Annotated in this window: 102 protein-coding genes, 4 tRNA genes and 1 pseudogene (1 of these 107 cut by a window edge); 37 read left to right on the top strand and 70 right to left on the bottom strand. The window is 73.2% G+C overall.

The genetic code is table 11. The annotated features are described in order from the left end of the window. The first annotated feature begins 140 nt into the window (after positions 1-140). Entirely contained in the window at positions 141-584 is a 444-nt protein-coding gene (locus ACFPGP_RS16010; protein WP_378591760.1) for a hypothetical protein, read from the top strand. A gap of 29 nt (positions 585-613) precedes the next feature. Here the strand turns inward: ACFPGP_RS16010 and ACFPGP_RS16005 are convergent, their stop codons facing one another. From ACFPGP_RS16005 to ACFPGP_RS15980, 6 genes are all read right to left on the bottom strand, one after another. Further along, complete coding sequence (locus ACFPGP_RS16005; RefSeq protein WP_378591759.1) at positions 614-970, bottom strand: DUF2750 domain-containing protein; 357 nt, start codon at positions 968-970, stop codon at positions 614-616. A gap of 92 nt (positions 971-1,062) precedes the next feature. Then, positions 1,063-1,338, bottom strand: a complete 276-nt coding sequence (locus tag ACFPGP_RS16000) for a hypothetical protein (protein WP_378591757.1) — start codon at positions 1,336-1,338, stop codon at positions 1,063-1,065. Between the two features lie 442 nt (positions 1,339-1,780). Beyond that, complete coding sequence (locus tag ACFPGP_RS15995) at positions 1,781-3,229, bottom strand: hypothetical protein (RefSeq protein WP_378591756.1); 1,449 nt, start codon at positions 3,227-3,229, stop codon at positions 1,781-1,783. A gap of 33 nt (positions 3,230-3,262) precedes the next feature. Further along, a complete protein-coding gene (locus ACFPGP_RS15990) occupies positions 3,263-4,204 on the bottom strand; it encodes a hypothetical protein (RefSeq protein ID WP_378591755.1) in 942 nt (313 codons plus the stop codon). Positions 4,205-4,569: 365 nt separating this feature from the next. Beyond that, positions 4,570-5,025, bottom strand: a complete 456-nt coding sequence (locus ACFPGP_RS15985; RefSeq protein WP_378591753.1) for a hypothetical protein — start codon at positions 5,023-5,025, stop codon at positions 4,570-4,572. 131 nt (positions 5,026-5,156) lie between these two features. Then, the gene (locus ACFPGP_RS15980; RefSeq protein WP_378591752.1) at positions 5,157-5,381 is read right to left on the bottom strand and encodes a hypothetical protein; all 225 of its coding nucleotides are present in this window, start codon (positions 5,379-5,381) and stop codon (positions 5,157-5,159) included. Between the two features lie 254 nt (positions 5,382-5,635). Between ACFPGP_RS15980 and ACFPGP_RS15975 the strand changes: the two genes are divergently transcribed. Beyond that, positions 5,636-6,031 (top strand): DUF2510 domain-containing protein, encoded by a 396-nt coding sequence (locus ACFPGP_RS15975; RefSeq protein ID WP_378591750.1) that lies wholly within the window; start codon positions 5,636-5,638, stop codon positions 6,029-6,031. Between the two features lie 92 nt (positions 6,032-6,123). Here the strand turns inward: ACFPGP_RS15975 and ACFPGP_RS15970 are convergent, their stop codons facing one another. Next, positions 6,124-6,435, bottom strand: a complete 312-nt coding sequence (locus ACFPGP_RS15970) for a hypothetical protein (protein ID WP_378591749.1) — start codon at positions 6,433-6,435, stop codon at positions 6,124-6,126. 456 nt (positions 6,436-6,891) lie between these two features. Between ACFPGP_RS15970 and ACFPGP_RS15965 the strand changes: the two genes are divergently transcribed. Next, positions 6,892-6,964, top strand: a tRNA-Lys gene (locus tag ACFPGP_RS15965). Positions 6,965-7,163: 199 nt separating this feature from the next. Beyond that, positions 7,164-8,753 carry a hypothetical protein gene (locus ACFPGP_RS15960; protein WP_378591748.1) on the top strand — a complete coding sequence of 530 codons (1,590 nt, stop codon included), beginning with the start codon at positions 7,164-7,166 and terminating at the stop codon, positions 8,751-8,753. On the opposite strand, the gene ACFPGP_RS15955 is transcribed toward ACFPGP_RS15960, so the two are convergent. Next, positions 8,738-9,613 carry an alpha/beta fold hydrolase gene (locus ACFPGP_RS15955; protein ID WP_378591746.1) on the bottom strand — a complete coding sequence of 292 codons (876 nt, stop codon included), beginning with the start codon at positions 9,611-9,613 and terminating at the stop codon, positions 8,738-8,740. The two genes, ACFPGP_RS15960 and ACFPGP_RS15955, sit on opposite strands and share 16 nt — an antisense overlap. Before the next feature lie 26 nt (positions 9,614-9,639). Continuing rightward, positions 9,640-10,170 (bottom strand): GNAT family N-acetyltransferase, encoded by a 531-nt coding sequence (locus ACFPGP_RS15950; protein WP_378591745.1) that lies wholly within the window; start codon positions 10,168-10,170, stop codon positions 9,640-9,642. Positions 10,171-10,256: 86 nt separating this feature from the next. Between ACFPGP_RS15950 and ACFPGP_RS15945 the strand changes: the two genes are divergently transcribed. After that, positions 10,257-10,919 (top strand): PaaI family thioesterase, encoded by a 663-nt coding sequence (locus ACFPGP_RS15945; RefSeq protein WP_378591743.1) that lies wholly within the window; start codon positions 10,257-10,259, stop codon positions 10,917-10,919. A 103-nt stretch (positions 10,920-11,022) separates the two neighbouring features. On the opposite strand, the gene ACFPGP_RS15940 is transcribed toward ACFPGP_RS15945, so the two are convergent. Together ACFPGP_RS15940 and ACFPGP_RS15935 are read right to left on the bottom strand one after the other, a co-directional pair. Further along, complete coding sequence (locus ACFPGP_RS15940) at positions 11,023-11,544, bottom strand: NAD(P)/FAD-dependent oxidoreductase (RefSeq protein WP_378591742.1); 522 nt, start codon at positions 11,542-11,544, stop codon at positions 11,023-11,025. Continuing rightward, positions 11,532-12,482 (bottom strand): NAD(P)/FAD-dependent oxidoreductase, encoded by a 951-nt coding sequence (locus ACFPGP_RS15935; protein ID WP_378591740.1) that lies wholly within the window; start codon positions 12,480-12,482, stop codon positions 11,532-11,534. The genes ACFPGP_RS15940 and ACFPGP_RS15935 overlap by 13 nt, the downstream gene beginning before the upstream one ends. Positions 12,483-12,878: 396 nt before the next feature. Here ACFPGP_RS15935 and ACFPGP_RS15930 point away from each other — a divergent pair, with 396 nt between their 5' ends. Then, positions 12,879-13,727 carry an ATP-binding protein gene (locus tag ACFPGP_RS15930; RefSeq protein WP_378591739.1) on the top strand — a complete coding sequence of 283 codons (849 nt, stop codon included), beginning with the start codon at positions 12,879-12,881 and terminating at the stop codon, positions 13,725-13,727. Positions 13,728-13,736: 9 nt separating this feature from the next. Here ACFPGP_RS15930 and ACFPGP_RS15925 read toward each other — a convergent pair whose 3' ends face one another. The 3 genes from ACFPGP_RS15925 to ACFPGP_RS15915 form a co-directional block, all read right to left on the bottom strand. Further along, positions 13,737-14,090 carry a metallopeptidase family protein gene (locus ACFPGP_RS15925; protein WP_378591737.1) on the bottom strand — a complete coding sequence of 118 codons (354 nt, stop codon included), beginning with the start codon at positions 14,088-14,090 and terminating at the stop codon, positions 13,737-13,739. Between the two features lie 77 nt (positions 14,091-14,167). Further along, positions 14,168-14,244 (bottom strand) — tRNA-Asp (locus ACFPGP_RS15920). A 97-nt stretch (positions 14,245-14,341) separates the two neighbouring features. Next, positions 14,342-14,414: transfer RNA gene (locus ACFPGP_RS15915), tRNA-Glu, on the bottom strand. Between the two features lie 199 nt (positions 14,415-14,613). On the opposite strand from ACFPGP_RS15915, the gene ACFPGP_RS15910 reads away from it, so the two are divergent. Both ACFPGP_RS15910 and ACFPGP_RS15905 read left to right on the top strand, forming a co-directional pair. Next, positions 14,614-15,543, top strand: a complete 930-nt coding sequence (locus ACFPGP_RS15910; protein WP_378591736.1) for a response regulator transcription factor — start codon at positions 14,614-14,616, stop codon at positions 15,541-15,543. 22 nt (positions 15,544-15,565) lie between these two features. After that, complete coding sequence (locus ACFPGP_RS15905) at positions 15,566-15,958, top strand: response regulator transcription factor (RefSeq protein ID WP_378591734.1); 393 nt, start codon at positions 15,566-15,568, stop codon at positions 15,956-15,958. Between the two features lie 9 nt (positions 15,959-15,967). On the opposite strand, the gene ACFPGP_RS15900 is transcribed toward ACFPGP_RS15905, so the two are convergent. Beyond that, positions 15,968-18,817 (bottom strand): PAS domain S-box protein, encoded by a 2,850-nt coding sequence (locus tag ACFPGP_RS15900; RefSeq protein ID WP_378591732.1) that lies wholly within the window; start codon positions 18,815-18,817, stop codon positions 15,968-15,970. Positions 18,818-18,989: 172 nt separating this feature from the next. On the opposite strand from ACFPGP_RS15900, the gene ACFPGP_RS15895 reads away from it, so the two are divergent. Next, positions 18,990-19,063, top strand: a tRNA-Phe gene (locus ACFPGP_RS15895). Positions 19,064-19,155: 92 nt separating this feature from the next. On the opposite strand, the gene ACFPGP_RS15890 is transcribed toward ACFPGP_RS15895, so the two are convergent. From ACFPGP_RS15890 to ACFPGP_RS15870, 5 genes are read right to left on the bottom strand one after another with little or no spacing between them, the layout of a single operon-like run. Then, entirely contained in the window at positions 19,156-19,896 is a 741-nt protein-coding gene (locus ACFPGP_RS15890) for an SDR family NAD(P)-dependent oxidoreductase (RefSeq protein WP_378591731.1), read from the bottom strand. Continuing rightward, positions 19,893-20,921 (bottom strand): zinc-dependent alcohol dehydrogenase, encoded by a 1,029-nt coding sequence (locus ACFPGP_RS15885; RefSeq protein ID WP_378591729.1) that lies wholly within the window; start codon positions 20,919-20,921, stop codon positions 19,893-19,895. The genes ACFPGP_RS15890 and ACFPGP_RS15885 overlap by 4 nt, the downstream gene beginning before the upstream one ends. Before the next feature lie 10 nt (positions 20,922-20,931). Beyond that, positions 20,932-21,783, bottom strand: a complete 852-nt coding sequence (locus ACFPGP_RS15880; RefSeq protein ID WP_378591728.1) for a fumarylacetoacetate hydrolase family protein — start codon at positions 21,781-21,783, stop codon at positions 20,932-20,934. 57 nt (positions 21,784-21,840) lie between these two features. Continuing rightward, a complete protein-coding gene (locus tag ACFPGP_RS15875; protein ID WP_378591726.1) occupies positions 21,841-22,752 on the bottom strand; it encodes an SMP-30/gluconolactonase/LRE family protein in 912 nt (303 codons plus the stop codon). Next, positions 22,749-23,522 carry an IclR family transcriptional regulator gene (locus ACFPGP_RS15870; protein ID WP_378591725.1) on the bottom strand — a complete coding sequence of 258 codons (774 nt, stop codon included), beginning with the start codon at positions 23,520-23,522 and terminating at the stop codon, positions 22,749-22,751. Before ACFPGP_RS15870 ends, ACFPGP_RS15875 begins: the two co-directional genes overlap by 4 nt. A gap of 124 nt (positions 23,523-23,646) precedes the next feature. Between ACFPGP_RS15870 and ACFPGP_RS15865 the strand changes: the two genes are divergently transcribed. Next, positions 23,647-25,395, top strand: coding sequence for an IlvD/Edd family dehydratase (locus ACFPGP_RS15865; RefSeq protein ID WP_378591723.1), 1,749 nt, complete (start codon positions 23,647-23,649; stop codon positions 25,393-25,395). On the opposite strand, the gene ACFPGP_RS15860 is transcribed toward ACFPGP_RS15865, so the two are convergent. Both ACFPGP_RS15860 and ACFPGP_RS15855 read right to left on the bottom strand, forming a co-directional pair. Continuing rightward, positions 25,376-26,545 carry an SGNH/GDSL hydrolase family protein gene (locus ACFPGP_RS15860; protein ID WP_378591722.1) on the bottom strand — a complete coding sequence of 390 codons (1,170 nt, stop codon included), beginning with the start codon at positions 26,543-26,545 and terminating at the stop codon, positions 25,376-25,378. The genes ACFPGP_RS15865 and ACFPGP_RS15860 overlap by 20 nt on opposite strands. Continuing rightward, positions 26,542-27,129: a TetR/AcrR family transcriptional regulator gene (locus tag ACFPGP_RS15855; protein ID WP_378591720.1), complete on the bottom strand. Its 588-nt coding sequence runs from the start codon at positions 27,127-27,129 to the stop codon at positions 26,542-26,544. The genes ACFPGP_RS15860 and ACFPGP_RS15855 overlap by 4 nt, the downstream gene beginning before the upstream one ends. 112 nt (positions 27,130-27,241) lie before the next feature. Here ACFPGP_RS15855 and ACFPGP_RS15850 point away from each other — a divergent pair, with 112 nt between their 5' ends. The 3 genes from ACFPGP_RS15850 (at position 27,242) to ACFPGP_RS15840 (ending at position 32,212) form a co-directional block, all read left to right on the top strand. Next, entirely contained in the window at positions 27,242-27,628 is a 387-nt protein-coding gene (locus ACFPGP_RS15850) for a VOC family protein (protein WP_378591719.1), read from the top strand. A 124-nt stretch (positions 27,629-27,752) separates the two neighbouring features. Beyond that, complete coding sequence (locus ACFPGP_RS15845) at positions 27,753-30,923, top strand: response regulator (RefSeq protein ID WP_378591718.1); 3,171 nt, start codon at positions 27,753-27,755, stop codon at positions 30,921-30,923. Between the two features lie 203 nt (positions 30,924-31,126). After that, a complete protein-coding gene (locus ACFPGP_RS15840; RefSeq protein WP_378591717.1) occupies positions 31,127-32,212 on the top strand; it encodes a Glu/Leu/Phe/Val family dehydrogenase in 1,086 nt (361 codons plus the stop codon). A gap of 63 nt (positions 32,213-32,275) precedes the next feature. Here ACFPGP_RS15840 and ACFPGP_RS15835 read toward each other — a convergent pair whose 3' ends face one another. From ACFPGP_RS15835 to purF, 3 genes are all read right to left on the bottom strand, one after another. Continuing rightward, the gene (locus ACFPGP_RS15835) at positions 32,276-32,464 is read right to left on the bottom strand and encodes a DUF3073 domain-containing protein (RefSeq protein WP_378591715.1); all 189 of its coding nucleotides are present in this window, start codon (positions 32,462-32,464) and stop codon (positions 32,276-32,278) included. Positions 32,465-32,598: 134 nt separating this feature from the next. Next, on the bottom strand, positions 32,599-33,726 hold the full coding sequence (gene purM, locus ACFPGP_RS15830; RefSeq protein ID WP_378591714.1) for a phosphoribosylformylglycinamidine cyclo-ligase: 1,128 nt from the start codon (positions 33,724-33,726) through the stop codon (positions 32,599-32,601). A gap of 26 nt (positions 33,727-33,752) precedes the next feature. Then, the gene (gene purF, locus ACFPGP_RS15825) at positions 33,753-35,306 is read right to left on the bottom strand and encodes an amidophosphoribosyltransferase (protein WP_378591713.1); all 1,554 of its coding nucleotides are present in this window, start codon (positions 35,304-35,306) and stop codon (positions 33,753-33,755) included. Between the two features lie 115 nt (positions 35,307-35,421). Here purF and ACFPGP_RS15820 point away from each other — a divergent pair, with 115 nt between their 5' ends. Beyond that, on the top strand, positions 35,422-37,221 hold the full coding sequence (locus ACFPGP_RS15820; RefSeq protein WP_378591711.1) for a sensor histidine kinase: 1,800 nt from the start codon (positions 35,422-35,424) through the stop codon (positions 37,219-37,221). A gap of 7 nt (positions 37,222-37,228) precedes the next feature. Here ACFPGP_RS15820 and ACFPGP_RS15815 read toward each other — a convergent pair whose 3' ends face one another. Next, a complete protein-coding gene (locus ACFPGP_RS15815) occupies positions 37,229-38,575 on the bottom strand; it encodes a dipeptidase (protein ID WP_378591710.1) in 1,347 nt (448 codons plus the stop codon). A 29-nt stretch (positions 38,576-38,604) separates the two neighbouring features. Here ACFPGP_RS15815 and ACFPGP_RS15810 point away from each other — a divergent pair, with 29 nt between their 5' ends. Beyond that, positions 38,605-39,747, top strand: a complete 1,143-nt coding sequence (locus ACFPGP_RS15810; RefSeq protein WP_378591708.1) for an acetate/propionate family kinase — start codon at positions 38,605-38,607, stop codon at positions 39,745-39,747. 37 nt (positions 39,748-39,784) lie between these two features. Here the strand turns inward: ACFPGP_RS15810 and ACFPGP_RS15805 are convergent, their stop codons facing one another. Continuing rightward, complete coding sequence (locus ACFPGP_RS15805) at positions 39,785-42,223, bottom strand: phosphoketolase family protein (protein ID WP_378591707.1); 2,439 nt, start codon at positions 42,221-42,223, stop codon at positions 39,785-39,787. A gap of 115 nt (positions 42,224-42,338) precedes the next feature. Then, positions 42,339-42,935, bottom strand: coding sequence for a winged helix-turn-helix domain-containing protein (locus tag ACFPGP_RS15800; protein ID WP_378591705.1), 597 nt, complete (start codon positions 42,933-42,935; stop codon positions 42,339-42,341). Positions 42,936-43,011: 76 nt separating this feature from the next. Here ACFPGP_RS15800 and ACFPGP_RS15795 point away from each other — a divergent pair, with 76 nt between their 5' ends. Further along, positions 43,012-44,271 (top strand): MFS transporter, encoded by a 1,260-nt coding sequence (locus ACFPGP_RS15795; protein ID WP_378591704.1) that lies wholly within the window; start codon positions 43,012-43,014, stop codon positions 44,269-44,271. 8 nt (positions 44,272-44,279) lie between these two features. Here the strand turns inward: ACFPGP_RS15795 and ACFPGP_RS15790 are convergent, their stop codons facing one another. The 5 genes from ACFPGP_RS15790 to ACFPGP_RS15770 all read right to left on the bottom strand — a co-directional run bounded on the left by ACFPGP_RS15790 (position 44,280) and on the right by ACFPGP_RS15770 (position 49,364). Beyond that, on the bottom strand, positions 44,280-44,645 hold the full coding sequence (locus ACFPGP_RS15790; protein WP_378591701.1) for a sterol carrier family protein: 366 nt from the start codon (positions 44,643-44,645) through the stop codon (positions 44,280-44,282). 9 nt (positions 44,646-44,654) lie between these two features. After that, positions 44,655-45,629 (bottom strand): helix-turn-helix transcriptional regulator, encoded by a 975-nt coding sequence (locus tag ACFPGP_RS15785; RefSeq protein WP_378591699.1) that lies wholly within the window; start codon positions 45,627-45,629, stop codon positions 44,655-44,657. 80 nt (positions 45,630-45,709) lie between these two features. Then, the gene (locus ACFPGP_RS15780) at positions 45,710-46,525 is read right to left on the bottom strand and encodes an alpha/beta hydrolase family protein (RefSeq protein ID WP_378591698.1); all 816 of its coding nucleotides are present in this window, start codon (positions 46,523-46,525) and stop codon (positions 45,710-45,712) included. Positions 46,526-46,532: 7 nt separating this feature from the next. Beyond that, complete coding sequence (purL, locus tag ACFPGP_RS15775) at positions 46,533-48,773, bottom strand: phosphoribosylformylglycinamidine synthase subunit PurL (RefSeq protein WP_378591697.1); 2,241 nt, start codon at positions 48,771-48,773, stop codon at positions 46,533-46,535. A gap of 42 nt (positions 48,774-48,815) precedes the next feature. After that, the gene (locus ACFPGP_RS15770) at positions 48,816-49,364 is read right to left on the bottom strand and encodes a TetR/AcrR family transcriptional regulator (protein WP_378591696.1); all 549 of its coding nucleotides are present in this window, start codon (positions 49,362-49,364) and stop codon (positions 48,816-48,818) included. 108 nt (positions 49,365-49,472) lie between these two features. On the opposite strand from ACFPGP_RS15770, the gene ACFPGP_RS15765 reads away from it, so the two are divergent. Together ACFPGP_RS15765 and ACFPGP_RS15760 are read left to right on the top strand one after the other, a co-directional pair. After that, complete coding sequence (locus tag ACFPGP_RS15765) at positions 49,473-50,966, top strand: MFS transporter (RefSeq protein WP_378591695.1); 1,494 nt, start codon at positions 49,473-49,475, stop codon at positions 50,964-50,966. Between the two features lie 129 nt (positions 50,967-51,095). Next, a complete protein-coding gene (locus tag ACFPGP_RS15760) occupies positions 51,096-52,478 on the top strand; it encodes a glycoside hydrolase domain-containing protein (protein ID WP_378591694.1) in 1,383 nt (460 codons plus the stop codon). 3 nt (positions 52,479-52,481) lie between these two features. Here ACFPGP_RS15760 and purQ read toward each other — a convergent pair whose 3' ends face one another. The 3 genes from purQ to ACFPGP_RS15745 form a co-directional block, all read right to left on the bottom strand. Then, positions 52,482-53,150 carry a phosphoribosylformylglycinamidine synthase subunit PurQ gene (purQ, locus tag ACFPGP_RS15755; RefSeq protein WP_378591692.1) on the bottom strand — a complete coding sequence of 223 codons (669 nt, stop codon included), beginning with the start codon at positions 53,148-53,150 and terminating at the stop codon, positions 52,482-52,484. Beyond that, positions 53,151-53,432 (bottom strand): phosphoribosylformylglycinamidine synthase subunit PurS, encoded by a 282-nt coding sequence (gene purS / locus ACFPGP_RS15750; RefSeq protein ID WP_378591691.1) that lies wholly within the window; start codon positions 53,430-53,432, stop codon positions 53,151-53,153. It lies immediately after the preceding gene. A gap of 81 nt (positions 53,433-53,513) precedes the next feature. Next, positions 53,514-54,236: a hypothetical protein gene (locus tag ACFPGP_RS15745; RefSeq protein WP_378591689.1), complete on the bottom strand. Its 723-nt coding sequence runs from the start codon at positions 54,234-54,236 to the stop codon at positions 53,514-53,516. Positions 54,237-54,360: 124 nt separating this feature from the next. Here ACFPGP_RS15745 and ACFPGP_RS15740 point away from each other — a divergent pair, with 124 nt between their 5' ends. Both ACFPGP_RS15740 and ACFPGP_RS15735 read left to right on the top strand, forming a co-directional pair. Continuing rightward, positions 54,361-56,382, top strand: coding sequence for a sensor histidine kinase (locus ACFPGP_RS15740; RefSeq protein WP_378591688.1), 2,022 nt, complete (start codon positions 54,361-54,363; stop codon positions 56,380-56,382). After that, entirely contained in the window at positions 56,379-57,017 is a 639-nt protein-coding gene (locus tag ACFPGP_RS15735) for a response regulator (protein WP_378591687.1), read from the top strand. Before ACFPGP_RS15740 ends, ACFPGP_RS15735 begins: the two co-directional genes overlap by 4 nt. A 38-nt stretch (positions 57,018-57,055) precedes the next feature. Here the strand turns inward: ACFPGP_RS15735 and ACFPGP_RS15730 are convergent, their stop codons facing one another. The 7 genes from ACFPGP_RS15730 to ACFPGP_RS15700 are packed head-to-tail and all read right to left on the bottom strand — an operon-like array spanning position 57,056 to position 64,140. Continuing rightward, positions 57,056-58,711, bottom strand: coding sequence for an alpha/beta hydrolase (locus ACFPGP_RS15730; protein WP_378591686.1), 1,656 nt, complete (start codon positions 58,709-58,711; stop codon positions 57,056-57,058). Between the two features lie 57 nt (positions 58,712-58,768). Further along, a complete protein-coding gene (locus ACFPGP_RS15725) occupies positions 58,769-60,334 on the bottom strand; it encodes a long-chain-fatty-acid--CoA ligase (RefSeq protein WP_378591685.1) in 1,566 nt (521 codons plus the stop codon). A 58-nt stretch (positions 60,335-60,392) separates the two neighbouring features. Further along, positions 60,393-60,581, bottom strand: a complete 189-nt coding sequence (locus ACFPGP_RS15720; protein ID WP_378591683.1) for a hypothetical protein — start codon at positions 60,579-60,581, stop codon at positions 60,393-60,395. Further along, a complete protein-coding gene (locus ACFPGP_RS15715; protein WP_378591681.1) occupies positions 60,581-61,003 on the bottom strand; it encodes an SRPBCC family protein in 423 nt (140 codons plus the stop codon). Before ACFPGP_RS15715 ends, ACFPGP_RS15720 begins: the two co-directional genes overlap by 1 nt. Continuing rightward, the gene (locus ACFPGP_RS15710; protein WP_378591680.1) at positions 61,000-61,887 is read right to left on the bottom strand and encodes a phosphoribosylaminoimidazolesuccinocarboxamide synthase; all 888 of its coding nucleotides are present in this window, start codon (positions 61,885-61,887) and stop codon (positions 61,000-61,002) included. The genes ACFPGP_RS15715 and ACFPGP_RS15710 overlap by 4 nt, the downstream gene beginning before the upstream one ends. Before the next feature lie 10 nt (positions 61,888-61,897). After that, a complete protein-coding gene (locus ACFPGP_RS15705) occupies positions 61,898-62,440 on the bottom strand; it encodes a GNAT family N-acetyltransferase (protein ID WP_378591678.1) in 543 nt (180 codons plus the stop codon). Between the two features lie 2 nt (positions 62,441-62,442). Then, positions 62,443-64,140 carry a zinc metalloprotease gene (locus tag ACFPGP_RS15700; RefSeq protein ID WP_378591676.1) on the bottom strand — a complete coding sequence of 566 codons (1,698 nt, stop codon included), beginning with the start codon at positions 64,138-64,140 and terminating at the stop codon, positions 62,443-62,445. A 135-nt stretch (positions 64,141-64,275) separates the two neighbouring features. Here ACFPGP_RS15700 and ACFPGP_RS15695 point away from each other — a divergent pair, with 135 nt between their 5' ends. Further along, positions 64,276-65,697 carry an MFS transporter gene (locus ACFPGP_RS15695; RefSeq protein WP_378591675.1) on the top strand — a complete coding sequence of 474 codons (1,422 nt, stop codon included), beginning with the start codon at positions 64,276-64,278 and terminating at the stop codon, positions 65,695-65,697. Between the two features lie 12 nt (positions 65,698-65,709). Here ACFPGP_RS15695 and purB read toward each other — a convergent pair whose 3' ends face one another. From purB to ACFPGP_RS15675, 4 genes are all read right to left on the bottom strand, one after another. Beyond that, entirely contained in the window at positions 65,710-67,137 is a 1,428-nt protein-coding gene (gene purB, locus ACFPGP_RS15690; protein ID WP_378591673.1) for an adenylosuccinate lyase, read from the bottom strand. A gap of 375 nt (positions 67,138-67,512) precedes the next feature. Next, a complete protein-coding gene (locus ACFPGP_RS15685; protein ID WP_378591672.1) occupies positions 67,513-67,986 on the bottom strand; it encodes a hypothetical protein in 474 nt (157 codons plus the stop codon). 50 nt (positions 67,987-68,036) lie between these two features. Then, positions 68,037-69,269 carry a phosphoribosylamine--glycine ligase gene (gene purD, locus ACFPGP_RS15680; RefSeq protein WP_378591670.1) on the bottom strand — a complete coding sequence of 411 codons (1,233 nt, stop codon included), beginning with the start codon at positions 69,267-69,269 and terminating at the stop codon, positions 68,037-68,039. Then, on the bottom strand, positions 69,266-70,558 hold the full coding sequence (locus ACFPGP_RS15675; protein ID WP_378591669.1) for an adenylosuccinate synthase: 1,293 nt from the start codon (positions 70,556-70,558) through the stop codon (positions 69,266-69,268). Before ACFPGP_RS15675 ends, purD begins: the two co-directional genes overlap by 4 nt. Positions 70,559-70,768: 210 nt before the next feature. Here ACFPGP_RS15675 and ACFPGP_RS15670 point away from each other — a divergent pair, with 210 nt between their 5' ends. Together ACFPGP_RS15670 and ACFPGP_RS15665 are read left to right on the top strand one after the other, a co-directional pair. Then, positions 70,769-71,506 (top strand): DUF305 domain-containing protein, encoded by a 738-nt coding sequence (locus tag ACFPGP_RS15670; protein WP_378591667.1) that lies wholly within the window; start codon positions 70,769-70,771, stop codon positions 71,504-71,506. 39 nt (positions 71,507-71,545) lie between these two features. Further along, positions 71,546-72,475, top strand: coding sequence for a diacylglycerol/lipid kinase family protein (locus ACFPGP_RS15665; RefSeq protein ID WP_378591666.1), 930 nt, complete (start codon positions 71,546-71,548; stop codon positions 72,473-72,475). An 11-nt stretch (positions 72,476-72,486) separates the two neighbouring features. Here the strand turns inward: ACFPGP_RS15665 and ACFPGP_RS15660 are convergent, their stop codons facing one another. Further along, a complete protein-coding gene (locus tag ACFPGP_RS15660) occupies positions 72,487-73,479 on the bottom strand; it encodes a DNA-binding response regulator (RefSeq protein WP_378591664.1) in 993 nt (330 codons plus the stop codon). 279 nt (positions 73,480-73,758) lie between these two features. On the opposite strand from ACFPGP_RS15660, the gene lysS reads away from it, so the two are divergent. Further along, positions 73,759-75,429, top strand: a complete 1,671-nt coding sequence (gene lysS, locus ACFPGP_RS15655; protein ID WP_378591663.1) for a lysine--tRNA ligase — start codon at positions 73,759-73,761, stop codon at positions 75,427-75,429. A 15-nt stretch (positions 75,430-75,444) separates the two neighbouring features. Here the strand turns inward: lysS and ACFPGP_RS15650 are convergent, their stop codons facing one another. Further along, positions 75,445-75,858: a DUF3151 domain-containing protein gene (locus tag ACFPGP_RS15650; RefSeq protein ID WP_378591661.1), complete on the bottom strand. Its 414-nt coding sequence runs from the start codon at positions 75,856-75,858 to the stop codon at positions 75,445-75,447. A gap of 56 nt (positions 75,859-75,914) precedes the next feature. Here ACFPGP_RS15650 and ACFPGP_RS15645 point away from each other — a divergent pair, with 56 nt between their 5' ends. After that, a complete protein-coding gene (locus ACFPGP_RS15645) occupies positions 75,915-77,423 on the top strand; it encodes a DHA2 family efflux MFS transporter permease subunit (protein WP_378591660.1) in 1,509 nt (502 codons plus the stop codon). A gap of 21 nt (positions 77,424-77,444) precedes the next feature. Here the strand turns inward: ACFPGP_RS15645 and fbaA are convergent, their stop codons facing one another. Next, entirely contained in the window at positions 77,445-78,479 is a 1,035-nt protein-coding gene (gene fbaA, locus ACFPGP_RS15640; protein WP_378591658.1) for a class II fructose-bisphosphate aldolase, read from the bottom strand. A gap of 72 nt (positions 78,480-78,551) precedes the next feature. Here fbaA and ACFPGP_RS15635 point away from each other — a divergent pair, with 72 nt between their 5' ends. From ACFPGP_RS15635 to ACFPGP_RS15615, 5 genes are all read left to right on the top strand, one after another. Beyond that, on the top strand, positions 78,552-79,058 hold the full coding sequence (locus tag ACFPGP_RS15635) for a DUF2867 domain-containing protein (protein WP_378591656.1): 507 nt from the start codon (positions 78,552-78,554) through the stop codon (positions 79,056-79,058). Between the two features lie 34 nt (positions 79,059-79,092). Further along, positions 79,093-79,935, top strand: a complete 843-nt coding sequence (locus ACFPGP_RS15630; RefSeq protein ID WP_378591655.1) for a hypothetical protein — start codon at positions 79,093-79,095, stop codon at positions 79,933-79,935. Further along, the gene (locus tag ACFPGP_RS15625) at positions 79,932-80,423 is read left to right on the top strand and encodes a SigE family RNA polymerase sigma factor (protein ID WP_378591653.1); all 492 of its coding nucleotides are present in this window, start codon (positions 79,932-79,934) and stop codon (positions 80,421-80,423) included. The genes ACFPGP_RS15630 and ACFPGP_RS15625 overlap by 4 nt, the downstream gene beginning before the upstream one ends. 71 nt (positions 80,424-80,494) lie before the next feature. Continuing rightward, a complete protein-coding gene (locus ACFPGP_RS15620) occupies positions 80,495-80,728 on the top strand; it encodes a hypothetical protein (RefSeq protein WP_378591652.1) in 234 nt (77 codons plus the stop codon). 226 nt (positions 80,729-80,954) lie between these two features. Then, positions 80,955-81,722, top strand: a complete 768-nt coding sequence (locus ACFPGP_RS15615; protein ID WP_378591649.1) for a septum formation family protein — start codon at positions 80,955-80,957, stop codon at positions 81,720-81,722. A gap of 11 nt (positions 81,723-81,733) precedes the next feature. Here ACFPGP_RS15615 and ACFPGP_RS15610 read toward each other — a convergent pair whose 3' ends face one another. Further along, positions 81,734-82,372 (bottom strand): TrmH family RNA methyltransferase, encoded by a 639-nt coding sequence (locus ACFPGP_RS15610; protein ID WP_378591762.1) that lies wholly within the window; start codon positions 82,370-82,372, stop codon positions 81,734-81,736. Between the two features lie 64 nt (positions 82,373-82,436). After that, on the bottom strand, positions 82,437-82,724 hold the full coding sequence (locus ACFPGP_RS15605) for a hypothetical protein (RefSeq protein WP_378591647.1): 288 nt from the start codon (positions 82,722-82,724) through the stop codon (positions 82,437-82,439). Positions 82,725-82,774: 50 nt separating this feature from the next. Between ACFPGP_RS15605 and ACFPGP_RS15600 the strand changes: the two genes are divergently transcribed. Next, positions 82,775-83,515 (top strand): DedA family protein, encoded by a 741-nt coding sequence (locus ACFPGP_RS15600; protein ID WP_378591646.1) that lies wholly within the window; start codon positions 82,775-82,777, stop codon positions 83,513-83,515. Between the two features lie 36 nt (positions 83,516-83,551). Here the strand turns inward: ACFPGP_RS15600 and pyrE are convergent, their stop codons facing one another. Beyond that, positions 83,552-84,094 carry an orotate phosphoribosyltransferase gene (gene pyrE, locus ACFPGP_RS15595; protein WP_378591644.1) on the bottom strand — a complete coding sequence of 181 codons (543 nt, stop codon included), beginning with the start codon at positions 84,092-84,094 and terminating at the stop codon, positions 83,552-83,554. Positions 84,095-84,135: 41 nt separating this feature from the next. On the opposite strand from pyrE, the gene ACFPGP_RS15590 reads away from it, so the two are divergent. Continuing rightward, positions 84,136-85,293 carry a pyridoxal phosphate-dependent aminotransferase gene (locus tag ACFPGP_RS15590; RefSeq protein WP_378591643.1) on the top strand — a complete coding sequence of 386 codons (1,158 nt, stop codon included), beginning with the start codon at positions 84,136-84,138 and terminating at the stop codon, positions 85,291-85,293. Positions 85,294-85,345: 52 nt separating this feature from the next. Here the strand turns inward: ACFPGP_RS15590 and ACFPGP_RS15585 are convergent, their stop codons facing one another. The 3 genes from ACFPGP_RS15585 to clpB are packed head-to-tail and all read right to left on the bottom strand — an operon-like array spanning position 85,346 to position 89,836. Continuing rightward, positions 85,346-86,113 (bottom strand): hypothetical protein, encoded by a 768-nt coding sequence (locus tag ACFPGP_RS15585; protein ID WP_378591641.1) that lies wholly within the window; start codon positions 86,111-86,113, stop codon positions 85,346-85,348. Next, positions 86,110-87,225 (bottom strand): hypothetical protein, encoded by a 1,116-nt coding sequence (locus tag ACFPGP_RS15580; protein WP_378591640.1) that lies wholly within the window; start codon positions 87,223-87,225, stop codon positions 86,110-86,112. Before ACFPGP_RS15580 ends, ACFPGP_RS15585 begins: the two co-directional genes overlap by 4 nt. A gap of 13 nt (positions 87,226-87,238) precedes the next feature. Beyond that, positions 87,239-89,836 carry an ATP-dependent chaperone ClpB gene (gene clpB / locus ACFPGP_RS15575; protein WP_378591638.1) on the bottom strand — a complete coding sequence of 866 codons (2,598 nt, stop codon included), beginning with the start codon at positions 89,834-89,836 and terminating at the stop codon, positions 87,239-87,241. Between the two features lie 217 nt (positions 89,837-90,053). Here clpB and ACFPGP_RS15570 point away from each other — a divergent pair, with 217 nt between their 5' ends. Both ACFPGP_RS15570 and ACFPGP_RS15565 read left to right on the top strand, forming a co-directional pair. Continuing rightward, complete coding sequence (locus ACFPGP_RS15570) at positions 90,054-90,479, top strand: response regulator transcription factor (RefSeq protein WP_378591637.1); 426 nt, start codon at positions 90,054-90,056, stop codon at positions 90,477-90,479. 119 nt (positions 90,480-90,598) lie between these two features. Further along, the gene (locus ACFPGP_RS15565) at positions 90,599-91,096 is read left to right on the top strand and encodes a response regulator (protein ID WP_378591635.1); all 498 of its coding nucleotides are present in this window, start codon (positions 90,599-90,601) and stop codon (positions 91,094-91,096) included. A 120-nt stretch (positions 91,097-91,216) separates the two neighbouring features. Here the strand turns inward: ACFPGP_RS15565 and ACFPGP_RS15560 are convergent, their stop codons facing one another. The 13 genes from ACFPGP_RS15560 to ACFPGP_RS15500 form a co-directional block, all read right to left on the bottom strand. Beyond that, positions 91,217-91,777, bottom strand: a complete 561-nt coding sequence (locus ACFPGP_RS15560) for a hypothetical protein (protein ID WP_378591634.1) — start codon at positions 91,775-91,777, stop codon at positions 91,217-91,219. Continuing rightward, complete coding sequence (locus tag ACFPGP_RS15555) at positions 91,770-92,561, bottom strand: hypothetical protein (protein ID WP_378591632.1); 792 nt, start codon at positions 92,559-92,561, stop codon at positions 91,770-91,772. The genes ACFPGP_RS15560 and ACFPGP_RS15555 overlap by 8 nt, the downstream gene beginning before the upstream one ends. Positions 92,562-92,572: 11 nt before the next feature. Beyond that, positions 92,573-93,847, bottom strand: coding sequence for a hypothetical protein (locus ACFPGP_RS15550; protein WP_378591630.1), 1,275 nt, complete (start codon positions 93,845-93,847; stop codon positions 92,573-92,575). Beyond that, positions 93,844-94,134, bottom strand: a complete 291-nt coding sequence (locus tag ACFPGP_RS15545) for a hypothetical protein (protein WP_378591629.1) — start codon at positions 94,132-94,134, stop codon at positions 93,844-93,846. The genes ACFPGP_RS15550 and ACFPGP_RS15545 overlap by 4 nt, the downstream gene beginning before the upstream one ends. 53 nt (positions 94,135-94,187) lie before the next feature. After that, positions 94,188-94,631 carry a heat shock protein transcriptional repressor HspR gene (locus ACFPGP_RS15540; protein ID WP_378591627.1) on the bottom strand — a complete coding sequence of 148 codons (444 nt, stop codon included), beginning with the start codon at positions 94,629-94,631 and terminating at the stop codon, positions 94,188-94,190. Beyond that, entirely contained in the window at positions 94,631-95,833 is a 1,203-nt protein-coding gene (gene dnaJ / locus ACFPGP_RS15535; protein WP_378591626.1) for a molecular chaperone DnaJ, read from the bottom strand. Before dnaJ ends, ACFPGP_RS15540 begins: the two co-directional genes overlap by 1 nt. A 45-nt stretch (positions 95,834-95,878) precedes the next feature. After that, positions 95,879-96,460 carry a nucleotide exchange factor GrpE gene (gene grpE / locus ACFPGP_RS15530; RefSeq protein WP_378591624.1) on the bottom strand — a complete coding sequence of 194 codons (582 nt, stop codon included), beginning with the start codon at positions 96,458-96,460 and terminating at the stop codon, positions 95,879-95,881. Beyond that, positions 96,457-98,316 carry a molecular chaperone DnaK gene (gene dnaK / locus ACFPGP_RS15525; RefSeq protein ID WP_378591622.1) on the bottom strand — a complete coding sequence of 620 codons (1,860 nt, stop codon included), beginning with the start codon at positions 98,314-98,316 and terminating at the stop codon, positions 96,457-96,459. Before dnaK ends, grpE begins: the two co-directional genes overlap by 4 nt. Positions 98,317-98,474: 158 nt before the next feature. After that, entirely contained in the window at positions 98,475-98,663 is a 189-nt protein-coding gene (locus ACFPGP_RS15520) for a hypothetical protein (RefSeq protein WP_378591621.1), read from the bottom strand. Between the two features lie 51 nt (positions 98,664-98,714). Beyond that, positions 98,715-100,580, bottom strand: a complete 1,866-nt coding sequence (locus ACFPGP_RS15515; protein WP_378591619.1) for an alkyl/aryl-sulfatase — start codon at positions 100,578-100,580, stop codon at positions 98,715-98,717. A gap of 61 nt (positions 100,581-100,641) precedes the next feature. Next, positions 100,642-101,046 (bottom strand): GNAT family N-acetyltransferase, encoded by a 405-nt coding sequence (locus tag ACFPGP_RS15510; RefSeq protein ID WP_378591618.1) that lies wholly within the window; start codon positions 101,044-101,046, stop codon positions 100,642-100,644. A gap of 9 nt (positions 101,047-101,055) precedes the next feature. Then, on the bottom strand, positions 101,056-101,808 hold the full coding sequence (locus ACFPGP_RS15505) for a nucleotidyltransferase domain-containing protein (RefSeq protein ID WP_378591616.1): 753 nt from the start codon (positions 101,806-101,808) through the stop codon (positions 101,056-101,058). 2 nt (positions 101,809-101,810) lie between these two features. Then, the gene (locus ACFPGP_RS15500) at positions 101,811-102,245 is read right to left on the bottom strand and encodes an NUDIX hydrolase (protein ID WP_378591615.1); all 435 of its coding nucleotides are present in this window, start codon (positions 102,243-102,245) and stop codon (positions 101,811-101,813) included. 69 nt (positions 102,246-102,314) lie between these two features. Between ACFPGP_RS15500 and ACFPGP_RS15495 the strand changes: the two genes are divergently transcribed. Together ACFPGP_RS15495 and zwf are read left to right on the top strand one after the other, a co-directional pair. Beyond that, positions 102,315-103,157, top strand: a complete 843-nt coding sequence (locus ACFPGP_RS15495; RefSeq protein ID WP_378591613.1) for an aldo/keto reductase — start codon at positions 102,315-102,317, stop codon at positions 103,155-103,157. Positions 103,158-103,187: 30 nt separating this feature from the next. Next, positions 103,188-104,618: pseudogene (gene zwf / locus ACFPGP_RS15490) on the top strand (glucose-6-phosphate dehydrogenase); the annotation flags it as partial. Here the strand turns inward: zwf and ACFPGP_RS15485 are convergent. Next, positions 104,619-105,248: a flavin reductase family protein gene (locus tag ACFPGP_RS15485; RefSeq protein ID WP_378591610.1), complete on the bottom strand. Its 630-nt coding sequence runs from the start codon at positions 105,246-105,248 to the stop codon at positions 104,619-104,621. A gap of 164 nt (positions 105,249-105,412) precedes the next feature. Between ACFPGP_RS15485 and ACFPGP_RS15480 the strand changes: the two genes are divergently transcribed. After that, a protein-coding gene (locus tag ACFPGP_RS15480) for an NAD(P)-dependent oxidoreductase (protein ID WP_378591608.1) crosses the window boundary here: on the top strand, positions 105,413-105,779 show its start. 863 nt of this gene lie beyond the right edge of the window; only the first 367 of its 1,230 coding nucleotides appear in the window; the start codon lies at positions 105,413-105,415; its stop codon lies off the right edge, out of view.

Here is a 105,779-nt window from a genome sequence, read left to right as displayed (position 1 = left end):
CTCACCCGGGGGTCTTCGTCACGGTCCAGCCGACCCGCCGTACCTAACGTCCGTGGTCAGAACAGCTAACGCTCACGACCAGCGGCACGACCGGATGGTTCGGCAGCGGACTTGCAGACCCTGACGGCACACTGTTCAGGGTGAGGCTGACGGCGAGCGGCGTGGTGCGGTGGAGCATCGCGCTCCTGTTGGGGCTACTTGCCCTGTGGTGCCTACCGAGAGGTGGACAACTCACGTTTGCCGGTCTGGTCCTGACGGCGACGGTGGTGGTTGGGTATCTCGTCAAGCCTGGGCGTATCGCTTGGTACGCGGTTGGTGCGGGACTCGTGCTCGCCTGCCTAGTTCTCGGGGTCAAGGACGGACCCTTCGACCCGTCTCTCACGGGCTACTGCAACTCAGTCTTCGAGCCAGGCTTCGCCGTCGTCGACGACGCCCCCGAGGGGACGTACGAGCGCTGTCAGGAGACCCGCCAGCAGCGCATTCCGCTCGTCGCGGGACTGGGCCTCTCCGGGCTGGTATCGCTCACCATGTCCGTGCGGGCACAGCGACGGAACCAAGCCCCGGCCGTGAGTGCTGTCGCATAGCGTCGACCTATCGGCGGCATGAGCGGGCGCTATCCGCTTCCCTCTCGGGCTGAGAGGTTGCGCTCCACATCCTGCGGAGGCACGTCATAGCCAGTCGCCGCAGAGCCCGACCAGTTCAGGCCTGCTCGTACGCCATCGCGCTCCAACCCTGGGAGCCAACGACTGCGCCAGTCCGTCAGAGGGATGGGCACGACCTCGAAGCCGTCATAGACAGGGACCGACTCGACAACCTGCTGTGCCCTGGACTGCAACGACCAGAACGGCATCGCGCGCCCCTCCGGGGTTTCTGGCGCGGGGAACCCACTCTCGTCCCTGACTGACCAGACGGTTCCGTGCTCCAGCGCCTCCCGGTAGAAAGCGTCTGCTTGTGCGGCGCTAACGGTCATGGGGTTCATCATCGCCTGAGGTCGCCGGTACGACCGCTCATCGGCAGATCCGAGGGCGGACAGCGGCATGTGAGCGCGTTTCTGGCAGCCGGTCAGTTGCGTTCGCGGTGGTCGTCTGCCCACACGCGGAGGTCGCGGAAGTCGATGACGGCCAGGTGAGCCGCACGGACAAACTGGGCCAGGTTGCCGTCGCTCACTTCCCAGATGTCTTCCATCACCGTGTCCGAGGGAGCCGACTCGCCGTAGCAGTCATGCCAAGCGAAGTCGACCAACGCCAGCGCGTCGAGCGCCGCGTCGGCGTTCTTCCCGAAGACCTCAGTAGCACGCTCGCTTCTGGCTCTTCTACGGTCCGCGCTGCTCGTCACCATGGGCGGAGTCTGACACCTCGGGCGCACTCACATCGGCATGAGTGGAATGGTCGCTCACCGGTCCTTGCGAGAGGCCCGGTCGGTCTGCGTGTCCGGGCCGGGAGAACTCGCCGTTGAGCACGGCGAGCCTCGACCGGGTGGTCGCCGGGTTACTCCGACTGACTGCGGGGGAGACCTTGTTCCGACGCCCGCATTCGCCGTCCAGGTTGAGCCCTGGCCCGGGCTCGACCTCTACAACGCATGGGAGTGCACTTCCCGGACGTTCGCTGACCCGTTTGGAGTGGCACGTTGTGGAATGGCAGCACGACGTGGCCTGCGAGCAGCATGCAGGATCAACGCGATCTTCGTCGATCAGGACAGCGGTTTGCCGGGTGAAAACCAGCAGTTCGTCAGAAGACAGGATTTCGGAGGTACTCGGCATCGCGGGCGGACACCGGACTGCCTACTGCCGCCTGAACCGCAGGTGGCGCACGTTGTCGGGGACCTGGGCCGCTCGCCACGCGGCATCGGCGAGGGCGTTGGTGTACCAGGCGTAGGCGTAGTAATCGACGAGCCCGCGCCGCCACCCCAGCGACATCGCCCGGTCGGTAATGAGGGTCCGCTTGTATCCGCTGTGCACCGCCTCAGCGTCCGACCGCAGACCACGCAGTCGGAGCGCGTCGTCGTCCCCGTCGGGGAACACGCGCAGAGCCTCGGGGCGAGGGTCGCCGGGCGCCTTGGCGTGCGGGCTCAGCCACGGCTCGAACACGCCGCGGGGGCAATCGATGCGGTACCCGACGTTGAAGTGGAACCGCCCATCGGCACGGCGGGCGCGTTTCACCGCGGTGCGCTGCGGGGTGGACCGGACGACGGGGTCCCCGGTGTCATCGAGGTCGATCTCCACCAGGGCGCCGTTGATCGCCGCGAGTGTGTGGTGGCAGGGGCCCACTTCGGTGGCGTGGCTGGCGACGCCGAGCGGGATGCTGGGGACCCGGCGCCCGTCGGCTCCCTTGACGATGGCGGCAGTGGCGAGATCCTCGTCGGTGTAGGTGGGTTGCTTGGCGATCACCTGGTAGCCGCAATTGGTCATGATCTCGTCGATGTGAACCCCGCGGAACGCGCCGTCGTAGATGACGACCTCGATGCCGTTGCCCACGACGCGGTGGATGTCGCGCAGTAGTTGGACGGCGGTTCCGGCTTCGCCGCCGGGGTGGTCGATGTGGCCGAGGTGGAGCATGACGCGCTGGTAGACGCCGGTGCCGCGGGTGTGCCAGGCGACGTAGCCGTGTCCGAGCGCGGGTCCGGCGTGGCCCTGGTGGAGTGCCACGTCGGGGTCGTAGCGGCGCCCGGGGTCGTCGAGGAGTTCGCCGGTGTGAGGGTGGGCGAACATCGCGACGGTCTCGCCGTTCTCGTCCTCGATCAGGACCTTCGTCGGTGGGGCGTAGATGGGCCGGACGATGGTGCCGTCGCCGTAGACGGCGCGCAGGTGGGAGGGGTGGGTGAGGCTGCCGGGCCCGCGCGGGTTGAGCATGCCGATACGGCGGGCGAGGTCGACTGCCCGGGGCAGGTGGAGCCTTTGGATGGCGGCGATGCCCTCGTCGGTGGCCAGGTGATCGTCGCGCAGACGCCGCCAGTGGTGCCAGGCCGGTGGCTTTCGGCCCGGCGGGGGCAGGTCCAGCCCCTCGCGGCGCAGGGTGGCGGTGGCCTCGTGGCGGACCAGGTCCCACAGTTCGCCTTGGAGGAAGTCGGTCTCGACCCGGATGCCTGAGCGCAGGATCCGGGCAAGAGTGGCGTAGATGAGCAGGATGTAGGTGGGGTGGACGGGGTGGCGGCCGACCGCCTGCTCGGGTTGGAGGTCAGCGGCGATCTCGTAGAGCGCGCGGTGTCGGACGACCGCGCGGATACGGTCCATCGAACCCGCATAGCGGATGGACGGAGGCACAGTTCACCGCCAGTCCAGGGCAAGATCCTCGGCCGCCGCGTCCAAGGTGCGTGAACCGAGACGTCGCGCGACGCGCTCCAATGGCATGCCCGCGTCGTACAGCCGCCGCCCCGCCCAGTTCCGGACGCTGGCGGGGCGCACGTCGTCCTCGACTGCAAGCCCTGCCGCGTCGAGGACGGCGCCGATGGCGTTGCAGACCGCCGCCTGGGCCACGTGTTGCCCGGGCTTGCCGCGGCCTCGGTAGGTCAGCAGGGTCGTCGCGGGCAGGCGTCGCTCCCGTAGGAGAGCGACCTGGCGGGCGACCACGGCGGCCCCCCAGTCGGTGAGTTCACCGACACGGGCATCCACGCGCCGGGTGCCGGGAAGTTCCACGAACCGAGGCGCGTCGGGATCGTCGAGGTCGCAGATCCGGATGGCGGAGATCTCGCTGGTGACGGCGGTGGCCTCGGCCAGCGCCCACGAGACAGCGCGCTGCAGCGAGGTGCCCCCCGCCTGCCCGAGTCGGGCAGCGGCACGGCACAGCGCGATCTCGGCGTCGGTCAACGGGCGAGCGGCGCGACTCGTCCGGGCGGGAAGGTGCAGGTCCAGGGTGGGATCCCCGACCTCGATGCCGAGTTCGCGCCACGTGCGGAACAGCATCCGCACGACCACCCGGCGGCTGTGCCGAGTGCTCACCTCCGGTGGCGTGCCGTGCTTGGTGAAGGCGTCGATGAACCCGGTGCAATCAGCGGTCGTGACGTCCTCGGCCCGGCGCACCCCGGTGGCGGCGAGCCGCTTGCGGAACCGGTGAGCGGTTTCGGTGGTCCGCAGGAGAGTCTGCTCGGAGAACTCACCCCCGACCGCCCAGGCGCGCAACGCCGCCTGCACCTGGCCGGCCAGGTCACCGGGCAGGTCGCCGGGCAGGCCGTGGTGAGTGTCGGGTTCGCGAGGGTCGTTGCTGGTCACAGCCGTGGACGCTAGGCGCCCAGGTAGACAGGACGACCCTCCTCTTGGACGCGGGAACGCGGGATCTACGGAACCGGAACGTCATGCCTGGACCCATTCCGAAGAATCACGCCACCACCGGCGCCATGCCCTACAGCAAGACGACCCGTCCGTATTGCGAGATGACCGATGAATATCGGCTCGCCGCCATTTCCGTTCCATCTCGTCGCACGCGATTGTTGCCGACTCGCTGGTGCAGGCACATCGGCAAGATCGTGCACTCCGCAATGTGCGGAACGGTTGCATTGCGATGCAGTTTGAGCGCGCCAGCGAGGCACGCCACTGCTATCCGCATCGCGCCATGGGCGCGCACCTTCGCTGACGGCCTACCTGTGTGCGGTCGAGGCGGGGCTGATCGCTCTTTGCAACGTCGTTTCAGGAAGACCGAGCGCCAGGATCATGAGTTCCCTCCGGTGCCGCGCCGCACCTTCGGAATCACCGCTGTCGCGGCACCTGACGGAGTCGTGGGCCGCGTCGTAGAGGCGAATGAGCACGTCGTAGTCGACGGGCACCCGCCCACCGTTGTCTCGCAGACGTCGCTTAGCCCTGGTGTGGATCTCGCGATGCGTCGTGCAGAAGGGCGAACGAACCTTGGGCGGGAGGCTGGTGTCGCAGGCCAGGCACCAGAGAAAGACTCGGCCTCCGAACTCGCCGACCGGATCGCTCTTGCGCGGTTCAAGCGGTGCGCGTGCCAAGAGCAACCTGATGTCGCGCGGACGCGCCTCGACGGGACGGCTCGCACGCTTCACGGCTTTCAGCGGGTAGACCCTCTCCTGGTCCAACTTCGGCCACACTTGGTCGGCTTCCGCGACCCCCCGAGACGACATGTGCACAACCTTAGGCACAGCCCGCGGTCGCAGCCACCAAGTGGCGGTCGACCGGGGGTGTCGGTCGACCGCCCGTGATCAACCAATCAGCCCTCAGCGGCTGCACTGGTGGATGCGCCTGTGGGTGCCCACCAGCCGCCGAAGCGAGATTCCAGGTCGATGTCCATCCGCGAGCCGTCGTCGAGGGTGATGCACACGGTGACTGACCTCAGCCGGGCCGGGCCATCGGAGCCCTCGACGGTGTCGCCGGAGAGGAGCGGGATCGGGGGGAACTGGACGGGGGTCTGGCGGGTGGTGTCCTGCTGGCTCACGAGAGCCTCCTGTTGGGTGATGCGGGCTTCGCAGTCGATCGACTGCCTGACTCGGACACCTTCTGACGCGACCAGGACAGGTCAGTCCGGATCGCGCACTCATCTACGACGCAATCCCGTCGCACCTGTCCCGGGTCACTGTTGGGACTACACGCCAACCCCGCGCCTGCCTTGCATAAACACCCGCAAACCGGCCCGCCGGCCATTCCGCTCGGCATACCCTCGCCGCTGACATCCATGAAACGGGGGACCTGATGTCTGACCACACGCCGCTGCCCGCAGGCTGGTATCCGCACCCGACGATGGCCGACACCCAGCAGTACTGGGACGGCACCAACTGGACCGGCCACATCGCGCCACGCACACCGACCGCCGTTTCACCAGCCCACACACCCACCACCGAGGAGACCAAGGGCGGCTACACGAGCCTGGAGAAGGCCGGACTCGTCACCGGGTTCCTGTTCCCCATCATCGGGTTCGTGTGCGGCGTCGTCGTCCTCACCCGCGGCCGGGTGGCCAACGGCGTTGGCATCATGATCTTGTCGCTGGTCGCCGGGATGTTTTGGTACTCCTACCTGGCCGACCAGGCCACCACGGACTCGCACGAGTTGTACTGCCAGAAGGTTAACTACGACACCCCCGCGTGCTAGGGCAAGGGCTGACCCACGACCGGTCGCCGGTCAGCCCGACTGCTGTCCTCCTCGGGGTATCTTTAGTCCAGCAGAGCGGAGGGGATTCAGCCCTAGCCGTGCTCCTTGCTCCAGTCGGCGATGTGCTTGCCGCGCTTGTCCAGGCGTCGGTTGTGCTCCGCGATTTCGTCCGGCGCTTCCTTGCCCCCGGCGCGGAGTGCGCGGACGCACCGGTTCCAATACGCGGGGTGCCAGTTCGCGCTCTTCGGGTTGCGAGAGAACGTAATCCAGAAGCCGGGACGCTCGCCGTTCGCGTCAGTGAAGGTCGCGTCACCAGTGACGAGATGGATCTCGTCGGGCTGCTCAGGGAACCACAGGACCTCGAACGGACCGGGTGCAGGGATGCGAGATGACGTGGTGGCCATCAGGTGCCGCCTTCCTTGGGCCGCGTCGACCCGTTGCGCTGTGCTCCCCGCCGCCGAGTGGCTGGAGCAAAGCAGACGCTATCCCTGACCGGCCGTCGTGACAACGGGTTCCCTGTTCGGATGGCCGACTCCCTGGGCGGGACCGCAGAGCGCCGCGGAGATGGACGCGTGAGCGGTGCACCCCCCAAGAGGGGCCTGGCCCTCCTTGGGCATCCATGTGGTTGAGGAGAGTCACGCGTCGACGTGACGCAATATCGCCGGATCTGATCAAGACCGCGGCGCATGCTCATCGAGCGTGCGCCAGGGTCATTGTCGTAGGCCGACGACGAGCCGATAGGCAGAGCAGGACCACAGAGTCACTTCATGCTTGGCAGCGGCCGACAGTAGGCTCCAGCCGAGGTTCCATTCCGTAGAGGGTTCCGTAGAGGGTTCCGTCGATTGAAGGGTGGAACCCCCGGGCCCCTAGCTCAATTGGCAGAGCAGAGGACTTTTAATCCTTGGGTTGTGGGTTCGAGTCCCACGGGGCCTACCGATCTCCTGTGTGCCTTCGCCTGATGGGTGACACCGGCTTCGGTTGATGGGTGACACTCCCGGGACGCGGGCGATGATGAGGGCTGAGCTGCGGTGTCAGGCCGTGACCAGACCTGCTCCGCAAGTCATCCCTCGGGGGTGAGGCAGGCCGGCGCACCCGGGTCGACGTTGTCGACACCCACGCACCGGGAGGACCCATGCCGTCACGCCTGCCGCGCGCTGCCCTGGCACGCTGCGCCGCCGTGCTCGCCCTGCTGCTCGTGCTCACCGCCTGCTCGGGCGGCGGGGACGACGAGGCCGACCCGCCCGCGTCGTCCTCCGCCTCATCTACAGCCGTCGGCAGCGACAGCACCACGAGCGCGAGCGCGACGTCCGACGACCCGTCGGTGTGCGGCTACCTCTACGAGTGGCTGTCGGTCTTCCAGTACCCGCTGCAGCCGGACCCCCACGCGGCGTACACCTACGTCGTCCCGCAGATCACCGACGAGCCGGTCGCGCTGGAGATCACCGGCGACTTCCCGTACGCCGCGTGGACGTCGTGGACCGTGTACGACGACGCGAAGCAGGGGGCGATGCCCGTCTCCGTCGTGAAGGACTCCGACATCGTGCCCGAGCAGGGCAGCGAGAACCCGTTCGTGGTCGGGACGCCGGTGCTGTCGCCGGACCGGGAGTTCCGGCTGCTCGTGCTCCCGAAGGGCACCGATCCCTCCGGCATCGACGCCTCCCTGTCCGACGTACCGGCCGACAACGTGCTGACCCGACCGACGAAGGGCGACTACTTCATCCTGGCCAACCGGGTCTACAACTCCTTCCCGGGCTACAACCTCGGCGGGGCGGTCGGCCCGACGAACACGCCGTTCCCGCAGGTGCGGACAGTGAACTACGAGACCGGCGACCCCGTGGACTGCTCCAAGGTCAACCTGCTGCCCTCGCCCCGCTCGCCACAGGACATGCCGGAGGCCAACCACGCCGTGCTCGACGCGGTGCCGCTGACCAACGGCGAGCAGCTCACCGTCGGCCCGCAGGCGAGCCGGCCCGGGCACGAGGGGCTGGAGTACGCCCCGGAGCTCGAGGCGCGCTACCTCGAGTTCACCCGCCCCCCGATCCTGCCCGGGGCGGACGTGCCCTCGGTCCCGCCACCCGACAGCTGCGCGGGCTACCTCGGCGCCCAGACCAGCACCACGAAGATCGGGCTGATCCGGATCCCCCACGTGGCCACGTGGTTCGACACGCGCCACCTCACCGACACCACACCGTTCGAGCAGAAGCAGTCGACGTTCTTCTCCCTGACGCAGTACGGCACCGCGCGGGGCGCCTACCGGCCCGGCCGACCGCAGACCGCCAGCCTCGGCAACGAGGAGCTGCAGGTCGACAAGAGCGGCGGGTCGACGATCGTGGTGTGGCCGCGCAGCCTGTCGCGGGTCGACCAGCGCCAGGTCTTCGACCTCGCCCGCCGCCAGGGTTGGGCGCTGCTCCGTGGCGACGCCCAGGGCCCGGCGACGACGCCCAACCTGTTCGTCCGGATGAAGGGGTCCTCGGAGTCCTACCAGGGCGGCTACACGCCGACGCCCGAGCGGGACGGCGTGCCCTGCTACTTCGACGACCACCCGAACCAGACGCACTGGTACAAGGTGACCGGCGACAAGTACGTCGCCAGCCCCGCCAACATCGGCGCCGGCGCACCCCAGGGCGTCAACTGCACGACCGAGGAGCTGCTGGGCGGCGCGTGCCTGTCGATGCTCAAGGCGTACATCGACTCGACGGGCGGCAGCTACTCGACCGGCTGACGCCCCGCCAGCCCGGCGACCAGGGTCGCGACGGCAGGAGCGCAGTCCTCCTGCAGGTAGTGCCGCCCGGGCACGGCGTGCAGCGCGGGGAGGCCCGAGAGCTCCAGCACCTGCCAGCCCTGCTTGCGCAGCGGGAGCACGCGGTCGTGCGCTCCCCAGACGACCTGCACCGGGTACGGCGTGACCCGGGTGTCGACGACGGAGCGCAGGTCGAGGCCGGGTGTCCGGCGCAGGTTGCGCATGATCCGCAGGTACGCGCGCCCCTCGTCGTCGCCGCGCACCAGCGCCAGCCAGGCGTCGATCTCGGCGTCGGTCACGGCGTCCTGGTCGCGCACGCCGACGGCGCGGAACATCTTCCGGAACACCGGGGCCGGCGGCAGGGCGCGCCACGGCCGGTCGCCCACGAGGCGGGCGTAGACCTCCATCGGGAACGGCACGGCGTCGAGGGTGACCACCGTGTTGAGCACCGTCAGCGAGCGCACCCGGGCCGGCATCGCCGACGCGAGCCGGAACCCGACCGGCCCGCCCGCGTCGTGCACCACGAGGTGGAAGCGGTCGAGGCCGAGGGCGTCCACGGCCTCGACGGCGAACCGCCCCAACCCGTCGAAGGTGTAGTCGAAGTCCTCCGGCCGGTCGGCGTACCCGAGTCCGGGCAGGTCGAAGGCCACCGGTTGGAGGCCGAGGTCGGCGAGGTGCCGGCTGACCTTCCGGTAGAGGAACGACGAGGAGGGCAGGCCGTGGACCAGCACGACGGGCTCGCCGTCCCCCTCGCGTCGTACGAAGCTGCCGACCCCGCCCGCGACGAACCGGCTCCCGGCCGACCGGTGCTGCTCGAGGACCCGCTCGACGTCCGACGCCATGACGGCATCCTGTCAGCAGGGGCGCCTCAGGGCACCGCGATCCAGTAGCGGCGCTTGCCCTTGCGCGAGTCCTCGTAGACGCCACCGCCGCCCTCGATGGTGCGGCGCGAGCCCTCGTTGTCCTCGTCGCAGGTGACCAGCACCCGCTCGAGACCGAGCGCCCGGGCCTCGGGGAGCGACGCCGCGAGCGCGCGGCCGGCCCAGCCCTGACGTCGCCGCGAGGGGCGCACCGAGAAGCCGATGTGGCCGCCCTCCTCGAGCAGCCACGCGGTGAGCGCATGGCGCAGCGCGAGGTAGCCGACGAACTCGTCGCCGTCGACGATCCAGAAGTAGCTGCTGTGCACGAGGTTCCCGGGCAGCACGGTGGCCGGGTCGCCCTGGCGCAGGAGGTGCTCCACGATCGTGGGGAAGAACTCGCGGCGCACGTCGAGCGGGTCGAAGTCCCAGAGGCCGGAGCCGTGCTGCTGCGAGCCGTCGCGCGCGTACTCCGCGACGGCCTCGACCCACGAGGCGTGGAAGCGGACGTCGGGCCGGGCGAGCACGGACGGGGAGTTCACGAGCACAAGCACAGCACGTCGGGGTGTGGCGCAGCCAACGGCTTTCCGGCGCTCCGGGAAGTGGAACGGGTTCTAGACTCGCCGCCATGCCCGGCTACCAGCACGACGACGCCAGTGACGCCGAGGTCGCCCGGCAGAGCGCGCTCTACGGACCGCTCGCGCAAACCGTCCGCGAGCTCGCCGACGCCGTCGTCCGCACCGAGGTCGACGACGCCGAGATCGTCGCCGTGCACGCCGAGCTGGAGCTGCTCACGGCGCGGCTGCGCAAGCAGCTCAGCCCCGGGCCGTACGGCGTGCGGTTCAACAGCGAGGGCCGCAGCCGGGCGTGGGGCAACGCGGTCGTGGGCCTGCGCAACCCGGTCGCTCCCCCGCTGGAGGTGCACCGCGACCCGGTCGGCCGGGCGTGGGCCGACTTCCACCTCGGCGCGGCGTACGAGGGGCCGCCGGGGCTGGTGCACGGCGGCGTCTCCGCGCTGGTCCTCGACCAGCTCCTGGGCGAGGCCGCCGGAGCCGGCGGCAAGCCGGGCATGACCGGAACCCTGACCCTGCGCTACCGGCGCGGCACGCCGCTCGGCGACCTGCACGGCGAGGCCTGGATCGACCGGGTCGAGGGCGCCAAGACCTATGCGGTCGGGCACCTCGCCGACGCCGGGGGCGTGACGGTCGAGGCCGAGGGCGTCTTCATCCTGCCGAAGTGGGCGCGCGCGGCCTTCGAGGACCGCGCGACCGCGCCCGACCGCTTCGAGTAGCCGGCAACACCCCTCGTGGGGCTACCCGCGCACGACGGAACTCACGGTTCTGTCGCGAAGCTTCGTGCGACAACCGTGAGATTCTCCGCCCAGGCGGTGAGTCTCACCGCCGCTCGGCCGGCACCCCGCGCTCGCCGGCATCGGTGAGCCGCGCCTGCTCGATCGCCTGCGCCTCGAGCTCGGCGCGCCGCTCCAGGTCGCGGACGGCGTCGTACGCCCCGGGGGCGGAGACGAGGTCGGTCGCGCCGTGCTGCAGCTTGGCCAGCGCCGAGCGGGCGAAGATCTGCTGCTCGGTCGTGGTGCGCTCCGATCGGCCGCGGCCGACGAACGAGACCGCCCAGTGCAGGAGCGCGGTCAGCCGGTTCTTGAAGCCGGTGAGGTAGACGAGGTGCACACCGAGCCACATCAGCCAGGCCACGAAGCCGGTGAGCCGGAGCCGCCCGATCATCGCCACGGCGCGGAACCGGGAGATCGTGGCCATCGAGCCCTTGTCGAAGTAGCGGAACGCCTTCTGCGGCGCCTTGCCGCGCAGCCGCCCGTCGATCTCCTTCGCGGCGTACTTCGCGCCCTGGATCGCGACCTGCGCGACGCCGGGGAGGTGGTCGAGGTCGATCATGTCGCCCACGACGAAGACCTCGGGTGCCCGGGCAGCGTGAGGTCGGGGTTGACCGCGATCCGGCCGGCACGGTCGAGCGGGGCGCCGGTCTGCTCCGACAGCGTCTGCGCGAGCGGGCTGGCCTGGACGCCGGCCGCCCAGATCTTGGTGACGGCCGCGATCCGCTCGGTGCTGCCGTCCTTGTGCCGCACCTCGATGCCGCGCTCGTCGACGTCGGTGACCATCGCGCCGAGCATCACCTCGACACCGAGCTTCTCCAGCTCGCGCTGGGTGCTGGCGCCGAGCTTGGCGCCGAACGGCGGCAGCACCTGGCCGGCAGCGTCGACCAGGATGATCCGGGCCTGGCGGGTGTTGATCGCGCGGAAGTCGCGCTTGAGCGTGCGGTGCGCGAGCTCGGCGATCTGGCCGGCCATCTCGACGCCGGTGGGGCCGGCGCCGACGACCACGAAGGTGAGCAGGTGGTCGACGTCGTCGCCGCGGTTGGCGCCGATCTCGGCCATCTCGAAGGCGCCGAAGATCCGGCCGCGCAGCTCGAGCGCGTCGTCGATCGACTTCATCCCCGGCGCGTGCTCGGCGAACCGGTCGTTGCCGAAGTAGGACTGGCCGGCCCCGGCCGCCACGATCAGCGAGTCGTACGGCGTCACGGTCGGGCGGCCGAGCACCTCGGACGTGACGAGCCGCCGGTCGAGGTCGATCGCGGTCACCTCGCCGAGCAGCACCTGCGCGTTGGCCTGGCCGTTGAGGATCTCGCGGGTCGGCGGGGCGATCTCGCCCTGGGAGAGGATGCCGGTCGCCACCTGGTAGAGCAGCGGCTGGAAGAGGTGGTGGGTGGTCTTCGCGACCATCGTGACCTGGACGGGTGACCGTCGCAGGGCCTTGGTCCCGAAGAGACCCCCGAAACCGGATCCGATGACGACGACGCGGTGGTCGTCGGTCTGGCTGGTCATGGCTGCACCTTCCGTGGTCGACCCCTGCAGATCGCGGGCCGACCGGACTGTCGGCCGACCCGACGTACCCATTGTCCCGAGCGGTCCACGGGCGACCCAATTGCGCGTGACGTCGCCTCGGTCACAGGGTCGCGACGACATTCCCGGGACGCACCACCCGACCTCACCGGTCCAGACCAGATGCTCGGCGGGTCGCCTGAACGGTTGCCCACGGCTGAATACACTGCGTGTGCTGGTTTGCCCTTCTACGACTCAGGGTATGCGGGCCCCGCATGGCTCGCTCACTCGACGTACTGGAGACACCTGGTGCCGCTCAACCGACCGGCCCTGACGCTCGGCTCGGGACCGCGCGGGGTTCACGAAGCCCGACGCTGGGTCGTCGAGGTGTGCCGTGACATGGGCCGGCCCGAGCTGATCGAGTGCGCCGAGTACGGCGTGGCCGAGCTGGTCACCAACGCCCTCCTGCACGGCGAGCAGCCGATCTGGGTGCGGGTCCGGGGCACCCGCGACCACCCGCGGGTCGAGGTCCACGACGCCTCGCGCCAGCCGCCGATCCTGCCGGGGTCCGAGCCACTGAGCGACGTCGGCGAGGACGACCTGCTGCTCACCTTCGGGCGCGGGCTCGACATCGTCGCCCGCTGCTCGACGGCCTGGGGCGCCCAGATCGAGGAGGACGGCAAGATCGTCTGGTTCGTGCCCTCGACCGAGAGCCACGACGACACCCCGGTGCCCGGCGTCATCAGCGGCGCCGACGGCGACCGCGCCGACCGGCTGGAGCCCAGCGACCTGATCGAGGTCGAGATCCGCGACGCCTCGCTCGGGGCGCTCAACGTCTGCCAGAACCACACCCGCGAGCTCTACCGCGAGGTCCGGCTGCTCTCGCTGGCCCACGAGTCGCGCTACCCGCTGGCCAAGAGCCTGGCGTCGCTGTTCGGCTCGCTCGACCGGCTGGTGCGCGACGGCATCGACAGCCACGAGGTCGAGGCCGCGCTCGCCCGCGGCCAGCGCACCGCGACGCTCCGGGTCACGGTGCCGCGCAGCACGGTGGCCTCGATCGACCGGTTCCTCGAGCTGCTCGACCTCGCCGACGCCTTCTGCCGCGAGGAACGCCTGCTCTCGCTGGCCCGCTCGCGCGAGCAGCGCCGCTTCCAGGAGTGGTTCTTCGGCGAGTTCGTGCGCCAGCAGCAGGGCGAGTCGCCGATCCCGTGGGCCGAGGCGGCCGAGGGGCGCCAGAGCGTCTCCTGACCGGGCCCGTCAGCCGTAGCCGAGGTCGTGCAGGCGGTCGTCGTCGATGCCGAAGTGGTGCGCGATCTCGTGGACGACGGTGATCCGCACCTCGTCGACCAGCTCGTCGTACGACGAGCACATGCGCTGGAGCGGCCCCCGGAAGACGAAGATCCGGTCGGGGAGCTCGAACACCGGCTCGCCGCCACGCTCGGTGAGCGCCACCCCGTCGTAGAGGCCGAGCAGGTCGGGCTCGTCCTCGGGCGGCTCCTCCTCGACCAGCACCACCACGTTGTGCACCAGGCGGGCCAGCTCGTCGGGGACGCCGTCGAGGGCCTCGTCGACGAGGGCGTCGAAGGCGTCGGCATCGAGGTCGATCGGCATGGCGCCATTGTGCCGACCCCCGCCAGAGGCCGGAAATGCGACAGGTCCCGGATCGGTGATCCGGGACCTGGTGCTGCTGGCGACCCCGACGGGACTCGAACCCGCGGCCTCCGCCGTGACAGGGCGGCGCGCTAACCAACTGCGCTACGGGGCCAGGTGCCTCGCTCGTCGCGCGGCGGGTGGAACTCTAACCCATGGTCGCGGACGACTCCCAATCGCGGGTGGCCACCTGGCGAAGCCGCCCGGAATCGCACCCCCAACGGGATTCGAACCCGTGCTACCGCCGTGAAAGGGCGGGGTCCTGGGCCGCTAGACGATGGGGGCCGGGTGCCGCCACAGCATAAGGGAATGCCCGGGCGCGCAAAGACCCGCCGACGGTATTGGGGGGGAACCGCCGGCGGGTCAGAAGTCATTCTGCCTCGCGGGACGTGCAGGAGTTGTGAGGTCGCGCCCGACCGCCGTGCAGATCTCGTGATTTTCCGATCCCCGGTCGGCTGCGGGCGGTGGGGCTAGAGTCCGAGGCGTGTCCCGGGTCCTCCTCGTCGATGACGAGCCCCAGCTCGTCCACGCACTGCGTCGGGCGCTGGAGCAGGCGGACCACGAGGTGGTGGCCGCCGCCGACGGCCAGACGGGCATCGAGTACGCCGCGACCAGCCAGCCCGACCTCGTCGTGCTCGACCTCAAGCTGCCCGACATCGACGGCGTCGAGGTGGTGCGCCGGCTGCGGCCGTGGTTCGAGCCACCGATCCTGATCCTCTCGGCCGTCACCGACGAGGCACGCAAGGTGCAGGCCCTCGACGCGGGCGCCGACGACTTCCTCAACAAGCCCTTCGGGGTGCGCGAGCTGACCGCCCGGATGCGGGCGCTGCTGCGCCGCAGCGGCGGCTCGATCGAGCAGCGGGTGCTCCACTTCCCCGGGCTCGAGGTCGACCTGGCCGCGCGCACGGTGCGCTCCGACACCGGGGGCGACCTGCGGCTCACGCCCACCGAGTGGCGCATCCTCGAGGCCCTGGTGACCCAGCCGGGCAAGCTGCTCACGCACCGCTGGCTGCTGCACCAGGTCTGGGACGACAGCCACGGCGACGAGGCCCGCCAGTCGCTGCGCTCGCACATGCGCTCGCTGCGCGCCAAGCTCGGGGACGACGCGTCCGCGCCCCGCTACGTGCGCACGGAGAGCGGCGCCGGCTACCGCTGGCTGCCGCTGCCGGACTCCGACGAGGAGCCCGCCGAGGCTGCGGTCGAGGAGGGCGGGCCGGCCCGCAAGTTCGACGACGTGATGCACGACCTCAACAACGTGCTGACGGCGATGCGCTTCGCGGCGTACCTCAGCCGGCCGCGCGTAGGCTCGACCACGGAGGACGCCTCGGCCCGTCTGGCCGAGGTCGGAGCCCGGTGGGAGGCCCTCGTGCTGCGCGCCAGTGCCCTCGCGGCCGAGCTGGAGCAGTCACGCTGACAGGCGTGGGGAGGGGGTGGGCATGACGAGCGCCGTCCGACCTGCGATCGTCCTCGCGGACGACGACGTCGACATCCGCGAGCTGGTCGCGATGATCCTCGGCGACGTCGGCTACGACACCACGACGGCGGCCACCGGTCGCGAGGCGCTCGAGCAGTGCCTGGCCCACCCGCCGGCGCTGGCGCTGCTCGACGTGAGCATGCCGGGCGAGCTCAACGGCCTGCAGGTGGTCGAGGCCCTGCGTGCGGACCCGCGCACGGCCGAGGTGCCGATCCTGCTGCTGACCGCGCTCGCCCAGGAGGACGACGTCGCGCGCGGGCTGGGCACCGGCGCCGACGGCTACGTCGTGAAGCCGTTCGACCCCGAGGAGCTCATCGAGCGGATCATGACGCTGGTGCCGCCCACCGGGGGCTGACCGGCCGGTTCAGACGGCCAGTGGCAGGCGTACGGCGAACTCGGTGCCCTCGCCGGGCTCGGAGGTGACCGCCACCTGGCCGCCGTGGTGGTCGATGATCGACTTCACGATGGTCAGGCCCAGGCCGGTGCCGGGGATCGCGGCGCGGTTGGCCAGCGAGCTGCGGAAGAAGCGGTCGAAGACCTGGCCCACCTCGTCGGCGTCGATGCCGATCCCGGTGTCGGCGACGCGAACCACCGCGTGCCCGTCCTCCGCCACCAGCGACACCCTCACCCGGCCGCCGTCGCGGGTGAACTTCAGCGCGTTCGCGACCAGGTTGACCATCGCCTGCTCGAGTTTGGTGAAGTCGCCCACCACCGTGGTGTCGGCCTCACGGTCGAGCTCGACCACGACGTCGAGCTCGCGGCCGCGGAGCAGGTCCGCGGTCGCGGACATCGCGGCGGCGACCACCGACGTCATCTCGACCTCGGCCGCGGAGAACTCCCAGCTGCCGGCCTCGATCCGCGAGAGCGTGAGCAGGTCCTCGATGAGCGCGAGCAGGCGCTGGCCGTTGCGGTCGACCCGTTCCAGGAGGTCCATCTGCTTCTCGTTGAGCGAGCCGGCCACCTCGCTGGTCAGCAGCTGGGTGAAGCCCAGGACGCTGGTCATCGGGGTCCGCAGCTCGTGGCTGACCGACGCGACGAAGTCGGACTTGATCCGGTCGAGCTCCTCGAGCCGCTCGTTGGCGCGCCGCTCGCGCTCCAGCGCCTGGCGCAGGGCCACCTCGCCCCGGGCGCGCTCGGTGACGTCCTCGGCCACGGCGAGGTAGCCGACCAGCGCGCCACCGCCGCTGCGCATCGGGCTGACGGTCACCGACACGGTGAGCCGCTGGCCGTCCTTGCGGACCCACGACCAGTCGCGCCGGTCGGGCGACCCGGTGTGCGCCACGGGCGCGGTGAAGACCTCGAAGCCGGGCGCGACGCCGAGGGACTCCGCGCGCTCGGCCACCTCGACCGGGTCGTGGAAGAACTGCGGGGTGACGCGGCCGACGACCTCGGCGCTCGAGTAGCCCAGCATCTGCTCGGCGCCGGGGTTGAAGAACGTGACGATGCCGTGCTCGTCCGTGCCGACGATCGCGGTGCCGGTCGCGGCGTCGAGGACGTCGGTGACCAGGCGCTGGGCCCGCCGCTCCTCGGTGACGTCGCGAGCGGTGAAGACCCGCAGCGAGCCCGGGTCGTCGGCGCGCAGCTGGGCGCTGGTCCACGAGACGGTACGGCGCTCGCCGGTCGCGGTGACCCAGTCGTGCTCGCCGGCCATCCGGCCCTCGGTCTCGGGCGGCCCCTCGACCTCGAGCTGGGCGCGCGCCGCGTCGCGGTTCTCGGGGGCGGCGAGCACGTCCCACACCGGGCGGTCGAAGACCTCGGCCATGGTGACGCCGCACATCTCCTCGACGGCCCGGTTGATCTTGAGGATCCGGCCGTCGCGGTCGAGCACCAGGATCAGGGTCTGCGCGTTGTCCAGCACCGCGGCCGACAGGTCGCGCTCCTGCGCGAGCGCGAACTGCAGGTCGCGCTCGTGGGTCAGGTCGACGAGCTGGACCGTGACCATCCCGCCGTCCGGGGTGTCGCGCACCCACGACAGGGCCAGCCGCACCCACCGCGAGGTGCTGCCGCGCAGGTGCATCTCGAGCTCGTGCTTGGTGGAGACCCCCAGGCTCATGCCGTGGCAGAGGCGGTCGATCTGCAGCCGCTGGCGCTCGGTCAGCCCGTCGGTCCAGACCCGTCCGCGCAGCCGGCCGATGCTGCTGCCGAGCAGGTCGGCCGCCGGGCCGTTGGCCTCGAGCACCTCGAGGCCCTCGGGGGTCGGGCGCAGCAGCATGGTGCCGATCACCGACTCGCTGATCGACTTCTGGAAGGTCTCGTGCCGGGCGACGGCCTCCTCCAGCGAGGCCCGGCGCTCGAGGCTGGCCACGGCCAGCAGCAGCGTGACCGCCGCCAGCGCCGCGGCGTACGCCGGCACGAGGAGGTCGAGCGCCTGTGGCCCCTCGAGGTCGGCGAGAGCGCCGAACGGCCCCACGCCCACCGGGGTGGCGAGCGCGACCGCCGCCACGGTGACGGTGAGCTCCACGGCCGCCAGCGCCGGGGAGAGCCGCCACGCGACCCAGAGCAGCACCGGCACGGGGAGCGCCGCCAGCGCGATGGTCGACGGAGCGCCGAGCACGAGCAGCAGCACCAGGATCGACGTCCCGACCTGCAGCAGGGTCTCGAGGCGACGCGGCTCTGCCCGCTCCTCCGGACGAGCCACCAGCAGCACGGTGGCGACCACGATCGTGGTCGAGGTCGCGTGGGCGAGCCCGACGCCGCGCCAGACCTCCACGAACGGCGAGGCGCCTGCGGTGGTGGCGACCGCCGTGCCCACGGCGACGGCGAACGCACCGAGCGTCGCGCCGACGACGATGCGGCCCAGGTCGCCGGGGGTCTCCAGCACGGCGCGACGGCGACCGCCGCGCACCAGCACGACGCTCGTGACCAGGACCTCGGTCAGCACCCCGAGCGCGAGCAAGAGCGCCAGCAGCGGGTCGGCCCCGAGCACGACGAAGCCCCCCGTGGCCACCAGCAGCACCGCGAGCCCGAGCTCCGGCCAGCGTTGCCGGGAGCTGGTCGCGAGCAGGCAGACGCCGACCGCGGACGCGGGCCAGAAGGCCGGCCACAGCGCGCCCGGGGGGGTGAAGGCGTCGGCGGTCGCCATCAGGACGAACAGCGTCACCAGGGACGAGGCGACCACGAGCCAGCGACCGGGCGGGGACGTCCCCCCCGGCGCCACCGTCGACGCAGCGGCACGCAGCGCGACGGGTCGCGCGGCCGAGTGGTCGACGGACATGCGCCCATGGTGAGGGTCCGGAGGGGCTCTCCGCGGGCGAATGGCAGGAATTTGTCAAGTGGCCTTGACCTCGCGCTGAGACCCTCTGACCTGCGACGACGTCGTCGCAGGCGGCCATCGGGGCGGCTGCTTTCGCGGCTCCGGAGCTGCTCCTGTAGGGTGGCGGCCGCTCGGGCAGGTAGCTCAGTTGGTACGAGCGTCCGCCTGAAAAGTGGAAGGTCGGCGGTTCGACCCCGCCCCTGCCCACGAGCACGCAGGGCTCACCTGCGGCGACGCCCCCGCCGGGTCCGGCGGGGGCGTCGTGCGTGAGGCGGCCGTCGTTCCGCCTGCGACCCGCGTCAGACCCGCAGGCTCGTCATGCCGCCGTCGACGCGCAGGACCGCGCCGGTCGTCGACGCCGCGGAGGGCGAGGCGAGCGCGGCGACGGCCGCGGCCACCTCCTCGGCGGTGACCAGCCGACCCAGCGGCTGGCGCCGGCGGAGGGCCTCCGCGGCGGCGAGGGGGTCGTCCGCCTGGTCGAGGAGCCGCTGCACCCAGGGCGTGTCGGCCGTGCCGGGGGCGACGGCGTTCACCCGGATCCCGTCGGCGACGTGGTCGGCGGCCATGGCGAGCGTGAGCGCGTGGATCGCGCCCTTGCTGGCGCTGTAGGCGGCGCGCTCCCGGACGCCGACGAACGCGACCGCCGAGCACATGTTGACGACCGCGGCGTGCGGCGAGCGACGCAGGTGCGGCAGCGCGGCCCGGGTGACCCGGGCCGTGCCGACCACGTTCACGTCGAGGAGGTGGCTCCACTCGTCGTCGGGGGTCCGCTCCACCGATCCGACCGACCCGGTGCCGGCGTTGTTGACGACCACGTCGAGCGCGCCGAGGCGGTCGACCACGGCAGCGATCGCGTCGTCCACCGCTGCCCGGTCGGTCACGTCGCACATGATCGCGAGGAGCCCGTCCGGCACGCCGCTCACGTCGCGGTCGAGCACGGCGACGTCGGCGCCACGGTCGCGCAGGAGCGCTGCGGTGGCGGCGCCGATGCCGCTCGCGCCGCCGGTCACGACCGCCACCAGCCCGTCGAAGTCGTTCATGTCGTCTCCTTCTGGAGGTGGGGGTCGACCAGGATCTTGGGCCCGGGGCCGGCACCGGCAGGCCGCTCCCCCGCCAGCACCGCGCCGACGTCGGCGAGCCCGACCGTGGCGGCGACCAGCGGACGGGGATCGACCCGGCCCGCGGCGTACGCCTGGATGGTGGCGTCGAGGCCCGGGGAGGCGGACAGGATGCCGACGGCGGTCACGTCCTTGAGGGCCAGCGTGCGCGTGTCGACGAGGCTCGGGCTCCCCGCGAGGCCGATGTAGACGACCCGGCCGGCCGGCTCGACCTGATCCGCCGCGTACGCCGGGAGCCCGGGCGCGTTGGAGGCGTCCACCACGGCGTCGAAGGGCACGTCCGGGACGTCGTCGCTGGTCCAGGCGTTGTCGAAGCCGAGGCTGCGGGCGAAGTCGAAGGAGCCGGCGGACCGCCCGACAAGGTGGACGACCACCCCCTCGGACCGCAGGAACAGCGCGACGAGGGTGCCGATCGCCCCGGGGCCCAGCACCAGCACGTTGTCACCCGGCCTGGCGTGCGCGGCCACCGCGGCGCGCCAGGCGTTGCCGCCGGGCTCGACCAGCGCCCCGAGCGTCGGGTCGACGGTCGGGGGGAGCACGTGGAGGGAGCTGGCCGGGACCGCGATCTGCTCGGCGAGCGCTCCGGCCCGGCCGTTGCGGATCCCGACCTCCGACCGCGCGTCGCAGACGTGCTGGTGCCCGCGGCGGCAGCGCCGGCAGTGCCCGCAACCGAGCATCGTGTCCCCCATGACCCGGCGGCCGACCAGGTCCGCGGCGACCGCGGAGCCGGTCTCGCGCACGGTGCCGCACCACTCGTGCCCGAGGCGCATCGGGTAGCGCGCGTGGCCCTGGTGCAGGTAGGCCATCTCGCCGGTGAAGAACTCGACGTCGGTGCCGCACAGGCCCACCCGCTCGACGTCGACCACCACCTCGTGGGGCTCGGGGGACGGCGGGTCGACCTCGTCGACGGACACCTCCCGCGGACCGTGCAGGACCAGGGCGCGCACGTCTCTCCTCCTACCGGGGCGCCACGACGCGCTGGCGCTGGGTGCCGAGGCCGGAGATCCCGAGCTCGATCGTGTCGCCGGGCTGCAGCCACACCGGAGGGTCGAAGCCCATGCCGACGCCGGGCGGCGTGCCGGTGTTGACGAGGTCGCCCGGCTCGAGCACCAGGAACTGGCTGAGGTGGTGCACGAGGAAGTACGGGTCGAAGACCATCGTCCGCGTGCTGCCGGACTGGCGGCGTACGCCGTTGACGTCGAGCCACAGGTCGAGGTCGTTGACGTCGGCGACCTCGTCGGGCGTGACCAGCCACGGACCCGCCGGGTTGAAGGTCTCGGCGGACTTGCCCTTGACCCACTGGCCGCCCCGCTCGAGCTGGAACGCGCGCTCGCTCACGTCGTTCACGACGACGTAGCCGGCGATGGCGTCGCGCGCGTCCTCCGGGGAGTCGAGGTAGCTGGTCCGGCGGCCGATCACGATCCCGAGCTCGACCTCCCAGTCCAGCTTGGTCGACCCGCGGGGCACCCGGACGTCGTCGTCGGGGCCGACGAGGGTGTTGGGCGCCTTGTTGAAGAGGATCGGCTCCGCCGGCACGGCCTGGCCGGTCTCGGCCGCGTGGTCGGCGTAGTTGAGGCCGATGCAGAGGAGCTGGTGGGGCCGGGCGATCGGCGCCCCCGTGCGCTCACCGTCGAAGCGGGCGACCCGGCCGGCCGCGGAGCGCGTGGCCACCACGGGCCGGATGCGCTCGAGTCCGTCGTCGGCGAAGAAGCGCTCGTCGAAGTCGTGCACGACGTCGGAGAGGTCGACGTACGTCTCGTCGTCGAGGCGTACGACGGGCTTCTCGGCGCCCGGGGCACCGATGCGCATGAGGTGCATGGTCGTCCTTTGTCGTCGTTGTCGTCGTCGGCGGCTACCGCGCCGCGGTCACGGGGTGGCGGACGGCACGACCCGCCGCCAGGGGGTGGTCGGCATCCCCGGGACGGGGACGCGGGTGGTGAACAGGTGGCCCGATCCCGGGAACTGGCGGAGCTGGGCCGCCGAGAGCTCCTCGGCGGCGGTCGAGACGACGAGGACGTCGAGCTCGTCGCCGGCGAAGGCGATGCTGGAGGTGTGCGGCGCGGGGACCTCGATCCGGTCGACCACCGCGCCGGCAGGGTCGAGGCGCCGGACCTCGCCCGCACCCCACACGGCCACCCAGAGGTGGTCCTCGCTGTCGGTGGCGACGCCGTCGGGGAGCCCGTCCCCGAGCCGGAGGAAGACCTCGCGCTCGCCGATCGCGCCCGTGCCGGGGTCGTGGTCCCGGACGTAGACGCACCCCGCGAGGGAGTCGACGTGGAACATCCGTGTGCCGTCGGTCGACCACGCGATGCCGTTGGAGAGGCCCAGCCCGCCGTCGAGCCGGACGAGCTTCCCGTCGGGCTCCAGCCGGAACAGCTCCTCGGCGCCGGTCGGGTCGCCGAGCGAGAGCGTGCCGACCACGAACCGGCCCGCGGGGTCGGTGGCGCCGTCGTTGCAGCGCCGCCCGCTCCCGGGAGGCAGCACCCGCGGGCCCTCGTGGCGGACCCCGTCGGTGTCGATCACCACCAGCCGCTCCTGCGCGGCCACGAGCAGCGCGCCGTCGTCGGAGACGGCGACCGCGCCGACCATGGAGTCGAGCTGGTGCCGCCCGGTGACCACGACCGACGTGGCGGTCCCGGACCCGTGCTCGAGGCGTCCCTCCAGGACCTGGCCCGCCGGGATGTCGACCCAGAGCAGGCGCCGGCGGGCGGCGTCCCACACGGGGCTCTCGGCGAGCCGGAAGCCGACGGAGGTCGCGACGGCGAGGTCGCCGCTCACCGGGGCTCCCCCAGCGGCCCCAGGGCCTCGCGGACCTCGGCCACCCGCCCGACGAGCACCCGCAGCGGGGTGCGGTAGGCGAGCGCGCTGACGCTGACCCCACCCGACGGCGCCGCCGAGGAGAGCGCGTGGACCGGGAGCGCCAGGCAGTTGATCCCCGGCTCGTTCTCCTCGTCGTCGACCGCGTACCCCTGCTCGCGGACCTTGTCGAGCTCCCGGTGCAGCTGCGGGGCGGTGCAGAGCGTGTTCGCGGTCCGCGCCGGCAGCGGCGTACGCCCGATCCACGCCTTCACCTCGGCGAGGGAGGTCAGCTCGCGGGCGAGGAGCAGCTTGCCGACCGCGGTCGCGTGCGCCGGGTTGCGGCCGCCGACGGTCGAGGTGAGCCGCACCGCACCGGTCGGGGGATCCACCTTGGCGCGGTAGACGACCTCCCGGTCGTCGAGCACGGCGTAGTGGGTGGTCTCGCCGAACCGGCCCGCGAGGGTCTCCAGCGCGGGCCGGACGCGCACGTGGTCGGGCCGGGCCTCGTGGAAGTCGAACGCGAGCCGCAGGTACTCGTCGCCGAGGCGGTAGCGGCCATCGGGGCCCTGCTCGGCGAAGGCCGCCCGCCGCAACGAGCCGAGCGCCCGGTGGATGGTCGGCTTGGGTCCGCCGACGGCCTTCGTCAGCTCGTCGAGGGTCGCCCCGTCGGCGTACCCGGCCAGCTCCTTGAGGACGGCCAGGACACGGTCCGAACCGACGAGCCTCGTCGCCGCCTCCGCCGTCGCCACGTTCCGCATGTTAGATCACCCTTCCATCTGTTGGAATGGTCGCGGCGGCGCCGAGCGCTGCTAGCGTCGCGGTGGCGGCTGCCCCGAACCGCGTGACCACCGCCGGAAGGGAGCGAGAACGCCCATGACCCCACCCGCACCCGGCGCCGGCGACCGTCCGGCGGGCCTCCGCAGCTCCCAGTGGTACGGCGGCGGCGACCGCAACGGCTACATCCACCGCGCCTGGATGCGCCGGGGCCTGCCGGGGGACGCCTTCACGGGGCGACCCCACATCGCCATCGCCAACACCGCCTCCGACCTGACGCCGTGCAACGCGCACCTCACCGAGGTGGCGGCCTCCGTGCGCAACGGGGTCTACGAGGCCGGCGGCATCCCGCTCGAGCTCCCCGTGGTGTCCCTGGGCGAGACGCAGGTGCGTCCGACCGCGATGCTGTGGCGCAACATGGCGGCGATGGCGACCGAGGAGATGCTGCGGGCCAACCCCGTCGACGGCGTCGTCCTCCTCGGGGGCTGCGACAAGACGATCCCCTCGCTGCTGATGGCGGCCGCGTCCGTCGGGCTGCCGGCCGTCGTCGTGCCCGGCGGTCCGATGCTGACCGGGACCTTCCGCGGGACGCCCCTGGGCTGCGGCACCGACGTGTGGCGCCTCTCCGAGGAGGTCCGGGCCGGCACCCTCTCCGACGACGACTTCCTGAGGTCGGAGTCGGCCATGATCCGCAGCCGCGGCCACTGCAACACGATGGGGACGGCGTCGACGATGGCGATCGTGGCCGAGGCGCTCGGCATGACCGTGCCGGGCGTCGCCGGCACCCCGGCCCCCGACAGCCGGCTGCTCGAGGCCGCGCACGGCACCGGACGGCTCGCCGTCGAGATGGTGGCGGCCGACCGCCGCCCCGACCGGGTCGTCACCCGGGCGTCCTTCCACAACGCGATCGTGGCGCTCGCCGCCGTCGGCGGGTCGACCAACGCCGTGGTGCACCTGCTCGCGATCGCCGGCCGGCTCGGCGTCGACCTCACCCTCGACGACGTCGACCGGACCGGCTCCGGCGTCCCGCTGCTCGTGGACCTGCTGCCGGCGGGGCGCCACCTGATGGACGACTTCCACCGCGCCGGCGGCCTGTTGTCGGTGCTGCGCGAGGTCCGCGACCTCCTCGACCCGACGGCGCTCACCGTGACCGGCGAGCCGCTGGTCTCCTTCCTCGACGACGCCCGGATCTGGGACGCCGACGTGATCCACCACCGGGAGCAGCCGCTGGTCGCCGAGGGCGGGATCGCGGTCCTGCGGGGCAACCTCGCGCCGGACGGCGCGCTGGTCAAACCGGCCGCGGCGTCACCCGACCTCCTCCAGCACCGGGGCCGTGCGATCGTCTTCGACTCCGTCGAGGACTTCCACGCGCGGATCGACGACCCCGACCTCGACGTGGACGCCTCGTCGGTCCTGGTGCTGCGCGGCTGCGGCCCCCGCGGCTACCCGGGGATGCCGGAGGTCGCGAACCTGCCGCTGCCGAAGAAGCTGCTCGCTCAGGGCGTCCGCGACATGGTGCGCATCTGCGACGGCCGCATGAGCGGCACGGCGTACGGCACCGTGGTGCTGCACGTCGCCCCCGAGGCTGCGGCTGGTGGCCCGCTCGCCCTGGTGGAGACCGGCGACCCGATCGTCCTCGACGTGCCCGCCCGCCGGATCGACGTCGACCTGCCCGACGCGGAGCTGCTGGCGCGCGCGCCGAGCGCCGCCGCGGCCGCGGCGTACGCCGCGCCGACCCGCGGCTGGGAGCGGCTCTACGTCGACCACGTCCTCCAGGCCGACACGGGGGCCGACCTCGACTTCCTGGTCGGCTCCTCGGGGCCCGACGTCAGCCGCGAGTCGCACTGAGCGCAGGCCGCGCCGCCGGCGACAGCGCCATCGCCGCGAACCGCTCCCCGATCAACCGGTGGGTCTCGGTGTCCGGGTGCAGGTGGTCGGGCAGCGGCAGGCGCGCGGCGTCGTCCTCGCCGTACAGCAGCCGGCCGTCGAGGTAGGACAGCGCGGGGTCGTCCACCGCCCGCTCGGCCACGATCCGCGCGAGCTCGGCGCGCACCACCGTGAGCGTCAACCGGCCCGCCGCGACCTCGGCGGGGTCCCCCGTCGCACGGAAGCGGAGCTCCCCGGTCGCCAGCCCGGCCGGGTCGAAGGCGGTCGGGCCCGGGACGTCCTCGTGGATCGGGCAGAGGATCGGCGAGACGACCACCAGCGGGGTCGTGGGGTGCCCCTCGCGGAGGGTGTCGAGGAAGCCGTGCACCGCGGAGGTGAAGCCCCGCAGCCGCACCAGGTCGTGGTTCACGAGGTTGATGCCGAGCTTGACGCTGACCAGGTCGGCCGGGGTGTCGCGGAGCGTGCGCGCCGTGAACGGGTCCAGGAGCGCGCTGCCGCCGAGGCCGAGGTTGACCAGGTCGACGCCCGCCGCGCGCGCCGCGACGGCGGGCCAGGTCGACAGCGGCGAGGAGGCGTGGGATCCCTGGCTGATCGAGCTGCCGTGGTGGAGCCAGGTACGCCGGGTCCGTGGGAGCGGGGTGACCGGCGCGTCGGAGCGCAGGGCCACGAGCTCGGTGGTCTCGTCGTGCGGCAGCCAGAGCTCGACGTCCTTGACCCCCGGCGGCAGGCCGGCGAAGACCAGGGTCCGCGGCTCGCCGCGCTCGTGGCCGGCCGCGCCGGTGCGCAGGTCGAGGGTGACCATGTCGCCCGGTGGCAGGGTCGCCCGCGCGTGCACCTCGCCGTCGACGACGAGCTCGTGCACGCCGTCGGGCCGCGGTGGCGCGCCGAGGTAGGACCGCTTGGTGGCGACGGCGTCGAGCTCGATCCGCGTCGCCGTCGTGCGCAGGGCGATGCGGGCCCCGGCCGGCTGGCTCTCGGCCAACGCCAGCTGCGGGTCGACGCACTGGGCCCGGGCCCACGCCGGCAGGCGGTGCGGGAGCAGGCCGCGGTCGGTCTGCTCCAGCTCGGCGACGCCGCGCACGAGCTCGGTGGTCAGGGGCGTGGTGATCATCGCGAGGTCCTTCCCGGGTCCTCGGCCCAGCCGCGCAGCAGCCGGTCGAGGGAGTCGAGGATGTGGGTCCAGCTCGTGGCCGCGTCGGGAGCGCTGTGCGCGAAGCCGCCCGCCGCCTCGAGCGTGGTGAAGCCCTGGAAGACGCTGCCCAGCAGCCGCACCGCGTGGGTCTGGTCGTCGCCAGTCAGGTCGTAGCCGCGCAGCACCGCGCGCTGCAGCTCGGCGAGCCGTGGCCCGGCACTGGCCGCTGCGGTGGCGGCATCGAGGGGCGTCCGCGCTGCGGCCCAGCGGCCGGGGTGCTCGCGGGCGTAGTCGCGGTAGACGTGGCCGAGCGCGACGACCGCATCCCGTCGGGAGCGCCCGGCGAGGGCGTCGGCCGCCCGGTCCGCGAGCTCCTCGAGCGCGAGCAGGGCGACGCGGCGGCGGAGGTCGTCGGTGCCGCCGACGTGGGCGTAGAGGCTGGGTGGGCGGACGCCGAGGCGGGCCGCGAGCGCGGTCACCGTGAGCGCCTCCACGCCGTCCTCGTCGGCCAGCTCGGCCGCGGCCAGGGTCACCGATGCTGCGTTGAGCCCACGTCGTGCCACTCCCTGACACCTCCTGCGTCCGGTTCCTACCGAAGAAGCATAGGTCAGGACCGATGCTCCCTAGGTATCGGCACGGCGCAGCCGCGTCGGCGGGCGGGGCTAGGTTGGCGGGGTGTTCACCAGCGCCATGGTCAACCTCTACACCGCCGACATCGAGGCAGGGGTCCGCTTCTACCGCGACCTCCTCGGGTTCGCGGAGACGTTCCGCACGCCGCTGACCGGCACGCCCGAGCACGTCGAGCTCGCCCTGCACGGCTTCGTGCTCGGCCTCGGCAGCGAGGAGGCGGCCCGCCGGGTGCACGGCGTGGACCCCACTCCGGGGGCCCCGTCGCTCGCGGTCGTGGTGTGGACCGACGACGTCGACACGGCCTTCGCGCGGCTCACCGGCGCCGGAGTCCCCACCGTTCAGGAGCCGGCCGACGCCGGCAACGGCAACCGCACCGCACTGGTGCACGACCCCGACGGCACGCTCGTCGAGCTGGTCACGCGACTACCCTGAGGGTGGTCCGCGCGGGGCTCGTGGTGCTGCAGTGCCGTCCTCCGAACGGGCCCCCCTTCACGATTTCGGCCACGCCGAGCCGCTCGAAAGGCGATGATGGCTCCCACTCGACGAGGGAGGATCCATGGAAAGCCGCTCAGACCCCGCGCGCTCGCTCATCGCGGCGAGCCGTGACGGCTTCTGGGCGTTCGACGACGCCGGCCGCACGACGTACACCAACGCGCGCACGGCCGAGCTCCTGGGTCGCACCCCCGAGGAGATGGCGACGACCGGCCTCCTCGACGTGGCGTACGACGACGCCGGCCGCGCCGAGCTGCACGGCTTCCTGGCCCGCCTCTCCGAGGCGCCCGAGCACGCCGACGGCATCGACCAGGTCGAGCTCGTGCTGGGTCGCACGGACGGCACCCCCCTGCGGGTCGAGGCCAGCGTCTCCCCCGTGCGCGGGGACGACGGCCGCCGCACCGACTGGCTGCTGCGGATGACGCCGCGCCACGGCCAGGGCGGCCTCGCGGAGACGCTCGAGGCCAGCCGGCACCAGCTCGTGACCGCCCAGCGCCTCGCCAACATCGGCAGCTGGGAGTGGGACACCCAGTCGGGCCGCATCTCGTGGTCGGACCAGATGTTCCGGATCGTCGGCGCGGCGCCGCAGTCGTTCGAGCCGACCTACGAGCGCTTCCTCGACTGCCTGCACCCCGACGACCGCGAGCGGGTCGACACCGAGGTCCGCGCCGGCGTCGACGCCGCCAGCGACTTCGCCTGGGAGGGCCGGGTCGTGCAGCCGGACGGCAACGTGCGCTGGGTGAGCGGCCTCGGCACCGTCGAGGGCGGACGGCCCGGCGAGCCCGAGCGGATGGAGGGCACGGTCCAGGACGTCACCGACCTGGTGCTGGCCGACCAGCTGGCCGCCGAGGCGAACCGCCGGCTGCACCTGCTGCAGGCGATGGCCACCGCCGCCAACCAGACCAACAGCCTCCAGGAGGCGCTCGAGCTGGCCCGCGTCGGGCTGCCGGCGTACAGCACCTGGCACGCCGTCGCCGCGTTCCTCACCGAGGGCGAGGGCCACCGCGTCGTCGACCTCACCACCGCGGCCGGCCTGCCGGACCCCGACCTCGGGCTGGCCGCGCTGTCGGCCGCGAACCGGTCGGTGGAGGAGACGCCGTGCCCGGGGCTCGAGTCGACCCACACGCTGGTCGCGATCCCCGTCGTCGTCGAGGACGAGGTCGAGTGCGTCGTGGAGTTGCTCGCCGACGAGTCACCGATCGACGACCACGCGCGGGCACTGATCGACCAGATCTCGGCCCAGCTCGCACACGTGGCACACCGCGAGCGCAGCGCCCGCGACCTCGCCGAGGCGCGAGACCAGGCGATGGAGGCCTCGCGGCTCAAGTCGGAGTTCCTGGCGATGATGAGCCACGAGATCCGCACCCCGATGAACGGCGTGATCGGCCTCAACGACCTGCTGCTCCAGACCCGGCTCGACGCCCACCAGCTCCGGCTGACCGAGGGGCTCAAGCAGGCCGGCTTCACGCTCCTTGCGATCATCAACGACATCCTCGACTTCTCGCTGATCGAGGCCGGCAAGCTCGAGCTCAAGGCCGCGGACTTCGACGTCCGCGACGTCTTCGAGGCCGCGGCCGCCGAGCTCAGCACCGCCGCGCACGACAAGGGCCTCGAGCTCGTCGTCGCCTGCGACCCCGACGTCCCGCGGCGGCTCCGCGGCGACGCGACGCGCCTGCGCCAGGTGCTGACCAACCTCGGCTCCAACGCGATCAAGTTCACCGACGCCGGCGAGGTGTCGATCCGCGGTCACCTGCTGGCCGAGGACGGCGAGCAGATCAGCCTCAAGGTCGACGTCGTCGACTCCGGCGTCGGCATGGACCCCGGCCTGCAGTCGCGGCTCTTCGAGGCGTTCACGATGGCCGACCCCTCGACCACCCGCCAGCAGGGAGGCACCGGGCTCGGCCTGGCCATCTCGGCGCGCCTGATCGAGGCGCTCGGCGGCGAGGTCGAGGTCGAGAGCACCCCGGGCGCGGGCTCGGCCTTCCGCTTCTCCGCGACCTTCGAGCGCGGTCAGTCGCCGACCCCGATCGACGACGTGACCCTGCTGCGCGGCCGCCGGGCGCTGGTGGTCGACGACAACGCGACCAGCAGGGTCAGCCTCGGCGACCGGCTCGCGGCGTGGGGCATCCGCACCGTGCTCGTCGGCTCGGTCGAGGAGGCGCTGGCCGCGATGGACGAGCACACGACGTTCGACGTGGCCCTGATCAACCTGTCGCTCCCCGACGGGGACGGCCTCTCGCTCTCGCGGGCCATGGACGCCAGCGCCGGCGAGGCGCCGCGCCGCCTGCTCCTGGTGCCCGGCCACCACGTCGCCACCGCCACGGCAGCGGCCGCCACCGCGGGCATCACCCGCACCCTGCCCAAGCCGGTGCGCCACTCCGAGCTGCACGCCGCACTCGAGGCAGCGTTGACACCGGCGCCGACCCCCGCGGTCGCTCCCGACGAGGAGGGGGCCTCGATCGCCGGCCTCCGCGTGCTGGTCGTCGAGGACAACGACGTCAACCAGCTGGTCGCGATCGGCCTGCTGGAGAACCTCGGCTGCGAGGTCGACGTGGTCATCGACGGCGTCGAGGCCGTCGCCGCGCTGACCGGGGACCACGGCTACGCCGCCGTCCTCATGGACTGCCGGATGCCGCGCCTCGACGGGTACGACGCCACCCGCCGGGTGCGGGCCGCCGAGCCCGAGGGCGTCCGCGTGCCGATCATCGCGATGACCGCCTCGGCCACCGAGGGCGAGCGCGAGCGCTGCCTGGCGGCGGGCATGGACGACTTCCTGACCAAGCCGGTCGAGGCCGACCGCGTGCGCGCGGTCGTCAGCCGGTGGCTGCGCGACCCCACGGGCGAGACGCACGAGGAGGCCCCGGGCGCGACGTTCGACGAGGACGGGCTGCCCGTCCTCGACCGGCACCGGGTCGGTGAGCTCGAGGAGCTGGTCAAGGACGGCGTCAGCCTGTTCGACCGCAGCTCGGGCAACTTCATGGCCGGCGCGGACGGTCACGTGGCCGCGATCCGCGACGCCATCGCGGCGGGCGACCCCGACGCCCTGGTGACGGCGTCCCACCGGCTCAAGGGCAGCGCCGCGAACATCGGTCTCCCCCGCGTCGCGAACGCTGCCGACCGCCTCGAGCTGCTCGGCGACGGCGGCACCACCCGCGGCGCCGACGAGCTCCTCGCCCGCCTCGAAGCCGCCCTCTTCGACGGCCTGCGCGCCCTCAAGGAGCACCGCGGCGGCTGAGCCCGGCGGCGGCTTGGCGCGGCAGTCCCCGACGAGATGGTCGGGTTACCGATCGGTAGGGGGGCCAACTCGTCGGGGACTATCCGACCTTGACAGCCGGACGACGCTCCGGAGTCCTAGTCTGGAGGTCCGGACGCGCCACCCCTGCGGCCGGAACCGCACGCCACCCACCCGCGTGGCACGACCCACGAAAGCAGGCGCCCATGCCTCCCCACGACGCGGACGTCCTCGACCTGGCCTCCGGGCACGAGCAGGTCGTCTTCTGCAACGACGCCGCCACCGGCCTCCGGGCCATCGTCGCGATCCACTCCACCGCCCTGGGTCCGGCCCTCGGCGGGACCCGCTTCTACCCCTACGCCTCGACCGCGGACGCCGTGGTCGACGTCCTCAACCTCTCGCGCGGCATGTCCTACAAGGCCGCGCTCGCCGGGCTCGACCTCGGCGGCGGCAAGGCCGTGATCATCGGTGATCCGGCGACGCTGAAGTCCGAGGCCCTGCTGCGGGCCTACGGCCGCTTCGTGCAGTCGCTGGGCGGTCGCTACTTCACGGCGTGCGACGTCGGCACGTTCTCGGAGGACATGGACGACGTCGCCCGCGAGTGCGACTTCGTCACCGGCCGCACCGTCGCCCACGGCGGCGCGGGCGACAGCTCGGTGCTCACGGCGTTCGGCGTGTTCCAGGGCATGCGGGCGGCCGCCGAGCGGGTCTGGGGGGAGCCCACCGTGGCCGGCCGCACGGTCGGCATCGCCGGCGTCGGCAAGGTCGGGCGGCACCTGGCGCGGCACCTGGTCGAGGACGGCGCCACGGTCGTGGTCACCGACGTGAGCGCCGCCGCGGTCGCGCGGGTGCGTGAGGAGCTGCCCGACGTGCGCGAGGTGGCCTCGGCCGACGAGCTCGTCGCCTCGGGGATCGACGTCTACGCGCCGTGCGCCCTCGGCGGGGCGCTGACCGACGAGGTGGTCGAGACGCTGACGGCGACGGTGGTGTGCGGCGCGGCGAACAACCAGCTGGCCCACCCGGGTGTGGAGAAGGCGCTCGAGGAGCGCGGGATCCTCTACGCCCCCGACTACTGCGTGAACGCCGGCGGGCTGATCCAGGTCGCCGACGAGCTCGAGGGCTTCTCCTTCGAGCGGGCCCAGCAGCGGGCGTCGGGGATCTTCGAGACCACGCGGAAGGTCTTCGAGCTCGCCGCGGCGGAGTCGGTGCCGCCGGCGGTCGCCGCGGACCGGCTGGCCGAGCGCCGGATGCAGGAGGTCGGTCGCCTGCGCGGCATCTGGCTGCCGAGCTGACCGGAGCTCCCGACGCGCGACGACGCCGCCTGCCTCGGCAGGCGGCGTTCGCGCGTCAGCGGATCAGTCGCGTCGCGGGCCGGCGTAGTCGGACCACTCGTCGGAGTCGTCCGCCTCGGCGTCGTCGGAGTCCGGCGCGCCCTCCTCACCGTGCAGCTCGCGCGCCAGTGCCCCGAAGTCCGTCTCGTGAGTGCGGTACTTCAGGTCGCGCGCGACCTTGGTCTGCTTCGCCTTGGCTCGGCCGCGCCCCATAGGGTCGACCCCCTCGCAACATCGGCCGGGGCTCCGTGGCACCCGGTCTGACCAAAAGTTATCGTGATCCTAACGCTACCTGTTCGGTGGCTGTTCCCGCACATCACCTCCCGGATTGGGTCCGAGGACGTGACCTACCAGCCCGGGTGCCGCCCGGAGAGCGCCACCTCGCCGGCGCCGAGCCCGCTCTCCTCGCCCGCGACGTGCACCTCGCCGGCCGGCCAGGCACGCATGCCGAAGCCGTCCAGCAGCGCGATCGCCGCGTCCGCGTCGTCGGGCTCGACGAGCGCGACCATGCCCACCCCGCAGTTGAGCGTCGACTCGAGGTCCGCGTCGGGCACCCCGCCCACGCGGCGCACGAGGTCGAAGACCGGCGGCGGCGTCCACGTCCCCCGGTCGAGTCGTACGCCGAGCTCCACCGGCACCACGCGGGCCAGGTTCGCGGCCAGCCCACCCCCGGTGACGTGCGCCATGGCGTGCGTGCGGGTCTCCGCGGCGAGGGCCAGGCAGGCGCGGGCGTAGATGCGGGTCGGCACCAACAGCTCCTCGCCCAGCGTGCGCCCGAGCTCGGGCACCTCGCGGTCGAGCGCCCAGCCGGCGCCGCCGTGGTCGGGCGAGCCGAGCAGCACGTGCCGCACCAGCGAGTAGCCGTTGGAGTGCAGGCCGCTCGACTCGATCGCGATCGCCACGTCGCCCGGTCGCACCCGTCCGGGGCCGAGCAGCCGGTCGGCCTCGACCACGCCGGTCGTGGCGCCGGCGACGTCGTACTCGTCGGGGCCGAGCAGGCCGGGGTGCTCGGCGGTCTCCCCGCCCAGCAGCGCGCAGCCGGCCTCGACGCACGCCTCGGCGATGCCCTTGACGATGGCGGCGATCCGCTCGGGCACCACCCGCCCCGTCGCGATGTAGTCGGTCATGAACAGCGGCTCGGCACCGCACACGACGAGGTCGTCGACGACCATGCCGACCAGGTCGTGCCCGATCGTGTCGTGGACGTCCATCGCCTGCGCGATCGCCACCTTGGTGCCGACACCGTCGGTGGACGTCGCCAGCAGCGGCCGCTCGTAGCGGGTCAGCGCCGAGGCGTCGAAGAGCCCGGCGAAGCCGCCGAGCCCGCCGATCACCTCGGGACGACGGGCCTTCTCCACCCAGCCCTTCATCAGGTCGATCGCCTTGTCGGCGGCATCGATCGAGACGCCGGCGGCGGCGTACGCCCCCTGGCCCGGCTGGTCAGCGGGCGCGGGCGGCTGGACGGGGTCGGGCACGTCGGCTCCTGCGGATCGGAGGTGGGTCAGGGGTTGTTGAGCACGGGCAGCGCCTTGCCCGCGGAGGCCGAGAGCGAGACCTCGAGCAGGTGCTTGCCCAGCAGGCTCTCGTCGGGCAGCGGGATCGGGTACTCCCCGGTGAAGCAGGCCCGGCAGAGCTGGTCCTCCGGCTGCCCGGTCGCCTCGATCATCCCGTCGAGGGAGATGTAGCCGAGGCTGTCGGCGCCGATGCTGGCGGCGATCTCCGCCTCGTCGAGGCCGTTGGCGATCAGCTCGGCGCGGGTCGCGAAGTCGATGCCGTAGAAGCACGGCCACTTCACGGGCGGGCTGGAGATCCGCACGTGCACCTCGAGCGCCCCGGCCTCGCGCAGCATTCGCACCTGCGCGCGCTGGGTGTTGCCGCGCACGATCGAGTCGTCGACGACGACGAGCCGGCGCCCGCGGATCATGTGCTCGAGGGCGTTGAGCTTGAGCCGGATGCCGAGCTGCCGCAGCGTCTGGCTGGGCTGGATGAACGTGCGGCCGACGTAGGCGTTCTTCACGAAGCCCTGCCCGAAGGGGATCCCGCTCTCCTCGGCGTAGCCCGCTGCGGCGGGGGTCCCCGACTCCGGCACCGGCATCACCAGGTCGGCGTCGACGGGGAACTCGCGGGCCAGCCGCCGCCCCATCGCCACCCGCGCCTCGTGCACGCTGCGGCCGCTGATGGTCGCGTCGGGCCGGGCGAGGTAGACGTACTCGAAGACGCAGCCCTTGCGGGCGGGCTCGGCGAAGGTGTGGCTGCGCAGGCCGTCCTGGTCGATCGCGAGCAGCTCGCCCGGCTCGACCTCTCGCACGACGGAGGCACCGACGGTCGCCAGGGCGGCGTCCTCGCTCGCGACGACCCAGCCGCGCTCGAGCCGCCCGAGCACGAGCGGGCGGATGCCCTGCGGGTCGCGCGCGGCGTAGAGCGTGTCCTCGTTGATCCAGACGAACGAGAAGGCGCCCTTGAGCTGCGGCAGCACCTCGAGCGCGCGCTGCTCGAGCGTGGTGTCGGGGTGGTGCGCGAGCAGGGCGGTGACCAGACCGGTGTCGTTGGTCGACGACTCGAGCTCGCGTGCGTGGAGGTCGAGCTCCCCGGGGTCGCTGGGCAGGTCGGCCACCATCTGGGCGAGGTCGTGGGTGTTGATCAGGTTGCCGTTGTGGCCGAGCGCGATCGACCCGTCGCCGGTCGGGCGGAACGTCGGCTGGGCGTTCTGCCAGGTGCTCGCGCCGGTCGTGGAGTAGCGGCAGTGCCCGATCGCGAGGTGGCCCTTGAGCGAGTCGAGCGTGGTCTCGTCGAAGACCTGCGAGACCAGGCCCATGTCCTTGTAGACCAGGATCTGGCGCCCGTTGCTGACCGCGATCCCGGCGGACTCCTGACCGCGGTGCTGGAGGGCGTACAGGCCGAAGTAGCTGAGCTTGGCGACGTCCTCACCGGGGGCCCAGACGCCGAAGACGCCGCAGGCGTCCTGGGGGCCCTGGTCGTGCGGGTCGAGCGCGGCGGTGAGCCGCCCGTCGCCACGGGGGACGCGTCGGGGCCGGGACCGCGAGGGTTCGAGCACGAGGCGAGTCTAGAGGGCCGGCTCGCGACCCCTCCGCAGACTCCCGGGAAGTCGCACAGGTGGGGCTTTCGTCACCGTACGATGGGTCGACGAGGGAGACCGACCGAGGGGCCTCATGACGCAGCACACCATGGGCAACACGCCTGACCAGCCGTTCCCGGACGACTGGTCCCAGGCCGTGTTCACCCAGGGCCTCCAGCTCATCGCCGAGGGCGTGACGGAGCTGGTGGGTTTCGGCGTCGCCTGCATCAGCGTCGTGCGCAACAACCAGCTCGAGGTCGTCGCCGTCGCGGCCGACGACGAGGTCCGCGAGGCGCTCAAGGGCACCAGCACCTCGATCGAGACCCTGCTCGCCGAGCTCGAGCACGCCGACCACTGGGGCCTGATGCGGTTCGTGCCCCACGAGCGCCTCGGCGAGAACATCCAGGCGACCGGCTGGGTGCCCGACATCGAGCCGCTCGACGTCCCCGACGCCTGGCACCCGCTCGACCTGCTCATCGCCCCCCTGCACTCCTCGACCGGCGAGCTGCTCGGCACGCTCGCGATCGACCTGCCGATCGACGGCAAGCGCCCCGGCCCCGAGCAGCGCCGCATGCTGGAGAAGTACGCCGCGCAGACGGGGCGCGCCGTCGTCACCGCGCTCGAGCGCCAGCGGCTCGCCGAGCAGATGCGGTTGGCCACCACCGCGCGCGCCATCGTCCGCGGCGCCTCGGCCCAGCTGAGCCTCGACTCGCTGCTGGCCAGCGTGCAGTCGGCGCTGACCGAGGGGTTCGGCGCGGCCGGCGTGTGGATCCAGACCTTCGACGACGGCGGCGGCACCAGCAACGTCTACGGCGGCGAGGGCACCGGCCTCACCATGCCCCCCGAGCTGGTCACGATCGCCGAGGGTGCCGCCGAGATGTGCTGGCGCGAGCAGCGCTGCGTGGTCGTCGACGTGCTCGACGACGACGCCAACGCCCAGCTCGGCCGCGACGAGCGCCGCCGGATCGTGGAGTTCCTCGAGGAGATCGACATCTCCTCGATGCTCTTCGCCCCGCTCGGCGCCGGCACCGAGTGCCTCGGCAACCTCGTGCTCACCCGGTCGGCCGCCCAGCGCGACTGGACCGAGGTCGAGCTCTCCGCGGCCCTCGACATCGGCCACGACCTCGGCCGGGCGATCCTCAACGCCCGCACCTTCGAGCGCGAGCACGAGCTGGTGCAGGAGCTCCGGGCGCTCGACAACTACAAGTCGCAGCTGATCGCGACCGTCTCCCACGAGCTGAAGAACCCGCTCACCTCGATCATGGGCCACCTCGAGATGCTCGAGTCGGTGCCCGACCTGAGCGGCATCACGCTGAGCTCGCTCGCGGCGATGGACCGCGCCGCCCAGCGCCTGACCCGGGTGATCAACGACCTGCTGCTGCTCTCGGCGGTCGACGACCCCAACAACCCGATCGACCCCGTCCCCGTCGACGTGCACGCGGTCCTCGAGGAGGTGCTCGACGTCAACGCGGTGAGCGCCCAGCGCAAGTCGCTGACGATCCGCGTCGAGACGCCCGACGAGCCGGTCGTCGCGCTCGGCGACCGCGAGGAGCTCGACCGCGTCTGCGCCAACCTGCTCAGCAACGCGATCAAGTACACGCCCGAGTTCAAGACCGTCACCGTCCGCCTCGCGGCCGACGGCGACTGCGTCGTGCTCAGCTGCACCGACGAGGGCATCGGCATCTCCGAGTCCGACCAGGAGCAGCTGTTCCGCGAGTTCTTCCGCTCCACCAACCCCGAGGCGGTCGCGCAGCCCGGCACCGGCCTCGGGCTGGCCATCGTCAAGCGGATCGTCGAGCGCCACGGCGGCCACATCGACGTCGAGAGCGACCTCGGCAAGGGCAGCACCTTCACCGTCACGCTGCCGGCCGCGCCCGAGACCTCGGCCGCCTGAGCCCCGGTCAGCGGCCGAGCGACCCGAGCTTCTGCAGCAGCAGCGCCTCGGCGAGCACGACCTTCTCGAACTCCGCGAGGTGCAGGCCCTCGTTGGCGCCGTGGGCGCGGGTGTCGGGGTCCTCGACGCCGGTCACCAGCACGCTCGCCTGCGGGAACGCCTCGAGGAACTCCGCGATGAAGGGGATCGAGCCGCCGACGCCCATGTCGACCGGGGCGGTGCCGTCCCAGGCCTCCGTGAACGCCTCACGCGCCGCGTCGTACGCCGGGCCGGTGGCGTCGATCGCGGTGGCCTCGCCGGTGTCGACGACGGTCGTCGTGAGCGTCGCGCCCCACGGCACGTGCTCCTCGAGGTGGCGCTGCAGGCAGGCCAGCGCGTTCTCCGTGGTGTCGCCGGGGGCGATCCGCATCGAGATCTTGGCGCGGGCCGCGGGGGTCAGGGTGTTCGAGGCGCCGTCGACCTGAGGTGCGTCGAGACCGGTGATCGTGATCGCGGGCCGGGTCCAGAGCCGCTCGACGACGGGGCCGTCGCCGACCCACTGGACGCCCGGCGCGGCGCCGGACTCGGCGCGCAACCGCTCCTCGGGGTACTCGACGTCGGCCGCCGGGCCGCTGTGGAGACCCTGGACCGCGACGTTGCCGGCCTCGTCCCACAGGCTGTCGAGCAGCCGTGTCAGCGCCATGATCGCGTCGGGCACGAGCCCGCCCCACATGCCGGAGTGGACGGCGTGGGTGAGCGTGCGCACCTCGACGTCGAGGCGCACGAGGCCGCGCAGGCTGGTGGTGAGGGCGGGCTCGCCGATGTCCCAGTTGCCCGAGTCGGCGATCACGATGACGTCGGCGGCCAGGCGCTCGCTGTGCTCCTCGAGCAGCGGGAGCAGCGTGTCGGAGCCGACCTCCTCCTCGCCCTCGATGAACATCGTGACACCGACCGGCAGGTCGTCGCCGAAGGTCCGCAGCGCGCCGAGGTGGGCGACGATGCCGGCCTTGTCGTCGGCGGCGCCGCGGCCGTAGAGGCGGTCGCCGCGCTCGGTGGGCTCGAAGGGCGGGGAGTCCCAGTCCGCGTGGTCGTTCTCGGGCTGGACGTCGTGGTGGGCGTAGAGCAGCACGGTGGGGGCGCCCTCGGGCCCGGGCTTGCGGGCGATCACGGCCGGGCCGCCGCCGTTCGCGCTGACGATGTCGACCTCGGGGAAGCCCTCGGCCCGGAACAGCTCGGCCACGGCCTCGGCGCTGCGCTGCACCTCGGCGGCGCGCGCCGGGTCGGCGCTGACGGACTCGATGCGGACCAGGTCCTCCAGGTCGCGACGCAGGCCCGGGAGGAGGGCCTGCACCTTCGCGCGGATGTCATCGCTCATGCGGGCCAACCTATGCCTACGGTGGAGGTATGGCCGGAAGCGGGTTGGTGCTGGTGCTCAACGCCGGATCGTCGTCGCTGAAGTACGCCGTGGTGGACGCCGCCAGCGGCGCGTCGCGGCTGCGGGAGAAGGTCGAGCGGATCGACGAGAGCGGCTGGGACGGCGCGTTCGCCGAGGTCTCCGACCGGCTGGCGCAGGCCGGCATCGACGCCGGCGACCTTGCCGGCGTCGGGCACCGGGTGGTGCACGGCGGGCCTCGTTTCACCACCGCCACGGTGGTGGACGACGCCGTGCTGGCAGAGATCCGGGAGCTGGCCCGGCTGGCACCACTGCACAACCCCCCGGCGGCCGCAGGGATCGAGGCCGCCCGCGCCGCGTGGCCCGGCCTCGCGCAGGTCGCGGTCTTCGACACCGCCTTCTTCGCCGACCTGCCGACCGCCGCGGCGACCTACGCCGTGGACCGCGCGGTGGCCGGGCGCGAGCACCTGCGGCGCTACGGCGCGCACGGCACCAGCCACGCGTGGGTCGCCGGCCAGGCCGCGCGCTTCCTCGGGCGCGACCTCGCCGAGGTCGACCAGGTGGTGCTCCACCTCGGCAACGGCGCCTCGGCCGCGGCGATCCGCGGCGGTCGGCCGGTCGAGACCTCGATGGGCCTCACCCCGCTCGAGGGACTGGTGATGGGAACCCGGGCCGGCGACCTCGACCCCGGCCTGGTGCTCCACCTCCTGCGGCACGGCGACTACGACGGCGGACCGCTCGACGCCGACGCGCTCGAGGACCTGCTGCACCACCGGTCCGGGCTCGAGGGCCTCGCCGGCCGCCACGACTTCCGCGACCTGCTGGGCGCGGTCGACGCCGGCGACGCCGACGCCCGCACGGCGTACGACGTGACCTGCCACCGGATCCGCAAGTACGTCGGCGCCTACCTCGCCGTGCTCGACGGCGCCGACGCGATCACCTTCACCGGCGGCGTCGGCGAGCACGTCCCCCGGCTGCGCGCCGACAGCCTGGCCGGGCTCGACCGCCTCGGCGTCGAGGTCGACGCGACCCGCAACGAGCAGCGCACCGACGGCCCGCGGCTCATCTCGTCCGAAGCCTCCCGGGTCGCGGTGCTCGTCGTGCCGACGGACGAGGAGCGGGCGATCGCGGCGCAGGTCGCCGCCCTGGTCTGAGCCCCGGACCGACCCGTCGGCCGGGGCGGCGCCCGTCTCAGTCGGCCTGCGTGGGGCTCGGATCGGCAGTCGTCGAGGGCGAGCGGTGCCGTCGGGGCTGCGCCTGCGCCGACCACGACCACTCGCGCACCTCGGGGAGGTCCTCGCCGTGCTCGCGCGTCCAGGCCCGGGCGCGGCGACGGGTGTCTCCCATCAGCTGGCGTACGGCGGCGGCGCGCGAGCCGAGGTGGGGCACGCGGTCGATGACGTCCATGACCAGGTGGTAGCGGTCGAGGTCGTTCATCATCACCATGTCGAAGGGCGTGGTCGTGGTGCCCTCCTCCTTGTAGCCGCGCACGTGCAGGTTGTGGTGGTTGGTGCGCCGGTAGGTCAGGCGGTGGATCAGCCACGGGTAGCCGTGGTAGGCGAAGATCACCGGCTTGTCCTGGGTGAAGACCGTGTCGAAGTCGCGGTCGGTGAGACCGTGCGGGTGCTCCTGCGCGTCCTGCAGCCGCATCAGGTCGACGACGTTGACGAACCGCACCTCGAGCTCGGGCAGGTGCTCGCGGATCAGCGACACCGCGGCCAGCGCCTCGAGCGTCGGCACGTCGCCCGCGCTGGCGATGACGACGTCGGGGTCGCCGTCGTCGTTGGACGCCCAGTCCCAGATGCCGAGGCCCCGGGCGCAGTGCAGGTCGGCCTCGTCGGCGGTCAGCCAGTCGAAGACCGGCTGCTTGCCGGCGACCACGACGTTGACGTAGTGGGTGCTGGCCAGGCAGTGCTGCATGGTCGAGAGCAGGGTGTTGGTGTCCGGCGGCAGGTAGACGCGGACGACCTCGGCCTTCTTGTTGACCACGTGGTCGATGAAGCCGGGGTCCTGGTGGGAGAAGCCGTTGTGGTCCTGGCGCCAGACGTGCGAGGTGAGCAGGTAGTTGAGCGAGGCGATCCGCGGGCGCCACTCGAGCTCGCGGGTCGTCTTGAGCCACTTGGCGTGCTGGTTGAGCATCGAGTCGACGAGGTGGATGAAGGCCTCGTAGCAGCTGAAGAGCCCGTGCCGGCCGGTGAGCAGGTAGCCCTCGAGCCAGCCCTGACAGGTGTGCTCGGAGAGGATCTCGACGACGCGGCCGCTGCGGGCGAGGTGCTCGTCGACGTCGCGGATCTCGCCGGCGAAGACCTTGTCGGTCACGGCGTACACCGCGTCGAGCCGGTTCGACGCCGTCTCGTCGGGGCCGAAGATCCGGAAGTTGGTCGCGTTGTCGCGCACGACGTCGACCAGGTAGCGCCCGAGCACGCGGGTCGGCTCGTTGATCGAGCACCCGGGCTCGGTGACCTCGACCGCGTGGGCGCGGAAGTCGGGCAGGTCGAGCGGCACGCGCAGCAGTCCGCCGTTGGCGTGGGGGCTGGCGCTCATCCGCCGGGTGCCGATCGGCGCGAGCTCGCGCAGCGCGGGCACCGGCGCGCCGTCGTCGCCGAAGAGCTCGGCGGGACGGTAGGAGCGCAGCCAGTCCTCGAGGATCGCGCGGTGCTCGTCGTTCTCGCGGGTCTCGGCGAGCGGGACCTGGTGGGCGCGCCACGTGCCCTCGACCTGGACGCCGTCGACGGTCGCCGGGCCGGTCCAGCCCTTGGGGGTGACGAGCAGGACCATCGGCCACGGGCGGCGCTCGAGGTCGCCGTCCTCGCGGGCGGCGCGCTGGATCTCGCGGATGGTGTCGTGGGCGGAGTCGAGCGCGCGCGCCAGCTGCTGGTGGACGTCGGCCGGGTCGTCGCCCTCGACCGTGAGCACCTCGTGGCCGTAGCCGCGAAGCAGGTCGAGGAGCTCCTCGCGCCGGATCCGGGCCGGCACGGTCGGGTTGGCGATCTTGTAGCCGTTGAGGTGCAGCACCGGCAGCACCGCGCCGTCGTGCACCGGGTCGACGAACTTGTTGGCGTGCCAGCTCGCGGCCAGCGGACCCGTCTCGAACTCGCCGTCGCCGACCACCGCGGCGACGAGGAGGTCCGGGTTGTCCATCGCCGCGCCGTACGCGTGGGAGAGGACGTAGCCGAGCTCGCCGCCCTCGTGGATCGACCCGGGCGTCTCGGGCGCGACGTGGCTCGGGATGCCGCCCGGGAAGCTGAACTGGCGGAACAGCCGGCGCATGCCCTCGCGGTCGAGCCCGACGTGGGGGTAGACCTCGGAGTAGGTGCCCTCGAGCCACGCGTTCGCGACCGCTGCCGGGCCGCCGTGGCCCGGGCCGGCGAGGAAGATCGCCTCGACGTCGCGCTGGCGGATCAGCCGGTTGAGGTGGGTCCAGAGCAGGTTGAGCCCGGGCGTGGTGCCCCAGTGGCCCAGCAGCCGCGGCTTGATGTCGTCGTGCTCCAGCGGCCGTTCGAGCAGCGGGTCGTCCAGCAGGTAGATCTGCCCGACGGAGAGGTAGTTGGCCGCACGCCACCAGGCATCGAGCGCGGCCACCTCTCCCGGATCGAGGTACTCCGTCGTGCGCGTCGCGGTGTCGGTCATGTCGGTGCCGTTCCCTCCTCGGCCGTGCAGCATCCGGTCCTGACACGGTAGTCCCCGACGAGTTGCCCCCTTACCGGCGAGCAAGGGGGCCAACTCGTCGGCGACTACCGAGAATTCACTCCTCGCCGTCGTCCTCCGGGTGCAGGGTCAGCGCCGTCTCGGGCTGCAGCATCGAGAGCAGGACATAGGTACGCCGGGAGGAGTCGCGGCCCCGCGTGCGGTCGGTCCAGGCCTGCACGACGGCGTCGAGCTCGGCGGAGAGCTCGGCGGCCTCGGTCTTGGTCAGCTTGATCCGGTAGTCGGCGATCGTGCGTTGCGTGTCGGGGATCTTCGCGGTCGAGAACGCCGCGTCGACCACGGCGTGCGCCCAGGCCGACAGGGTGCGGTGGAAGACGCGTACGGCGGCCGCCCCGCCGGCCGCCTCCTCCATCCGGCTGGTCTCGACCGTGATGCCCTCCTCGTGGACCGCGCGCCAGACCCGGTCGCGCCGGTCGCGGGCGAGGTCGGGGGCCTCCTCGACCAGCCCGTACTTCGCGAGCTGGCGCAGGTGGAAGCTGGCCTGGTTGGCCGGGATGTCGAGGTCGTGGGCGAGGTCGGCGGCGCGCGAGGGCCCGGCGGCGGACAGCTCGCCGAGGATCCGGTTGCGCACCGGGTGGGCGATGGCCCGCAGGATCCGCGGGTCGGCGACTGGCCGGGGGGTGCGCTCGGGCATGGGCCCACCCTATCCGCACTACTCATTGCGCAACACTACTTGCGCAAGCAATATTGCGCATTGTATGGTGCGGAACATGACCGGATACCGACAGCTCGCCCGCAACCGGGACTTCACGATCCTCTGGAGCGGCGAGGCGGCCAGCCAGCTCGGCAGCGCCGTCAGCCTCTTCTGCTTCCCGCTCGTCGGGTACGCGCTCACCGGCTCGGCCGTGCTCGCGGGCATCCCGGTCGCGGCGTTCCTGCTGGGTCACGTGGCCGCGCTGCTCCCCGCCGGGGTCGTCGTCGACCGCACCGACCGCCAGCGGCTGATGCTGGTCGCCAGCGGCACGGGCGTCCTGGTCTACGCCTCGGTCGCCGCCGCCGCGGCGGCCGGCGCGCTGACGCTCCCCCACCTCGTCGCCGCCGGCTTCCTCACCGGCGTCGGCGCCGGCGTCTTCGGGCCCGCCGAGATGTCCGCGGTGCGCACCGTGGTCGCGCAGGACGAGCTGCCCACCGCGCTCAGCCAGAACCAGGCGCGCCAGCACGTCGGAGCGCTGGTCGGCGGTCCGCTCGGCGGCCTCCTGTACGGCGTGGGCCGGGCCGTGCCGTTCGTCTTCGACGCGGTCACGTTCGCGATCTCGTTCGTGGCGATCTCACGGCTGCGCAGCGACCTCTCCGCCCCCCACCGCGGCCGCGCCAACCCGCTGCGCCGCGACCTGGTCGAGGGCCTGCGCTACATCGCGGCCCGGCCCTACTTCCGGACGATGGTGACCTACGGCGCGATCAGCAACCTGGTCGTCAACGCGATCTTCTACGTCGCGATCCTGCGGCTGATCCAGGCCGAGGTCGCCCCGGCGAAGATCGGCCTGATCGAGACCTGCGCCGGCCTCGGCGGGATCCTCGGCGCGCTGGCCGCGCCGTACGTCATCGACCGGCTGCGCACCGGCACCCTCACCGTGCTGGTCGCGTGGAGCTGGGTGCCGCTGCTGCTGCCCGTCGCGCTGTGGCCGACGCCGTGGGTGATCGGCGCGATGCTCGGGCTGGGGCTGCTGCTCAACCCCGCCGGCAACGCAGGCGCGCAGAGCTACCGGATGGCGATCACGCCGCCCGAGCTGCAGGGCCGGATCGCCTCGGCGAGCGCCTTCTGCTCGATGAGCGTGATGCCGCTGGCGCCGATCCTGGGCGGGTGGCTGCTCGAGCAGTACGGCGGCGTGGTCGCGACCGCGGGCCTCATGGTCGCCGCCGTGGTCGCCGCGCTGGTCCCGACCCTGGCGCGCTCGGTGCGCAGCGTCCCGAAGCCGTCGGAGTGGAACGCCCAGCCCGACCACGCGGCGCCGGAGCCCGTCGCGGCCTGACGCGCGCCCTACGCGGGCGAGCCGAGCGGCAGGTAGGGCGTGAGGTCGGTCCGCTCCCCCGAGGCCCGCACCCGGCCCGAGCCGACGGCATCGGCCCAGGTGAGTGCGCCGGTGGCCACGGCGATCCAGGTGTCGGCGTCGGTCTCGACCACGGCCGGCGGCGTGCCTCGGGTGTGGCGGACGCCGGGCACCGCCTGCACCGCGGAGAAGGGCGGCACCCGCACCTCCACCGACGCCCCGGGCGCGCGCTGCGCGAGCAGGGCCAGGAAGTGCTTGGCCAGCAGCCGGCGGTCGACGTCGGTGCGCTCCTCGCCGTCGCGCGACAGAGCGTCGGCGACGGCGGCCGGGTCGGCGGGGCGGAGTCGGGCGGGCACGGACCGAGCCTAGGAGGTGCGCCCGGCCCGCGCCCCGGCGCGCGCCCCGGTGCGCCGACCCAGCCGCCGCAGCAGCGCGCCGAGCTCCGCGGGCGCCTCGACGGTGAAGTCGGCGTCGAGGCCGGCCAGCACCAGCACCGGCCACTCGAGGGTGTCGACGTGCATCTCGACCAGCAGGTCGCCGTCGGCGCCGGAGACCTCGGCCCAGCGGCCGAACCGCGCCACCACCTCGTCGTACGGCGCGTCCACGCGCACCCGCACGTCGTACCGCGTGGGCATCCGGCGGATCCCGGCCTCCACGAACGTGACGGCGTCGTCGGCCGGCAGGTCGCGCGGCCGGAACCGCTGGCCCGACGTGCGCGGCGCGGTGATCCGGTCGACGCGGAACGAGCGCCAGTCGTGGCGGTCGCGGTCGTAGGCGACGAGGTACCAGCGCCGACCGAGCGTCACCAGCCGGTGCGGCTCGACCCAGCGCTCGGTCGGGTCGGCGTCGCGGGCCGTGTAGGTGAAGTGCACCGGCTCGTCGTCGCGGCAGGCCTGGGCGAGCGTGGTGAGCGTCGTCGGGTCGAGCCCGAGATCGCCGCCGCCACCGAAGGTCAGGTGCTCGGTCTGCGAGCGCAGCGCGTCCATCTGCCGCCGCAGCCGTGGCGGCATCAGGGCGATCACCTTGGCCAGTGCCTGCACCGAGGTCTCCTCGAGTCCGGGCGCCCCGCCGGAAGCCGCCGACTGCAGGCCGACGGCGACCGCGACGGCCTCCTCGTCCTCGAGCAGCAGCGGCGGCAGCGCCCCACCCGCCCGCAGCTGGTAGCCGCCGGCCACCCCGCGCACCGCGTCGACCTGGTAGCCGAGCTCGCGCAGCCGCTCGACGTCGCGCCGCAGCGTCCGGCCGCTCACCTCGAGCCGGTCGGCCAGCTCGGCGCCCGGCCAGTAGCGGTGGGTCTGCAGCAGCGACAGCAGCCGCAGCATCCTCGAGCTCGTCGACATGCGCCCGACCCTAGGCCCCCCTGCGGACAGGAACCGGCCGCAATCACGCTGACCCGCCGTTAACTAACGGCGGGTCAGCGTCAGATCGTCTGCAGGAGGCGGAGCGTGGTGGCCCAGGCCTCGGACTCGGGGTCGATCACGGTGAAGTGGTCGCCGTCGACGCGCACCAGCTCGGCGGTGGCGCCGGCGGCGGTCGCCGCGTCGACGTACGCCGTGGACTGCGAGAGCGGGACGACGTCGTCGACGTCGCCGTGCACGCACCAGACCGGGACGTCGAGCGGGACCTGGCGGACCGGGTCGACCGGGGCGTCACCGGGGCCGTAGGGGTGGCCGAGGAACGCCGCGACGGCGCCGTCGCCGAGGCCGGCGACGTCGGCGGCGCCCAGGTCGAGGACGCCGGCCTGCGAGACGACGTGGGTGACCTCGACCCCGCCGGCCCACGCGTCGAAGCGGCCGCGCGAGGCGGCCCAGGTGGCGAGGTGACCGCCGGCGGAGTGGCCGATCGCGACCACGGCGGAGGTGTCGAGGCCGAGGTCGGGCAGGAGGTCGATGGCCGCGGCGACGTCGTCGAGCGTCGTCGGCACGCCGCCGCCGTTGCCGACGCGGCGGTATTCGATCGCCCACACGGCCCAGCCGGCGTCGACCAGACTCGGCACGAGCGGCTCGGCGTACTCGAGGCCGTACTGCGCCTTCCAGAAGCCGCCGTGCACGACGACCGCGACGCCGCGCGGGTCGCCGTCGGGGAGGGTGAGCTCGCCGAACTGGCTCGGGTCGTCGCCGTACGCGTGCCGACCGGCGCGCGCCGTCGTCGGCGCGCTCACCGGCCCGCTGTCCTCACCGCACGCCGTCGCCAGCAGGCCGAGCGCGGCCGTGCCGAGGAACGTGCGCCGCCGCACCGCCCGGTCACGCCAGCGCCGCGGGCAGGGTCGCGGACCACGCCTCGCGCAGCTCGGCCAGCGGCAGGTCGAGGACGCCGTCGACCACCAGCGAGTCGCCGCCGGTGCGTCCGAGGGGGGTCAGGGGTACGCCGTGCTCCGCGGCCAGGGCGACCAGCCGCTCGGCGTCCGCGTCGGTCACCGTGACCAGCGCCCGGGCCGCCGACTCGGAGAAGAGCGCGACGAACGGGTCGACGCCGACCTCGACGGTCGCACCGACACCGCGGTGCAGCGTGGCCTCGACGAGCGCCTGGGCGAGACCGCCGTCGGCGAGGTCGTGGGCCGAGGTGGCCAGGCCGACCGCGTCGAGGAGCAGCGCCGCCAGCGCCTTCTCCGCCGCGAGGTCGACCCGCGGTGGCAGCCCGCCGAGGTGCCCGTGCACGACGTGCGCCCACTCCGAGCCCGACAGCTCCTCGCGGGTCTCGCCGAGCAGGAAGACGCGCTCACCGGCAGCGCCGAAGCCGGACGGCGTACGCCGGGTCACGTCGTCGATCACGCCGAGCACCGCGACCACCGGGGTCGGCAGGATCGCGGTCTCGCCGGTCTGGTTGTAGAGGCTGACGTTGCCGCCGGTCACCGGGACGCCGAGCTCGAGGCAGGCGTCCTTGAGCCCGCGGCAGGCCTCGGCGAACTGCCACATCACGGCGGGGTCCTCCGGCGAGCCGAAGTTGAGGCAGTCCGAGACCGCGAGCGGCCGGGCGCCGCCGGTCGCGACGTTGCGGTAGGCCTCGGCCAGCGAGAGCTGCGCGCCGGCGTAGGGGTCGAGCCGCGCGAAGCGGCCGTTGCCGTCGGTGGCGAGCGCGACGCCGAGGTTGGTCTCCTCGTCGATGCGCACCATCCCGCTGTCGCTGGGCTGCGCGAGCACGGTGTTGCCGCGCACGTAGCGGTCGTACTGGTCGGTGATCCACGACTTGTCGCAGAGGTTGGGCGACGCGGCGAGCCGGAGCAGGGTCGCGCGCAGCTCCTGGCCGGACGACGGCCGGGGCAGCGCCTCGGCGGCGTCGGCCTGCAGCGCGTCCTGCGCGTCGGGGCGGGCGAAGGGCCGGTGGTAGGTCGGGCCCTCGTGCGCCACGGTGCGTGGCGGGACGTCGACCACGCGCTCGCCGTGCCAGTCGATCTCGAGCCGCCCGGTGTCGGTCACCTCGCCGACGACGACCGCCTCGACGTCCCACTTCGCGCAGATCGCGAGGAACTCCTCGACGTGGGCGGGCTCGACGACCGCCATCATCCGCTCCTGCGACTCGCTCATCAGGATCTCCTCCGGCGCGAGCGTGGAGTCGCGCAACGGCACCCGGTCGAGCTCGACGTGCATGCCGCCGTCGCCCGCGCTGGCCAGCTCGGAGGTGGCGCAGGAGAGCCCGGCGCCGCCGAGGTCCTGGATGCCGGCGACCGTGCCGGCGGCGAAGAGCTCGAGCGTGCACTCGATGAGCAGCTTCTCCATGAAGGGGTCGCCGACCTGCACGCTCGGCCGCTTGGCCGGCCCGTCGGCGTCGAAGGTCTCGGAGGCGAGCACCGAGACGCCGCCGATGCCGTCGCCGCCGGTGCGCGCGCCGTACAGGACGACCTTGTTGCCGACGCCGATGGCCTTGGCGAGGTGGAGGTCCTCGTGCCGCAGCACGCCGACGCAGAGCGCGTTGACCAGCGGGTTGCCGAGGTAGGTCTCGTCGAAGACCGCCTCGCCGCCGATGTTGGGCAGGCCGAGGCAGTTGCCGTAGCCGCCGACGCCGGCCACGATCCCGGGCAGCACCCGGTGGGTGTCGGGCGCGTCGAGCGGCCCGAAGCGGAGCGGGTCCATCACGGCCACCGGCCGGGCGCCCATGGCGAGGATGTCGCGGACGATGCCGCCGACACCGGTCGCGGCGCCCTGGTAGGGCTCGACGTACGACGGGTGGTTGTGCGACTCGACCTTGAAGGTGACGGCGTAGCCCTGGCCGATGTCGATCACGCCGGCGTTCTCGCCGATGCCGGCCAGCGTCTTGCCGACCGGTGTCTCCTGCGGGATCTCGGAGAACTGCTTGAGGTGCACCTTGGAGCTCTTGTAGGAGCAGTGCTCGCTCCACATCACCGAGTACATCGCGAGCTCGGCGCTGGTCGGACGGCGCCCGAGGATCTCGCGGATCCGCTGGTACTCGTCGGGCTTGAGCCCGAGCTCGGCCCACGGCTGCTCGGCGTGGGGGTCCTCGGCGGCAACGGCGACGGTGTCGAGCACGCCGTCAATCTACCGGCGGCGCACCGGGCCCCGACCCGCGGCTCAGCGCAGGAGACCGTCCGCGACGACCTCGAGCAGCGGCCGGACCGTGGAGACCGGCTGCCCGGCGTTGTCGGCGACGGTCGCCACGCCCCCGACGAGCTGGCAGATCCGCACCGCGTCGGTGTCCTCGGCCAGGGCGCCGTCGGCGACCAGGCGGTCGACGACGCGCTGGCTGGCCGAGGTCAGCACCTGGCACTTGGTGCGGATCGGGGAGTCGGGGTCGCTCATCGCCGCGGTGAGCTTGGCCGGGCCGCCCTTGTGCATGCTGATCAGCCCGGCGTACGTCTCGAGCCACTGCACGAGCAGCTCGCGCGGCGGACCCTCGAAGGCGAGGGTCTTGTCGGTCGCCTCGGTCACCCGGTCGACCCAGCTCTGCATGATCGCGTCGAGCAGGGAGTCACGCGTCGGGAAGTGGCGGTAGAGGGTGCCCGCGCCGACGCCGGCCCTCTTGGCCACGGCGTCCAGGGACGCGTCGTACCCCTGCTCGCGGAAGACCTCGCGAGCGGCCTCGACGATCAGGTCGCGGTTGCGACGCGCATCGGCGCGCATGAATTACCCCTTGCCAAACGGAGACACTCTCCGTATCGTCTGGAAGAACCGGAGAACTTCTCCGGTCAGCGTACACCGGCCCCCGTGGCCAGAACAGGACTCCCTTCCGTGACCCTCACTCCCCGTACCACCACCGAGCGCCCCGACCTGCCCGACGAGCTGCCCGCGGGCGCCGGCCGGGCAGCCGCGGGCATCGCCGTGGTGCTGGTGGCCCAGCTGATGCTGGTGCTCGACACCACGGTGGTGAACGTCGCTCTCCCCCGCATCGATGCCGACCTCGGCTTCGGACCCGCCTCCCTCTCCTGGGTGCTCAACGGCTACACGCTCGCGTTCGGCGGCCTGCTGCTGCTCGGCGGCCGCCTCGGCGACATCGCCGGACGCCGCCGCGTCTTCGTGCTCGGCCTCGGGCTGTTCACCCTCGCCTCGCTGCTCGGCGGCCTGGCCCCGACGCCCGAGGCGCTCGTCGCCGCGCGCGCCGGGCAGGGCGTGGGCGCGGCGCTCGCCGCTCCCGGGGTGCTGGCGCTGCTCGTGACCAGCGCTCCCGACGAGGCGGCCCGCAACCGGGCGCTGGCCCTCTTCTCCGCCGTCACCTCCGCCGGCATCAGCATCGGGCTGATCCTCGGCGGCGTGCTCACCGACCTCGGGTCGTGGCGCTGGACGCTGTTCATCAACGTCCCGATCGGCATCGCCGTGCTGGTCCTGGTGACCTGCCTCGTCGACGAGACCGAACGACGTCCCGGTCGCTTCGACGTGCTCGGCGCCGTCACCGCCACCCTCGGCTCGGTCTCGCTCGTCTGGGCGCTGATCGGCACGCCCGAGCACGGCTGGACCTCGCCGCGCACGCTCGGCGGCTTCGCCCTCGGCCTCGCGCTGCTGGCGCTGCTCGCCCGCACCGAGCTGCGGGTGCCCCACCCGCTGGTGCAGCCGGCGCTGCTGCGTGACCGCTCCCGCGTCGCCTCGCTGCTCGTGATGGCCCTCGTGGTCGGCGGCCAGCTGTCGATGTTCTTCCTCGTCGTGCAGTACGTGCAGGGCGTGCTCGGCTTCGGGCCGCTCGCCGCCGGGGCGGCGTTCCTGCCGCTGAGCCTGGGCATCTTCGCGATGTCGCGCCTGACCCCGCGCCTGGTGGCGGTCTTCGGGCCGGCGCGGCTGATGATGGTCGGCACCCTCGGCCTGACCGCGAGCTTCGTGCTGCTGTCGAACGTCGGCGAGGGCGGCACCTACGCCACCGCCGTGCTGGTGCCGATGATCGTCAACGGCCTCTCGGCCGGCCTGGTGTTCATGCCGGTCACCGTGACCGTGATGAACGGCGTCGCGCCGCACCACGCCGGCTCGGCGTCCGGCCTGCTGCAGACCATGCAGCAGCTCGGCAGCGCGGTCGGCCTCGCCGCGATCGTCTCGGTGTACGCCGCGGGCGCGGTGCCCGGCGCGTTCGTGCCGGGTGCGCGGGCGGCGTTCCTGACCTCGGCGGCCTTCACGGCCACGGCCTTCATGGTCACCGCGGTGGTGCTCCGCCGCCGGCCGGCCGAGCAGGCCGTCCCGGCTCCCGAGGAGACCGCCGAGCCGCTCGTCACGGCCGAGCTCGAGAGCGACCTCGCCGCCTGACCCCTCCCCCACGCTGACCCGCCGTTGGTCAACGGCGGGTCAGCGTGGATTTCGGCAAGTCTGTGACACGTGTGACGGGTGAGGCTTACCGTCGAAGGGCCCCGCCCCCCGACCTGCTCCGGAGCACCGATGACCCCGCCGTCCCCCCGTCCACTTCCCCGTGCGCTCCGCCGGCTGCTGGTGCCGGTGCTCGGCGTGGCCCTGGCGGTGAGCGCCGCGCTCGGCGTGCCGACCGGGGCGCACGCGGCAGGAGACCGCAACGTCGCGACGCCGGGGAACTTCACCGGCTACGGCTTCGACCAGTGCCTGGCGCCGTCGCAGCAGGCCATGAACACCTGGCTGGTGCACTCGCCGTTCCTCGCCGTCGGCATCTACATCTCCGGCGCCTCGCGCGCCTGCCGCGACCAGCCCAACCTCACTCCCGAGTGGATCTCCACCCAGCTCGCGAAGGGCTGGCGGCTGCTGCCGATCACGCTGGGGCCGCAGGCGTCGTGCAACCCGCGCTTCCCGCGCTACGACAACGACCGCACGATCTCGCCGAAGCAGGGCGACAACGGCGGCTACCCGACGGCGCGCAAGCAGGGCACGCGCGAGGCCGACAAGGCGGTCGCCGCGGCCAAGGCGCTCGGTCTCGTGCGCCGCAGCACGCTCTGGTACGACATCGAGGCCTTCGACACCTCCAAGCGCCACTGCCGCGAGTCCGCGCTGGTCTTCCTGTCGGCGTGGACCACGCGCCTCCACGAGGTCGGCTGGGTGTCCGGCGTCTACTCGAGCGCGAGCTCCGGGATCAAGATGCTCGACGACGCCCGGGTCAACCGCCCCGACCGCTTCACGATGCCCGACCGGGTCTGGCTGGCGCGGTGGGACGGCATGGCCGACACCAGCTCGTCGTACGTGCGCGACGACGGGTGGCTGCCCGGAGGCCGGGTCAAGCAGTACCAGGGCGGCCACAACGAGACGTGGGGCGGCGTCACGATCAACATCGACCGCAACTTCCTCGACCTCGGCAAGGGGTCGTGGGCGGCACCCGAGACGCACTGCGTGACCGCACGAATCCCCGACGGCGTGCAGGTGGACCTGCGGGACTACCGCCCGATCACGACGCAGTACGCCGGGGTCCGCCGCGTCACCGCGCTGCAGTGCCAGCTCCGCGAGGTCGGCCTGTACACCGGGCGGCTGTCGGGGGTCTACAACGACCGCACGCGGGCCGCGGCCCAGGTCTGGCAGGACCACCACGGGCTGCAGGTCGGCGACCGCTGGACCCGCACCGCGTGGCAGACGCTGCTCGCGCGCGGCCCGGGCAAGCTCGTGAAGTACGGCTCGGCCGGCGCCGACGTGCGCCGGCTGCAGCGCGGCCTCAACGCGTCCGGCGCCGGCCTGCCCGTCACCGGCGTCTTCGGTGGCGCCACCGACCAGGCGCTGCGGGCCTGGCAGAGGGCGGTGCCGGGCGTGCCCGTCAGCGGGGTCGCCTCCGCGACGACCTGGCAGGCGCTGCGCGCCGGGAAGAGCTGACGCTCAGCGGAGGACGGTGGCCGCGAGCGAGGTGAAGAAGCCGAGACCGTCGGTGCCGGAGCCGGTGAGCTCCTCGACCGCGTGCTCGGGGTGCGGCATCAGGCCGACCACGTTGCCGCGCTCGCTGGTGATGCCGGCGATGTCGCGCAGCGAGCCGTTGGGGTTGTCGTCGAGGTAGCGGGCGACCACGCGTCCCTCGCCCTCGAGCCGGTCGAGCGTGGCCTCGTCGGCGACGAACCCGCCCTCGCCGTTCTTGAGGACGATCGTGACCTCGTCGCCCTGGTCGTAGGCGTTGGTCCAGGCGGTGCTGTTGTTCTCGATCCGCAGCCGCTGGTCGCGGCAGACGAACTTGCGGTGGTCGTTGCGGATCAGCGCGCCGGGCAGGAGGTGCGACTCACAGAGGATCTGGAAGCCGTTGCAGATGCCGAGCACCGGCAGCCCGCGGCCCGCCGCCGCGACGACCTCGGTCATCACCGGCGCGAACCGCGAGATGGCCCCGCAGCGCAGGTAGTCGCCGTACGAGAAGCCGCCGGGGAGCACCACGGCGTCCACGCCGCGCAGGTCGGCGTCGGCGTGCCACAGCGCGACCGCGTCGTGCCCGGCGAGGCGCGCCGCGCGACGGGCGTCATCGTCGTCGAGCGAGCCGGGGAAGGTGACGACCCCGACCTTCATCTAGCGGCCCTCGCTGGCAGCGACCTCGGCGACCGAGTGCTCCTCGACGTGGACCTCGAAGTCCTCGATGACGGGGTTGGAGAGCAGGGTCTCCGCCATCTGGCGGACCTGCTCGACCACGTCGTCGGTGAGCTCCCCCTCGATCTCGAGCTCGAAGCGCTTGCCCTGGCGGACGTCGGTGACGCCGCTGAAGCCGAGCCGCGGCAGTGCGCCGAGGACGGCCTTGCCCTGCGGGTCGAGGATCTCGGGCTTGGGCATGACGTCGACGACGACACGGGCCACGGGGACTCCTTGGCTGCGGTGGTGGTTCCGCGGGGAGTCTAGCCGTGGCCCGTGCCGGGGCTCGTCAGGGTCGTGGGCCGGTCAGCGGGTGATCGTGCTCTTCCCGAAGTAGAGGCCGAGACCGGTGACCACCAGCCAGGCCGGGCCGAGCAGCGCCGGCACGCCGGGGACGCCGAGACCGGCGACCATCAGCGTCGTCTGGATGACCGGGAGCAGCGCGACCGCGCCGATCCAGCGGGAGACGGAGCGCTCCTTGAGGCCCATCACGACGACGGCACCGGCGGCGACCACGACGCCGAGCCAGCCGATCCAGGCCCCGAAGTCGTTGAGCACGTAGTAGACGTACAGGCCCTGGTCGTCGAAGGCCTTCGGCTCGAAGCTGCCCGGCAGGTAGTTGCCCAGCGCGCCCTTCCAGCCGTAGCCGTAGGTGAGGCCGGCGGCCGAGCTGACCAGGCCGAGCGGCACCAGGTGCGCGGCGGTCGACCCCGGGAGCCGGGGCTCGACCCGTCGTCGCCAGGTCGCTGCGAGCACGAGCAGCAGCGCGACGGTCACGTAGCCAAGGACCATGCTGAGCCGGTAGGTCAGCGGGGTGAGGTCGACGAACATCTGGTGCGAGAGCTGCACACCGTCGGCGGTGTACTGGCGGCCGTCGAGCACCATGGTGGCCGTGAAGCCGGTGAGGCCGGCGGCGGTGGCGATCAGCGGCCAGGCGGCACGGCGTCCGCGCGGCTCGGCGTCGGTGGCGTGGGTGGCCGCGGCGGTGGAGGCGGTGGAGGCGGTGGTGGCGGCGGTGGACTGAGTCATGGCGGTTCTCCTCGGGAGGTCGTGGGTCGGGTTGACGGGGACGACCGTGTCGCGCCCGGCGTCCCGGGAAGAAGGGACGCCGACCCCCTCATCCGGGGACGCCGACTGGGGCACGATGTGGCACGTGGACGACGCAGCCGCACCGCCGAGCCAGGCGGGCACGCCGGGCACCGTGAGCACGGGGGGCCCGGACGGCACGACCGACGACGACCGTCGGCTACCCGCGATCGCCGCCGCCATCGCACTCACCTCGACCCTCGCCTGTGTCGCTGCGCTGGTGATCGGCGACCCCGGGGACCGGCTGGGGGTCGCCGCCGGCGACGTCGTGCTGGGCACCGCGTGGCCGCTGGTCGGTGCCCTGGTCGTGCGCGCGCAGCCGCGCAACCCGGTCGGCTGGCTGATGCTCGTGCCCTCGCTGATCGGCGTCTACCTCCTCGCCGGCGTGTACGCCGAGTCCAGCGGCGGCGAGGGACCGCTCGGCGTGCTCGCCGCGTGGTTCGCGATCTGGGGGTTCGCGCCCTACTTCTTCACGCTGCCGGTCCTGCCCCACGTCTTCCCCGACGGCCGCCCCTTGTCGCCGCGCTGGGGGCGCGTGGTCGCCGTGACCGTCGGCGTCGGGGTGGTCACGACGGTGGCCCGCATGTTCGCGCCGGTGCCGGCCGACCTCGCGCCGGAGGTGATGAACCCCTTCGGTGTCGAGGGCGCGCCCTGGCTGCGCTACGTGACCATGGCCGGCGCCGCCTCGCTGTTCTTCGTCGGCGTGCCGCTCGCCGTGCTGTCGCTGGTGCTGCGGATGCGGCGGGCGCGCGAGCCCGAGCGCACCCAGCTGTACTGGCTGGTGCTCGGCGGCCTCGCGCTGGTGGTGGCGGCGCTGCTGCCCTTCGGCGGCGCCGGCGAGACCTGGGGCCTGGCGGTCGGCCTGCTCGCCTTCCCGGCCGCGATCGGCGTCGGGATGCTGCGCCACGGCCTCTTCGACGTGGAGCTGACCCTCAACCGCACCGTCGTGCTGGGCCTGATCACCGGCTTCGTGGTCGGCGTCTACGTGCTCGTCGTCTACGTCGCGCAGGCCGTGGCCCCCGGTTCGCACTGGGGCGTGCTGCTGGTGGCGGTCGCCGCGCTGGTCGCCGCGGCGGCGCGCGACCGCGTGCAGGGCGTGGTCGACCGGCGGCTCTTCGGCCACCGCCACGACCCCTACGCGGTGGTCGCCCACGTCGGCCGCGACGTCGCCGCCGCGTCCCAGCCGGTCGAGGCGCTGCAGCGGCTGGTCGAGGGTCTGCGCGAGGCGCTCCGGCTGCCGTACGCCGCGTTCACCGGTGGCGACGTGCACGTCGCCACCGGCGCCCCCATCCACGGGAGCCGCGTGGTGCCCGTGACCGCGCTCGGCGAACCGGTCGGCGAGCTGCACGTCGGCCTGCGCAGCAGCGGCGAGCGCTGGACCCCCGCGCAGGAGGCAGCGGTCGAGGAGGTCGCCGCCCGCGCCGGCACGCTGGCCTACGCCGCCGGGCTGGTCACCGACATCGCCGCCAGCCGCGGCCGGATCGTGGCCGCGCGCGAGGAGGAGCGGCGCCGGCTGCGCGCCGACCTCCACGACGGGGTGGCCCCCGCCCTGGCCGGGACCGCGCTCCAGCTCGAGTCGCTGGCGCGGCGGCTGGAGCCGCTCGACCCCGACCTCGCCCAGCGCGCCTACGGCTTGCGCGACGGCCTGCGGCACGGCGTCGGCGAGCTGCGCGCGGTGGTGCACGGTCTGCGCCCCCCGGTGCTCGACCAGCTCGGCCTCGCAGGCGCGCTGCGCCAGCTCGTCGGCGGGCACGACCAGCCCGAGTGCGTGGCCCGGGTCGCGGACCTCGGCGAGGTCGACGCGGCGGTCGAGGTCGCGGCGTACGCCATCGCGGCGGAGGCGTTCGGCAACGCGCTGCGCCACAGCGCCGCGAGCCGTGCCGAGCTGCGGGCGACGACCACCGACGACCGGCTCGAGGTCGTGGTGACCGACAACGGCGTGGGACTGCCGGCCCGACCTCGGGCCGGGGTAGGGATGGTCAGCATGAGGGAACGGGCGGCCGAGGTCGGCGGACGGCTCGACGTCGTCGCGACCCCCGGCGGGGGGACGACGGTGCGGGCGACGCTGCCGCGGGTGGTGGGCCGGTGACCACCGTGGTGATCGCCGACGACCACCCGGTCTTCCGGGCCGGGATGGTCACCGTGCTCTCGGACCTCGACGGCATCGACGTGGTCGGCCAGGCCTCGGACGGCGAGGAGGCGCTCGCCGTCGTCGCCGCGACGCACCCGGACGTCGTGCTCATGGACCTGCGCATGCCCGGCGTCGGCGGGGTCGAGGCGACCGCCCGGATCAGGGTGGAGCACCCCGACACCGCCGTGGTCGTGCTGACCATGGACTCCGACGACGACTCGATCTTCGCCGCCCTGCGCGCCGGGGCCCGCGGCTACCTGCTCAAGGAGTCGGACGGTCTCGACATCGAGCGGGCCGTGGACGGCGTCGCCCGCGGCGAGGCGGTCTTCGGCGCCGGGATCGCCGAGCGGGTGCTGGCCTTCTTCGCGTCCGGGCGCACGCCCGCGTCCAGCCCCTTCCCCCAGCTGACCAACCGCGAGCACGAGGTGCTCGAGCTGATCGCGCAGGGCCTCGACAACCAGCAGATCGCGCGCCGGCTGGTGCTCAGCGACAAGACCGTGCGCAACCGGGTCAGCGACGTGCTGGCCAAGCTGCACGCCCGCTCGCGGGCGGAGATGGTCGCGCTGGCCCGTGACGCCGGCCTCGGCGGCTGAGCCGCCGGGGCCGGCGCCGGGCCGGTCTCAAGCCGGCGTCACTGCGGGAACATCTGCTGCCGCGGCTTGCACACGGTGCCGGCCAGCGGGAGCGTCCCGTCGACGAGGTAGGCGGCGTAGGCCTGGTTGATGCACGGGCCGGTGTCGATGGCGCCGTGGCCCCACCCGTCGAGCACGAGCAGGCGCGAGCCGTCGAGCATGCGGTTGACCGCCCGGGCGCCGTGCAGCGGGGTGGCCGGGTCGAAGGTGTTGCCGACGACCAGCACCGGCGCCGAGGTCGTCACCGCGAAGGGTCCGGTGAACCGGTCCTCCTTGGTGGACGCCGGCCAGCCGGCGCACACGCCGGACGCCCAGGTCCACGCGGCGCCGAACCACGGGGAGTAGCGGTCGGCACGCCTCGCGGCGTCGACCCAGGTCCGCTCGTCGACGGGGTTGTCGGAGTCGGCGCACGCGACGCCTGCGAACGGGTCGCTGATCCGGCCCCAGCCCGAGCCCGAGGTCATCGTCGCCCGACCGTCACCGGCGCCGTACGGCCCGGGGAGTCCGCGGTCGTCGGTGACCCGACGGGCGACGGCCCGCGGGTCGAAGGCGCCGGGCACGAGGCGGGGGCTGCCGTCGCCGAACATCTGGCGGTGCAGGCGCTCGAGGTAGCGCATGAGGTAGCGGATGCTGCCCTGGTCGTAGAGGTAGCCGAGGGCCGAGCCGACGACGTCGCTGTACGTGGTCGTGATCCCGGCGTGCTTGAACGGGCCCCGGCGCAGCCGCTTGATGATGTCGTACCAGACCCCGCTGGCGTCGCCGGCGATCGGGCAGCGCGCCCTGCCGACGCGGTCGCACTCGGCGAACGCGTTGACCAGGCCCTGCCAGGCGCCGTAGCCGCTGCCGAGGCGCTCGGAGAACGGGTGCGTGGTGCCGGTGCCGTCGGCCCCGGTCGTCCACGCCACCGGGTCGAGCACGCCGTCGAGGATCATCGCCCGGATGTTGCCGGGGAACATCGCGGCGTACGTCGTGCCGAGCTGGGTGCCGTAGGAGACGCCGTAGTAGGAGATCTGCGACTCGCCGAGCGCCTGGCGGACCAGGTCCATGTCGCGCGCGGTGTCGGCGGTGGTCATGTGCCCGACGATCGGGGAGGGATCGGTGCGGCAGGCCCGGCGCACCCAGCGGTCGTAGGTCAGCTGCGCCTTGACCTCGCCCTCGGTGCGCGGGAAGTAGGCCTTCGGGTAGCTGCCCGGCCTGGTGTCGGTGCGGCACCGCATCGGCGCCGACGGGCCGACACCCCGGGGGTCGATGCCGACGATGTCGAAGCGCTGGCTGACCACGTCGGGCACGAGCTCACCGAAGTACGTCGCGAAGTCGCGCGATGCGCCGCCGGGGCCGCCCGGGTTGACGAAGAGCGTGCCGATCCTGTTGCCGGGGTCGCTCGCGGAGACCCGCAGCAGGTCGAGCTCGGTGGTCGCCCCCGTCGGGTCGTCGTAGTCGAGCGGCACCGTGGCGGTGGTGCAGTCGAAGGGCGCGTCCGAGTAGCAGGGCGCCCAGTCGAGCGTCGGCACCGGGGCGTCGACCCCGGCGCTCGCGGGGACGGGCGCGGCGGACCGCTCGCGCGCGGAGGCCGGCCCGGTCAGGCCGGGCAGGAGGCTGAGGGAGAGGGCTGCGACGGCCACCAGTGCTGTCGTCCCCCGAGATGGCGTGCGCATGACCGAACCCTAGATCGCAGCACCTACGCCGACCACGTCCCCGGGGGCGCCGGGCTGTCAGGACAGCTCGCGCTTGAGGATCTTGCCGGTGGCCGTCATCGGCAGGGCGTCGACGAACTCGACGACGCGCGGGTACTTGTAGCCCGCCATCTGCTCGCGACCCCAGGCCACCAGCTCGTCCTCGGTCAGGGTGGAGCCCTCGGCCCGGATCACCACGGCCTTGACCTCCTCGCCGTGGCTCTCGTCGGGCACGCCGATGACGGCGGCGAGCGAGACGTCGGGGTGGGTCATCAGCACCTCCTCCACCTCGCGCGGGTACACGTTGTAGCCGCCCCGGATGATCATGTCCTTGGACCGGTCGACGATGTAGTACCAGCCGTCCTCGTCGCGGCGGGCGAGGTCGCCGGAGCGGAACCACCCGTCGCGGATCACCTCGGCCGTCGCCTCGGGCCGGCCGTAGTAGCCCTTCATGATGTTGTGGCCCTTGATCGCTATCTCGCCGACCGCGTCGGGGCCGTCGGGCACGTCGTCCCAGCTGTCGGCCTGCAGCAGCCGCATCTCGACCCCGGGGATCGGGACGCCGATCGAGCCGACGCGCACCGGCTCGCCGTACCGGCTGAAGCTGGCGACCGGCGAGGTCTCCGAGAGCCCGTAGCCCTCGAGGATCGTGACGCCGAACTTGGCCTGCACGTCCTTGTGCACCTCGACCGGCAGCGACGCGCCGCCGGCCACCGCCACCCGCAGCGTGGCCGCGAGCGTGTCCACGTCGATGGCGTCGCCGGCCTCGGCGAGCGCGCCGAGCAGCCCCCAGTACATCGTCGGTACGCCGGCGAAGAAGGTCACCCTCTCCCGCTGCATCAGGGCCAGCGCCGGACCGGCCTCGAAGCGCGGCAGCATCACCACGGTGCCCCCGAAGGCGAAGCCGCCGTTCATGATCACGGTCTGCCCGAAGGAGTGGAACAGCGGCAGCACGCACAGGTAGGTGTCAGGACGCTCGGCGTCGGCGCCGAAGAGGTCGGCGCCGGCCAGGGCGTTGTCGCGCATGTTCCGGTGGCGCAGCTCGGCGCCCTTGGGCTGCCCGGTCGTGCCGGAGGTGTAGAGGATGACCGCGGTGTCGTCGTCGTCCACGTCGACGGTCCCGAACGTCGGGGGCTGGCCCTGCAGTGCGGCGCCGAGCGTCTCGGTGCCCTCGATCGGGGACGGCGCTGCCGGGTCCGCGGTGATCACGAAGAAGTGCTCGCACTCCGCGGCCTGCTCGAAGCCGGTGTGACCCTCGCGGCCGATCGGCAGCTCCGGGGTGCCCTGGAAGCAGAAGTAGGCCTTCGCGTCGGAGTCGGCGAGGTGGTAGGCGATCTCGCGACCCTTGAGCAGCACGTTGAGCGGGACGACGGTCGCGCCGGCCTTGAGGATGCCGTAGTAGACGATCGGGAAGTACGGCAGGTTCGGGCAGCTCAGGGCGACCTTGTCGCCGGGCTCGATGCCGCGGGAGACCAGCAGGTTGGCCACCTGGTTCGCCGCCCCGTCGACCTGCGCGTAGGTCAGCCGTGTGTCGCCGAGCACGACGGCGACGCGGTCGGGGAAGCGGCGGGCGGAGTCTTCGAGCAGGCGCGCGAGGTTCGACATGGGGTCAAGGTAGTCGGCGGGCCGTGGTCTCGACAGGCTCGACCGGCGGCTGGTCCGGTCAGCGGCGGCCGCGGCCGGCGACGATGCAGAGCGCGACGCCGAGGCCGGCCACCAGCGGGCCGGCGATCGCCCAGAACTCCACCCCGGTCATCGGACTCCCCTCGAGGTAGCCGAGGCCCTGCAGCGTCCAGACCACGCCCACGACGACCATCAGGCCACCGAGACCGAGGGCGAGTGCGCGTCCCATCAGTGCTCCTCTCGCAGGATCTTCGCGGCGCGACGCAGGTCGGACGCCACCGCGGCAGGGGCGAAGCGGTCGAGCAGCGCCGCCACGGGGGCCAGCACGCCGGGGGCGTCGAGGCGCATCGTCGCGCGGACGTCGCAGCCGCCGGTCGACTCGGTGAACTCGAGGGTCAGCACGGCACGGAAGCCCCGCCACGTGCCCGCCTCGGTCCAGCGCACGGGCCGCTCGAGCGCGGTGGTCTCCATGCGCGGTCGCAGCCGCGGCTTGGTGACGTCGATCCACCGCTGCCCCACCCGGGGCTCCCCGGTGACGCCCTCGACCCGGGCCAGGCTCGACTGCCACGCGGGGCGGTTGTGGGGGTCGGCGAGGTAGTCGAAGGCGCGCTCGCGCGGAACGTCGAAGTGGACGCTCTGCCCGGCGCTCACCAGGTCTTCCCGGTCAGTCGCTCGTACGCCTCGACGTACCGCGCCCGGGTCAGCTCGACGACATGGTCGGGCAGCGGCGGGGGCGGCTCGCCGGAGGCACGGTCCCAGCCGCTCTCGGCCGAGGTCAGCCAGTTGCGCACCACCTGCTTGTCGAAGGACGGCTGCGACCGGCCCGGCTGCCACTGGTCGGCCGGCCAGAACCGCGAGGAGTCGGGGGTGAGCACCTCGTCGGCGAGGACGACGGTGCCGTCCGGCGCGAGCCCGAACTCGAGCTTGGTGTCCGCGAGGATGATGCCGCGGGCGCGGGCGACCTCCTCGGCGCGGCCGTAGACGGCGAGCGTCAGGTCGCGCAGCGTGCCCGCCGGGCCGGCACCGACGGTCGCGACCACCGTCTCGAAGCTGATGTTCTCGTCGTGGTCGCCGAAGGCCGCCTTGGCCGCCGGGGTGAAGATCGGGGCCGGCAGCCGTGAACCGTCGAGCAGGCCGTCGGGGAGCGGGATGCCGCACACCTCACCGGTCTCGTGGTAGTCGAGCAGGCCCGAGCCGGTGAGGTAGCCGCGGGCCACGCACTCGACCGGGAACATCTCCAGCGCCCGGCAGACGACCGCGCGACCGCGCACCTCCGCCGGCACCGCGGCCGAGACGATGTGGTTGGGCACGAGGTCCGCCAACCGGTCGAACCACCACAGCGACATCCGCGTGAGGATCTCGCCCTTGTCGGGGATCGGCGTCTCGAGCACGAAGTCGTACGCCGAGATCCGGTCGCTCGCGACCATCAGCAGGTCGCCGGACGCGAGGCGGTAGAGGTCGCGCACCTTGCCCGAGTGCACGTGGGTGGCGCCCTCGATGACCGGGGCCGGGGGGAGCTGCTGCGGGGCCGCCATGCCTGAAACCCTAGCCACCCTCCGGCGCGAGCTGCTTCCGCATCCGCACCAGCGGTACGGGTGCCCCGCCGCGCGCGTCCTCGAGCTCCTCGACGACGACGAACCCGGCCGCCTCGTAGAGCGGCCGACCGGCCATCGTGCCCATCAGCTCCAGCGCGGTGAACCCCTCGGCGCGCGCCGCCGCCTCGCACGCGTCGAGCACCATCCGGCCCACGCCCCGGCGGGCGAAGGCCGGGTGCGTGTACATCGCCCGGACCCGGGCCGGGTCCCGCGCCGGGTCGAGCAGGGCGGCGTCCCGGCCGGGCGTGCTGTCGTTGCCGTAGAGCGTGGCCCGCCGGCTCCAGCCGCCGCAGCCCGCGACGTCGGGGCCCCACTCGACGACGAAGTAGGTGCCGTCGGTGATCAGGGCGGTGTCGATCCCCATGATCGTCCGGCTGGACTGGATCTGCTCCGGCGTGAGGACGTCGCGCTGCAGCTCCCCGATCGCGGCGTCCATCACGGGCGCGAGGCGCGGCACGTCGGCGAGATCGGCGAGGCGGAGACGCAGGTCCACGGTCAGCCCCGGAGGTAGAGCGCCGGCCCGGGCGGCTGCTGGCCGGTGTCCCAGACGAGGACACCGGTGCTGATCTGGTGGCTGCCGTCCACGGTGACGAACGAGAAGCACGGTGTGCCCTCGCCCGCGGCGTCGAGCGGACCCGTGACCAGGTGCGCCTCGGGGTCCTGGTCGGCGGGCCAGGAGGTGAGGCACTGTCCCGAGGGTGCGACGAGGTAGGCCAGCGCGACGACACGCTCGTCGAGCTCGGCCGCGACGGCCCAGGTGCCGTCGGGCGGAACCGTCGCCGACACGTCGGTGACCGGCGGCGGCGCGGGCGGCGGGAGCGGGTCGGCGGTCTCGACGACGACGGGGTCGCCGGCGCGCAGCAGGTCGTGGCGGACGGCGAAGAACGCGAGGCACGGCGTGGCCAGGCCGGTCGGCACCTCCACGGTGCCGTCGGCGGCGACGTCCACGAGCAGGTCGGGATCGACGGGGTCCTGGTCGGCGGGCCACGCTGTGGGGCACTCTCCCGCCGGAGCGGCGACCACGGCCAGCACGTCGGGGTCGCCGTCGACGGGCGGCGTCACCTCGGCGAGGTAGCCGGGCGCGCCGGCGTACTCCCGCCGCAGCGGGCGCACGACGCCGACGGCCGGCGGGTCGGGTGCGGGCACCCAGCTCTGCAGCACCTGCGTCTTCAGCGGTCGGCCGGCACCGGTGCCGTTGACCAGCTGGAGGGCGTAGCACCGGTCGTCGATGCCGTACGACGGAGGCGCCCAGCCCTCGCGGGACGGGTCGAGCCGCCGCAGCTCCTCCACCTGCCCCTCGTCGTACTCGGCCTCGCCCCAGTAGTTGCGGGTGACGGGGAACCGGCACCGCGACCCGGACGACACCATCGCCAGCACCCGGGACCCCGGGGGCGCCTGGGGCTCGGCCCAGCCCAGCGAGACCGGCGCGTCGGCCGCCAGCCCGCCGTCGAAGGAGACGCCGCGCAGCCGCGGCGGCAGCGGGTCGAGCGGGCAGGCGGAGGGGGCCAGCGTGCGCCGCCCGCCGTACCGGTGGAGCGCGGTGTCGAGCGTGCGGCCGTCGACGACGCGGCAGTCGTAGAAGCCGGGCTGGGGCGCCATCATCCGGCAGGTCGGCAGGCGCAGGTCGGCCGTCATCAGGCGGCAGCCCCCTGTGTGCTGCAGCCCGAGCGTGTGGCCGAGCTCGTGGGCGATGACGTGCGCGGCGACCACGCGGGCGTAGGGCCGCGACATCGTCGGCACCATCGGCTGCACGAGGCCGGGGCGCAGGCGCACCCAGCTGTGGGGCCGGTAGCCCACCGTCGCCAGCCCGTCGTGGCCGTCGGTGTCGCCGACCGTGATCCGCAGCTGCGCCCGCGCCCTGCCCGTCGGGACGAACCGCATGTCGAGGCCGGTTCGGTTCCACGCGGCGACACCGGCCCGCAGCGACCAGTCATAGCTGTCCGGCAGTCCCGCCCAGTAGCGGATCCGCGAGCCCGGCCACGACGGCGCCCGCGTCGCACGGAGCGCCACCGTGTCGCCGCCCAGGCGGGGTCGCACCGTGAGCGGCACCTCCGGCCCGTCACCTGCTCCCCCGACCGCGGGCGCGCGGTCGGCCTCTGCCGGCCGCGACGACGCGGGCCCGGCGACCAGCACCAGCCCCGCGAGCAGCGCGGGCACCAGCGCGAGGAGCAACGCAGCACGGGCCCGGACCATGGCGCTGACGCTACGTCAGACCCCAGCCCCGCATGGCCCCTTTGGGTCAGTCCGCGGCGCGGACGGCGCCGTGGTCTCGACAGGCTCGACCGGCGGGTCGGCCGCCCCTCACCGGCGGGGTGGCAGGGTGGTCGGGTGCTCGAGGCCGCCCCCGACGTGGACCCGGAGGTCCACGCACGCCGCTGGCGGATCCTCGGCGTGGCGCTGGTGGTCGGCTTCATGTCCCTGCTCGACGTCACGATCGTCAACGTCGCGCTGCCCTCGCTGCGCGCCGGCCTCGACGCGTCGGCGTCCACCGCGCAGTGGGTCGTGTCGGGCTACGCCCTCGCGTTCGGCCTGACGCTGGTCGCCGGCGGGCGGCTCGGCGATGCCTACGGCCGGCGCCGGCTGATGGCGATCGGGCTGATCGGCTTCATCGTCAGCAGCGCCGCGGTCGGCCTCGCCCCCAACGCCCTGATCGTGGTGGTGGCCCGGCTGGCCCAGGGCGCGAGCGCGGGCTTCCTCACCCCGCAGAACAGCGGGCTGATCCAGGACCTCTTCACCGGCGACGAGCGGGGCCGGGCCTTCGGGCTGTTCGGCTTCACCGTGTCGATCTCCTCGGCGCTCGGTCCGGTCATCGGCGGCCTGGTGCTGCAGGCCGCCGGTGAGGAGGACGGCTGGCGCTGGCTGTTCCTGGTCAACATCCCGATCGGCCTGGTCGCCCTGGTCGGGATCTGGCGGATGGTGCCCGGCCGCAGCGCCGCGCAACGCACGGCCGACGCGCGGATCGACGTCGCCGGGGCCCTGCTGCTCGGGCTCACCGTGCTGTGCGTGCTGCTGCCCGTCGTCCGCCTCGAGGGCGGCGACCGGCTCCCGCTGCTCCTGCTGCTCGCCGTACCCGTGCTGCTCTGGGGCTTCGTGCGCTGGGAGCAGCGGTTGGTGGCGCGCGGCGGGGCGCCGCTGCTGGACGTCGGGCTGCTGCGGCAGGTGCCGGGGTACGCCGGCGGCCTCGCCGTCGGCACCCTCTACTTCACCGGGTTCACCGGGGTCTTCCTGGTGCTCTCGGTGTTCCTGCAGGAAGGGCGCGGCCTCTCGCCGCTGACCGCGGGGCTGCTGCTGACGCCGTTCGCCGTCGGCTCCGCCGTCACCGCCCCCCTCGCCGGCCGCGTGATCAACCGGATCGGGCGCCCGCTCACCGTCGTCGCACTCGCCGTGATGATGACCGGCGTCCTCGCCACAGCCCTGCTCGTGCCGGGGCGCGAGGACACCGCACTGGTGGCGGTGCTCGTGCCCGCGCTCCTCGTCGCCGGCCTCGGCGGCGGCGGCGTCATCTCGCCCAACTTCACGCTCACCCTCGCCGAGGTGCCCACCCGCATGGGCGGGGCGGCCGGCGGCGCGCTGCAGACCGGCCAGCGGATCGGCTCGGCCACCGGCGCGGCCGTGCTGATGACCGCCTACCAGGTCGCGCTCGCGCAGGGTACCTCTCCCGACACCGCGCTGCGGGTGGCCCTGGTGACCGCACTCGTCCTGCTCAGCGTGGCGATGGTGACCGCGGTGCGCGCGCTCCGCGCGCCCTGAGCCCTACCGGCGCTAGAGGATCGCGCCGGGGGTGTACGCCGCGGCGTCCGGGTGGCGCTCGACGACCGCCCCCACGCGGCGGCAGACCGCCTGGGTCTGGGCGACGGCGGCACCGGTGAAGGTGATCGGGTCGGCGAGCAGGGTGGCGAGCTGGTCGGCGGTCAGGCCGAGGCGCGGGTCGCGGGCCAGGCGCTCGAGCAGGTCGTTCTCAGGCTGGCCGCGGCGCATGTCGAGCGCGACGCCGACCGCCGCCTCCTTGATCGCCTCGTGCGCCGCCTCGCGGCCGACGCCGTTGCGCACCGCCGCCATCAGCACCTTGGTCGTGGCCAGGAAGGGGAGGTAGCGGTCGAGCTCGCGCTGGATCACCGCCGGGAAGGCGCCGAACTCGTCGAGCACGGTGAGGAAGGTCTGGAAGAGCCCGTCGGCGGCGAAGAAGGCGTCGGGCAGCGCCACGCGGCGTACCACGGAGCAGGAGACGTCACCCTCGTTCCACTGGTCGCCGGCGAGCTCGCCGACCATCGAGAGGTAGCCGCGCAGCACGACCGCGAGGCCGTTGACGCGCTCGCAGGAGCGGGTGTTCATCTTGTGCGGCATCGCGGACGAGCCGACCTGGCCCTCCTGGAAACCCTCGGTCACCAGCTCGTGCCCGGCCATCAGCCGCACCGTGGTCGCGAGGTTGGAGGGCGCTGCGACGAGCTGCACGAGCGAGGAGAGCACGTCGAAGTCGAGGGAGCGCGGGTAGACCTGCCCGACGCTGTCGAGGACCCGGTCGAAGCCGAGGTGCCCGGCGACCCTCCGCTCGAGCTCGTCGAGCCGGTCGGCGTCTCCGTCGAGGAGGTCGAGCATGTCCTGGGCGGTGCCCATCGGGCCCTTGATCCCGCGCAGCGGGTAGCGGCCCAGCAGGTCCTCGACCCGCTCCAGCGCCACCATCAGCTCGTCGGCGACGGTCGCGAACCGCTTGCCGAGCGTCGTCGCCTGCGCTGCCACGTTGTGGGAGCGACCGGCCATCACGGTGGTCTCGTGCTCGGCGGCGAGGCGGGCCAGCCGGGCCAGGGCGGCGACCGCCCGGTCGCGGAGGAGCTCCAGCGACTGGCGGACCTGCAGCTGCTCGACGTTCTCGGTGAGGTCGCGCGAGGTCATGCCCTTGTGGATCTGCTCGTGCCCCGCCAGCGCGCAGAACTCCTCGATCCGCGCCTTCACGTCGTGCCGGGTCACCCGCTCGCGGGCGGCGATCGAGGCCAGGTCGACCTTCTCCACGACGGCCTCGTAGTCCTCGACCACGCCGTCGGGCACCGCGACACCCAGGTCGCGCTGGGCCCGCAGCACCGCGATCCACAGGCGGCGCTCGAGCACGATCTTGTGCTCGGGGCTCCAGATCCGGGCCAGGTCGACGCCGGCGTAGCGGGTGGCGAGGACGTTGGGGACGTTCACGGCCGTCATCCTCCCACGGGCCGCGCGGCACCCGGCGCCAGCACGGGTCGCGGCCACCGCAGGCTGAAGTCGCGCCCGGCCCCGGTGGGCGACCAGCCGTCGCTCACCTCCGCCGCCCACGGGCCGGGAGGTCGCAGGTCGAGACCGGAGGCGTGGCGGCCGCCCGTCCTCACCCCGACGACGACGTCGGCCCCGACGACGAAGCCGCAGATCGCGGCGACCAGCGGGAAGTGCCCCTGCAGGTCGAGGACGTGGCGGATCCACGCGCGTGTACGTGGAGGAGTCCCAGTCGTCGGTCAGCGGCTCGAGCCAGCGTCGCGCCAGCAGCGCCGCGACGCGTGCCCCTCTCTCTCCACTGCGGGAAGCTTCTCTCCAGGAGCCGGATCAGGACGTCGCGGGCTCGCCACGAGCGACCGCGAGCATCTGCTCGAACCGGCCCCTGACCTGCCACCCCACCTGGTGGCGGGCTCCGCCGATGTCGTAGGCGTTGCCCAGCAGGCCGCTCGGCCCGCGGACGGACGCGGGGTCCACCGGCCCGAGGACCGGCGTCGTGGGCTTCAGGCGCCACCGGGAGGTGTGGACCGCGACGAGGCCGGTCGGCGTGAGGAGGACGAAGACCGGCGTCCTCCCCAGCTGCCAGATCAACGACATGGCGAACGGACCGACGAAGAAGACGAGCAGCCGGGGACCGGGGATCAGGCCGAGCTCGTAGGGGTACACCACCGCCGCGAAGGCCAGGACGCCCACCACGGTGAAGAGTGGCCCGCCCGGTTTGATCCGCGCCACAGGCACCGCCTCGCGCACCTCCTGGCCCGTCACCTCCCGCGCGGCTGCCCTCCACTTCTCCCGAGACCCCATTGGCCGGACCCCAGTGCCGTCGGAGGCGGGGCGGACCGCCGCCCGGGAGGTCAGACGTCGGCGGCGATGTCGGTGCGGTGCTGGGCGCCGGGGAAGTCGATCAGCGCGACGCCCTCGTACGCCGCCGCCCGGGCCGCCGCGACGTCGGCGCCGGTGCCGACCACGGCGAGCACCCGCCCACCCGCAGTCACGAGGTCATCGACGACGACGGCCGTCCCCGCCTGGATCACGTGCACGCCCGCCAGCGCCTCGGCCTCGGCCACACCGGTGATCGGGTCGCCCGAGGACGACGAGGCCGGATACCCCTTCGAGGCCATCACCACCGCCACCGCGGCTCCCGGCCGGAACACCGGGGCCGGCACGTCGGCGAGCCGGTCCTGCGCCGCCGCGAGCAGCAGCGGGCCGAGCGGTCCGTCGAGGAGCGCGAGCAGCGGCTGGGTCTCCGGGTCGCCGAACCGGGCGTTGAACTCGATCACCCGCACCCCGCGCGAGGTGAGCGCCAGGCCGGCGTAGAGCAGCCCGCGGAACGGCGTGCCGCGCCGGGCGAGCTCGTCGACCGTCGGCTGCAGCACGCGGGCGAGCACGTCCTCGACCAGCCCGTCGGGCGCCCACGGCAGCGGCGTGTAGGCACCCATCCCACCGGTGTTGGCGCCCTGGTCGCCGTCACCGATCCGCTTGAAGTCCTGGGCCGGCTGCAACGGGTAGACCGTCACGCCGTCGGTGATCGCGAAGAGCGAGACCTCGGGGCCGTCGAGGTACTCCTCGACCACGACCCGCGCGCACCCCGCCGCGTGGGCGAGTGCCTCGTCGCGCGAGGAGGTGACCACGACCCCCTTGCCGGCGGCGAGGCCGTCGTCCTTCACGACGTACGGCGCGCCGAACGCGTCGAGCGCGGACGCCACCTCCGCGGGGGTCGAGCAGACGCGGCTGTCGCCGGTCGGGACGCCCGCCGCGACCATGACCTCCTTGGCGAAGGCCTTCGAGCCCTCGAGCTGCGCGGCCTCGCCCGACGGCCCGAAGCACGCGATGCCCCGGGCGGTCACGGCGTCGGCGACCCCCGCCACCAGCGGCGCCTCCGGACCCACGACGACGAGGTCGACGCCGAGCCGTTCGGCCAGGTCCGCGACCGCCGGGCCCGACATCGGGTCGACGTCGTGCAGCGTGGCGACGGCGCCGATGCCCGGGTTGCCCGGGGCCGCGTGGACGTCGGCGTCCGGCTCCGTGGCGAGCGACCGGGCCAGGGCGTGCTCGCGGCCGCCCGTGCCGATGACGAGGGTCCTCACGCGCCGTCCCCGTGGACGACCAGGGTCTGCTCGCGCCCGGGGCCGACGCCGACGCCCCAGATCCGGGTGCCGGAGAGCTCCTCGAGCGCCTCGACGTAGCGCTGCGCGTTCTTGGGCAGCTCGGTGAAGGAGCGGCAGCCGGAGATGTCCTCCCACCAGCCGTCGAGGTACTCGTAGAGCGGCCGGGCGTGGTGGAACTCGCTCTGGGTCATCGGCATCTCCTCGTGGCGCACGCCGTCCACCTCGTAGGCGACGCACACCGGCACCCGCTCCCAGCTCGACAGCACGTCGAGCTTGGTGAGGAAGAGGTCGGTCAGCCCGTTCACGCGGCTGGCGTAGCGCGCGATCACGGCGTCGTACCAGCCGCAGCGGCGGTCACGGCCGGTCGAGACGCCGACCTCGCCGCCGATCTTCCAGAGCTTCTCGCCGTTCTCGTCGAACAGCTCGGTCGGGAAGGGGCCCGAGCCCACGCGGGTCGTGTAGGCCTTGATCACGCCGATCACGCGGTCGATCCGGGTCGGGCCGACACCGGCTCCGGTGCACACGCCTCCCGCGACCGGCGAGGACGAGGTGACGAACGGGTAGGTGCCGTGGTCGACGTCGAGCATCGTCGCCTGCGCGCCCTCGAAGAGCACCGTGCGGCCCTCGTCGAGCGCCCGGTTGAGCAGCAGCGAGGTGTCGACGACCATCGGCCGCAGCCGCTCGGCGTACGAGAGCAGCTCCTGGACGACCGCGTCGGCCTCGATCGCGCGACGGTTGTAGACCTTGGCCAGCAGGTGGTTCTTGTTCTCCAGCGACGCCTCGACCTTCTGCCGCAGGATGCCCTCGTCGAAGAGGTCCGCGACGCGGATCCCGACCCGGTTGACCTTGTCGGCGTAGGCCGGGCCGATGCCGCGGCCCGTCGTGCCGATCTGGTTCTTCCCGAGGAACCGCTCGGTCACCTTGTCGATCGTCGAGTGGTACGACGCGATCACGTGCGCGTTGGCGCTGACCACGAGGCGGGTCACGTCGACCCCCCGGGCCGCCAGCGCGTCGAGCTCGCGGAAGAGCGCCTCGGGCGAGACCACGACGCCGTTGGCGATCACGCTGGTGCAGCCGGGCGTGAGGATGCCGCTGGGCAGCAGGTGGGTGGCGAACTTCTCGCCGTCGACCACGATCGTGTGCCCGGCGTTGTGGCCGCCGCTGGTCCGCACGACGTAGTCGATCGTCTGGCTGGTCGCGAGCAGGTCGGTCGCCTTGCCCTTGCCCTCGTCGCCCCACTGGGCGCCGAGGATCACGATGGCGGGCATCGAGCACTCCCTCGAAAAATGGAAACGGCCCCGGCAACAGCGTCCGGGGCTCTTGCGGCCCAAGGCTACCAAGAGCGGGGACCAAGGTCCCCGCCCCCGGCGACCCTTCGCCTCTGCGGAGCGCGAGGGGCGTGGCTCACCCTGTAGAGGTCGGCACACCCGTGCCGCCGGTCGAGCTCGTCGAGACCACCCCCGAGTGTGGGAGGAACCATGAACCGCGCCGCGATCGCGATCGCCGTCGCCGTGGCCGCCGTCGTCGCTGCGCTGGGCATCGGCTGGACCCTCGGGAACGCTTGGGACGGCCAGGGGCCGTCGCACCACCGCCACATGGGGCAGATGTTCGGGAACGACCGGCCCGGCCAGGGGGACCAGGCCGACGGGGACGCGGACGGCTCGCTCGGGATGCCCGGGATGATGGGCGGGGGCGCGGGGTCCGCGATGAGCCACGCGTTCGTGACCAGCGAGGAGCAGTACCTCACCGAGATGGTCGCCCACCACCAGGACGCGATCACCGCGGCCCAGGAGCTCTCGCGGTCCGACCGCCCGCAGATGCGACAGCTCGGCGCCGCCATCGTGGAGAGCCAGAGCGCGCAGGTCGCGCAGATGCAGGCGTGGCTCGACGAGTGGTACCCGGACGCGGAGCCGGCTGACTACCAGCCGATGATGCGCGACCTCAGCGGGCTCAGCGGAGATGCCCTCGACCGCGCCTTCCTCGCCGACATGGTCCCGCACCACATGGCCGCCGTGATGATGTCGCAGCAGCTGCTGGTCCGGGGGCTCGCCGAGCACCCCGAGGTGGCCACGCTGGCGCGCGACATCCGCGACGCGCAGCGGGTCGAGATCATGCGGATGGTGCGCTGGTCGCACGACTGGTTCGGCACTGCCGGCTTCCCGGCCCACCACGGGTTCGCGATGTCGCACCTGATGCGCGGCTGGGCGACCGACTGACCGGTCGGGGCCGCACGGTCGTGGGCTAGGGTCCCCGACGTGGAGTCCCTGCTGGTGATCACGAACAAGGGCGCCGGCACGGCCGACGAGGAGGTCCTGGACCGGGCGCTCGCCTCGGTCTTCGACCGCGCGTCCGTCGAGGTGGTCGCCACCGCCGACCCCGGCGAGCTCGACAGCGTGCTGCACCGCGCCGGGTCGCGCACCATCGTCGTCGCCGGCGGCGACGGCTCCCTGCACGCCGTGGTGGCCGCGCTGCACCGCCGCCACGACCTCGCGGGCGCGACCATCGGCCTGATCCCCCTCGGCACCGGCAACGACTTCGCCCGGGCGATGGACATCCCGCTCGACGCCGAGGAGGCCGCACGCCTGCTCGTCGAGGGCGAGGTCCGCCCGGTCGACCTGATCGTCGACGAGCTCGGCGGCATCGTGGTGAACAACGTGCACGTCGGCGCCGGCGCGCAGGCCAGCCGCCGGGGTGCGCGCTGGAAGGAGCGGCTCGGCAGCGTCGGCTACGGCAAGCTCAACCTCGGCCGTCTCGGCTACCCGATCGGCGCGATGCTCGCGGCGGTCAGGCCGCCGTACCTGCGCCTGCGCGTCGAGGTCGACGGCGAGGTGGTGGTCGACGTCGACGACCCCGTGCTCATGGTCGCCGTGGGCAACGGCACCAGCGTCGGCGGCGGCGCCGAGCTGACCCCTCACGCGGACGCCGAGGACGGCAAGGTCGACGTGATGGTGAGCCGCTCGACCGGCCCGCTCGCCCGCTTCGGGTACGCCGCGAACGTCGCGCGCCGCTCCCACCCCGAGCGCGACGACGTGCTCTACCTCCGCGCCTCGCGGGTCACGGTCGCCGGCGGCCCCTTCTGGTGCGCGGCCGACGGCGAGATCTCCGGCCCCGAGCGCACCCGCACCTGGCACGTCGAGCCGGCGGCGTTCTCGATGCGGCTGCCCCGCCGCGACGACGCGGGCTAGAGCCAGCCGCGCTAGAGCCAGCCGCGCCGCACGGCCTCGGCGCCCGCCTGGAAGCGGGTGTCGACACCGAGGTCGATGAGCAGGTCCGCGACCCGGCGGCGCACGGTGCGCAGGCTCATGCCCAGCGTGCGGGCGATCTGCTCGTCCTTGGCGCCGGCGGCGAGCTGCTGGAGCAGGAACCGGCGCAGGTCGGGCCGCGCCTCGCCGAGGTCGAGCTCGGGCACGGGCGCCGCCCGCTCCCACAGCAGCTCGAACAGCATGGTCAGGGCCTCCACCACTCCGCGCTGGCGCACCAGCAGCCGGGGCTCGTCGGCCATGCCGAGCGGCTCGGGGATCACCGCGTGGGTCGTCCCGAGCACGAACATCCGGGTCGGCAACTCCGAGATCACCCGGATCTGCTCGCCGGCCCGGGCCCGCGTCAGGAGCGCGTCCGGGGCCTCCTGGAGGGCGCGCACCGGGTAGATGGCCCGCGACCGGCGCCCCGAGGCGATCGCGGCGGCCACCGCCTGCGCGACTGCGGACTCGCGCGGCATCCGCCAGGCGTCCGGGCGCAGCCAGAGCATGTCGCCACGGCTCTCCTGGATCATCATCGTGAGCAGGTAGAGGGGATTGCCGCCCCGGGTCACCTCGCCGTCGAGCCGGCTCAGCTCCTCGACGTCCCCCGGACCCGGCCGGGCAGCCGACCCGGCGAGGTAGGGGATCGCGGTCGCGAGGTCGGCCAGCCGCTCACGGGTCCGCTCGGCCTCGGCCACCTCGCGCTCGAGGAACGCGGTCACCACACCCGCCAGCGAGCGCACGTGCAGCACGCCCCGCTCGAGGTGCACGATGTTGCGGTTCAGCAGCGGGGCGAGCACCTCCTCCACCTCGCCCTCCTCGCAGTCGAGGGCGGTCGCGACCTCGTCCAGCGGTCGGCCCGAGAGGGGCAGCATCCGCTGGTAGAGGCGTTCCTCCTCGACCTCGAGCCCGAGGGCCGCCAGCGTCGAGGAGATGGTGCGGCGAGGCATGGGAGGGACCCTATGGCATTTTGGTGACACCGGCATTCCATGACCACGTGGCAGGGGCGGGCCAGTGCGATGCTTCGATCAAGCGTCGAGGCGGGTCTCCCTCAGAGCACCCGCTGCGCCCGACCCACTTCGGGGGATGTGGTCGAGCGTGTGACGCCGGCGCCGGACTCCCACCAGGTCCGGCGCCGCTCCCATTTCCGGGCCGTTCTCCTGGCCCTCGGACCCCCTCCGGTAGCGTCTCCGGTCCCGGTCCCCCACCCCCGCAGGAGCAGCGAGACCATGGCACGACGAGGGGGCGACAACGCCGCCCCGCCCACCGACTGGGTCACCCGCGCCGCCGACGACGCCGTCCGTCACGCCGGCGAGGGCAAGCCGGTGACCGTGTCCTCGGGGATCTCGCCCTCCGGACCGGTCCACCTCGGCAACCTCCGCGAGCTGCTGACCGTGCACTTCGTCGCCGACGAGCTGCGCCGCCGCGGCGTACCGGTGCGCCATCTCCACGTCTGGGACGACTACGACCGGCTGCGCAAGGTGCCGCGCGAGGTCGACCCGTCGTTCGCCGAGCACATCGGCCGCCCGCTCAGCGCCGTCCCCGACCCCTGGGGGTGCCACCCCTCGTGGGGCGAGCACTTCAAGGAGCCGCTGCGCGAGTCGCTGCACGCGATGGGCGTGGAGATGGAGGAGATCTCCCAGACCGAGCGCTACACCTCGGGCGTCTACCGCGAGCAGGTGCTGCGCGCCGTCCGCCACCGCGACGACATCGAGCAGGTGCTGGCCCGTTACCGCACCAGGGCGGTGGCGCTGGAGGAGGCCGAGGAGGACGAGGGGGACGAGGAGGGCCCCGGGGCCGGCGCCGGGTCCACCGCGCTCGAGCGGTTCCCCTACAAGCCCTACTGCCGCACCTGCGGCCGCGACGCCACCACGGTCACGGCGTACGACGACGAGACCACCGACCTCGCCTACACCTGCGACCGCGGCCACGCCCACACCGTCCAGCTCGCCACGCAGGACGAGGGCAAGCTGGTCTGGAAGGTCGACTGGCCGATGCGCTGGGCCTTCGAGCACGTCGACTTCGAGCCGGCCGGCATGGACCACGCGACACCCGGCTCGTCGTTCACCGTGGGTCACGAGCTGGTCGAGAAGATCTTCGGGATGCCGCGGCCGGCCTGGTTCGGCTACGGCTTCGTCGGCTTCGCCGGCATGCAGAAGATGTCCGGCTCCGCAGGCGGCGCGCCGACCGCGGCCGACGCGCTGCGCGTCCTCGAGGCGCCGATCCTCCGCTGGCTCTACGTGCGGCGCACGCCGAAGCAGACCTTCGACATCGACTTCGGCCCCGAGGTCGTGCGCCTCTACGACGAGTGGGACTCGCTGACCCGCAAGGCCGCGGACCCCGCGAAGCGCGACACCCAGGTGCTCGCCTGGGAGCGGGCCTCCTCGACCGCCTCCGGTCCACTGCCGACGCCGCCGGTCGTGCTGCCCTTCCGGCTGCTGTCCTCGGTCGCCGACGTCACCGCCGGGTCGGCGGAGCAGATCAGCCGCATCGTCGGGCACGACGTCGACGAGCTCGAGCCGCGGCTCGACCGGGCGCGCGCCTGGATGCTCGAGTACGTCGACGCGGCCGACCGCACCAACGTGCGCGAGACCCCCGACACCGCGACGCTCTCCGCGCTCGACGACCGGCAGGCGGAGTGGCTGCGGCTGCTGCGCGACGGCCTGGTCGAGCCGCTCGACCTCGACGCCGTGACGGCCCTGGTCTACGGCGTGCCCAAGCTGGCGCGCGGGATGGCGCTCGACGACAAGCCGACCGACGAGGTCAAGGCCGACCAGAAGGAGCTCTTCGGGCTGCTCTACCGGCTGCTCGTCGACGCCGAGCGCGGCCCGCGGCTGCCCACGCTGGTGATGGCGCTGGGGGCCGAGCGGGTGCGCACCCTGCTGACCCCCGCCGGTTGAGCCTGTCGGGCCCGCTCAGCCGAGCAGCGCGTCGTACGCCGCGGGGCTCGACTCGCGCAGGAACGTCGAGCAGCGGTCCCACTCCTCGCTCTCGTCGATCGCGCGGGCGCTGAGCGCGAGCAGGGCCAGGCAGCGCAGGAAGCCGCGGTTGGCCTCGTGCTCCCACGGCACCGGGCCGTGCCCCTTCCAGCCGTTGCGGCGCAGCAGGTCGAGGCTGCGGTGGTAGCCGACGCGCGCGTAGGCGTAGACCGTCACGTCGTCCGCGCCCTCGTCGCGGGCCTGCTCGCCGAGCGCGGCCCAGGCGAACGGCGAGGCGGGGTGCCGGCGCACCACCTCGACCGGTGCGGCGCCGCCGTCGAGCTCGGTGGCGGCGGGGTCGTCGGGCAGGTGCGTGGGCGGCGGACCGGCCATCAGGTCGACGTGGCTCATACCGGCCAATCTAGCCATGGGAGTGGCGCGTCGGTGCGCGGGTGTTGACTACCTCCATGGCCGCCACCCCGTCCCCCACCGACGCACCCGCCGACGTCCGCGCCTGGCCGGCGTTGTGGGCGCTGTGCCTCGGGTTCTTCATGATCCTGGTCGACACCACCATCGTCACGGTGGCGACGCCGGCCATCATCGAGGACCTCGGCGCCGACGTGAACGCGGTCGTCTGGGTCACCAGCGCCTACCTGCTCGCGTACGCCGTGCCGGTGCTGATCACCGGCCGCCTCGGTGACCGCTTCGGCCCGCGGCGGGTCTACCTGATCGGGCTCTCGGTCTTCACCCTCGCCTCGCTGTGGTGCGGCCTGACCTCCACCGTCGAGATGCTGATCATCGCCCGGGTGGTCCAGGGCCTCGGCGCCTCGATGATGACCCCGCAGACGATGGCCGTGATCACCCGCATCTTCCCCGCCGAGCGGCGCGGGCGCGCGATGGCGCTGTGGGGCGCGACCGCCGGCGTGGCCACCCTGGTCGGCCCGATCCTCGGAGGCATTCTGGTCGACAGCCTCGGGTGGGAGTGGATCTTCTTCATCAACGTCCCGGTCGGTGTGGTCGGTCTCGTGCTCGCATGGCGCCTGGTGCCGGTGCTCGAGACCCACGCCCACCGCTTCGACTGGCTCGGCGTGCTCCTCAGCGGCGTCGGCATGTTCCTGCTGGTCTTCGGCATCCAGGAGGGCCACCAGCTGGGGTGGGACGCCGTGGTCTGGGCGCTGATCGGCGGCGGCCTCGTGGTGATCGGGCTGTTCGTCGCCTGGCAGGCGGTCAACACCAAGGAGCCGCTGATGCCCCTGGGCCTCTTCGGCGACCGCAACTTCTCGGTCTCCTCGGTGGCCATCTCGACCATGTCGTTCGCCGCCACGGCCATGGGCTTCCCGCTGATGCTCTGGGCGCAGCTGGTGCTCGGCTACTCACCCACCGGCGCCGCGCTGCTGATGGTGCCGATGGCGGTCGTGTCGATCGTGATGGCGCCGATCGTGGGCCGCTTCACCGACGAGGTGCACCCGCGGATCCTCACCGGCTTCGGGTTCGCGATCACGGCCGGCGCGCTCTTCTGGCTGAGCCGGGTGATCGGGGTCGACACCCCGGTGTGGGAGATCTCCGTGCCGATGGCCGTGCTCGGCTTCGGCATGGCCGGCATCTGGGCGCCGCTCGCGGCGACCGCCACCCGCAACCTGCCGCTCGCGCTGGCCGGGGCGGGGTCGGGCGTCTACAACGCGACCCGCCAGGTGGGCGCGGTGCTCGGCTCGGCCGCGATCGCGGTGGCGATGGACAGCGAGCTGGCCGCGCAGGGCCTCACCGTCGGCGGCTCGCCCGAGGCGGCGGGCAGCGGCGCCGGGCTGCCGTCGGTCGTGCTCGAGCCCTTCAGCGAGGCGATGGCGCAGTCGATGCTGGTGCCGGTGGTGGTGCTCCTGCTCGGCCTGGTCGCGGTGATGTTCTTCGTCACGCCGCGCCACCTCGAGGCGCGCGTCGTCACCCCCGTGGCGGACGACGCGGCGGCCGCCCCGGCCTAGGAGACGCCGGGGCGCCGTCCCTCAGACGCCGAGGGAGTGGCCGGTCGAGCGCAGGTTCTCGCACGCCTCGAGCACGCGGGCGGCCATGCCGGCCTCGGCCGCCTTGCCCCACGCGCGCGGGTCGTACTGCTTCTTGTTGCCGACCTCGCCGTCGATCTTCAGCACGCCGTCGTAGTGGCTGAGCATGTGGCCGGCGACCGGGCGGGTGAAGGCGTACTGCGTGTCGGTGTCGACGTTCATCTTCACCACGCCGTAGTCCACCGCCTCGGCGATCTCCTCCGCGGACGAGCCCGAGCCGCCGTGGAAGACGAGGTGGAAGGGCTTGCTGCCCTCCTCGAGGCCGAACTCCTTCACGACCGCGGCCTGCGCGTCGCGCAGCACGTCGGGACGCAGCTTGACGTTGCCGGGCTTGTAGACGCCGTGCACGTTGCCGAAGGTCAGCGCGGTCATGTAGTAGCCGCGCTCGCCGTAGCCGAGGGCCTTCGCGGTCGCGATGGCGTCCTCGGGGGTCGAGTAGAGCTTGTCGTTGATCTCGTTGGCGACGCCGTCCTCCTCGCCGCCGACGACGCCGACCTCGATCTCGAGGATGATCTTCGCCGCGATGCACCTGTCGAGCAGCTCGCTGGCGATCGTGAGGTTCTCCTCGAGCGGCACGGCCGAGCCGTCCCACATGTGCGACTGGAACAGGGGCGCCTCGCCACGCGCCACGCGCTCGGCCGAGATGTCGATGAGCGGCCGGACGAAGCCGTCGAGCTTGCCCTTGGGGCAGTGGTCGGTGTGCAGCGCGATGTTGACGGGGTAGTTCTTCGCCACCTCGGCGGCGTACGCCGCGAACGCGACGGACCCGGTGACCATGTTCTTCACGGTCGGGCCGGAGAGGTACTCCGCGCCGCCGGTGGACACCTGGATGATCCCGTCGGAGCCGGCGTCGGCGAAGCCCTTGAGCGCGGCATTCAGGGTCTGGGACGACGAGACGTTGATGGCCGGGAAGGCGTAGCCGCCGTCCTTCGCGGCGTCGAGCATCGCGGCGTAGACCTCAGGGGTGGCAATGGGCATGGTGGGGCTCCTCGGACGGTCCGTCGGGACGATTCCCACCCTAGTCCCCAGCCGCGTCGTAGCCTCGGGCCGGTGGACCGACGGCGAGACGTGCGCACCTCCGCGCGCACCAGCACGGTCGAGGTCACGCTCGACGACGCGTGGTCGGTCGTGGTCGCCGGGGACGCGCCGTCGCCCTGGTACACCGACGCGGCGCCGTTCGTCTTCCGCGGCGCGGTCGACCGGCTGGTCGGGGGTGGCGGCCGGCGCTGGCCGGCACCGGGCACCGCCCGCCTGGCCCGCGGCGACCGGGCCGGCTTCTGGGAGGTCGAGGACGTCGTGGACCTCGGCCGGCGCCGTCGCCTGCTGCTGGCCGCGACCGTGCGCGCCCCGGGGCGGGTCACCTGCGACGTGACGGTCGAGGCGGCGCCGGGCGGCAGCCGGCTCACCACGGAGGTCCGGCTCGACCCGCGCGGGGTGCTCGGCTGGGCCTACCTGGCCGTGGACCTTCCGGCGCGCGAGGCCGTGGTCGAGGAGGTGCACCGGCGGATCGTCGCCGACGTGACAACCGATCGCCTCCCCCCTCCGTCTTCGCGGTGACGGGCCACCCGAGCCGGGAGAGGGGACACGGGGGATGACACTCCAGGAGCAGATCGATTCGTCGTTCGGCGACGGCCCCGAGGCGCCGCCGCTCGAGCTGACGCTGGCCGCGGGCCACCGCGCCCTGCGGCGGCGTCGCATCGGCGTCACGCTCGCGGCCGCGGCCGTGATCACGGTCGTCGGCACCGGCGTGACGGTGGCCGCGACCCACGACCCGACCGGCACCCGCGGGCCCGACCTGCCCGTCGCCACCGGACCCCTGGAGGGAAGGGTCGACGAGCACCCCTTCAGCTCCGGCCAGCTCGCCGCCTGGACCGAGGACGGCGCCGTCCAGCTGCGGGAAGGCACGCGCATCGTCCAGCGCGTCGACGACCCCGTCGGTCTGCGGCCCGGCGGGGACTCGGTCGGACTGGTGCTGGAGCGCGGCGGAGAGCGCCAGTGGCTGCTGCTGACCTGGGCGACCGATGAGACGAACGCGGTGCGCACGACTCCGGAGCGTGCCGAGGACACCTTCGACGGCTGGCTCGGGGGCGTCGCCGCCGAGATGCACCGGCAGACCGTGAGGAACGAGCGGGACGAGCGGGAGCTCGACGAGGCGGAGCACCTCGTCGGGTTCGGCCAGGGCGAGACGCTGGCCCTCCTCGACCCGACCGCGAAGATCCTCGACCAGATGCCGACGCCCGTCGGCAACCACCTGCCACCCGAGGCGGAGCGGAGCGCGGTCGCGATGCTCCGCTGGCACGACGAGACCTGGTTCGTGCTGCTGCGCGACTACCCCGGCAGCGCCCTGGCGATCTACCCGACCCCAGCGCGGTGGGCCGACGACGCCAGGTCGATCGAGGAGTACCTCGCGTGGCGCACCGGGGTGCAGCAGTGAGGCGCACCGAGCGCGACGCGGCGTTCACCGAGTTCGTCACCGCACGGCGCACCCACCTGCGGCGGGTGGCGTACGCCGTGTGCGGCGACTGGCACCGGGCCGACGACCTCGTGCAGACCGCGCTCACCAAGCTGTACGTCGCGTGGCCGCGGCTGCACACCGCCGGCAGCGAGGAGGCCTACGTCCGGCAGATCATCGTGCGCGCCAACATCGACGAGCACCGCCGTCCGTGGCGTCGCGAGCTGCCGGGGCTCGAGGGGCACGACCCGTCGGCCCGCGAGCCGCTGCCGAGCGAGGACCGCACGGCGCTCTTCGACGCGCTCCAGGCGCTGCCGGTGATGCAGCGCAAGGTGGTGGTGCTGCGCCACTGGCTCGGCCTCTCGGTCGAGGAGACCGCGCGCGAGCTCGGGATCGCGACCGGCACGGTGAAGAGCCACTCCTCGCGCGGGCTCCACGCCCTCCAGGCGGTCTTGGCCGACGTGCCGTGAGCCGTGAGCCGTGCGATCCTCGACCGGGACGGCACTCCGCATCTCGGGTCGACGGGGGGAGGACACGGGGGATGGGCCTGCCGGAGCAGATCTGCACGGAGATCGAGGCGTCACTGGTCGGCGGGCCGGAGCCGCCGACGGTGGCCGAGGCGCTCGCGGCCGGTCGGCTGCTGGCGCGACGCCGACGCGTCCGTACCGCCGCCGGGTCGGTGACCGTCGTGGCCGCGCTCGTGGCACGGCTGGTGATGGCGGCCGGCACGCACCGGGCCGGGGGCAGGAGCACCCGCACGCAGGACGCGCCGTGAGCCGGGCGACCTCGAGGAGGCCGCCCGCGAAGCTCGGCATGCCGGTCCGCACGGTCAAGAGCCACGCCTCCCGCGGCCTGGCCGCCCTCGGGGCCGCGCTCGACGGGCCGTGAGCCCCTCGAGGGTCAGGCCCGAGCGGGTCGCGGGGGTGTGGGCGGCCACGTCCGCGGTCTGGACCATCGGGGTCTAGGCTCGCGCCGCCCATCGACCCCCTCGGGAGGAAACCGTGATCCGTCCCCGTCCCTTCGTCGCCGCCCTGATCGGGCTGGTCAGCGTGGCCGCGCTGCTCCTGCTGGGGCCGCTCGCGACCACCAGCACCGCCGCGGCCCGCGGCACCGACCCGCTGGCCGGCGCCCCGACCGTCGGCGAGTGCCACAAGCTCACGCTCAAGGGCCTGTACAAGAAGTCGGACAGCAGCCGCAAGGTCCGCTGCTCGCGCGAGCACACGAGCCGCGTGGTCAAGGTCCTCCAGCTCCCCGACGGCGTCGGCTGGAACGCCTCCAACGACAAGCTCACGCGCATCGCCACCCGCAAGTGCCGCCCGTCCTGGGAGAAGACGCTGGGCGGCACCTACCGGTCACGCGACATGACGTCCTACAGCTCGGCCTGGTTCATGCCCACGGCGGCACAGCGCGACCGAGGCGCCCGCTGGTTCAGCTGCCACCTCGTGCTGTGGGGCGGCAGCTCGAGCCTGGCCCCGCTGCCCACCGACAAGGTGCCGGCTCTCGGTGCGCTGCCGCACCCGGACAACGTCGCGGCCTGCCTGACCAAGCAGGCCCGGACGACCTGCCAGCGCAAGCACATCTGGCGCGCGACCGGGAACCTCGTGGTCGACAAGAACAAGTTCCCCGGCGACCGGGCGCTCCGCCGCGCGGCCATCCGTAGGTGCCCGGCGCAGGTCAGCACGGACCAGTTCGTGTGGACCTACCGGAGCTCGATCCTGTGGAACATGGGTGACCACGTGGTCGTCTGCTACTCCAAGACCCGGCGCTGAGCACCTGAGGCTCACCCACGCCAGGCACCGCCGCCGCCGAGATCCGCGTACGCACGCACCCACGCGTGCATCGCGATCGCGGCGGCGGCGCTGGCGTTGATCGACCGGGTCGAGCCGAACTGAGCGATCGAGAACGTGCCGTCGCACGCCTCGCGGGCGCCGTCGGAGAGGCCCGGCCCTTCCTGACCGAAGAGGAAGCACACCCGCCGCGGCACCGTCGCGGCCTCGAGCGGCTGCGAGCCGGGCAGGTTGTCGATGCCGTGCAGCACGACGTCGCGCTCGTGCAGGTACGCCGCGAGGTCCTCGACGGTCGCGTGGTGCCGCACGTGCTGGTAGCGGTCGGTGACCATGGCACCGCGCCGGTTCCAGCGCCGGTTGCCCACGATGTGCACCTCGGCGGCGAGGAACGCGTTGGCCGTGCGCACGACCGTCCCGATGTTGAAGTCGTGCTGCCAGTTCTCGATCGCGACGTGGAAGTCGTGGCGGCGCAGGTCGAGGTCGGCGACGATCGCCTCGACCGTCCAGTAGCGGTACCGGTCGACCACGTTGCGCCGGTCTCCCTCGGCGAGCAGCCGCGCGTCGTACTGCTCCCCCTCGGGCCACGGGCCCTCCCACGGGCCGACGCCGACCTCCGGGGCTCCGTGCGGCATCGGGTCGTACGGCGCCCGCTCGTCCGCCCGCGGGTCGTCAGCGGGGCCGGCCGGGTCGGACACGTCAGAAGGCCGAGACCGACGAGGGCGCCCGCTGCGGCCGGCTGAGCGCCCGGTCGTGCTCGAGCAGGGCGATCGGAGGGTCAGTCCGCGGCGGCGCCCCGAGCAGGCGCACGGTGTTGCCGGCCTGGTCGACGAGGTGGCGGGCGAGGCCGCCGACGGTCGTCCCGGCCCAGGCGCTCTCCTGCTCCCAGCGGTCGGCGACGGCCGGGCAGGTCGCCAGCTCCGCGGCGACGCGGACCGCGCCGGGGAAGCTGCTGACGACGGGGCCGGCGGCGTCGGAGGTGCTCACGCGGGCACGTTAGCCCGCGATCGGCTGGCAGCGCCGGTTAGGGTTCACGTGTGGGCCCGACCGCCGTCCTGCTGCCGATGCTGCTCGGCATGGACTGGATGGACCCCACCTACCTGCTCGACCGCTTCGGCGCGGAGCTGCTCTGGCTCAGCCTGATCATCATCTTCGTGGAGTGCGGGCTCTTCTTCCCGTTCCTCCCGGGCGACACCCTGCTGCTCTCGCTCGGGGTCTTCATCGCCACCGAGGACATCGACATCTTCCCGGGCGGCCCGGGGCTCGAGCTGACCATCGCCCTGGTGCTGCTGACGGCAGCGGCCTTCCTCGGCAACGTGGTCGGCTACGAGATCGGCCGCGCCATCGGGCCACCGCTCTACCGCCGCAACGGCCGGATCCTGAAGAAGAAGTACTTCGACCAGACGGAGCTCTTCTTCGACAGGCACGGGAGCTCGGCACTGGTGATCGGGCGCTTCGTGCCGTTCGTGCGCACCTACATCACGGTCGTGGCCGGCGTGACCCGGATGCAGCGGCACCGGTTCCTGGTGTGGAGCTTCGTGGGCGCGGCCGGCTGGGTCCTCAGCATCACGCTGCTCGGCTACTTCCTCGGCACCCGCGTCCCGTGGCTGCGCGACAACATCGACTTCGCGATCCTCACCATCCTCGCCCTGTCGGTCATCCCGGTGGTCTTCGAGTGGTGGCGGCACCGTCGTACGTCGTCGCCCGAGGCCGACGACAACGACGGCGACGGCCTCCCCGACCGCGACATCCTCGGCCAGGACGTCCGCGAGGCCTGAGGCCGGGCTGCCCGGACCCGTCGGGCGCCGGGCCCGTCAGGCGCCGGCGCGGACGGCGTCGAGCTCGGCCTTGGTGAGCACCGGCCGGACCTCGAGGCCGACGTCGGCGAGCGGGTTCTCACCCGCGGGGCTGCGGTCGATCGCGCAGACCACCACCTCGACGACCGCACCGGCCTCGCGCAGCGCGCGCGTCGCGTCGCGGACGGCGCCGCCGGTGGTGATCACGTCCTCGACGAGCGTGACCCGGCGACCGGCGACGTCCGGCCCCTCGGCCAGCTTGCACGTGCCGTAGGTCTTGGCCTGCTTGCGCACGAACAGTGCGGGGTGGCCGGTCAGGCTGCTGATCATCGTGGCGATCGGGATGCCGCCGAGCTCGAGACCGCCGAGCAGCTCGGTGTCGCCGGGGAGCACCTGCACCATCGCCCGGGCCACCCGGGCCAGCACGGTCGGGTCGGACTCGAAGAGGTACTTGTCGAAGTACTCGCTCGCCACCTGGCCCGACCGGAGGGTGAACTCCCCCGTCAGGCGGCAGATGCCGTCGATGTCGAGAGCCAGGTCGGGGTCACGGATGTCGGTCACGGGGCAGACCCTAGTCCCGGCCACCCGTTACCGTCGCAGGCATGCTCGCCCGGCGCCTGCACGGCATCCCGCCCACGATCTTCACCGAGATGTCCGCCCTCGCCGCGCGCACGGGGTCGGTGAACCTCGGCCAGGGCTTCCCGGACGTCGACGGGCCGCCGCGCGTGATCGCGCGAGCGGTCGAGGCCCTCGAGCACGGCGCCAACCAGTACGCGCCCGGGCCGGGCGTGCCCGCGCTGCGCGAGGCGGTGGCCCGTCACCAGCAGCGCCACTACGGCCTCGACCTCGACCCCGACCGCGAGGTCGTGGTCACCACCGGCTGCACGGAGGGTGTCGCCGCATCGCTGCTCGGGCTGGTCGACGAGGGCGACGAGGTCGTCGTGCTCGAGCCCTACTACGACTCCTACACCGCGATGATCCAGGTGGCCGGCGGCGTGCGGAAGCCGGTGACGCTTCGCGCGCCGGACTACCGCCTCGACGTCGACGCTCTGCGGGCCGCGGTCGGTCCGCGCACCCGGTTCGTGCTGCTCAACAGTCCGCACAACCCGACCGGCACCGTGCTCACCGACGCCGAGCTGGCCGCCGTCGCCGCGGTCGCCGTCGAGCACGACCTCGTCGTGATCACCGACGAGGTCTACGAGCACCTGACCTACGACGAGCACCGGCACGTGCCGATGGCCACCCTGCCCGGCATGCGCGAGCGCACGCTGTCGCTGTCGTCGGCCGGCAAGTCGTGGTCGTTCACCGGCTGGAAGGTCGGCTGGGCCACCGGGCCGGAGGAGCTGGTCTCGGCCGTGCTCGCGGCCAAGCAGTGGCTCACCTTCACCAGCGGCTCGCCGCTCCAGCCCGCCATCGCCGTCGCACTCGACGAGGAGGACGACTTCCCCCGCACGCTCGCCGCCGACCTCCTCGTCCGCCGCGACCTGCTGTGCGCGGGCCTCGCGGACGTCGGCATCGAGGTGCGGGTGCCCGAGGGCACCTACTTCGCGATGAGCGACGTCTCCGCGCTCGGCTGGGAGGACGGCGACACCTTCTGCCGTGCGCTGCCCGGGCGCGCCGGAGTCGTCGCCATCCCGACGCAGCGCTTCCACGACGACCAGGAGGCCGGGCGGCACCTCGTGCGGTGGGCCTTCTGCAAGGACAGGCGCGTCATCGAGGACGGCCTGCGCCGTCTGGCGGCCGCCGACCTCCGTCGCTGACCTGCGTCACTGACCTGCGTCGTCGACCCGGGCGAGCCCGGGACCGCGCCGCTCAGTACTGCGTCATCCCCGGGATCTGCGACGCGGGCGGCTGCTTGCGGAACCACTCGTTCGCCCCGCCGACGAACAGCAGCACGATCGTGGCGGCGGCCGCGAGGAGCGTCACACCGCTGATGAGGCTCGCGATCGAGATCAGGCTGACCAGGAGGCTGACCGCGGCCGAGATCACCAGCAGGATCCGCGCGATGTTGGACCGGCGGAGCACGAAGATCGCCAGCACGCAGCTGATCAGGCACCACAGCGCGAAGCCGATCACGACCGCCATCACCAGCCCGTAGGCGGAGTCGGCCGAGAAGCCCGAGTCCTGGAAGCTCTGGTCGTCGCGGATCTGGTCGAGGAAGTCCTGGCGCGCCACCGCGAGGCCGAAGATGCCGATCACGAAGCCGACCAGGCTCAGGCCCGCGCTGACGAGGGTGATGACGGCGGCCGCGGTGACGGTGCCGGGGCGCCTGGAGGAGTCGCGCGGGGGCTGGTACGCCGGCTGGCCGTAGCCGCCGTAGGGCTGCGCCGGCTCGCCGTACGTCGGCTGGGGGTACGCCGGCTGGCCGTACGCGGGCTGGCCGTACGCGGGCTGGCCGTAGGGGTCGGCGGACGCCGGCGGGGCGGCCTGGCCGAACGGCTGCGGCGGCTGCGCGGGCTGGCCCGGCGGGGGCGTCTGCTGCGACCCGGCGTCGTAGGGGTTCGGGGGCGGCGGCGGCGGGCCGGTGGGGTGCGGCTGCTCGCCGTACGGGTTGCCGGTGGGACCGTTCACGTCGCTCATGGGTGCATTGGACCACGCGGGCGCGCGAACCACGCGCGCACCTCGGTGCGGATCAGCAGCGACGCCGTCAGCAGGCAGCCGACCGCCGGGACGACGAGCACGAACGAGCCGATCGCGGCGACCAGGCAGACCAGACCAGCCGTCGCGGCCGAGGCGAGGAGGGCGGTGCGGGCCCAGACCACCCGCCGCCAGACCAGCACCCCGAGGACGGCCGCGGTGGCGGCCCACAGGCAGGTGAGTGCCACGACCACGTAGGTCGCGACCTCGACGCCGGCGCGGCTGACGCCCTGCGCCTGCCAGTCGGGGTTCTGCTTGTCGAGCTCGTTGAAGAGCAGGTCGGGAGCCGCGGCCACGACGGCCGCGGTGAGCAGCATCAGGCCGGCCACGAGGGTGGCCAGCGTCCACGTCAGCACGCAGGCCGCGACCACGGCGCCCGGCCGGCGCTCCTGCTCGCGCGGGACCGGCGGCGGCCACGGCACCGGCGCGGAGGCGGCAGCGGGAGCGGTGGACCCGTCGACGGGGCGGTGCTGCGGGGTGCCGAACCCCTCGTGGGCCCGCGGGCCCGGCGACACCACGCCGGAGCCGGCCGGCGGGGGCGGCGGGGTGTGCGGCGAGAGGTACGGCGGCGGCGCCTGCCGCTGCTCCGGCGCGGGCGGGCCGGGCTCCGGCACCGGCGCGGTGCGGGCGCGGACGCCGTTGAACCAGTCACGCGACGGCTCGAGCCAGAGCACCAGGGCCGAGGCGGCCACCAGCGAGGACAGGAAGCCGCCGACCACCATCCCGGCGAAGAAGAGCGGCACCGCCACGATGGTCAGGGCCAGCCGTGCGCCCTTGCTCCGCTTCAGCACGTGGAAGCCGAGCACTGCCGCCGCGGTGGCGCAGCCGGCCGCGACCATCGCCAGCACCCGGACCACGGCGATCGCCCCGTCGACGTCGAGGCCGAGGTCGACCCCGGGCGGCTCGGCGAGGAACTGCTCGATGGTGCGCCGGGTCTCGAGCGTGTGCAGGCCGGCCACCGTGTCGAAGACGGTGAGCACGACCAGCACCGAGGCGCCCACCGCGATCCAGGCGGCCATGGTCACCTGGCGGGGGCGGGGCAGGGTGTCGGTCATCGGCTCAATTGGATCACGCGGGCGTGAGGGCCAGGCCCTCGGTGCCCTCGGGGGCCAGGTCGACGGCCACGGTGCCGCCGTCGACGACGTCGCCGGCGATCAGCAGCTTGGCGAGCGGGTCGCCGATCGCGCTCTGGATCAGGCGGCGCAGCGGGCGCGCGCCGTACGCCGGGTCGTAGCCGGTCTCGGCGAGCCAGGCGCGGGCGGCGTCGCTGACCGTGATCGTGATCCGCCGGACCGCGAGCCGCTTCTCGAGCAGCGCGAGCTGGAGGTCGACGATCTCGGCGAGCTCCTCACGCGTGAGCGCCTCGAAGACCACGACCTCGTCGAGGCGGTTGAGGAACTCGGGCTTGAAGGCCGCGCGCACGGTCGCCAGCACCGACTCGCGCTTCTTCTCCGGGTCGAGGGTCGGGTCGACGAGGTAGCCCGAGCCGAGGTTGCTGGTCAGCACGAGCAGCGTGTTGCGGAAGTCGACGGTGCGGCCCTGGCCGTCGGTCAGCCGGCCGTCGTCGAGCACCTGCAGCAGGATGTCGAAGACCTCGGGGTGCGCCTTCTCGACCTCGTCGAGCAGCACCACGGCGTACGGGCGGCGCCGGACGGCCTCGGTGAGCTGGCCGCCCTCGTCGTACCCGACGTAGCCCGGAGGGGCGCCGACGAGGCGGGCCACCGAGTGCTTCTCGGAGTACTCGCTCATGTCGATGCGCACGATCGCGCGCTCGTCGTCGAAGAGGAAGTCGGCCAGCGACTTGGCCAGCTCGGTCTTGCCGGTGCCGGTGGGGCCGAGGAAGAGGAAGGAGCCGGTCGGGCGGTGCGGGTCACTGATGCCCGCGCGCGAGCGGCGTACGGCGTCGGCCACCGCGGTGACGGCGGCCCGCTGCCCGATCAGGCGCCGGCCGATGACGTCCTCCATCTCCAGGAGCTTGGCGGTCTCGCCCTGGAGCATCCGGCCCGTGGGGATGCCCGTCCACGCCTCGACGACCTCGGCCACCTGCTCGGCGCCGACCTCCTCGCCGACCAGCGGCTCGATGTCGGACTTCTCGGCGGCGACCGCGGTGTTGATCTTCTTCTCCAGCTCGGGGATCGACTCGTAGTTGATCCGGCTGGCGGCCTCGAGGTTGCCCTCGCGCAGCAGCCGGTCGGCCTCGATGCGCAGCTGGTCGAGCTGGCGGCGCAGCTCGCCCTCGCCCTCCAGTGAGCTCTTCTCGCGCTCCCAGCGGGCCTCGAGGCCGCGCAGCTCCTCCTCCTTGTCCGCGAGGTCGCGGCGGAGCGCGTCGAGCCGCTCGAGGGAGGCCTCGTCGCTCTCCTTCTGGAGCGCGAACTCCTCCATCTTGAGCCGGTCGACCTGGCGGCGCAGCTGGTCGATCTCCTCCGGCGAGGACTCGATCTCCATGCGCAGCCGGCTCGCGGCCTCGTCGACGAGGTCGATGGCCTTGTCGGGCAGCTGGCGGCCGGTGATGTAGCGGTCGGAGAGCGTGGCGGCGGCGACCAGGGCGGCGTCGGTGATGCGGACGCCGTGGTGCGCCTCGTACTTCTCCTGGATGCCACGCAGGATCTGGATGGTGTCCTCGACGCTGGGCTCGCCGACGAAGACCTGCTGGAAGCGGCGCTCGAGAGCGGGGTCCTTCTCGATCCGCTCGCGGTACTCGTCGAGCGTCGTGGCGCCGATCATGTGCAGCTCGCCGCGCGCCAGCATCGGCTTGAGCATGTTGCCGGCGTCCATCGCGGAGTCGCCGCCGGCGCCGGCACCGACGACCGTGTGCAGCTCGTCGATGAAGGTGATGATGCCTCCCGCGGCGTCGCGGATCTCCTCGAGCACGGCCTTGAGCCGCTCCTCGAACTCGCCGCGGTACTTCGCGCCGGCGACCATCGCGGCCAGGTCGAGGCTGAGGACCCGGCGCCCCTTGAGGGAGTCGGGCACGTCGCCCGCGACCACGCGCTGGGCCAGCCCCTCGACGACGGCGGTCTTGCCGACGCCGGGCTCGCCGATCAGCACCGGGTTGTTCTTGGTGCGCCGCGAGAGCACCTGCACGACGCGGCGGATCTCGGCGTCGCGGCCGATCACCGGGTCGAGCCGGCCCTCCTCGGCGGCCTGCGTGAGGTCGACGGAGTACTTCTCGAGCGCCTCGTAGGTCGACTCGGCGTCCTGGCTGGTGACGCGGCGGTTGCCGCGGACGGCGGTCAGGCCGTCGCGCAGGCCCTCCTCGGTCAGGCCGGCGTCGACGAGCACCTGGCGGGCCGGGCTCTCGGTGCCGGCGATCGCGATCAGGAGGTGCTCGGTGGCGACGTAGTCGTCCTTCATCGACGCCGCGAGGTCGAGGGCGCCGGCGAGCACCCGGGTGAGCGCGGCGGAGGCGCCGGGCTGCTGGACGGTGGCGCCGCTGGCCCGCGGGAGCTGGGCCACCACCTGCTCGGCGCGCGCGGAGAGCGCGCCGGCGTCGGCACCGGCGCGGGTGACGAGGGTGCGCGCGACACTGTCGGTCTCGCGCAGCAGCGCGGCGAGGAGGTGGATCGGCTCCGTCGTGGTGTGCCCGGCCGTGGTGGCCGACACCTGGGCGGCCTCGATCGCCTCCCGCGCGCGGGTGGTGAACTTCTCGGCGCCGAACTGGCTCATGCTGCGTGGTCCTCCTGCGGGTCCTTGGGTGGGGTCGTCACCTGGATCAACGCTCCCAGAGTTGAGTCTGTTCCGCTCAAGTCTGGCGGATCCGCCCTACGGGTCACGATTTCGACAGGGTTCCCGGTGCGGTCTGGGCAGGCCGTGCGCACCAGGTCTAGCGTGGCCGGTGAGGTCGTCGAGCACCCGGCGACACCAGGCTTCACCGAGGTCACCCGTGGTCGCAACCGCCCAGCCCGTACGCGTGGTCGTCGTGGACGACAGCCCCGACATCCGCGACCTCCTGCGCCTGCAGCTCGACGCCGACGGGTTCGAGGTGGTCGGCGTCGCCGCCGACGGCCGCACAGCGCTGGAGATGTGCCGCCGCGAGCAGCCTGACGTGGTCACCCTCGACCTGGCCATGCCCGGCATCGGGGGGCTCGAGGCGCTGCCGACGCTGCGCCACGACTGCCCGCACACCAAGGTCGTCGTCTACACGGCGTACGACGGGTTCGCGCGCCTCGCGCAGGTCCGCGACGCCGGGGCAGCGGCGTACATCACCAAGGGGGTCTCGATGCGCCGGCTGACCGAGCACCTGCGCCGGGTCTTCGACAGCGACGCGGCCGAGCCGGTGGGGCCGTTCCCGCTGCGCCCGCCGGCCTGACCCGGCGGCAGTCACGGGCCCGACTTGGACCCCACTCGTGCGCGCGTTACCGGGTCGCGCGGCCCCCGGTTGCCCTATCGTTCCGTCAGGTGTGAGGACAGGCACGAGGGGAGTGAGTCATGCGGGGCAACCCGTTCCGCCGCAGCTCGGACGACGAGCCGGAGCCCACGGTCGAGGCCGAGCCCTCCGAGCCGGCCCCGGAGCAGAAGTTCACCGTGATCGTGGTCGAGGACACCGTCGACGTGCGCGACATGCTGCGGATGACCCTCGAGGCCGGGGGCTTCGAGATCGTCGCCGAGGCCGGCGACGGCGCGATGGGGCTGGCGCTGATCGAGCGCGAGCAGCCCGACCTCGTCGTGCTCGACCTCGCCATGCCCGAGACCGGTGGCCTGGAGATCCTGCCGCTCGTCCACGGCGCCTGCGCCAAGACCCGGGTCGTGGTCTACAGCGCGATCGGTGCGACCTACATGACCGAGGCGGCGCTCAACGCGGGCGCCTACGCCTACATCCAGAAGGGCGTCTCGCCCCGCAGCATCATCGAGCACCTCCGGCGCGTCGCCCAGTCCGGCGCCCAACGCCCGGTGCGGCCGTTCCCGCTCGTCCGCGACTACGCCTGAACCGGTCGAACCGTCACTCAGATCCGTTGAGCCGTCAGTTCGAGCGACCCAAGTGACGGTTCGACGGATCTGAGTGACGGTTCGACCGATCTGAGTGACGGTTCGACCGATCGCGGTGGGTCAGGTGCGGGCGAGGTGGGCGCGCGCCAGCGGTGACGCGCGGACGTCGCCGCCGCCCTCGACGTGGGCGGCCTGGGCCCGGAGCCCCCGCACGACGGCCGTACGGGAGGGTGCCCACGTCTCCACCTGGTCGGCCAGCAGGCCCAGCACTTCCGGAGGTTGGCAGCGGTCGCCGCCGACGTCGACCGCGACGAGCGGCAGGTACGTCGGCCGCCCGGAGCCGCGCACCTCGAGCAGCACCTGTCCGGCCCGGTTGGGGGTGAACCGCACGGTCTCGGCGTCCGCCCACGCGGTCGAACGGCGCAGGACGAGCAGGACCTGCTGCACCACCAGGCCGCGGCGGGTGTCGAGCCAGGTGCGGCGCAGCGCGACCCATGCGACGAACCCCGCGAACGCGACGGCGAGGACGAGCGCGGCCACGCGGTTGCCGGGCGGCTGGGTCGCAAGGGCCCAGCCGACCACCGCCGGCACGGCGACGACGGCCGCGGCCAGCGAGAGCCAGGTCGTGGCCGAACCGCTCAGCAACCGCGGGACCGTCACCCGCGCGCCGGGCTCAGCCATGCAGGACCACCGCCTCGGCACGCACCGACGCGACCGCCTCGGCGACGGAGGCGCGCGCGGCCCCGGCCGTGGCGGGCTCGGCCCGGGTCGGCGTGCCGGGCGCCACCACCCAGCAGCCGTCGGGGCCGGAGAGGACCGCCAGCACCGGGGGCTCGGAGTCGCCCGGCCGGCGCACGACGAGGTCGGCGCGCACGAAGGCCGCACCGAGCCGCTCGAGCACCGCGTCGGGTGGCGTCGGGTCGCCGTGCGGGGCGTCGACGTAGAGGGTCGGGCCGTCGCCGTCCCCGGCGTCGGGGTGGACGGCGGCGCCGACGGCCAGGTGCTCGAGGTCGGCGGCGTGCGCGAGGGCGAAGCGGTGGAGCCCGTCGCGGCTGACCTCCTCGAGCAGCACGACGTCGTCGACGAGGTGGGCGTACCAGAAGTCCTGGTCGGTCGCGGTCGTGCGGGCGACGGCCACCACGACCTGGGCGGCCTCGCGCAGGGCCACCACGGACGCGACGTCCTCGCGGACCTCGAGGTCGACGCTGCCGTCACGCAGGGCGGTCGCGGCCGCGATGGCCTCGACCGTGGGCGGGGAGACCACGCCGCGCGCGACGAGGGAGCGGTACGCCGAGCGGCGCGCCACCTCGCGCTCGGCCTCGAGGAGGTCGTCGAGGAAGGGCAGCACCGGCATGGGTCCGGGGCGGGCGACGACGCTGAGCTCCTCGTCGGTGAGCACGTCGACGAGCACCGGCTCGGCCGCGGTCGGCCCGTGGGTCGTCGGGTCGGGCCTCCGGTGGGACATCGGCGACGGCCCTAGAGGAGCCCGAAGCTGACGGTGTGCAGGGTGGAGGCGCCGGCGTCCGCGAGGGCGTCCCCCGCGTCGGACAGCCGGTCGCCGGCCCAGTCGACCGCGGCGCTCGCACCGTCGTAGGCATCGGAGAGCCGGTCGCCGGTCCACTCGACCGCGTGGGAGCCGAACCGCTCGATGTCGTCCCAGTGGTCGTAGACGTAGCTGCCGAGCGTCCAGGCGCCGTATCCGAGGACCGCCGCGCCCGCGATGCCGGCTCCGACCGGGCCGAGGGCGATCAGACCGGCCGAGCTCGCCAGCAGCGCGCCGCCACCGGCCGCCCCGGCGAGGCCGAACCCGCGCGTCGCCCAGCCGCGTGCGCCGTCGTACCCGCCGCCGGTGACGGCGTCCATCGCCCCGGTGGCCACGGTGAGCGGGAGGAACGCCTTGCCGGCGATGGTCGCGGCCCGGCTGCCGAGGAGGAACCGCGCGAACCCGCCGTTCTCGGCGCCGTTCGCGAACGTCCGCAGCGCGTCGTCGGAGGCGCCGAGGTTGCGCAGGAAGGTCCGGTAGTCGGTGAGGGGGGCGCTGGAGGCCCGGAGGAAGGTGAGGAACGACGTCGAGCGGCCGAAGAGGCCGACCGCCTTCTTCAGCGTCAGCCCGAGCGCGACGGCGCCGCCCGCAGTGCCGAGCGCGCCGAGGAGGTCGCGGCTGGTCACCGCGCGCTGGAGGTAGGCCTCGACGGCCGACTCGAGCGTCTGCGGGAAGTCGATGTCGCCGAGGGCGGTGGCCGTGGTCGCGTCGGCGGTGGCGACCGCGGTGAGCGCGCCGCCGATGTCGGAGGCGAGCGCGCCGGCGCGGTCGTCGAGCCGCTGCTGCTCGGCGTTGCGGGAGGCCGCGGCGGCGGCCGCGACCTCGGGCGAGCTCATCACCGGCGGCAGGGTCGGGGCGGTGACGCTCCCGTCGTCGCCGACGGTGAAGCCCTGAGCCTCGGCACCGGCGATCGTGTCGAGCAGCCGCTGCCGGGCGTGGCCGATGTCGCCCGCCCCGGTGCGCAGGGCGGCGCGGGCGTGGTCGAGGGCGTCGGCCAGCCGGGCGCCGGTGCGCGCCTCGTCGGCGGCACGCTCGGCGGCCGCGAGCGCCCACGCGCCCCCGGCCTCGGTCAGCGCCTGCTCCAGCGAGCGGCCCACGGCCCGGGCCTCGCGGTCGACGACGTCGGCGGCCTCGCAGACCGACCCGGCGGCGACGTCGAGCGCCTCGGGCCGCCAGCCGCGGACCTGCGGGACGGTCAGGGTGCTCATCGCGGCGCCCTCCCGAAGCCTCCGGCCACGCCGACATCGGTGCCGGTGAGGTCGCGGGCGGTGACCCGCGAGGCGTCCGCCAGCGAGCCGAGCCCCTCGGCGTAGACCTGGACGGCGGCCGCGAGGCGGGTCGAGACCCACAGGCAGCCCTGGCTGGTCTGCGACCACGCCAGCGCGTCGGAGGCGTCGGCGAACGGGCCGGCGACGTCGAGGTCGGCGAGCACGGCGGCGGAGAGGTCGACCTCATCCGCCGCGGTGGTGAGTCCCCCCGTGTCTGCGATCAGCATGACCGCGTCCTACCCCGCTCCCCCCGGGCTGACACGTGGGTCGTGGCGGCCGGTTACTGGTGTCCGCGGCGCCAGACGACGAGCGACTGCCCCGGGGAGGGCTGCCACGGGACCGGCAGCCGGCTGCCGCGCCCGTCCGCCTCGTCGCGGCGTACGGCGAGTGCGCGGCGCAGCGCCGCGCGGGTCGCCTCGAGCTCGGCCTGCAGCTCCTCGTTGCGCGCGCGCAGCGCGTCGAGTCGGTGCTCGAGGTCGAGCAGGCGCCGGACCCCCTCGATGCCGATGCCGGCCGAGGTGAGCTCGGCGATCGAGCGCAGCCGCTCGATGTCGCGGTGGGAGTAGCGGCGGCCGCCACCCGCCGCGCGGCCGGGGGTGATCAGGCCGAGCCGCTCGTAGGTGCGCAGCGTCTGGGGGTGCAGGCCGGTCAGCTCGGCGGCCACGCTGATCACGTACACGGCCGCATCCGGCGGCAGCGGCCCGGGCACCATGCCGTCGCCCATCACGAGCCCGCCTCGAACAGTCCGGCCCGCAGCGGCTTGTCGGCCGTGGCGGCGCGGAAGGCCTCGACCGCCTCGCGGGCGGAGGCGTCGAGCACCGCCGGCACCTGCACCTGCACGGTGGCGAGCAGGTCGCCACGGGTGCCGTCGGCCTTCTGCGCGCCCTTGCCGCGCACGCGGAAGGTGCGGCCGTTGGGGGTGCCGGGCGGGACCTTGAGGGTCACCGGGGCGCCGCCGAGCGTCGGGATCTTCACCTCGGCGCCGAGCGCCGCCTCGTCGAAGGAGATCGGCACGTCGAGGGTGAGGTTGTCGCCCTTGCGGCCGAAGAGCCGGTGCGGGGTCACCTTGACCACGACGTAGAGGTCGCCGGGAGGGCCGCCGTTCTCACCGGGTGCGCCCTTGCCGCGCAGCCGGATCCGCTGGCCGTCCTTGACGCCTGCGGGGATCCGCGCCTGGATCGTGCGCGCCGACAGGCCGCGGCCGGAGCCGTGGCAGGTCGGGCAGGCCTCGTCGTAGATGAGCTGCCGGCCGGCACAGGCGGGGCACGTCTCGTTCATCGAGAAGGCACCACCGACCGAGGCGACCACGAAGCCGGCGCCGTCGCACTCGGGGCAGATCCGCGGCTTGGTGCCGGGCTTGCCGCCGCTGCCGCCGCACTCGGCGCAGGCCGAGTCGGCGGTCAGCCGCAGCGAGATGGTGACGCCGTCCATGGCGTCGGTGAACCCGATCGTGGCCGACGACTCGACGTCCGCCCCGCGGGTGGGCCGGCGCTGCTGCTGCGTGCGGCGGTGCCCGCCGAAGAGGTCCCCGAACATGTCGCCGAACCCGCCGCCACCGCCGCCGCCACCGCCTCCGCCGGAGCGGTCGCGGAGCAGGTCGTCGAGGTTGAACGTCGTGCCCCCGGCCTGGCCGCCGGCGCCGAAGCCGCCCGGGAAGCCGCCGGCGAACCCGCCGGAGCCGTAGAGCTGACGCATCTCGTCGTACTTCTTGCGCTTCTCGGCGTCGCCCACGACGTCGTAGGCCTCGGCGACCAGCTTGAACTTCTCGTGCTTGGCGGTGTCGTCGGGGTGGGAGTCGGGGTGGTTGGCGCGCGCGAGCTTGCGGTAGGCCTTCTTGATCTCGTCGGCCGTGGCGTCCTTGGAGACGCCCAGGACGGCGTAGAAGTCCTTGCCGGCCCAGTCGGCCCGCATGCCGTCCGTGCTCATCCGCGCACCTCCCTTCCCGCGCTCCGTGTCGTGCTCACGTGGTGATCAGTCGTCGACCGGGTCGACGACGAGGACCTGCGCCGCCCGGACGACGCGGTCGCCGATCCGGTAGCCGGCCTTGGCGACCACCTTGCAGGTGGTCACGGTGACGTCGGGGTCCTGCCCGATGTGGGACAGGGCCTCGTGCACCGTCGGGTCGAACGCGTCGCCGACCGCGCCGAACTTGGTCAGCCCCAGCCCGGCGACGACGCGCTCGAGCTGGTCGGCCACGGCCGCGAAGCCGGGGTCGAGGTCGCCGTGCTCGCGCGCCCGGTCGATCGTGTCGAGCACGTCGACGATCGGCGCGAGCGCGGCGTACGTCGCGTTCTCGCGCACCAGCTCGCGGTCGCGGTCGACCCGGCGCTTGTAGTTGAGGTACTCGGCCTGCAACCGCTGGAGGTCGCCGGTCAGCTCGTCGAGGTCGCGCCGGGCGCGGGTGAGGTCGTCCTCGACCTCACCCGCGACCGTGGCCTCGTCCGCGAGCGCCTCCTCGACCGGCGACTCGACCGGCGACTCGACGTCGGTCTCGGCGGGCGCCTCGCCGGCGGCCTCACCGAAGGAGGCGGCCTCCTGCTCAGGCTGGGTCACTTGGACTCCCCGGCCTCGCCCTCGGTGGGCTCGTCGACGATCTCGGCCTCCACGACGTCGTCGTCGGACTCGCCCGTCGAGCCGTCGGAGCCGCCCGCGGCAGCCTGCTCGGCCTCCGCCGCGGCGTACATCGCGGCGCCCATCTTCTGGCTGGACTCACCGAGCTTGGTGATGCCGGCCTGGATCTCCTCCGAGCTCGCCTCGGCGTTCTCGAGCGTCGCCTTCAGCGCGTCGACGTCGGCCTGGACCTCGGTCTTCACGTCGTCCGGGATCTTCTCGCCGTTGTCGGCGAGGAACTTCTCGGTCGTGTAGACGAGCTGGTCACCCTGGTTGCGGGTCTCGACGGACTCGCGCCGCTTGGCGTCCTCCTCGGCGTACTGCTCCGCCTCGCGGACCATGCGGTCGATCTCGTCCTTGCCGAGCGCCGAGCCGCCGGAGATCGTCATCGACTGCTCCTTGCCGGAGGCCTGGTCCTTGGCGGTCACGTGCACGATGCCGTTGGCGTCGATGTCGAAGGTGACCTCGATCTTCGGCACGCCGCGCGGGGCCGGCGGGAGGCCGGTCAGCTCGAAGTTGCCGAGCGGCTGGTTCTGCGCCCACATCTGGCGCTCGCCCTGGGCGACCTTGATCTCCACCGAGGGCTGGTTGTCGTCCGCGGTCGTGAAGATCTCCGAGCGTTTGGTCGGGATCGTGGTGTTGCGCTCGATCAGGTTGGTCATCACGCCGCCCTTGGTCTCGATGCCCAGCGACAGCGGGGTCACGTCGAGCAGGAGGACGTCCTTGACCTCGCCCTTGAGCACGCCGGCCTGCAGCGCGGCGCCCACGGCGACGACCTCGTCCGGGTTGACGCCCTTGTTGGGCTCCTTGCCACCGAGCAGCTCCTTGACCAGCTCGGTCACCGCGGGCATGCGGGTGGAGCCACCGACGAGCACGACGTGGTCGATGTCCTTGATCGCGACGCCGCCGTCCTTGAGCACCGACTTGAAGGGCTCGCGGGTGCGGTCGAGCAGGTCGGCCGTCATCTTCTGGAACTCGCTGCGGGTCAGCTTCTCCTCGAAGTGGAGCGGGCCGGACTCGCCGTGGGTGATGTAGGGCAGGTGGATCGTGGTCTCGGAGCTCGAGGACAGCTCGATCTTCGCCTTCTCCGCGGCCTCCTGGAGGCGCTGCTTGGCGATCTTGTCGGCCCCGAGGTCGACGCCGTTGTTGTCCTTGAACTTCTTGACCATCCACTCCACGACGCGGCTGTCCCAGTCGTCGCCGCCGAGGTGGTTGTCGCCCGAGGTCGCCTTGACCTCGACCACGCCCTCACCGATCTCGAGCAGGGACACGTCGAAGGTGCCGCCGCCGAGGTCGAAGACGAGGATCGTCTGGTCGTCGCCCTTGTCGAGGCCGTAGGCCAGCGCGGCCGCGGTCGGCTCGTTGACGATGCGGCTCACGTTGAGGCCGGCGATCTCGCCCGCCTCCTTGGTGGCCTGGCGCTGGGAGTCGGAGAAGTACGCCGGGACCGTGATCACCGCGTCGGTGACGGTCTCGCCGAGGTAGGCCTCCGCGTCGCGCTTGAGCTTCTGCAGCACGAAGGCGCTGATCTGCTGGGGGGTGAACGACTTGTCGTCGATCTTGACCGTCCAGTCCGTGCCCATGTGGCGCTTGACGGAGCGGATGGTGCGGTCGACGTTGGTGACCGCCTGACGCTTGGCGACCTCGCCGACGAGGACCTCGCCGGACTTGGCGAAGGCGACGACGGACGGGGTGGTGCGGGCGCCCTCGGCGTTCGCGATGACGGTGGGCTCGCCACCCTCGAGGACCGAGACGACCGAGTTGGTGGTGCCGAGGTCGATGCCGACGGCTCGTGCCATGGTGGGGTACCTCTCTCGTTGCTGGTTGCTGCGGCTCGCCGACCTGCCGGATGACAGTTGAGCCGGATGCACTCAAGTCTTATCACTCGGTTCAACGCAGGGCGGAGCCGGGGTTGTTCCCGCTCGGGAGAGGAATCTTGCGGCCGCAGCGGCGCGGGTCAGCCCGTGGCCGCCGCACCGGGCCGCGCGTCGGTGCGCGGCACGACGCAGCCGGCGGTCACCGGGGCGCCCTCGCAGCAGGGGCGGATGTAGCCGCAGCGGTCGCACCGCGAGTGGGAGGTCTCCCACCGCATCCGGGCACCGCAGTTGTCGCAGTCCATGTCGTCCAGGGCGTCCAAGGCATCCACCCGCGCCAGTCTGCCCGCGGCAGGCGGCCGGTGGCGCGACGACGCGCGCGGTCAGTCGGGCGTGACGATCGCGAAGTCGGGGTCGCCGGGGTCGAGCACCGCGAGCAGGCGGCCGAGCACGCCGAGGTCGCCGTCCACCTCGACGCCCGCTGCCGCGAGCCCGGCGGGGTCGAGGTCCGCCTCGCCCGTGGCCGCGAGCGCCAGCGCGCCGAGCGCGGCGCGGCCGCCGGTGATGCGGAGGTCGGCCGGGTCGGGCTGGGTCGCCGCGGTGTGGGTGAGGACGCCGTTGGCCAGGGCCAGCCGGTAGGTCACGCCCGCGTCGGCCAGCACGATGTCGACCGAGAGCCGCTCGTCCCACGCCCGCGGCCCGTCGACCCGCACCGCCAGCGAGTCGAAGAGCATCTCCGGCGTCAGCGCCGCGACGAAGTCGGAGGCGTCGGTGCTCACCGGCGTCCCGAAGCCGCCCTCGCGGAGCTCGGTCGCCCCGGAGAGGTAGACGTTGCGCCAGGTGCCGTTCTCGGACCCGAACCCCAGCTGCTCGAAGGTGTCCGCCAGCAGGGTCCGGGCCCCGGCGTGGTCAGGCTCGGCGAAGACCACGTGGCTGAGCACCTCGGCGACCCACCGCCAGTCGCCCTCGTCGTACGACGCGCGGGCCTGCTCGACGACGCGGTCGGCGCCACCCATGAACGCGACGTAGCGACGCCCCGCCTCGACCGGCGGGTGCGCCCACAGCCGGGCCGGGTTGCCGTCGTACCAGCCGAGGTAGCGCTGGTAGACGGCCTTCACGTTGTGGCTGACCGACCCGTAGTAGCCGTGCGTGTGCCACGCCGCCTCGAGGGCGGGCGGCATCCGGAGCACCTCGGCGATCTCGGCGCCGACCAGCCCGCGGTTCATCAGCCGCACGGTCTGGTCGTGGAGGTAGGCGTAGAGGTCGCGCTGCAGCGAGAGCAGCTCGACGACCCGGTCGGTGCCCCACGTCGGCCAGTGGTGGGAGGCGAAGAGGACGTCGGAGTCACGCGCGAACAGGTCGATCGCCTCGGTGAGGTAGCCGGCCCACGCGTGCGGGTCGCGGACCTGCGCGCCGCGGAGGGTGACCAGGTTGTGCAGGGTGTGGGTGGCGTTCTCGGCCAGGCAGAAGGCTCGGTGGTCCGGGAACCAGAAGTGCATCTCCGACGGCGCCTCGGTGCCGGGCGCCATCTGGAAGACCATCCGCACCCCGTCGACGGTCTCCTCCTGGCCGGTCGTGGTGATGTCGAGGGTGGGCGCGATCAGCGTGACCGTGCCGGTCGAGGTGGTCTGCCCGAGGCCGGCGCCGACCTGGCCCCGGGCCCCGCGCGCCAGCGCCGCGCCGTACATGTAGCCGGCACGCCGGGTCATCGCGACGCCGGCGTACACGTTCTCGGAGACGGCGTGCTCCAGGAACCCGGCCGGCGCCAGCACGACGACCTCGCCCGCGTCGACGGCCTCCTGCGTCGTGACGCCCTTGACGCCGCCGAAGTGGTCGGCGTGCGAGTGGGTGTAGACCACGCCGGTCACCGGACGGTGGCCCCGGTACTCGCGGTAGAGCGCCAGCGCGGCGGCGGCCGTCTCGACGGAGATCAGCGGGTCGATCACCACGACGCCGCGCTCCCCCTCGACGAAGGTGACGTTGGAGAGGTCGAGGCCACGGACCTGGTAGATCCCCTCGACCACCTCGTAGAGGCCCTGCTGGGCCACGAGCTGCGACTGCCGCCACAGGCTCGGGTGGACCGTGCCGGGCGCCTCGCCGGACAGGAAGGCGTAGGAGTCGTTGTCCCACACCACCCGCCCGTCGGCGGCCCTGACCACGCCGGGCTCGAGCCGGCCGATGAAGCCGCGGGCGGCGTCCTCGAAGTCCCGGGTGTCGTGGAACGGGAAGGCGTTGGTGTCGGCGGTCATGCCGCCACGACACACACCAGTGGTAGGGACGTCGTCCCCCACGGCGGAGGATCCCGGCCGCTCAGTCGGGGTCGGCCCCGGGGTAGATCCGGAAGCCGGTCAGGCTGCGGTGCGCGAAGGTCGCGTAGAAGGGCGCTGCGGCGGCGTCGGAGACGAGGTCCATGCGCAGGGTGCGGGTCGCCTGGAAGGTGGCCACGACGAGCAGGCGGCCGATCCCCCGCCGGCGGTGGTCGGGGTGCACGGCGAGGAAGCCGAGGTGGCTCTGCAGCACGCCGTCGCCCATCGCCTGCGCCCAGCCGACGACCTCGCCGCCGGCCTGCGCGACGTAGGCCACCGCGCCGGGAGCGGTGCACACGGCGTCGACGACGGCCGGGTCGGACAGCGAGGGCCACTGGACGCGCACGGACAGCCGGGCGACGGCCGGCGCGTCGGCCGGGTCGTAGGGCCGGACGTCCACGGTGGGCATGCCCCCGTTCTAGCCGAAGACGGCCCCCTCGTCGCCCCACCCGTCCAGCAGGTCGCCGAGGACCGTCGTGGCGTGGGCCACGTCCCACGCACGGCACTCGCGGTCGACCACGGCGTACGCCGCGCGCAACGGCTCGGGGTCGCCGTCCAGGACCGCCTCGAGCTGGGGCAGCAGCCGCTCCGCGCTCCACTCCGGTACGGCGAGCGGGTGCTCGCGCAGCTCCCAGGCGAGGTACTTGTTGTAGGGCCGCACCCGGCCGCCGAGCGCGAAGACCACGTCGAGCAGCCAGGCCACCGACTCGGCGGCGTCCAGGCGGCGCTCCAGCGGGCGGCCGTCGCGGTCGGACTTGAGGGCGCGGTAGGCGAAGTTCACCCAGCCGTCGAGCCGGTCGCCCTCGACCAGCAGGGCGCGCTGCTCCGCGTCGTCGAGCGTCGCCTGGCGGTGGCAGGCCGCGGTGACCCGGCCGTCCGGGGTGTCGCGCAGCACGTCGACCCACGCGTGCTGCCACCGGAACCACCAGTCCTCGGTGCCGAACGGCGGCACCCTCTCGAGCTCCGCGATCCCGGTCGGGATCTCGTCGATCGCGGTGCTGCGCCGTGTCGGCGGCACGGGCACACCGTCCGCGAGCACGACGAGCACGTCGACGTCGGAGCGGTCGGTGGCCATGCCCCGCGCGGCGGAGCCGGTCAGCACGACGCCGATCACCGCGGGGTCCTCGCGGGCGAGCACCTCCGCGAGGGCGGCACGCGCCCGCTCGGGCACGCTCACACCAGGCCGGCCATGCGCAGCGACCGGTCGACGAGCGAGACCCGCCGCAGCGACCGGACCTCCTCGAGCGGGATCCAGCGCGCCTCGTCGGTGGTCCCGCCGACCTCGCGGGTCAGCTCGCCGCCGACGACCTCGGCCTCGAAGACGACGCGGACCGACTTGAGCACCCGGCCGCTCCCGTTGTGGCGGCGGTGGCCGGGGATGAGGAAGGAGTCGACGCCGAGCAGGCGGCCGAGCCGCACGTCGTACCCGCTCTCTTCGCGGACCTCACGGACCGCGGCCTCCTCGACGCTCTCGTGCAGCTCCACGCCGCCGCCCGGCATCGTCCACTCGGGCTCGGCCGCCTCGTTCCACAGCGCCAGGAGGATGCTCGGCCCGTCGAGGATCACGGCGTACGCCGCGAGGCGCGTGTCGTAGTCGGTGTAGTCCACGCCGCGCAGTCTCCCCCGGGCCGACCCTCGGTGTCCTCCGGGTTTGACCCGGGTGGTTGGGTCGGAGCCATGACTGTCCCGCAGCTGCAGCTCCACGACGGCACGACGATCCCCCAGCTCGGTCTGGGCGTCTTCCAGGTCCCGCCGGAGGAGACCGCCCGCGTGGTCACCGACGCCCTCGAGGTCGGCTACCGGCACATCGACACCGCGCAGATGTACCGCAACGAGGAGGGCGTCGGCGAGGCGCTCGCGCAGGCGGGCCTGCCGCGCGACGAGGTCTACGTGACCACCAAGCTCAACAACGGCTTCCACCGGCCCGACGACGCGCGCCGCGAGCTCGCGGTCTCGCTCGACCGGCTGCGGCTCGACAGGGTCGACCTGTTCCTCATCCACTGGCCGCTCCCGACGCGCTACGACGGCGACTTCGCCTCCACCTGGCAGGCCCTGCTCGACCTGCGCGACGAGGGACTGACGACGTCGGTCGGCGTCTCGAACTTCCAGCCGGCGCACCTCGCGCGGATCATCGAGGCGACCGGCGAGGCGCCGGTGGTCAACCAGGTCGAGTGCCACCCGTGGTTCGGAAACGAGGAGGTGCGCGCAGCCGACCGCGAGCACGGGATCCTCACCGAGGCGTGGGCGCCGATCGCCCGCGGCCGGGTGAACGACGAGCCGGTGATCACCACGATCGCCGGACGCCTCGACCGGACGCCGGCCCAGGTCACGCTGCGCTGGCACGTGCAGCGTGGCGACATCGTCTTCCCCAAGACCGTGAGCCCCGGGCGGATGCGCGAGAACTTCGCGCTCTTCGACTTCGAGCTGACCGACGACGACATGGCGGCGATCTCCGGGCTCGACCAGGGCGACGCGGGCCGCACCGGCCCCGACCCCGACACCTTCGACTGGATCCCCTGACGGTGGCAGGCTGGTCGCATGCCGACCACGCCCACGACCGTCGTCCTCTTCGGCGCGACGGGTGACCTCGCCCGGCGCAAGCTGCTCCCGGGACTGCTGCACCTCTTCGAGACCGGGCTGCTCCAGGAGGTGCGGGTCGTCGGGACCTCCCTCGACGACCACACCCGCGACTCCTTCGTCGACCTGGCACGCTCGTCGGTCGAGGAGCACGGCACTGAGACCGACCTCGAGGCCTGGCCCGAGTTCGCCAAGCGCCTGCACTGGGCACCGGGCTCGGGCGGGGCGCCGGCCCTGCGGGCCGCGGTCGAGGAGGCCGAGCAGGAGGCCGGCTGGGACGGCCCGGTCTCCCGGCTGCATTACCTGAGCGTGCCGCCGAAGGCCGCGCTGGCCGTCGTCCGACTGCTGCACGACTGCCAGCTCGTCGAGCACAGCCGGATCGTGATGGAGAAGCCGTTCGGCACCGACCTCGCCTCGGCACAGGAGCTCAACCGGCAGCTGCACGAGGTCTTCGACGAGTCGCAGATCTTCCGGATCGACCACTTCCTCGGCAAGGAGGCGGCCCAGAACATCCTGGCCTTCCGCTTCGCCAACGGCCTCTTCGAGCCCATCTGGCACCGCAACCACATCGACCACGTGCAGATCGACGTGCCGGAGTCGCTCGGCCTCGAGCAGCGGGCGTCGTTCTACGAGGCGACCGGCGCCTACCGCGACATGGTCGTCACCCACCTGTTCCAGGTGCTGGCGTTCACCGCGATGGAGCCGCCGACCGCGCTCGAGCCGTTCGCGATCAGCGAGGAGAAGTTCAAGGTCTTCCGCTCGCTGAAGCCGATCGAGCCGCACGACGTCGTGCGCGGCCAGTACGTCGGGTACCGCGACGAGGAGGGCGTCGCCGACGACTCCGAGACCGAGACGTTCGTCGCGCTGCGCTGCTTCATCGACAACTGGCGGTGGGCCGGCGTGCCGTTCTACCTGCGCACCGGCAAGAAGATGCCCGAGGGCGCGCGGATCATCTCGATCGCGTTCAAGGAGCCGCCGCGCTCGATGTTCCCCGAGGGCTCCGGAGTCGGCGACCACGGCCCCGACCACCTCACCTTCGACCTCGCCGACCAGGCCAAGATGTCGCTCTCCTTCTACGGCAAGCGCCCGGGCCCGGGGATGCGGCTCGACAAGCTGTCGATGCAGTTCGCGATGCACGACACCGGCTGGGCCGGCGCGGTCCTCGAGGCCTACGAGCGCCTGATCTACGACGCCGCGCGCGGCGACCGCACGCTCTTCACCTCCGCCCAGGGTATCGAGCGCCTCTGGGAGGTCTCCACGCCGCTGCTGGAGAACACGCCCGTCGTCCGCCCGTACGGCGTCGGCACCTGGGGACCCAACCAGGTCCACCAGCTGATCGCGCCGTACGCCTGGCGGCTGCCCTTCGAACGCGGCTGGCGCGACCCGAACTCGGTCGGCTCCTGACTAACCGGCCAGCCGGCCCGGCATCTGCCACCCGGCGGCCAGCCGCGACGGCACCAGCGGCTGCCCGTCGCCGAAGAAGTCGCAGAACTTCATGATCAGCGGGTCCCAGGCCTGCGGGTCGACGTGGTGGGTGCCCGGCAGCAGGACCGCGTCTGCGACGTGGGCGCGCACCACTTGCACGTGGATCGCGTGCGCGTCTGCCGAGTCGTCCTCGATCCGGAAGCTGCCTGCGACCCGGCACTCGAGCTGGATCGGGCACTCGAGCACCCGGTCGGGCGCGACGAGGTCGGAGGCCTGCGGCGTCAGGCCGGCGACCTCGAACTTGCGCGGCTCGTAGCGGTAGCCGGTCTCGCGCTTGTGCGGCGGGACCACCGGCGTGCCGGTCGTCAGCGCCAGCCGGTCGACGTGGTCGACCAGGTCGGCGGGGGCGAGGTTGAGCACAGCCTCGCCGGTGCGCAGGAGGTTCTGCGTCGTGCGCGAGGCGGCACCCAGGCCGAGCACGGCGTTCTGCCCCAGCCACCAGGCCGAGGACATCGGCGCCAGGTTGGTGGAGCCGTCGGGGTTGGTGGAGGAGACGATGACGACGGGGGTGCCGTAGTAGTGGACCTTGAGCGGTACGACGCGGTGCATGACCCGATCCTCGTCGCCGGACGGCGCCGGTTCTGGCGGGAATCGGACACGGCAGCGCCGGCCCCGCGCCGAGCTCCGGCCATGGCGCGCGCCGGGGCGAGACGTTAGCGTGACGCCACCGACCCGCCGGTCCCGGCGGTAACAGACGCTCCGGAGGTCGTGACGTGCGCATTCTCCTCGCGGACAAGCTGCCCGAGCAGACGGTCCAGGACCTCGAGGACCACGGGCACGAGTGCGTGTCCGAGCCCGGCCTCAAGGCGGACGACCTGCCCGGGCGGATCGGCGGGTTCGACGTGCTCGTGGTGCGCAGCACCAAGGTGCCGCGACCGGTCTTCGAGGCCGCGGACCGGCTGGCGCTGGTGGTGCGGGCCGGGGCTGGAACCAACACGATCGACACCGACGCCGCCGCCGAGCGGGCGGTCCTCGTCAGCAACGTGCCCGGACGCAACGCGGCCGCGGTCGCCGAGCTGACCCTGGGCCTGCTGCTCGCGGTCGACCGGCGGATCCCCGACAACGTCGCCGACCTCCGCG

Source organism: Nocardioides taihuensis (assembly GCF_042657275.1).
In the GTDB taxonomy this organism is placed as follows: Bacteria; Actinomycetota; Actinomycetes; order Propionibacteriales; family Nocardioidaceae; genus Nocardioides; species Nocardioides taihuensis.
Note: the sequence above shows the minus strand (reverse complement) of the source record. Positions and strands in the feature narration are given on the sequence as shown.

Bases quoted from the DNA above. Each gene is read 5' to 3' on its own strand.
- ACFPGP_RS15800 (WP_378591705.1), bottom strand. From the start codon at position 42,935: ATGCCCGAGCGCACCCCCCGGCCAGTCGCCGACCCGCGGATCCTGCGG.
- ACFPGP_RS15930 (WP_378591739.1), top strand. From the start codon at position 12,879: ATGGGCCGGCCCGAGCTGATCGAGTGCGCCGAGTACGGCGTGGCCGAG.
- dnaJ (WP_378591626.1), bottom strand. From the start codon at position 95,833: ATGAGCACGGACGGCATGCGGGCCGACTGGGCCGGCAAGGACTTCTAC.
- ACFPGP_RS15945 (WP_378591743.1), top strand. From the start codon at position 10,257: ATGCCCGGCTACCAGCACGACGACGCCAGTGACGCCGAGGTCGCCCGG.
- ACFPGP_RS15710 (WP_378591680.1), bottom strand. From the start codon at position 61,887: ATGGCGGCCCCGCAGCAGCTCCCCCCGGCCCCGGTCATCGAGGGCGCC.
- ACFPGP_RS15820 (WP_378591711.1), top strand. From the start codon at position 35,422: ATGACGCAGCACACCATGGGCAACACGCCTGACCAGCCGTTCCCGGAC.
- ACFPGP_RS15545 (WP_378591629.1), bottom strand. From the start codon at position 94,134: ATGCTGATCGCAGACACGGGGGGACTCACCACCGCGGCGGATGAGGTC.
- ACFPGP_RS15645 (WP_378591660.1), top strand. From the start codon at position 75,915: ATGGCCGCCACCCCGTCCCCCACCGACGCACCCGCCGACGTCCGCGCC.
- ACFPGP_RS15610 (WP_378591762.1), bottom strand. From the start codon at position 82,372: ATGCCGCACGGAGCCCCGGAGGTCGGCGTCGGCCCGTGGGAGGGCCCG.
- ACFPGP_RS15925 (WP_378591737.1), bottom strand. From the start codon at position 14,090: ATGCCGATCGACCTCGATGCCGACGCCTTCGACGCCCTCGTCGACGAG.
- ACFPGP_RS15540 (WP_378591627.1), bottom strand. From the start codon at position 94,631: ATGGGCGACGGCATGGTGCCCGGGCCGCTGCCGCCGGATGCGGCCGTG.
- ACFPGP_RS15835 (WP_378591715.1), bottom strand. From the start codon at position 32,464: ATGGGGCGCGGCCGAGCCAAGGCGAAGCAGACCAAGGTCGCGCGCGAC.
- ACFPGP_RS15580 (WP_378591640.1), bottom strand. From the start codon at position 87,225: ATGACCGACACCCTGCCCCGCCCCCGCCAGGTGACCATGGCCGCCTGG.
- ACFPGP_RS15660 (WP_378591664.1), bottom strand. From the start codon at position 73,479: ATGCCTCGCCGCACCATCTCCTCGACGCTGGCGGCCCTCGGGCTCGAG.
- dnaK (WP_378591622.1), bottom strand. From the start codon at position 98,316: ATGGCACGAGCCGTCGGCATCGACCTCGGCACCACCAACTCGGTCGTC.
- ACFPGP_RS15700 (WP_378591676.1), bottom strand. From the start codon at position 64,140: ATGGTCCGGGCCCGTGCTGCGTTGCTCCTCGCGCTGGTGCCCGCGCTG.
- ACFPGP_RS15905 (WP_378591734.1), top strand. From the start codon at position 15,566: ATGACGAGCGCCGTCCGACCTGCGATCGTCCTCGCGGACGACGACGTC.
- ACFPGP_RS15550 (WP_378591630.1), bottom strand. From the start codon at position 93,847: ATGAGCACCCTGACCGTCCCGCAGGTCCGCGGCTGGCGGCCCGAGGCG.
- lysS (WP_378591663.1), top strand. From the start codon at position 73,759: ATGGCACGACGAGGGGGCGACAACGCCGCCCCGCCCACCGACTGGGTC.
- ACFPGP_RS15560 (WP_378591634.1), bottom strand. From the start codon at position 91,777: ATGGCTGAGCCCGGCGCGCGGGTGACGGTCCCGCGGTTGCTGAGCGGT.
- ACFPGP_RS15720 (WP_378591683.1), bottom strand. From the start codon at position 60,581: ATGGGACGCGCACTCGCCCTCGGTCTCGGTGGCCTGATGGTCGTCGTG.
- ACFPGP_RS15890 (WP_378591731.1), bottom strand. From the start codon at position 19,896: ATGAACGACTTCGACGGGCTGGTGGCGGTCGTGACCGGCGGCGCGAGC.
- ACFPGP_RS15565 (WP_378591635.1), top strand. From the start codon at position 90,599: ATGCGGGGCAACCCGTTCCGCCGCAGCTCGGACGACGAGCCGGAGCCC.
- ACFPGP_RS15795 (WP_378591704.1), top strand. From the start codon at position 43,012: ATGACCGGATACCGACAGCTCGCCCGCAACCGGGACTTCACGATCCTC.
- ACFPGP_RS16005 (WP_378591759.1), bottom strand. From the start codon at position 970: ATGACCGTTAGCGCCGCACAAGCAGACGCTTTCTACCGGGAGGCGCTG.
- ACFPGP_RS16000 (WP_378591757.1), bottom strand. From the start codon at position 1,338: ATGGTGACGAGCAGCGCGGACCGTAGAAGAGCCAGAAGCGAGCGTGCT.
- ACFPGP_RS15845 (WP_378591718.1), top strand. From the start codon at position 27,753: ATGGAAAGCCGCTCAGACCCCGCGCGCTCGCTCATCGCGGCGAGCCGT.
- ACFPGP_RS15770 (WP_378591696.1), bottom strand. From the start codon at position 49,364: ATGCGCGCCGATGCGCGTCGCAACCGCGACCTGATCGTCGAGGCCGCT.
- ACFPGP_RS15865 (WP_378591723.1), top strand. From the start codon at position 23,647: ATGACCCCACCCGCACCCGGCGCCGGCGACCGTCCGGCGGGCCTCCGC.
- ACFPGP_RS15620 (WP_378591652.1), top strand. From the start codon at position 80,495: ATGGGCCTGCCGGAGCAGATCTGCACGGAGATCGAGGCGTCACTGGTC.
- ACFPGP_RS15745 (WP_378591689.1), bottom strand. From the start codon at position 54,236: ATGACTCAGTCCACCGCCGCCACCACCGCCTCCACCGCCTCCACCGCC.
- ACFPGP_RS15515 (WP_378591619.1), bottom strand. From the start codon at position 100,580: ATGACCGCCGACACCAACGCCTTCCCGTTCCACGACACCCGGGACTTC.
- ACFPGP_RS15650 (WP_378591661.1), bottom strand. From the start codon at position 75,858: ATGAGCCACGTCGACCTGATGGCCGGTCCGCCGCCCACGCACCTGCCC.
- ACFPGP_RS15510 (WP_378591618.1), bottom strand. From the start codon at position 101,046: ATGCCCACCGTGGACGTCCGGCCCTACGACCCGGCCGACGCGCCGGCC.
- ACFPGP_RS15840 (WP_378591717.1), top strand. From the start codon at position 31,127: ATGCCTCCCCACGACGCGGACGTCCTCGACCTGGCCTCCGGGCACGAG.
- ACFPGP_RS15555 (WP_378591632.1), bottom strand. From the start codon at position 92,561: ATGTCCCACCGGAGGCCCGACCCGACGACCCACGGGCCGACCGCGGCC.
- ACFPGP_RS15880 (WP_378591728.1), bottom strand. From the start codon at position 21,783: ATGCGCATCGGTGCCCCGGGCGCCGAGAAGCCCGTCGTACGCCTCGAC.
- ACFPGP_RS15970 (WP_378591749.1), bottom strand. From the start codon at position 6,435: ATGGCCACCACGTCATCTCGCATCCCTGCACCCGGTCCGTTCGAGGTC.
- ACFPGP_RS15810 (WP_378591708.1), top strand. From the start codon at position 38,605: ATGGCCGGAAGCGGGTTGGTGCTGGTGCTCAACGCCGGATCGTCGTCG.
- ACFPGP_RS15860 (WP_378591722.1), bottom strand. From the start codon at position 26,545: ATGATCACCACGCCCCTGACCACCGAGCTCGTGCGCGGCGTCGCCGAG.
- fbaA (WP_378591658.1), bottom strand. From the start codon at position 78,479: ATGCCCATTGCCACCCCTGAGGTCTACGCCGCGATGCTCGACGCCGCG.
- ACFPGP_RS15995 (WP_378591756.1), bottom strand. From the start codon at position 3,229: ATGGACCGTATCCGCGCGGTCGTCCGACACCGCGCGCTCTACGAGATC.
- ACFPGP_RS15960 (WP_378591748.1), top strand. From the start codon at position 7,164: ATGCCGTCACGCCTGCCGCGCGCTGCCCTGGCACGCTGCGCCGCCGTG.
- ACFPGP_RS15630 (WP_378591655.1), top strand. From the start codon at position 79,093: ATGACACTCCAGGAGCAGATCGATTCGTCGTTCGGCGACGGCCCCGAG.
- ACFPGP_RS15955 (WP_378591746.1), bottom strand. From the start codon at position 9,613: ATGGCGTCGGACGTCGAGCGGGTCCTCGAGCAGCACCGGTCGGCCGGG.
- ACFPGP_RS15585 (WP_378591641.1), bottom strand. From the start codon at position 86,113: ATGAGCGACGTGAACGGTCCCACCGGCAACCCGTACGGCGAGCAGCCG.
- purB (WP_378591673.1), bottom strand. From the start codon at position 67,137: ATGACGGCCGTGAACGTCCCCAACGTCCTCGCCACCCGCTACGCCGGC.
- purQ (WP_378591692.1), bottom strand. From the start codon at position 53,150: ATGAAGGTCGGGGTCGTCACCTTCCCCGGCTCGCTCGACGACGATGAC.
- ACFPGP_RS15670 (WP_378591667.1), top strand. From the start codon at position 70,769: ATGAACCGCGCCGCGATCGCGATCGCCGTCGCCGTGGCCGCCGTCGTC.
- ACFPGP_RS15935 (WP_378591740.1), bottom strand. From the start codon at position 12,482: ATGACCAGCCAGACCGACGACCACCGCGTCGTCGTCATCGGATCCGGT.
- ACFPGP_RS15685 (WP_378591672.1), bottom strand. From the start codon at position 67,986: ATGGGGTCTCGGGAGAAGTGGAGGGCAGCCGCGCGGGAGGTGACGGGC.
- ACFPGP_RS15495 (WP_378591613.1), top strand. From the start codon at position 102,315: ATGACTGTCCCGCAGCTGCAGCTCCACGACGGCACGACGATCCCCCAG.
- clpB (WP_378591638.1), bottom strand. From the start codon at position 89,836: ATGAGCCAGTTCGGCGCCGAGAAGTTCACCACCCGCGCGCGGGAGGCG.
- ACFPGP_RS15975 (WP_378591750.1), top strand. From the start codon at position 5,636: ATGTCTGACCACACGCCGCTGCCCGCAGGCTGGTATCCGCACCCGACG.
- ACFPGP_RS15805 (WP_378591707.1), bottom strand. From the start codon at position 42,223: ATGACCGACACCGCGACGCGCACGACGGAGTACCTCGATCCGGGAGAG.
- ACFPGP_RS15815 (WP_378591710.1), bottom strand. From the start codon at position 38,575: ATGAGCGATGACATCCGCGCGAAGGTGCAGGCCCTCCTCCCGGGCCTG.
- ACFPGP_RS15760 (WP_378591694.1), top strand. From the start codon at position 51,096: ATGACCCCGCCGTCCCCCCGTCCACTTCCCCGTGCGCTCCGCCGGCTG.
- ACFPGP_RS15675 (WP_378591669.1), bottom strand. From the start codon at position 70,558: ATGCCCGCCATCGTGATCCTCGGCGCCCAGTGGGGCGACGAGGGCAAG.
- ACFPGP_RS15485 (WP_378591610.1), bottom strand. From the start codon at position 105,248: ATGCACCGCGTCGTACCGCTCAAGGTCCACTACTACGGCACCCCCGTC.
- ACFPGP_RS15900 (WP_378591732.1), bottom strand. From the start codon at position 18,817: ATGTCCGTCGACCACTCGGCCGCGCGACCCGTCGCGCTGCGTGCCGCT.
- ACFPGP_RS15730 (WP_378591686.1), bottom strand. From the start codon at position 58,711: ATGCGCACGCCATCTCGGGGGACGACAGCACTGGTGGCCGTCGCAGCC.
- ACFPGP_RS15785 (WP_378591699.1), bottom strand. From the start codon at position 45,629: ATGTCGACGAGCTCGAGGATGCTGCGGCTGCTGTCGCTGCTGCAGACC.
- ACFPGP_RS15725 (WP_378591685.1), bottom strand. From the start codon at position 60,334: ATGTCGAACCTCGCGCGCCTGCTCGAAGACTCCGCCCGCCGCTTCCCC.
- ACFPGP_RS15590 (WP_378591643.1), top strand. From the start codon at position 84,136: ATGCTCGCCCGGCGCCTGCACGGCATCCCGCCCACGATCTTCACCGAG.